Source organism: Planctomycetota bacterium, from assembly GCA_016235865.1.
In the GTDB taxonomy this organism is placed as follows: domain Bacteria; phylum Planctomycetota; class MHYJ01; order JACQXL01; family JACQXL01; genus JACRIK01.
The window spans coordinates 1-94,478 of the sequence record JACRIK010000035.1; the positions used below are offsets into that span (position 1 = coordinate 1).

The following is a 94,478-nucleotide window of genomic DNA, read 5'->3' on the forward strand; positions in this document are numbered from 1 at the left end:
AAATGCGCTTTTCGGGCCTGATATCTGTATCCAGACATTCTCGCCCTCCTGATGCGTTGACTGATGATTTACACGAGCTGTAACAGGTAAGGCGGCAACATCCCATACCGTAAATTTCTCAGGGCTCCAGTTAAGTTCATACAGGTCGTGGTTATAGATAGTAAGCGTAACGCCATTGGGATTCTTTATCTTGAGCCCTAATCTGATACCAGGCCTTTCCTTGGAGTGGTTGCCTAAATATCCGCTGTAATAGAATCTGGCTTCTGAAGTAACGGTTCCGGTAACCAGACTCCCGGCCGGGCCTTGTGGATAGCCATAATATTCCCCATCGGCTTCCCAAGCCACCGCCCAGGATGAGCCGTAAGACTTATAGGTATCGTTATCAGTTGAATGACCATGTTTATAGTAATACAGGTTGCCTGCGCCCCCATATAATGGGTTGGCTGAGGCAGAGCTCCACCATAAACTTATACCGTTATACCAACGGTCATAACTTTCTTCTATGGATATAATATCAGCATCTTCGGTCGTTACTTTTATCGCGCCCCAGTAATAACCGGGTAACACATCGCCCTGGAGTTCCACATAAACTATATCGTCCTGGTTTGCCCGCAAGGTGTCGGTCACCTGGCCGAATTCATCCAACGCCACCGCGGTAAAATTAGGCGCTTGGGCATAAAGACCCGAAGCGGATAAAAATAGCAGCGATAAAACTAACCCGGCTTGTATTAAGAGGGACGAACCTGAAATGCGCTTTGTCATAGATTGAACCTTTCAGATTCTGCGGCTAATAATCTAACGGATGCTCAATCAATGAATGCAGAATCAAATTAATAACTAATTTAATTTAATTGGCGGTTATTATATTCTTTAATCGAGAGCTGTCAAGTGTTTTCTATCTTTTCTGATTTATTCTGGGTTTTCTACCAATGGCCCATCCAACAACCCCCAACCCCCTTTATTAAGGGGGGATATAAAAACACACACCCCTGAACCCTCACACCTATGCATAGGTGTGAAGGGTTTACCTCCCCCGCCCCCGGCTCCCGCAATGAGTTGCGGGACTCCGTCGCCGCTGCGCCGGCCCGGATTACCCTTTTACCGCAGAGGCACAGAGTAAATCACACACCCCTACCCCTCTTTTTAGAGGGGACATAATAATCGGTTCAAGTACCCGGTGCGCTTTAGCCACCGGATAAATGCTGGGCTGACCAGTCCCGACACCTGTCGGGACAGGGCCCGTTGTTAAAATTCTGCCCCATCTGCATAGCCTAAAACAATACCAACTTCAGAATAATCATGACCAGCAGGACAAACGGCAGTATCATCCAGAGGATATGGTATTTCCGCTCCTGTTCCTTCCCAATCTCAGCGCTGCTTCTGACCTTAATCAGTTCCAGGATGCAGACGATAAAAATCAGCGCCAGAATGGCGGGCTCAATGTATTTGGCCAGTTTCACAAGCATTCTTTAATTATCCTTATTCCTTCTCCCCCGTGACGGCCAGTTTCTTTGACGCCTTAAAGAGCAGGATTATTTCCACCACGGTCATGACAATCAGTCCGATAAACCCGATGGGCGAACAGATAACGGTTATAAAACAGGCTCCGGTGGCAATATTGACTATTGCGACGGCGGTGGCTATCCCCCCAAACCACCGTTTTAGGGGCAGGACGCTGATGCCGAATATCAGCATCTGTATCCCCATAATAAACGCTATGCCTAATCCCCGGATTAATTCCACGTTCGGGTCGGCCAGCAATCTGAGCAACTCTGCCGGAATAAGAAGAACACAGGTAACTATGCCAATATAAGACATTACGGTCAGGAAACCCAATTTGGTCAGTCGCCCGATCCTAAGCCAGCCAAAGATAATCACCAGCATTCCGACGATATAATTAAGGCTGTTTACAATCATGCCTATAATATCAATGTCGGTTACCGCAAATGGCGTGATTTCCCCCGCTTTTGAAACTTGAGCGATAGTGCTTATAACCACTATTACTAAACCCACCACGCTGAGAGCAACCAAAACGAAAGAGAGCAACGCGGCCAGGTATATCCTCTTGTCGTATAGGGATTGACCTTTGGTTCCAGCCTCTGTTAATGAAAGGGGTTTGACCGGAGCTCCGCATTTCAAACAGGCCGTTGCCGTATCGGGTATTTCCTGCCCGCATCCAGTGCATTTTATCAGCGCCATACCGCACCTCCTTTTTTATTATTTTAATTACTGGGACACCATGTCAGACACGGTTCCTTCGGATTCTAACAGCATCTAAGAGACACGAAGCATTCAATCCCGGGAACAACCCCCTGCCCCCCCCCTTTCATAAGGGGGAGTAAAACACACCCCAACCCCTCCCCGAAATAATCGGGACTCCATTGCGACTCCGCTTTTTAGAGGGGATTAATTAATCCATGTTAATCGACCGCGCTGCCGCTGCGTCTGCGGTTTTCTTGTTCCTTATTCCTTCTCCTCCGGCGGGGTTTCTTCCTCCGGTTCCGGCGCCGGCTCCAGTTTCATTATGTAATCAACCCACTGCTTTTCCAGCACCTCGCATTTGACCTTGAAGGCCTCCTCGAACATCTTAAGGTGGGTCTTGTTGTCGGCCATGGCGTTCAGGCCCTTTTTCTTTATCGACCCGAAATAGGTGTCGAACAGCTTGGCATACTGGCCGTCGTTGTAGTTGATGAAGAAATAGACCAGGCTCCAGGCCTGGGCATACTGGTCCAGTTCAAATTCTTCCTGCTTGATGTTGATGAAGTCCTCGAGGCGCTGGGCCTTTTTCCCGGAAATGAGTTGCTTGATGTTGCCCAGCCGGGCGTTGTTGACCAGATTGGTGCGCAGGACGGCGCCGTCGTATTTGCTGCATTCGAAATAGGTGGCCAGACCCTCGCTGATCCAGATGGGCGTCTCCGCGCTGTAAGAGCCGCAGGCCAGGTGGACAAACCGGTGTGTTCCTTCGTGCATCAGAACCATGACATTGTCCGGCGGGTCGTAATAGCCCTTTATCTGGGGGCCGAATTCGTCAACGCCATAACAGCCGCCCGCGTCACCGGGCCCGCCGTTGGCAACGTATTCTTCCTTGGTCCGGTAGTAATTGATGTTGAAGGGCGCAGTCTTGAGAGTGAGCTTGAATATCTGCTGGGCCTTGTAGTCCAAGCATTCCATCAGGAAACAGATATCCTCCAGAGCGTCGGCTGAAAGGTTGGTCTTGACCAGGTAATGGTCGGTCTTTTTGGTCCGGGCCTTGGCCCAGGCCAGCGGTTCCGAATCCGCGCCGGGCTTGTCAATCACTCCCTTGGGCGCGAATTTCTTTCGGACCTGCTCCAGCGCCTTGATTTCCTGCTCCAGTTTGGACTTTTCAGCCAGCGTCACCCAGCTGTCCATGAATTTTATCAGGCCCCGGGCCTTCATCACTTCTTCAAAGGTCAGCCACTTACCTTTGTATTTAATCAGGCCCTTTTCCAGGTGAGGTTTGTCTTCGGACAGCACCAACCGGCCTTTGCACTCGGTAAATCCGCCGGCCGGCAGGGATATGTTTTTATAACGGCACAGGAACCGGTCCAGGCGAGGTTTTTCCTCGGGGTTGGCCTCGAGCCAGGCAATCAGAGTCTTGTCGCCCTCGGCTGAAAGATAGTGGTTATAGCACCAGACGCCCAGATAGAAACGCTCCAGACCTTCCAGGTCGCCTGGGAATAAATCGAATACGAATGCGGTAGAGATATCAGGCCATTTTTTATTATAGTCGCCGCCTTCGGACTTGCCTTCCAGCCCAATAGCGTCGGCCTTGGTGATAGTCACCTTACGCTTGCCTAAAGAAAACTCGACTGACCTGGCATCGTCGCCCTTGAAACTGTTTATCAGCTTCTGGAACACGGCCTGCTCACCCTTGAGATCTTCCAGGTATTCGTTGGCCTCCCTTTGGCTTTTTTCGTTCTTTCCGGTCCTGAGGAAATCCTCGAGCAACGTGACGGCCTCGGCGTAGCGATAACCGGCTATTTCCTCTGACACCTTGGTTTTACAGTCGGCCCAGGGTTTGGTATCGTCCTGGGGCGCGGCATGGACGCGGCCGGACAGGATGGCCAGAAGGGCAATAATAACATAACCGAAATATCGCATATTGCCGACCTTTTGTTTTAATCCTAAACCCGCATTAATATTATTCTGGAGAAAGTTCTTATCAACAATGCTGCTACTCTTGAAGTGTCTGTAATATAAAAAACACCAACCGGAATGTCTATTAAAATAAGAATTATAGATTCGTTGAGTTTGCCCTGTCCGATGGACTCCGAAGAGTCATACGAACTCATTCGGAGAAGGATGAAGGGCTTAAATTTCTTTACTTAAACCCGCGCGTCAGGTATATTCATTTTCTATGACCACGAAGAGCGAATTTGTCCATCTACATACGCACAGCCACTACAGCCTGCTGGACGGCGCCTGCACGGTGGATACCCTGATTGACGAGGCCAAACGCCAGGGCATGCCGGCCCTGGCCCTGACCGACCACGGGAATCTCTTCGGCGCCATTGAGTTCTACCAGACCGCCCTCAAAAACGGCCTCAATCCCATCGTGGGCTATGAGGCCTATGTCGCCCCGGGCTCACGCAAGGATAAGAAAATAACCGGTAATACCACCGAGTCGGCCTACCATCTCACCCTGCTGGCCAAGAACGACGCCGGTTACCATAACCTGATTAAGCTGGCCTCCAGCGCCTATCTGGAAGGGTTCTACCGCAAGCCCAGGATTGACAAGGAAATCCTGGCCCAATATAAGAACGGGCTGATTGCCTTAAGCGGCTGCCTGCATTCCGAGATTAACCACCTGGTGCTGGAGGACAAGGCCGAGTCGGCGCTCAAGGCGGCCATGCAATACAAGGATATCTTTGGCGAAGATTTTTACCTGGAGGTCCAACAGCATCGCATCTCCGAACAGCTCAAGGCCATCAACGGGCTGATGGAAATCAACCAGAAGACCGGCATACCGCTGGTGGCCACCAACGACATCCATTACCTGCGCCGGGAAGACCGGCCGGCTCACGATATCCTGCTGTGCATCTCGACCAACAAGAAGATAACCGATCCGACCCGGATGCGCTTTTCCACCGATGAGTTCTATTTTAAGTCCGTCGAGGAGATGAAGCAGCTCTTTTCCGAGATACCCGAATCCATCAAGAATACCGTGGCCATTGCCGGCAAGTGCAATCTCTATCTCAACCTGAAGGATAAGCATATGCCCAGCTTTAAGCCGCCGGATAACAAGACCAGTATCAATTATATCAAAGAATTGTGCGCTAAGGGAATCCAAATGCGCTATCCGGCCCTGGGCGCAATCAACATAGATACGGCTGATGCCAAACTGCCGGTGATTCACCGGCTCAGGGAAGAACTGAACATCATTGAGAAGAAAGGGCTGATAGATTATTTCCTGGTGGTCTGGGATTTCGTCCGGTTCGGCAAGGAGCATAAGGTGTCCATCGGCCCGGGCCGGGGTTCGTCAGCCGGGAGTCTGCTGGCCTATGTCCTGGGCATCACCGATATTGACCCGCTGAAATACGACCTGCTCTTCGAGCGGTTCCTGAATCCGGGACGGTATGACCCGCCGGATATCGATATTGATTTCAGTCAGGCCGGCCGGGAGAGCGTGATAAATTACGTCAAGGATAAATACGGCCGGGAAAATGTCTCCCAGATAATTACTTTCGGAACCATGAAGGCCCGGGCCGCGGTGCGCGACGTCGGCCGGGTCATGGATATCCCGCTGTTCGAGGTGGACCGGATTGCCAAGAAACTGGGTAACTTCATGTCGCTCAAGGAATCCATCAAGGCCGATGCGGAGCTGAAAGAAGCGGCCGAGAAGCAGAAGCGCATCAAGGAGTTGTTTGATATTTCCATGCGGCTGGAAGGACTGTCCCGGCACGCGTCAACCCACGCAGCCGGCGTGGTCATTGCCGACAAGCCGCTGGATAATTACGTGCCGCTCTATTCCTCAGGCGGTGTGGAAACCACCCAATACACCATGGAATCCTTACAGGCCATCGGCCTCTTGAAGGTCGACCTGCTGGGAATTGTGACGCTGGATATCATTGACCGGTGCCTGGAACTGGTGGAACAGAACCTGGCCGTAAAAATAAACATCAATTCCCTGCCCACGGATGACAAGAAGACCTACGAGCTGCTGGCCCAGTCAGAAACCAAGGGCGTGTTCCAGCTGGAATCGGCCGGCATGCGTGACATCCTGCAGAAACTCAAGCCGACCAAGTTCGAGGACATCATTGCCATCCTGGCGCTCTACCGGCCCGGCCCGCTGCAGAGCGGACTGGTGGATAACTATATCCGCACCCGGCACCATCCGTCCGAGATAGGTTACGTGGACAAGTCGCTCGAGCCGCTGCTGAAGGAGACCAACGGCATCATCCTGTACCAGGAACAGGTGATGAGGATTGCCAACCGCATCGGCGGATTCACGCCGTCCGAAAGCGACGACCTGCGCAAGGCCATGGGCAAAAAGATTCCCGCGATTATGCAGGAATACCGCGATAAATTCGTCAGCGGCGCAGTCAAGAATACCATCTCCAAGACCACGGCCGAGAAGATATTCGAGATGATGGAGTATTTCGGCGGCTACGGATTCAACAAGTCGCATTCCACGGCCTATGCCATGACTTCTTACCGAACCGCTTATCTCAAGGCCAATTACCCGGTGGAATTCCTGGCCGCGGTCATGACCTATAACAAGGACGATACGGACAAGCTCCTGGAATATCTTGAAGAATGCAAGCGGCTGGATATCAAGGTGATTCCGCCGGACATCAACCGGAGTTTTTCGGATTTCACGGTTCAGGGCAATGATATTATTTTCGGCCTGAGCGCGGTCAAGAACGTGGGCGCCAAGGCCGTCGGCTTCATTGTCGAAACACGGACCAAGGCCGGCCCTTTCAAGCACATCTATGACTTCTGCGAGCGGGTTGACCTGCGGCACGTGGATAAATCAGTCATTGAAGCCCTGATTAAATGCGGGGCCATGGACGAACTACTGAAAATACCATCAGAGAAAAAAACCAACCGCAACCGATTGCTCAAGGGGATGGAGCAGGTTATTAGCATCACCAACCAGCACCAGCTGGACCGGCGCCAAGGGCAGATGAATCTCCTGCAGGCCAATAACAAAGATGCCTCATACCAGTATCCGCCTTTACCGGACGAGCCGGAACTGCCGGAAGAGGAAATCCTGCGTTATGAGAAGGAAAGCCTGGGATTCTACGTCAGCGGCCATCCGCTGGTGAAATATGCGAACATGCTCCAGGAATTATCGTCGCTGACTATCAGCCATTTGCTTACCAAAACCCCGCCCATAGAAGAGGTCAAACTCTGCGGGATTATCTCGCAACTCCAGACCAAGATAGCCAAAGGACAGAAAGACGGCCAGAAAATGGTTTTCTTCAAATTGAGAGACCTCTCGGGCGTGGTTGACGCGGTCATCTATTCGCAGGAACTCCAAACCTACCGCCATCTGATTCAGGAGAACAAGATTATCTGCCTCAAGGGCAAATTTGATTCCCGCAAAGGCGAACCGATTATCAAGGTCAAAGAAGCGGCGGCCATTGAAAACGCCTATGACCTGATGCCTAATTTCGTGGTGATTGATATTTCCTTGACCGGGCTGGATGACGATGTTATTTATGGCTTAAGAGATATCCTGCTGGCCCATCCGGGCAATTGCCAGGTGATATTGCGCATGAAAACCACGGAGAACGATATCGCCATGACTAAGGCATCCAATAATTATTCCGTTTCCATCTCGCCCAGGTTCCGGGAGGATGTGATTGAATTATTGGGGCAGGATGTGATTAAATTCAGTATAGATTAGAACCCGTGTCATGCTGAATACTGAAGATAAAATCTCTACTCGTTTCAGCATCTCCGTTGTGAGATCCTGAACCAAGTTCAGAGTGACAACTAAGGATTTGCGAAAAAGTATTTAATTATGCAAGTTAAGACCTTTATTCTCGGGCCGATTCAGACCTCCTGTTATGTGGCTTATAATAACGATGGCAATAATGCGCTGATAATTGATGCAGGCGGCGACCCGGCCGAGATGGTCAGATTTATCAAACAGCACGACTTGGAGCCGGTTTACCTGGTCAATACCCACGGCCACGTGGATCATATCCTGGGCAATCCGCAATTGAAGAAGACATTTCCGAAACTGCAGATTTGCATCCATCCGGCCGATGCGCGGATGTTAGGGGAATCGAAGTCCAATCTGGCCACGGAACTGGGTTTTGAATTCTCGTCGCCGGAGCCGGACAAACTCCTGAACGAAGGAGACACGCTAGCATTAGAAGATAAAAAAGCATCCGGTTTTAAGGTGATTCATCTGCCCGGCCATACCAAAGGCGGTATCGGGTTATTCTATCAGCCGCGCACCGGGGCGCCCCTGCTGTTCAGTGGTGATGCCCTGTTTGCCGGAAGCATCGGGCGGACTGATTTTCCGGGCGGGTCGCTGGCCGAATTGGTCAACAACATCAGGGAAAAGGTTTTCGCCCTACCGGATGATACGGTGGTCTATCCCGGACACGGGCCGTCAACTACGGTCGGCGATGAGAAGCATTCCAATCCGTTCCTTTAGAGCCAGTTAAGAGCATCGCGTCTTACTAGCTCTTACCCACCATCCATTCGGAGAACAGATGCTAAGCTAGCACCAATTTAATAATCCAGCGGGACAGGCGCATCCTGAACCGGCTTGGCTTTTTTATCGGTGTATTTTTTCCAGTTAGTCTGCTTTTTCATCTCATCAAGCCATTTCTTGTTGAATTCGTCCTTCTTCTTGCTGCTAATACTTTTCAGGATTCTCTCTTTTTCCGCATCGTAAGTACCAGCCGAGGGAACACGCCTGTCTAAAATCTGCGCCACATAATAAACATCCCCGTCGCTAACCACATCAATTTTGCCTCTTTTCATCTTGAATATGGCGTCCTTAAAATCACTGCCTGCGTCTTTAAGCAGGGCCAGCTTGTCATCCTTCTGGAAAAAGGCGGTTCTGGCCACCTTGACTTTAACCATGTCTTCCTTGGTAAATGCGTCAAACCATTTTCTCCTTGACTCATAGGCCAGTTCGTCGTTTTCCTTGCCCTTAATCTCATCGTTAACCTTATCAGAGATGTTCTGGACCAGTTTATGAGCCGCGGCCTTAGCCGCCTCGTTGGCTTTGTATCTAAGGAAATCACGAGTGACCTTTTCTTTTATCTGGTCGGTTAATTTCGGAATATAAGTCCCCTGTTTTTTCAGGAGCCGGAATATGAAATTTCCCTTGTCCGTGGAAATGGCCCGGCTCAGTTCACCCTCCTGAAAGGTGGCTATTTGCCTCTGAAAAAGCGATGAAGCGCCCAGTTCTTTTTCCAGCTCATCAATATTATCAAGGGCAACAAAACCGGTCAGCTGATAATCAAGATTAAATTTCCGGGCTGTCTCATTAAGACTGACCTCTTTCCCCTGGAGTTCCAGAAGCGTGATTCTTTCCTCCGCCTTGCTAATCCGCTCCAGCGCCTGTTCTTTGGCTACATTATCCAATAATTTATTATTTATCTCATCGCGAACTTCTGGAAACGCCTTGCTTTTGTATTCCTTTTCCCGGTTTTTATTATAATAATTCTGCAATGCTTCATCGTTCGGCTGTGGCAGCCCATCCTTAAATTTCCTGACATCCGCCATAATATACTCAATCTGAACCTTCTGGGGCACCTCATATTCGGCAGAATGCCCCTGAAAATACTCAACCAGCTCATCCTCGTCATTTACTTTAGTCTTTCCCAGATAATTATTCCCGTCAAACGCCAGCCAGGCAATTTTGACATCCTCATTCCGGGACAGGAATTCATCGTAAACCTCTTTGGTGTTCGGCACAATCGCATCCTCAACCAAATCGCGGTATTTTTGTATCTTGATAAATTCAGCAGCCGTTTCTTCAAATGACACCTCAGAAATACGCCATTGACTCAGAATCCACTGGTAGCGCTCTTTGGAAAACACTCCCGGACTATTTTCACTTTCTCTGGGACTGAATATAAACAGGCGGTTTTTTATATAATCCACGATCTCATTGGGGCTGACCTGAATACCGGCTTTATCCGCCTGAGCATCGAGCATCAGGACCACCCATGTAAGTTCATCAAAGTATTCATCTTTTTTCTTGTTGTATAATTCCGCGTCGACCATGTCAAAAGGCGGTATAAAAGAGAGAATTTTATAACTATATCTCTCATAATGAGTCAGCCAGCACTGAACCCATATCGCGCACTGGTTGCGGCGGCTCTGGAACTGCTCCTTGCTGACCTTGCGGCCCATTATCTCCCCAGCCATATTCTCCTGATTACCTCCGCTAAAAATGGACAGCATCTGGCTGGTGATGCCGAATGCCAGGGCGGTAAAAATCACCAACCCGAACATAATCTTCTTCTCGTATTTCTGGAATTTAATCAGCATAGTTAATCCTTCCTTTTATTTAACCTCTTCTATCTTCGGTAAATCCTTTATGGATGACAGTCCCAATAACTCCAGGAAATTATTACTGGTGCCGTAAAGCAGCGGCCGGCCCAGGACCTCGGCCCGGCCGGTGATGCGGATGAGTTTCTTTTCCATCAGACCCCGAACAATGGCGCTGGAATCCACGCCCCGGATGGAATCAATCTCCGCTCTGGTTATCGGCTGCTTATAGGCGATGATGGAAAGCGTCTCCAGCGCCGCATTGGACAGGATGCCTTCATTGCGGCGTTCGTATAATTTCTTTAAGTGCGGGTGGTATTCCGGCAGGGTCCGCAGTTGGTATCCGCCGGCCACTTCGCTTATGGCAAAGGAATGCCCGTTGGATTTATAGGCGGAGTTCAGTTCGTCCACGCACTTCTTGACATCGCCCGGGGAAACGCCGTCGCCGATCACATCCTTGATGCGGCTGAAGGCCAGCGGTTTCTCAGAGGCGAATAATAATGCTTCGACAACGAACTTAAGATTATCCATACTATTTAGCGCCGGGTGCCCAGCCGCGCCTTCTTGCCCAGGAGCGATTCTATTCTCAGTAACTGGTTATACTTAGCCACCCGGTCGGTGCGTGAGGCCGAGCCGGTCTTAATCATCCCGGCATTGACCGCCACGGCCAGGTCGGCAATAAAGGTATCCTCGGTCTCGCCGGACCGGTGGGAAATCATGGTGGTATATTTATGCTTCTTGGCCAGCGCGATGGCCTCCAGCGTCTCGGTCAGGGTCCCGATCTGGTTTACTTTAATCAGGATGGAGTTAGCCACGCCATTTTCTATGCCCTGTTTTAAGCGCGCCGGGTTGGTGACAAAGATATCATCCCCGACAATCTGGATTTTCTTACCCAGCGTCTTGGTCAGGAGCGCCCAGCCCTCCCAGTCATCCTGGGCCATTCCGTCTTCAATGGAAATTAGCGGATATTTTTCCACCCATTTCTTATACAGGTCAACCATCTGCCCGGATGAATATGCTTTTTTAGAGGACTTCTTGAATACGTATTTATTATCCTCGTAGAACTCGCTGGCCGCCACATCAATGGCCAGGGCCACGTCCCGGCCCGGCTGGTAACCGGCCTTTTCGATGGCCTTGAGAATCACTTCAAATGCCTGTTCGCTATGCGCGCCTGTCCCGCCCGAGGTCGAAGTCCCTTTGGGTTTTCCGTGCGCCGCCTTTGGCGTGCTCCGTTTCCCTTCGGGTTCGCTGGCGCGGTCTCTGCGGAGTTCGTTGGCCTTAAGATTGGGCGCGAATCCGCCTTCATCACCCACCCCGGTGGATGAACCCATACCCTTAAGAACCTTCTTGAGGTTATGGAACACCTCCACGCCCATTCTCAGCGATTCGGAGAATTTATCCGCTCCCAACGGCACAATCATAAATTCCTGGATATCCAGGTTGTTATCGGCGTGCGCCCCGCCGTTGATGATATTCATAAAAGGAATAGGCAGGGTCTGGGCCTTGGTTCCGCCCAAGTGATAATAAAGCGGGACATTTCGGGCGTTGGCACAGGCGCGGGCGTAAGCCATGGACACAGCTACCATGGCATTGGCGCCCAGCCGGCTCTTATTCGGCGTGCCGTCCAGGTCAATCATGGTTTTATCAATCAGTTCCTGCTTAGCCAGCGGCTTGCCTTTAAGCGCCGGCCCAATAAGATTGTTTATATTGCCCACGGCCGTCCGGACACCCTTGCCTAAATACCGCTTGGTCTCTCCGTCCCGTAATTCCAGCGCCTCATGCTCGCCGGTAGAAGCCCCGGAAGGCGCGGCTGCCCGGCCTAAAACCCCGTTATTCAAAAGCACATCCGCTTCCACGGTCGGATTACCCCGGGAATCCAGGATCTCCCGACCATAAATACAAATTATCTTGGTCATAACGCCATCTCCTTTTTACCCTGTCTTTTGATAAGGTAAATATGAGAATTTTGGATTATACCATAACCGAATAACCTGTCAAATCTTTGGCGTAGAATAATACCCTATTGGGGGGTCAGGACTTCGGGCCCAATGCCCCTATCAATCCGTCCTGGATCTCCTGCAATTTAAATGGTTTGGGACCTTTGGGCCGGACTCCGACAATCAGGTCCAGCCCTTTGGGCAACTGGTGCTTGTTCAGCCGGAAGGCCTCCCGGACCAGGCGTTTGATTCGGTTGCGCATGACAGCGCTGGGAAATGATTTCTTGCTGGCTGCAATACCCAAGCGGGAATATTCCAGGTTATTCGGCCGGGCCCGGATAATCAGGCATCCGGACTTGCTAATCGCGCCGTTTTTATAGACGTGTTCGAATTCCCCGGCGTTGGTAATGCGCTCTTTTCTGGATAATCCGAAACTCATTTCTTCGAGTAGTTACCAGTTACGCCGACCACCCGGGCGCCGCCGTCCTTGAGGTATTCCAGCATATTCTTGACCTCGGCCTTCTCGCCCTCTATCTCCAGGACGAACCAGGTTGAGGTATCGGTCAGCGAACCCTCCAGGATATTGACCGTAATATTATAATCGCGGGCAATCTGCCACAGGGTCGGCTGCTGGCGCTGCTGCTCGGAGAACAGGACCTTGACGGTCTGCTTGACCTTAATCTTATTGCCCAGGAAGGCCACCAGGTTCTTTAAGCGGCCGATTGATTCCTTGGTCATTGCGGTGAACTGGATGCCGACGATATTATTGCCGTCGTAACGGGGTGAAGGCCTGACCCAGGCCACCCGTCCGTCCGCCCGGAGCGGCTCGCCGCCCAGCATCGGAATACCCACGGTAAAGGTGAGTTTATCATCCTTGACCAGGGTATCGGCCGTCAGGAATCTCATCCCGCGCATACTGATGTTGAGGATGGGATACTGGTCTGACGAGCCCTTAAAGATGGCGAACAAACCGCCGCCTGATTCCTTATATTGGACCATCGCGCCCTTGATGGGTATCCGGGTATCTTTTCTGTGTTCATTAGCCATAAATTAAACCTTTCTTATCCCGCCGTGGCGGGATTAGACCCCGCCGCATGGCGGGGCATCCATTTTACACCAAAGACACTCCAGCGTAACAGGAGTAATCTCTTATTTACAGCCCCATTATATATTCCCGCACTCAAACATCAAGAAAAATATACTATTATGGCTCTCTTTTGCCGGTATTTAGTTTCCTCCAAATGGCCTGCAGGAGTTTATCCAATCCGGAATGGGTCACGGCTGAAATCGGAACGATGGATTTGGGTAGTTTGGATTTGTATTTCTTCATATTCTCCATGGCCTGGGGCAGGTCCATCTTGGTAGCCACGATAATCTCCGGCTTCTTCGCCAGGGTCTTGCTGTAAAGCACCAGTTCCCTGCGAATCCCCCGATATACCGTTGGAATAGGTTCCGCAGTGCTGAAATCAACCAGGTGCAGAATTATCCGGGTGCGTTCTATATGCTTGAGGAATTTATCGCCCAGTCCCCGGCCCTTATGCGCCCCGGCAATCAGGCCCGGCAGGTCCGCCATTACAAACGACTTGTATTCAAAGCCCTTAACCACGCCCAGACAGGGTTCCAGGGTGGTAAACGGGTAATCCGCAATCTTGGGATGGGCATCGGAAACCACATTAATCAGGGTGGACTTGCCGGCATTGGGCAGCCCGACCAGACCCACGTCGGCAATAAGCTTGAGTTCCAGGTAAAGATGGTGTTCTTCTCCGGGCACGCCCTTTTCATACTTGAGCGGGGTCTGGTTAATCGGCGTGGCAAAGGTGCTGTTGCCCCTCCCCCCCTTGCCGCCCCTGGCGATAATCACAAAATCATCATTGTCCTTGAGGTCTTTGATAATACTATTATCCGTTTTATTCCTGATAATCGTGCCGGTCGGAACATTGATAACCAAATCAGCCGCGCTTTTTCCGAAGCACCTGTTGCCTGCGCCCGGCTGCCCGCCTTTGGCCACGAACCTGGTCTGGTGAATCAGATGATTGAGGGTATTGTAGTGATGGCTGGCCCTGATGATGACATCGCCGCCCTTGCCGCCGTTGCCGCCGTCCGGCCCGCCCTTGGTAATGAATTTCTCCCGGCGGAAACTGACACAGCCGTCCCCGCCGTCGCCGGCTTTTACATATATTACAGCCTCGTCTTTAAACATTGTGCGTATAGTATGATGATTTATGGGTTTGGTCAAGGTTTACCCAGCCCATTTATCCAAAGTATTAAACCATAAATAAGTTATTTCCATATAATAACCACGCGGAGCTGAACTCAGGATTAATAAAATGGGCTGGGTTTATTTCTTCTGTATGGCGTCGTTGAGTATCTTGGCATTTATGAGATTACCCAATACCGGCGAGACATAGTCCCTGAGATACCGCGCCACGTCGGCAATCGGCTTGGCCGAGACATAGATGATGTCGCGCGGGTAGACCACAATATTATGGCGCAGGTTGCCGTTAAGAATCTCATTTACATCTAAAAGGATTACCTCTGATTTTTCAGCCCCCTCTTTTAATTCGCCCCTGATAACCAGGGCATTACCTTTGCTGGCATCCTTGGTCAGGCCTCCGGCCTCGGCAATCATATCCAGAAAAGACGCCTTGCCGAAGAATTTATAGACGCCGGGTTTGCCCACTTCCCCCAGGATAATTACTTTCTCTCCGGCAAACTCCTTGACCGTGACCGAGACCTGTGGCGCCACCACGTATTCGGTCAGTTTCTTGGTCACCTCGTCGTCAATCTCGGTCAGGGTCCGGCCCTGGGCTTCTATGTCGCCGATTAAGGGAAACGAAAGTTTTCCGTCCGGCCGGACAATGATATCACGGGTCAGGTCGGTATGCTGCCAGACAAATATCTCCAGTTTATCGCCGACGATTACCTTGTAATCAACGGGTTTGAGCTGTTCCGGGTCGAGCGCCGATGGTCTGATGGTCGGTGGATAGACATTAGGACCGCCTCCACAGCCCACAATAAATAACCCGGCCAATAATAGTAATCCCAGTGTATATTTCATAATTCTTTACTCTAAGCGGTATTTATTATAGTATCGTCATTTTAAGCGTGTAAATATACCGAAATCACAATATGGAACTTATCCATCGCGTCTATAACACCATCAGGGAATACGGATTATTCCGGCCCGGGCAAACCATCATTATCGGCCTGTCCGGCGGCCCGGACTCCGTTACCCTTGCCCATATCCTCCACCAGATAAACATCCATTTCAAGACGGGCTGGCGCCTGGTTATCGCCCACCTCAATCACCAGATGCGGGGCCGGAAATCCGACCGGGACGAAAGATTCGCCCGAAGGATGGCGGCTGATTTAGGACTATCCATCCACGTCAACCGCCGTAATATCATCCAACTGAGCAAGAGATACAAGCAATCACTGGAAGAAACCGCCCGTTATGAACGCTACCGCTTCTTTACGGAACTGGCTATAAAAATAGCCAAAGGCCGCCGCAAACAGATAATCTCCGTTGCGGTCGGCCATAATCTTGATGACAACGCCGAGACGGTTCTGTTCCGGATTATCCGGGGCACCGGCCTAAAAGGCCTGCGCAGTATCAGGCCGAAACGGGAACTGTTTGCCGGCTCCAGATTCCATCTGGTCCGGCCATTGGCCTTTACATCCAAGCAGGAGGTTCTTGCGTATCTCAAGGCCCAGAAACTCCCCTATTGCATTGACCATACCAATCAGGATAAAAAGATACTCCGCAACCGCATCCGGCACGAATTATTGCCACTCTTAAAGAAGTATAACCCGGCCATCTGCCGGCACCTGGTCCAGCTATCAGAAACCGCCTCAGCGCATTATGACTATCTGGACAAAACCACTAAGGCCAAGATGCCCCGCAAGCAGGGTTCACTGGCTCTCAAGATGCTCAAAAAGGAACACCCAATAATCCAGACAGAAATGCTGACCAAGATACTTGAAAATATCGAAGGAACAAAGGCATTGACATACAACCACTACCAGACCCTGCTAAAACTGATTAATTCCCCCAAGCCCGGCGCCGAGGTCCACCTGCCGGACAACATTATCGCCCGGACCAAGTCCGGCAAACTCATAATTAAGCGTTTTAATAATAGACAAAATTGATTTATTCCATATAATAATTGGCTGACAGAGACAGATTAGTGGCTACATAGAAAGGAAGACACCTATGGCAAAGACATCATCCCCGACCAAAAGACCATCGGTAAAATCTAAACCGGCCGGCGCCCCGACCCCGGAGGCCATCCAGAAAATGCTAAACAAGGCCAAGCAACCATCCGCAGACGCAATGTCCATGCATCCATTCTACAGAGGCAAAATAGAGATAGTCCCGAAAAGCTGTATCCGCGACTATGATGATTTCGCCATCTGGTACACGCCCGGCGTGGCCGCGCCCTGCAAGGACATCCAGGCCAACCCGGAAAAGGTATTTGAACACACCAATAAATGGAATACCGTGGCGGTCATTACGGACGGCACCCGCGTCCTGGGCCTGGGCGACATCGGACCGCACGCGGCCATCCCGGTCATGGAAGGCAAAGGCATGCTGTTTAAATACCTGGGCGGCGTGGACGCATTCCCCATCTGCCTGAATACCAAAGACCCGGACGAATTCATCCGAACCGTCAAACTATTGGAACCCTGTTTCGGCGGCATCAACCTGGAAGACATCGCCCAGCCCAAATGCTTCAGGATTCTTGACACCCTGCGCAAGGAAATGCCCATCCCGGTCTGGCACGACGACCAGCAAGGCACCGCGGCCGTAACATTGGCCGGACTAATTAATGCGGTAAAAATCCAGGGCAAAAAACTATCCGAGGTCAAGATAGCCATGGTCGGCGCCGGCGCGGCCAATATCTGCATCTCCCGGATGATTATCAAGGCCGGGGTTAATCCTAAGAATATCATCATGGTCGATACCAAAGGCACCCTGCACCGGGACCGCCAGGACCTGGCCACCGGCCATCCGGAAAAGTGGGAGATGTGCCTCAAGAGCAATGCCAATAACGTCAAAGGCAATATTCCGGAGGCCATGAAAGGCGCCGAGGTCCTGCTGGCGCTATCGCAACCCGGACCTGATACGATTAAGAAGGAATGGATTAAACTGATGGCGCCCAAGCCCATCGTCTTTGTCTGCGCCAATCCGGTACCGGAAATCTGGCCCTGGGAGGCCAAGGAAGCCGGGGCTGATATCGTGGCCACCGGACGCTCTGATTTCCCCAATCAGGTCAACAACTCGCTGGGATTCCCGGCTATCTTCCGGGGCGCGCTGGATGTCCGGGCCCGGACCATCACCGACGAGATGTGCATTGCCTCAGCCGAGGCCCTGGCCGGCTATGCCGAGAAAAAAGGATTGTCCAAGGAACACCTGATTCCGACCATGAGCGACTGGCGGGTCTATCCCGAAGAAGCCGTGGCTGTCGGCATGAAAGCCATTGAACAAGGCGTGGCTAAATTAATCCTGACCGCGGACCAACTGCGTGACAATGCCACCAAAATGATTCAGCGGTCCATCAAGATAACCAAGATGATGATGAAGGAAAAGATTATTCCGCTGCCTAAAGAGAAATAAATAAAATTATTGACAATACGGGTTATTTTATTAAAGAATAACTCCTCTCTTCAACAGGATTAAACTGATTTGTCCGATTAATCCGTTAAATCCGTTGTTTAGAATATAATCCCCGCTAGCTCAATGGTAGAGTAGCCGGCTGTTAACCGGTTGGTTGTAGGTTCGAGTCCTACGCGGGGAGCCACCCTCTCCATTCATTACCAAGAAAGGTAAAACAATGAGCAAGTCACTTAAAGGCACCAAGACCGAAAAGAATCTGCTGGCCTCTTTTGCCGGAGAGTCCCAGGCCCGGAACCGCTACACCTATTTTGCCAGCGTTGCTAAGAAAGAGGGATTCGAGCAGATTTCCGCCATATTACTGGACACGGCTGAGAACGAGAAAGAACACGCCAAGATGTTCTTCAAGCAACTGGAAGGCGGAGACGTGGAAATCACTGCCTCATATCCGGCCGGACAGATAAAAGACACTGCGGCAAACCTGGAGGCCGCGGCAGACGGCGAGAATATGGAATGGACCCGCATCTATTCCGACTTTGCCCAGACCGCCCAGACCGAGGGATTCCCGGAAATCACCCGGATATTCGAGCAGATTGCCAAAGTGGAAAAGTTCCACGAGGCCCGATACCGCAAACTGATAAATATCCTGCAGAACAAAGAGACCTTTAAGAAGCCCGTGCCGGTCAAGTGGCACTGCCGTAACTGCGGGTATGTCAGCGAAGGCAAAGAAGCTCCCAAGGAATGCCCGGCCTGCAAGCATCCTCAGGCGTATTTTGAGGTCCTAGGCGAGAATTATTAGGAGCAGTTCGAGCACAGCGAGTTATCTGCTCCTTATCCCGTAGTCCCACAGGGACGCAGGGATTAACCACAGATACACACGGATAAACACCGATAATTATATCCAGAGATAATTGACGTGTCGGCAGACAAAAGATAACATACCCCTTTAAAGAAATATAAAACACGAATATTATTCGTGTGATTCGCCGTATTCGTGAGATTCGTGTTAGAATTTGGGAATTTATTATGTTTAAACCAGACAAGTTTATCACCGAAAAGATAGCCGAGCTGCAGAATAAAATCAAGGGCACGGCCGTGATTGGCATCTCGGGCGGAGTGGATTCCACCACAGCGGCCATCATCGTCCATAAGGCCATCGGCAAGCAACTCCTGTGCGTACTGGTTGATACCGGCTATATGCGCAAGAACGAGGTCAAGTTCAATGAGCAGATGCTCAAAGACCTGGGACTGAATGTCATGGTGGCCGACGCCTCGGACCGGTTCTACGCCGGCCTCAAGGACGTGGCTGACCCGGAGCAGAAGCGCAAGGTCATCGGCGAACTCTTTATCCGGGTATTCGAGGAAATCGCCCTGAAACAAGGCGCCAAATACTTTATCCAGGGCACGATTGCCCCGGACTGGATAGAATCCGGCGGCGGATTGAGGGACAATATCAAATCGCACCACAATGTCGGCGGACTGCCAGCCAAGATTGCCTTTGAGATAGTCGAACCCCTGCGCGATTTATACAAGGACGAGGTGCGTCTGGTCGGTCAGGCACTGGAACTGCCCACCGCGGTCTATGAACGCCAGCCCTTCCCGGGCCCGGGACTGGCCGTTCGGATTATCGGACCGACTGATGCCGCCAAGGCCGCGATTGTCCGCGAGGCCTGCGCCATCGTGGAAGAGGAACTTGAGGCCGCGGCTAAGACCAAACTCATGGTCATTCCCTGGCAGTATTTCGCGGTGCTGTTGCCGGTCAAGGCAGTCGGCGTGCACGGCGATGTCCGGGCCTATGGCTATGTGGTAGTGGTCCGGGCGGTCGAGAGCATGGACGGCATGAGCGCCACATACTCCAAGATACCGCATCCGGTCCTGGAGAAAATCTCGGTGCGCATTACTAATACCTTAAAAGACAGCGTCAGCCGGGTGGTCTTTGATATCACCCATAAACCACCGGGGACTATTGAATACGAGTAGAAAAGAGGTTACACGTTCGCTTCGCTCAATGCAAGCAAACGGTTACAAGACGTTACAAAAACGTTACAAGAGGTTACTTAAGACTGTGCAACTTCCTGTAACATCATGTAACCCTACTGTAACTTCATGTAACATTATATATCATGCCTAAGATTTATGTAGTTGACAACGGCGGGCAATGGACCCATCGCATCTGGCGGGTCTTGCGCGAACTGGACTGCGACACCAAAATCATCCTCAATACCACCCTGCTGAAGGATATTGATGCCGATGGATTAGTCCTGAGCGGCGGCGCGGCCCGAATTGCCTGGGAATCGCTCAAATTAGGCGAATGCACTACTTACTTCAAGGAATTCAAGGGCCCTATCTTAGGCGTCTGCGTCGGACACCAGTTAATGGCTTCATATTATGGCGGCAATGCCGGCGCTTCTGAAATGCCTGAATTCGGACTCTCCAAGATACGCATCTTAGAACCAGATGACCTGTTCAAAGGACTGCCTAAGGAATTCAATGTCTGGCAGTCGCACAACGACGAGGTCAAGTCAGCGCCGGGATTCACGGTCCTGGCTGAATCGGACAACTGCAAAATCCAGGCCATCAAGCACCACACCAAACCGCACTACGGCGTCCAATTCCATCCCGAAGTGAACAACACGGAAAATGGCGAAGCTATATACCAAAACTTCGTTAATATCGTGGCCGGGATGCGATAATCTTATAGCAGACGGGTATCCACGAGAATTTACGGAATTCCGCTATTTTACTTGACAAATAATATCATATTTGTATATTTGCATTTGAAATGCAAAGTTACAAGGAGGGTGATTTATGCCCGAATCTTACGTCCGGCGCGAGATGGAAGGCGTCTTAAAGGACGCCCTGGCGCAATTCCCGGCCCTGATATTAACCGGCCCCAGGCAGTCCGGTAAAACCACCCTGCTTAAACATCTCCTGGCGCACGGCTACCGGTATGTTTCCCTGGACCATCCGGGCACCAGAGCCATGGCGATGAACGAGCCGGACTTGTTTTTCCAGAACTATCCGCCGCCGGTTATCATTGACGAGATACAATACGCGCCCGGTATTTTCCCGCACATTAAGATAATGATTGACAATGACCGGCGCAAGCGCGGGCAGTTTGTCCTGACCGGCTCTCAGATTTTCCCGCTGATGGCCAGGGTCAGCGAATCACTGGCCGGCCGGACCGCGGTTTTCACCTTATTGCCTTTCTCGCTCCGGGAGCAAATCAGGCCTCTTAAACCGCTCGGGCTGGAAGGCCTTAAAGCCAAAATCCTATCCGGCGGGTTCCCGGACGCGGCGCTGGACAGGAAAGTAAACCTTAACCTGTGGTTCTCCGGGTATCTCCAGACCTATCTGGAACGGGATGTCCGGCAACTGCGCCAGGTCGGCGATATGGGTGATTTCCAGAGGTTTCTCCAGTTACTGGCGGTCCAGAACGGCCAGGCGCTTAATCTTTCCAACCTCTCGCGCGACCTGGGCCTGGCTGTCAACACCATCAAGGCCTGGATTTCCGTGCTGGAAGCCAGCGGCCAGATTTTCCTGCTCAAACCGTTTTACCTGAACAAAGGCAAGCGCATCATAAAAAGCCCGAAAATATATTTCCTGGATACCGGGCTTTTATGTTACCTGACCGGGATAACCTCAACAGACCAGATATTCAAAGGGCCGTTATCCGGCCAGTTATTTGAAACACTGGTGCTGGGGGAAACCATAAAATACTTCCATAACCAAGGCCGAATCCCGCTGATTTACTGGTGGCGCACCTCTTACGGTGAAGAAGTCGATTTCGTCATAGAAAACCAGGGACGGATAATACCGGTGGAGGTAAAAACCAGCGCCAACATCAATGCCAATATGGCCAAGGGCTTGTTCTCGTTCTGCAAACTCTTCGGTGATAAAATAAACCGGGCATATTTAGTGAACCTGTCCCGCCAGAGAATAATGGTTGGCCAAAAGGTCGAGGCGTTGCCCTTCGCCGACTTCTTGAATATAGAGAAAATAATTAAACAATAACCATCACCCGGCGAAGAAATATATAGGAACTTCGTCAACCCCGCACATAATATTTGTATAAATGTTATAAGATTGAACAATACAATTTATTAGATACCACTATTGACAGATAAATAATAAAGGTTATGTGCGGGGTCAATATCGTGGCCGGGAAGAAATAGCGAACAACACAAGTAAGGTAACACCAATCCAAATCCTTGCTCAACCCCAACGGAAATGGTAGAATTGTAAACAGGTATTGCGTCCATAGATTACTAAGGATTACAAAATAGTACTTAATAAGTACACCTAAAAATAAACTGTTTATGCTAATCAATATAACTGTTACAGGTAAGGATGCTAAAGCTTTGAGCTATATTTTGAGGAAAAATCCTGCTAATCTGTTATCGGAAAATTTCAGTGGCGGAAAGGTTGTCGTTTTCTTCCCTGAATATTCAGAAAACAGAGCCACTGCATCTTTGCTTACTCTAATTGATACCGTAGGAATGGTGCGTTCAGAATGGCAAAAGGTCGCGGCGAGTTACGTTGATTACCGGCCTTACGCTGCATCAAGCTTATCTTCTGTTGCTTTAAAAGATGTGTATTCCAGTGCTTTCTCCGGCAAGTCTGATTTGCCGGAAATTGCTACTGTTATTCAACGTGAATTGCCTGTTGAAGTGGAGTTATCCAGTGTTTGGATTAGAGGCGGCATTAAGAATATTTATGATTTCTTTGAACCGCTCGGCTACAAAATTGAATATAAGGAATTGCCTTTTGAATCTGCTTGGCTCAAGAACGAATCATCTACCGCTTACAATATTACTCTTTTTGGAAATAAAACTATATCAAATTTATTAAAGCACATATATGTTATGCTTCCTGTCATTGACAACAGGAAACATTATTTCGTAGAAGAAAAAGAAATAGAAAAACTGCTAAGGCATGGTGAGGGATGGCTGGAAAAGCATCCGGCTAAAGAACGAATTGTTTCTCGCTACCTGCTTCGTTATCGCAATCTGGTTGAAGAAGCATTAGAGCAACTTATTGACGACCAGCCTGATGAAATTCAAGATGAGGGAGCTGAAGAGTCCGATAAGGAAGAGCCTATAAGACTTCAGGAGGAAAGGTTGCAGAGTACCATAGCCATATTAAAAACATTAAATCCGCCTCCGCTGAGAATCGGCGATTTAGGTTGTGGTTCTGGGGCTCTTATTAAACTACTGGTTTTAGAGCGTTCTTTTGAAGATATAATTGGAATGGATGTATCTTCTCGGGCCTTGCAAATCGCTGAGAAAAAACTAAGGATAACAAAAAGACAGGTATGGCAAAAACCTAAGGTCTCCTTGTTACATGGCTCGTTAGTATATATGGATGCTCGGCTTAAAGAATTGGATACTATCTTGTTGCTGGAAGTAATTGAACATCTAGAGCCGGCAAAAATACCTATTTTGGAGCATAATGTTTTTGAATACTTAAGCCCAAGATATATTTTTGTATCAACCCCTAATTTTGAATATAATCAATTATTCCCGAGTTTCCAGGAACGAAAATATAGGCACGCAGACCATCGCTTTGAGTGGACCAGGAAAGAATTTAAGCAGTGGGCTGAAAGATTAGGCGAAAAATATTCCTATGCAATTGATTATTATAATATTGGTACGCCTGATGAAAAACTGGGAGCGCCGACTCAAATGGCAGTTTTCCGCAAGAAAAGTATTTAAATGTTAGATAATAAAATCTCAATTAGAATACCGGAGTTATCTTTAGTTGTCCTTGTTGGCAGTAGTGGTTCCGGCAAGTCATACTTCTGCCAGAAGCATTTCAAACCGACTCAAATAGTTTCATCTGACTTTTGCCGCGGTATTATTAGTGATGACATTAATAACCAAGGGGTTACGCCGGAAGCCTTTGAATTACTAAACTTCATTATCAGCAAACGGGCTGATTTGAGAAAGTTAACTGTTGTTGATGCCACAAGTTTAAGACATGAAGACCGGGAAAACCTGATAAATTTAGCCCGTAGGCATCATATTTTGCCAGTTGCTATTGTCTTTGACGTTAACGAGAAAACCTGCTGGGCTAGGACTCAGCAACGGCCGGACCGAGACTTTGGCCGACATGTTGTCAGGACTCACAATTTGCTTCTTAAGAAAACAATAAGGAATATAAAGCGCGAAGGATTTACCGGCGGACTTTATATTCTTAATGAAGATGAAATTGATAATGCTGAAATTGTTTTCTCCCCGCTTTTCAACAACAAGAGAAATGAATCAGGGCCATTTGATATTATCGGGGATGTGCATGGTTGTTATGATGAATTAATCGAATTGGTAGAGAAGCTTGGCTATCGTCAGGAAAATGGGCTATATAAACATCCTGATAACAGAAAACTGATTTTTGTTGGTGACCTCACCGACCGTGGCCCAAAGATAATCGAGACGGTTAATTTTGTAATAAATCATTCTATCAATAATCTTGCTTATGTAGTGCGTGGTAATCACGACAAGAAATTCACTAATTATTTACGAGGACAAAATGTTAGGATTGACCATGGATTAGAACAGACCATCGCACAGTTGGAATCACTGCCGGAAGCAGAACGCATCAAATTCAAAGAGCAGTATCAGAAATATGAGAGAAACGTAATTTCACATTATATCTTTGACCAAGGTAATTTAGCTGTTGCTCATGCTGGAATAACCGAATACTTTCAAGGTCGCGGTTCAGCGCAAATCACAGATTTTTGTCTTTATGGGCAAACCACAGGTGAAATTGACGGCTATGGATTGCCGGTTCGCCTTGATTGGAGTGAAAATTATCGCGGTAAAGCCCTTGTTGTTTATGGCCATATCCCAGTTGAGGAAGCAGAATTTGCTAACAATACTATCGATATTGACCAAGGGTGTGTATTCGGTGGCAGACTTACCGCCTTACGCTATCCAGAACGCGAGTTGATTTATGTGGAGGCTAAGGCTCAATACTATACGCCCACTAAAACATTTAGCAAAGAGGCCGATGAAAAAGAGAAATCTAATCTTACTAAGCAACAGCGCTATGACCATTATTTAGATATTACTGAGTTTATTGGAAAGAAATTTATTTCCGTACATGGCAAAGGTATGATTACGGTATTCCCGGAACAAATTGAAGCCGCGATTGAAGTCGTTTCCAGATTCTGCGTGGATCATCGTTGGTTAACTTATATCCCACCGACTATGTCGCCATGTGAAACCTCTCAATTGTCTAACTATTTGGAGTATCCAACTGAGGCTTTTAGTTATTACAAGAAGAGGGGTATTCCGAATGTTATCTGCGAAGAAAAACATATGGGATCGCGTGCGATTTTGATATTATGCAAAGATGAAAAAGCATGCCTCAATCGTTTTGGCTTAGAAGCTATCGGTCAATGCTATACTAGAACCGGCCGCCAGTTTTTCAAAGATAACGAACTTCAACAAAAGTTCTTGCGTCGATTAGTAGAGAGTTTGACTGCTAATAATTGGTGGGAGAAATTTGATACGGATTGGGTTATTATTGACGCTGAAGTTATTCCCTGGAACTTAAAAGCAGGGGAACTTTTGATTAATCAATATGAATTGGTGGCAACCACTGCTAAAAACACGCTTCAAAAAATGTATGAAAACGTATTAAAGGCATCTCAAAGAGGCGTAGCAATAACCGAATTAAAAGATTCGTTAAGCCAACAACTAAAAGACATAAACGCCTATCAAAAAGCTTATCAGAATTATTGTTGGCAGGTCTCTTCGTTGGATGATATAAAAATAGCGCCGTTTCATTTACTTGCCACAGAAAACAGGATATACACTGATAAAAATCATACCTGGCACATGGAGACGTTAGGCGAATTAGCCAGTTTTGACAAGATTTGGAAGAAGACCCCATTCCTGCAAGTAGAAACAATAAATGAATTGTCTTGCCAGCAAGGGATTGATTGGTGGCTCGAAATTACTAATAAAGGTGCGGAAGGCATGGTTATCAAACCATCTGATTTTATTGTTTACTCTAAAGGTAGGTTAGTACAGCCTGCTCTGAAATGTCGTGGAAAAGAATACTTAAGAATAATATATGGCCCAAGTTATGATGCACAAGTTAATTTGGAAAGGTTAAGAAATAGAGGGCTTAGAACCAAGCGCTCCTTAGCAGAAAAAGAATTCGTGCTTGGTATTGAAGGGTTGACACGATTTGTTAGAAATGAACCATTGCGGAGAGTCCATGAATGCGCATTAGGTGTTTTGGCCATGGAAAGTGAAACCACCGACCCAAGACTGTAATGACCAACGGAGTACGGTTCTATCAATTCCAAAAACCATTTCAAGGCATACCTCCCTATACCCTATAGGTATATACCCTACACCTACTAGGGGAATACCCTACTCCCACTAGAGGCATACCCTACTCCCACTATAGGCATACCCTAGACCTACTACCATACTACCCTATACCCCATACTATACCACCCCACACCCTATAGGTTTATATCCTATACCTACTAGGGGACTACCCTAGACCTACTGGGGTATTACCCTATACCTACTGGAGGACTACCCTAGACCTACTGGGGTATTACCCTATACCTACTAGAGGACTACCCTGGACCTACTGGAGTACTACCCTATACCTACTAGAGGGATACCATAGACCTACTATAGTATTACCCTATACCCACTATAGGACTACCCTAGACCTACTAGAGGCATACCCTAGACCTACTACCATATTACCCTACACCGTATAGATATGTATCCTATACCCTATAGGGGGCATAGAGTTATTTGCCCCAAATATCCGTATTTTTCTTAAAGACCCCCTTCATATCGTAAAAGCTACGGGAGATTATCGCAAATCCGGCCGGTCATTATGGCGCATCCGGCCGAGGATTATGGCGCAAACGCACGGAGGTTATGGCGCATCCGCACGGAGATTATGGCAATTCTGGCCGGAGGTTATCGTAAATCCGTCCGGTAGTTATGGCGAATCCGCCGGGAGATTATCGTAAATCTGGCCGGGAGTTATGGCAAATCTGCGCGGAGGTTATGGCGCATCCGCCGGGAGGTTATCGTAAATCCAGCCGGACATTATGGCGCATCCGGCCGGGAGTTATGGCAAATCTGCACGGAGATTATCGTAAATCCGCCGGGAGGTTATGGCGCATCTGGCCGGGGGTTATGGCGAATCTGGCCGGAGGTTATGGCGCATTGTATGGGTGGTTATGGCGAACAGGATGGGGGGTTATGGTGAGGGGGGTGGGGGGACTATCCCCCCTCTTTGTAAGAGGTTGATTTATAAGGGGATAGGAGAGGCGAAAACACGAAAAACGGGCATTTTGGGTCTAAAAATGGGGGTATTTCTAGCTAAATTTCTTCAATGCCAGAGAGATATTTTTCAAGCCCTGTTTCAGGAGATGGGGTTTGGTGCCTGAGGCAATCCGGATATAGCCCGGCGTCCCAAAATATTCGCCCGGAACTACCGAGGTCTGGTAGCGTTGGAACAGGTGTTTCTGGAATTTGAACGAATCCTTGAACGGTAATTTGATGAAACAAACGATGCCGCCGGCCGGCTCAACCCATTTCAAACGCGGCTCGGTGGCTATCCAGTCCTTGATTATCTGGCGCTTATTCCCGACTATCTCTTTAGTGCGTTTTATCAGCGCTCCAATATGACGCATGCAGTATAGCGAAATCATCTGGGCCGGATAGGAGTCAACGGCCGACATATAATCATAGGTCCGGGAGAAGAGATAGGCCAGTTCCGGCGATGCCATAATCCAGCCGGTGCGCATCAGGCCCAGGCCATAGACCTTGGTTAAGCTGGACAGCGTTATGGCCATCGGGCTGGTCTTGCAGAACGGCCGACGTGGCTGGTCCCTCCTGAGGCGGGTCTGTGAGCTAAATTTCTGGTCGTCCCTTTCGACAAACAAGAAATCCTTATAGACCTCGTCACAGGCAATATAGACATGGTGTTTTTCGGCCACCTTGACCAATCCCCTGATAACGGCTTCATCCATCTTTACGCCGGAGGGATTATGCAGGTCGGTCAGGAAGATGAGTTTGGTCTTGCGGGTAATCAGGCGGTCCAACTCAGCCGGGTCCGGTTGCCAGTTATTTTCTATCCGCCTGTGTAAAGGAACTATCTTGGCGCCGAGCGACTGGGCTGAGCGTCTCATCGGCTCGTAGCACGGCGATTCCAGGATAATCTCATCCCCGCTTTTAAGCAGTCCGGCGCAGAGCAGGTAGATAGCCATATTTGCTCCGGCACACATGGCAATATTGGCTACCTTAACATTGTAATATTTAGCCAATTCCTGTTTCAAGGCCAGCGGGCCGTAGCTGTCTCTGGCATTATGATGGCTGTATAGTTCCAGATTCTTCATCTTGAAACCCATCTGGAGCAGTTCCTTGAGTTCCAGAGACGGCATGCCGCTTATCATCAGCGGGTATTTGATTTTTTCCAGGTCCAGCATCTTGACCCATTCGATGTGGTCGACCTTTAACATAGTAAGATAGTAAGTATTCAGTAAACAGTGGTCAGTAGACAGTTAATATAAAAGGATAATACAAATTACGGGAAGAATATCAATAAAAAGAGGAACACGAATAAGACGAACGGGAACGAATTACACGAATAAGAAATAATATTAACCACAAAGAGCACTAAGGTCACAAAGAATTCCCCATATTCACTTTGTGGTCTTTGTGTGCTTTGTGGTGAACGGAGGGGAATTCCTCATTGCGGTCATATCTTTGATGCTTTATCTTTGAGGAATCCCCCCTGATTAATTATTTCTTCTTTTCCAGGTTCATACCGCACTTGGGGCATCGGCCCGGTTCGGCCTGCGGCTCGATACAGCCCATCGGGCAGACATAGAGCGTCTGGGTCTCGCCCTTTTCCTCAACCTTTTCCGGCTTGGGCATCAGGGACAGGCATTTGTCAGACAGTTCGGTTGACTTCTTCATCAGATTGTTTGAGGTCTCAACCATCCCGGCCAGTTTGGCCATATCCGGTTTTTCCCCTTTGAGGGCGCGGTTGCATTCCGCCATCATAGTCAGCGATTTGGACATCATCTCCTGACAATGCGTCATCAAGGGTTTGACATCCTTGGTCTTATCCACTTCCTTGAGGAGCTTATCGGCTTCCTTAATGAGATTCTCCGGTGTCTTAGCCGCCTTACCCTTTCCGGCGCCGTGGTCGCATTTATCACCGCTACCGCATGATTTACCGCTGCCGCTGGCTTTATCGTGGCTGCCGCACGATTCGGCATAGATATAAATGCCTGCGGCCAGCACAGCAAACACCACCAGCCCTCCGGTTAACATCTTCCAATTTCCCATACAATACCTCCTCTGGCGCCGAAGCGCCATGGCGCCCTTATGGCGCCACTTTCTTAATAAAGTTATTAATGACATCCTCGCGAACCCGAATGCTTCTGATGGTCTGGTCCATCAGCGCCGGACGAACTGCTCCGGCAGGATACGCCCAAGAAGACAAATCCGGCCAGCAACACTACCGTCAAGAGTATTCTCATATTTAACGCCATTCCTTTCTTCGCATACTTTAACAAAATGAGATTGCTTCGTCCCTGGCGGGACTACCTCGGGACAGCAGTCCCGTAGGGGCGTCGCTTTGCTCCTCGCAATGACACTTTTTAGGCACCCTCATATATAATGTCACAACGACCTGAAAATATTACAAGATTCTGTGATTTATTGTGAATTCCGATAAGAATAAATTACCTTGGTGCCTTTTGGCGCCATAAGGGCGCCATGGCGCTTCGGCGCCAGTGGCTAATATCTTAGTGCTCTTTCAATTCCGGAATCTGTAGCTTTGATACATCCACCGTTCCTTCTTTCATCTCTCCATACCACTTCCAGAGCAGATAAATAGGCGGATAGACCAGGAGTTCCATAATAAACGAGGTAAACAGCCCGCCCACCATCGGCGCGGCAATACGTTTCATCATATCCGCTCCGGTACCGATTGACCACATTATCGGAATCAGGCCGATAAAGGTGGTGCCGACGGTCATCATCTTGGGCCGGATGCGCTTGACCGCTCCGTAAATCACGGCCTCGTGTAAATCATTGTAGGTCTTCATCGTGCCTTTGCGCACCCGGTCGTAATACGACAGGTCCAGGAACAGGAGCATAAAGACGCCGGTCTCGGCGTCCAGTCCCATCAGGGCTATCATGCCGACCCAGACCGCAATGGAAACGTTGTAATCCAGCAGATACATAAACCAGATTGCGCCGATAAGCGAGAACGGCACGGCCATCAGGACTATGAGCGTCTTGAACGTTGATTTGGTATTCAGATAAAGCAGGATAAAGATAATGAACAGGGTCAGCGGGATAACTATCTTGAGACGCTCCTTGACCCGGAGCATATTTTCATACTGACCGCTCCAGAGCAGGGAATATCCGGTCGGCATTGGAAGTTGCTCTTTGACTATCTTTTTGGCCTCGGTGACATAACTGCCCACGTCCCGGTCCTTGATATCCACATAGACATAGCCGGCCAGAAGCCCGTTCTCGTCCCGAATCATGGCCGGTCCGGTAGTGAATTTGATATCAGCCAGCTCGGCCAGAGGCACCTGCCTGATGACAGGCGGGTTTGCGCCGCCGGACATCTCATCGCCTCCGGAACTAACTGCGCTGGTTGGCACTAAGACCCGTTGCAAGGCCGGCAGGTCATCGCGCAACTCACGGGCATAGCGGACATTGACCGAGTAACGTTCCCGGCCTTCAACCGTGGTGGTAATACCCTCGCCGCCGATGGCGGACATTATGACCATCTCAACTTCCTTGACGCTCAGACCGTAGCGGGCCAGTTGCTCGCGCTTGAGGTCAAAGTCCAGGAAATATCCACCGGTAACCCGTTCGGCATAGACACTGCGCGTGCCCGGGATATCGCGCATAATCGCCTCCAAATGCAGTCCGATTTGCTCTATCTCTTTCAGGTCGGCGCCGTAGATTTTAATCCCGATGGGCGTCCGGACGCCGGTGGTAAGCATATCTATCCGGGCCTTAATCGGCATGGTCCAGGCATTGACCACGCCCGGGAACTGCATCTTGGAGTCCATTTCATTGATGATATCATCCCAGGAAATCCGGTCCGGCCAGATGGACCGGAACGGCCATTGAAGGATGACCGGCAGTCCGGAATACCAGCGCTCCTTTTTGCGCCACTGTTCGCGCGGTTTCAGGACCACGGTGGTCTCCATCATCGAGAACGGGGCCGGGTCGGTCGAGGTCTCGGCCCGTCCGGCCTTGCCGAAGACGCTGACCACTTCCGGGATACTCTTGATAATCTTGTCCTGGACCTGGAGCAGGCGCTGGGCCTCGGTGACCGAGATACCCGGCAGTGTGGTCGGCATATACAGGATACTGCCCTCGTTTAAAGGCGGCATAAATTCAGAACCCAGTTTGAAGTAAACCGGTATGGTGGTCACTATCAATATTAAAGCAGTGGCAATTACGGCCCTGGGATATTTCAGGACGAATTTGCAGAGCGGCTCATAAAACCAGAAGAGCGTTTTGCTGACCGGGTGATTTTCCTCCTTGTAATACTTGCCGACCAGGACCTGATTGGCCGGCCAGGCAAAGACCTTGCCCAGCGCTGACTTGGGTTTGAAATAATCCATTTTCATAAAGAGCAGGCGGATGGCCGGGTCTAAGGTGATGGCCAGCAGAGCGGCAATAGCCATGGTCAGGTTCTTGGTATAGGCCAGGGGCTTGAACAACCGGCCTTCCTGTTCCACCAGGGTGAAGATAGGCATAAAGGCCACGGCAATGACCAGGAGCGAGAAGAATATGGAGGGAGCCACCTCCTGCAATGCCTGGATGCGGATTTTGTGCGGGTCGCCCTGCCGGCCGCCTTCTATCCAGATTTCCAGTTTCTTATAGGCGTTTTCCACCTCTACTATGGCGCCGTCCACAAGCACACCGATAGAAATGGCAATGCCGGAGATGGACATAATATTCGAGGTCAGTCCCATTCCCCACATCGGGATAAAGGCCAGCAAGGCCGCCACCGGGATGGTAATAATAGGCACCAGGGCCGAGGGAATGTGCCATAGGAATAGCAGAATCACCAAACTGACCACAATCATTTCAGCTATCAGTTGGTGCTTCAAAGTGTCAATGGCTTCATGAATCAGTTCCGAGCGGTCGTAGGTAGTGACAATCTCAGCGCCCTTGGGCAGTGATGGTTTGATTTCCTCTATCTTGGCCTTGACGCGTTCTATGACATTCAGGGCGTTCTCGCCGTGGCGCACCACGACAATCCCGCCGACCGTGTCGCCGATGCCGTCCAAATCCGCCACGCCCCGGCGGATGTCCGGGCCGATGACCACATTGGCAACGCTCTTCACCAGGATAGGCGTGCCTTTGTCATCCGCGCCGAGTGAGATATTTTCAATGTCGCTGACTGATTTGATATAACCGCGTCCGCGGACCATATACTCGGCGCCGGAGAATTCCACCAGCCGGCCGCCCACGTCATTGTTGGCATCGCGGATGGCGTCCACCACTTTCATCAGCGGGATGTTGTAGCCGACCAGCGCATTTGGATTGATATTGACCTGATACTGTTTCTGGAATCCGCCCAGCGAGGCCACCTCGGCCACGCCCGGAACGCTCTGGATATAATATTTCAGATACCAGTCCTGGAATGAGCGCAGTTGCGCCAAATCGTTCTGTCCGGTCTTGTCCACTAGGGCATACTGATAGACCCAACCCACGCCGGTGGCATCCGGCCCGATTTCGGTCTTGACGCCTTCAGGCAGACGGGGCAGGATTTTGCTCAGGTACTCCACGGTCCGGGACCTGGCCCAGTAAATATCGGTGCCGTCCTGGAAGATGATATAGACGTAAGAGAATCCGAAGTCCGAGAAACCGCGGATGGCCTTGACCTTGGGCGCGCCGAGCATGGCCGTGACTATCGGATAGGTCACCTGGTCTTCTATTATATCCGGACTCCGGTCCCAGCGGGAATAGACAATCACCTGGGTGTCGGACAGGTCCGGGATGGCATCGAGCGGGATATTCTGGACCGAATATACGGCAAATACCACGGCAATGGCCACAAATATCAGGACCAGAAACTTGTTATTGGCCGAGAAGGCAACGATACTTTTTAGCATCTACTTTTTCTCTTCGCCGTGTTTATGCCCTGTGCCCATACCGGACACGGCGGATTTTATCTTTGATTCAGAGTCAATCAGGAAGTTACCAGAGGTAACCACGGTTTCCCCTTCGGATAACCCATCAATAACTTCGTAGTAATGGTCGAATTTACCGCCCAGTTTTACCTCTCTCGGTTTAAACACCCCATTGCCCTTATCCACGAAGACAATCCGGCGCTTGCCGGAATCCATAACCGCCTCAACGGGAACCGCCAGTTTTACGCTGACCTCTTTTTTCAGCAATACTTCGGCATACATATCCGCCTTGAGTTTATAATCAGGATTAGCCAGTTCAATACGCACCTTGATAGTGCGGGTGGTCGGATTGACATAAGGATAGATATATTTTACCGTACCGGCGAATTTCTCAGCCGGATAAGAAGAGACCGTTACTTCCACGGCATCATCAACATTAATATACGACAGTTCGTATTCATATATTTCCGCTTCAACCCAGATGGTTGAGGTATCAGCAACCTTATAAATCATTTCTCCGGGGGTAATATATTGGCCGAGGTGCAATTCATCGCCGACAATAAAACCCGCGCCGGGTGTGGTAATCCATAGGGTTCTTGACGGCTTCCCCTCCTCGGCTATTTTGTCAATCTGGTCTTCTGAGATATCCCAGAAAACGAGTTTCTGTTTGGTTGCCTCAACCATCTGCCCGGCGCTTTTTATCATCTCAGACGATTTGGCCTCTTCCGCCCTCTTCATCATCTCCAGGGCGGACAGATATTCCTGTTGCGCCACCACCAGTTCTGGGCTGTAGATACTGAATAACGGAGTCCCGACTTCTATAAACTGGCCGGCCAGGGCGCAGCAATCCATTTTATCCACCCAACCGGCAATCTTGGTGTTAATATGATACATCTTTTGCGCATTATACACGATTGTTCCAACGGCCCGAATCGTCCTGGTCAGGGTACGATCGGTAACCTGCTCCTTCCTGACGCCGATGAGTTGTTCCTGCTGGGGCGTGATGGTCACGCTGGCCTGGCCGCTTAGGCCCGCAGACGATTTATCATCCGTCTCTTTCATCGGCACCAGTTTCATATTGCAAATCGGGCAATCGCCCGGTTTATCGGAGATATAGGTCGGATGCATCGGGCAGTGATACATCTGCTTTTTAGCCGCCGGTTCGCTATCGCGGTCACCGCGGTGTTCTGAAGACGCAGGAGAAGCGTGCCCCTTGTGGCTGTCTTTATTTAATAATAAAAAACCAGCACCCACCAATACTCCAAGTATTAAGATAACCGCCACTACATAAATAAAATACCTCATAACCAATCTCCTATTTACTATTAAATAATTTAGATGTTTCCTCAACGCTCTGGCATAGCGCGATAAGCGAGATGTCGGCGAAGACAATCTCTCGCTGGGCATTCACCACAGCCAACTGGGTTTTCAACTCCAATAACTCCCGCCGGGCATTAAACCAACCGGTAAATCCGGTTCTACCAGTCTTAAAAGACGCGTCTATGCTGTTAAGTTTTGTCTCGGCCAGGGGCATCAGATTTTCCCTGATGAGCCGGCTCTGCCTCTGGAGTTCACGCCAGGCGAAAGACTTCTCAGCCAGCACGACCGCCAGGTTAATCTCTTCAGCCGAAAGCATGGCCTGAGCCTGTTTCTGTCCGGCCTGGGCTGAAGCAATTTCCGCGGCTATCTTCTGTCGCCAGATCGGTAGGGTCATACTCACTTCAGGCATCCAGTTTAATTTGTCCTTCTTGGCATCGGTTCCTAACCCAACGCTCCAATCGGGATTCTTTTCCTTATAAGAACGCTCTACCATAACCTGTGCCTGCCTGACTTCGGCAGACAGCGCCTTAAGATGAAGGTTATGTTTCAACAACTCATTTAACAAGTCCGTCTCAGGCGGCAGGATATGCTCGATCAATGCATCGCTTGGCATCGGCGGCTGAGATTCATTAGAAGCGACACCCAACGCCTTACGCCACCTGGCCATTAACGGTTTGAGGGAATCCTCTAAATTAACCAGTTCGTTAGACAGGCGGCTCTGCTCCGACTGGACCATGACAAGTTCTTCGGTCATACCAAACCCGGTCTCAAAGTTCGCCCGGATTGATTTCTCCTGCATCTTAATCAGGAAAACAATCTCTTTAACCAGCCGTATTTTTTCCTGCAGCAAGTAATATTCATAATAAACCTGTTTTACATTGAAGATTGTTTCAAGCAACTGGTGTTCAAACAAGTATCGTTTCTTCCGCGCCTCGGCAGAGAACGCCTCGGCCTCTAGGGCCAACTTACCCTTCGCCGGTATTTCCTGCATAAACCCGACCAGGAATTTCTCCACCGAAGACATTATTTCCGCACTAAATGTCAATTTTGGGTCAGGCAGGGATTGTGCGACCATTATTTCCTCAACCGCCTTTTTCCAGTCGTAGAAAACGGCTTCGGCTTCTGGATTATTCAGGACGGCATAAGTGATAAAATCCGCCAGCGGAGAATCAGGTTTAAGGACAGGCAATGGCGGTTTCTTGTCAGCCGGCCGGTATTTAGCTTCAACCGCGGACAGGGATTCGCGGCCTATCGGCGCCGGACCGGAACAGCCGAATAAAACGATTGAGAGTATAATAAATACGGATATTTTATATATCATAATTTATATGCTACTTATGGCCGCATTTGCAGTCACCTCCCATAGTATCTATATTCTTCAACAGATTGGCCAGAGTCTGTTTATCCAATTCGGAAATAACGCCAATCAAGCAATTAGGCAACCGTTTCATGGCTACATTAAACTTACCTGTCTTATCGGTCCAGACAGGACTGGGGTAAGAGCCATAAACAGATTCAGCTCTACTCAAACCGCCTGACGATTCAAATAAAAGAAACGTTACCGGAGTAGTATTGTACCTGGCATAAATAGCGGCACAAGGACATCCAGCCATTGACTTACTATTGCCGCCTTCTAACCGGAGTTCTTTATTATTCTTAAGCAATGAGCAGCAACATTCATTATCGGAGAGCAGATTCTCAATGCGGAATTGGGCGTTCAATGCGCCGGTCAGGTCTGTACCGGTGATTGGTTTAATATCACCCTGTATGAATGACTGGTGCTCCTGTTCCATAGCAGAAAGCCAATTGGCAGGAATGCCAGCCGGCGCCAGAAAGATGTAGATAACTACCGCCAAAAGGATAACAGCCGCAGCGGCGGTAGAGACGAAATATCCAATCCGCTGCCAGACCAGGCGCTTTTCTAATTCGTAGTTTAATAACTCCTGGGTATGCTGCCAGATGGCATCGTCAGAGGCGCTATTCTTGCTTATAATAGCGGCGACCTTGTAGTCAAGTGCCTCTTCTAGAGCGCTATCAGACATATTTGAGTTCTCGGGCATATTCATATAATTTCTCTTTTAGTTTTGTCCTGGCCCGGGCTAAATAGCCCATCACACTGCCTATAGGCATATCCAAAATCTTGCCAATCTCCTCATAGGAGAATTCACCAACTGAACGAAGCAGGAATACCTGGCGTTCATTATCTGGCAGAGCCACCACCGATTCTTTTACCTTATCCTCCATTGTATCAAGCACTTCTACTAAAGAATCAACAGATAGTGTCATCTCCGGCGCCACTGTTTTCTCACCTGCCCCGGAGGAGTCTTTTAGTTCCTTGGTTTTCTTATGGGCCCGGTTCAGGTTACGCACCACATAATTGGCGATGTGGAACATCCAGACCCGGAACCACTTCTCATCTCCGGAAAACGCTGCAAACTTCTTCCAACCCTCCAGGGCCGTATTCTGGAAGGCGTCTTCCAATTGCTCCTTATTCCAGAGTATATACCTGATATAATTAAGCAGTGGCTTGCGGCAGCCATTCAGCCGGTCTATAAACTCCCTGTGCTTTTGTCTATCCATGTATATAATGTTACAAACACCTGAAAATATTACAACCTTTTAGCAAATCCATTTAATTGTCATAACCGGGAACAGAATAATTGCATTTTTTGCTTGACATTACCGTAAAAGCATCTATAAATATATCAAATATTCAATGGAATAGAGAGGGCTGAATGGATTTTCGCCTGACCGAAGAACAAAAGATGCTCCAGCAGACTATCAGAGAGTTTGCTGAAAGTGAAATCAAACCACTGGCCGCCGAATCAGACCACACTGGTAAATTCCCCATAGAGACCGTAAAAAAATTAGCCGAACTTGGATTTATGGGCATTCCCTTTCCGGAAAAATACGGAGGAGCCGGGCTGGATTACGTCTCTTATGCGGTGGCCGTTGAAGAAATCTCAGCCGCCTGCGCTTCAACCGGAGTAATTGTCTCGGCACATACCTCGCTGGGCTGCGATCCGATATATTCGGCCGGCACCGAAGAGCAGAAACAGAAATTCCTGACTCCCCTGGCTAAAGGCACCAATATCGGATGCCTGGGCCTGACTGAGCCATCCGCCGGCTCTGATGCGGCCAATATCAAAACCAACGCGGTTTTAGACGGCAATAACTGGATTATCAATGGCACGAAATTATTCATCACCAACGCAGCCCAGGCCGATATTGCCGTAATAACCGCCATAACCGATAAATCACAGGGACATAAAGGCATCTCCACCTTCATCGTGGAAAAAGGCACACCCGGATTCAAGGTCGGCAAGGTGGAAGATAAACTGGGCATTAAGGCATCATCTACGGCTGAACTCATCTTTGAAGACTGCCGGATCCCCAAGGAAAATCTGCTGGGGCCATTAGGCGGCGGATTTAAGATTGCCCTGCAGACATTAGACGGTGGCCGGATCGGCATTGCGGCCCAGGCCGTGGGCATTGCCCGGGCGGCGCTTGAAGCATCGGTTAAATATTCCAAGGAACGCACCCAGTTTAATCAGCCCATTTCCAATTTCCAGGCCATCCAGTGGATGCTGGCGGATATGGCCACCCAGACAGATGCGGCGCGGCTCCTAACCCTGCGGGCCGCCTGGCTTAAGGATACCAAGGAACGGTTCTCACAGCAATCAGCCATGGCCAAACTGTTTGCCTCAGAAGTAGCCACTGACGCGGCGCACAAGGCCATCCAGATTTACGGCGGATACGGATACACCAAGGATTACCCGGTGGAGCGCTTCTATCGCGATGCCCGGATTACCGAGATTTACGAAGGAACATCGGAGATACAGAGATTAGTTATTGCCAGTAATTTACTGAAAAGCTGAACAACTAAAGAACCATAAAACGGATAACTAGTATTTTGTTTTATAGTCCTTTAGTTCTTAAATTATAGAGAGTGAGGGGTAATATGGGCCTATGCATTTATCTCAACGGCAAGTTCTATACCAAACGCGAAGAAGCAACGGTCTCGGTCTATGACCACGGATTCCTTTATGGCGACGGCGTATTTGAGGGCATCCGGGTTTATAACGGCAAGGTCTTCAAACTCCACGATCATATCAAGCGGCTCTACCAATCCGCCATTTCCATAATGCTTAAGATTCCGTTTTCCCAGGAAAAGATGGAACAACTGGTGATAGAAACCTGCCGCAAGACCGGACTTAAGGACATTTATATCCGACTGGTAGTATCGCGTGGCGCCGGTGATTTAGGGCTTGACCCGCGCAAGTGTTCCGAGCCGACTATCGTTATTATGGCGGACAAGATTGCCCTTTATCCGCCCGAGAAATACCAGGCCGGCATTAAGGTCATCTCTTCAGCCACCAGGCGTAACCGCCCGGATACGCTTAATTCCCAGATTAAATCATTGAACTATCTCAACAATATCCTGGCCAAGTTAGAAACATTTACCTATGGGGCAGACGAAGCCATTATGCTTAATGACGAAGGCTATGTCTCTGAAGCCACGGCCGATAATGTCTTTATCGTCAAGAACTCCCATAAATTATACACCCCGCCGGCATATCTGGGCATACTGGAAGGTATTACCAGGGGATGTGTCATTGAGATTGCCAAGAAGATGGATTATCAAGTGATTGAAGAACCCTTCACGGTACACGACATTTATACATCCGAGGAATGCTTCCTAACTGGATCCGGAGCAGAACTGATTCCAGTAATAGAAATAGACGATCGTCCGATAGGCGATGGCAAACCCGGTAAGCACTTTAAGAAATTACTGGATGCCTACCAAAAGTTAACCCATAACGAAGGTGTGCCGATCGGGTAATGATTAATTACTTCTTTAGATTCTTGAGAATCTCAGGTAGTTTATTGAGAATTGCCTGTTCCTTAAGATGTTCGCGATAGGGCCGGGCCGGAAACCCGGCTACCATCGTGTTGGACGGAATATCCTTTAGCACACCGGATTTGGCGCCGACCTTAACATTATCTCCGATAGTCACGTGGCCATCCACCCCGCTGTGACCAGCCAATATCACATTCTTGCCGATTTTAGCAGATCCACCGATGACCGTGCCGGCAATAATAAGAGTGTTTTCACCGACCTCCACATTATGGGCGATATGAACAAGATTGTCAGTCTTGACATTTTTCCTGATGATGGTTGAGCCGAACCTAGCCCGGTCAACCGTACAGTTGGCACCTAATTCCACATCGTCTTCAATTACTACGTTACCTCTTTGCGGTAATTTTACTCTCTCGCCTTTTTCCAAGGTAAAACCGAATCCATCAGACCCGACAACTGTTCCGCTATGAATTATTATATTATCACCCAGTATACAATTTTCCCTGATTACCGCATTGGGATAAATTAGGCAGTTTCTCCCGATTTTAACCGAGTGACCAATATAGACATTAGAATAAACAACAGTTTTTTCTCCGACCACAGCACCATTTTCAATAACTGTGAATGCACCAACTGAAACACCTTTGCCTAATTTTACGCCTTTAGCAATAACTGATTTAGGATGAACGCCTTTGGGGGCAGTATCCGTGGGGGGATTGAGACAGTCCACAACCCGGCTGAATGCCAAGTCGGGGTTATCAACCAGAATCACTGCTATGCTTGACGGGGTCTCCTTTAATGCCTGCATCATTACAATAGCTGATGCTTTAGTGCTTTTGAGGAGCGGCAGGTATTTCCGGTTGGTCAGGAAGGTGATATCGCCTTCTTTTGCCAGGTCAATGGTAGCGTAATTTTTGATGGCAACATCCTTACGGCCAGAGACTATTCGGCCTTTAAGTAATTTAGCAATTGCTTCAGCAGTAGGAAATGAGGATCGTTTCATAATATGCATGGAACCTTCGGAGATTTTAGCAAAAGACACCCGTTACCTGTTTTATTTATTCAGTATCTTAATAACATCCTCAGTGATGTCGGTTTCCTTGGGCGCATAAAGAATAGTCCTGATATTTATTTGAACGCTAAAATCTTCCCCTTGAGGTATCGCAGAAAGTGCCGGGTCTGACTTAAAAATAAAAGTATAACCATTATCAACAGCATACTTGCTTATAACATCCCGGATATCTTTATACATTTTAACGGCATGCTCATTAAACCTGTTCCTGATATACTCATTCCAGGCTTTCGTTTTATACTCATAACGCGCCTGCTCCTTGGCTAATTCCTCACTTTTTTCTCGATACAATTCGCTACCCAGCGACAATACTTCTATTTCCTCTCGCAACTTCTTTATGTTCATTAATATTTCTTTTCTAAGCAAATCCTCTTTCTTCCTCTCGCTCTCCAGAATTTTCTCGAATTCTTTGAACTTACCGTATTTATCAAAAACCTCGGCTAAATTAACCACACCAACCTTGAACGGAAATGAACCAATATTCGAACTGGGTTTTACTTCAGTCCCTGGTGTATCAGCCGAAGACGGTTTTACGTCATTTGGCATAACCTGTTCGGAGTCCACCGGCTTGGGCGGAGGCGTTGTTTCATCCTGCGCGATTATAGCTGAATAACAGCCAATCATACCGATTATGACAATTCCGATAATAATACCTGCGATCTTCATAAACATTCTCCTTTTCGAACCTGTTACTCCATACCGATATCTATCGGAATAGAATCTCTCTAAGGTTCTCATTTGGGCACTCTATAATATCCGTATTATAATTACAAGTTTTAGAATCCGAAACCAAGATTCATCTGGACACGCTGAACTTCGTCATCCAGCTGTTGTTTAATAGGATAGGCGATATCCAACGAAATCGGTATCATTCCTATCTGGAATCTCAAGCCGTAGCCAAAAGATGTTCTAGTGGTATTCCAGTTAAGTTCACCCCAGGTATTGACGACGTTAGCCGCATCGTAGAATACGCCAAATCTCATAACTTCCATCGTAGTACCAGCCATTTCCTCGGTATACAAAGGATAAGACAATTCACTATTAAATATCCCCATGATTTTACCACCCACCGGCACGCCATCCTGTTTTGGGCTAATCGTCCGGTATCTAAAACCCCGGGCACTCTTAAATCCACCACCGTAGAATTTTTCAAAGAAAGGCGTAACGTCCGTATCGCCAAATCGCTCCACCTGACCTAACTTAGAATTAATACTAAGGACAATTGGTTTGCCATCCCAATCAAATAAAGTATTATATTTATCAGCCGTGAGAATTGTTTTAGTAAAATCAAAATCACCGCCCAGAAAACCACCAGCATATTCTTCTGACAGATGCACTCTGTAACCGCCACTGGGAAAATACCGACGATTACGGGTATCATTACCGATAAAATAAGTAATGCTTTGCTGGGTATTACTGCCTTCTAAATCCTGAATTGACTGCGGCGCATCCGATTCCACATTGCTAATATCTATCTGTTCAGTACGCGGTCCGGCGCCTATCTGCCAGGTTTTCCAAAAACGCCTAGCCAGGGTAAAATCAATGCTGTCCCGGTCTTCACTATAATCAATCCAATCACGTTCAAATCCGGAAACGTTAAAATCAAATTCTAGTTGTTTATCAAAAACATAAGGTTCTGTAAAAGATAGTCCATATTGCGAGGTTGAGATGCCCGGCTGCCAGGTAAGCCTAAGCCGCTGACCTCCCCCAGCAAATGATTTTCCCGTGAAAAATCCTCCGAAACTTTCGGGAGGATTAGCCAGATCAAAATTTATCTGATCATATTGGATAATACCGCTAAAACCGTAATTGGAGCTGTAGCCACCTCCAAAATTCATCATTCCGGTGGTAGTCTCGTCAACTTTAAGTAAAATATTCTTTAACTGCGCTGAACTCCCTTCTTCTATATCAAAATCCATATCCTTAAAATAACGAGTGCTGCCAACGCGATCCAAACTATCCCTGATTAAACTATAATCCATTAAATCGCCAGGAGCAATTGCCATTTCGCGCCGGATGACTTTGTCCTTGGTTTTATCATTGCCCGTAATTTTTATTTTTTCCAAATAACTGGGTTTGCCTTCTATAACTTCATATGTCAGATCTACAATTGCCGTTTTTGCCGGGAAGTGAGTCTTTATCTCCACATTGCAATCAATATAACCCAATTTACCATAGAGAGTCTTAATGGCATTACTATCCTTGAGAATAGCTTCCATTTCATATATAGAATTCTCTTTCACCGTGGTTTTAGTAAGAATATCAGCGGTGTTTATTATCTTATTGTCAGCAATGGTAAACTTACCCACCTTGTAGCGTTCCCCTTCGTCAATATGAATGGCTATATTAACCCTATTCTTTTTAGCATTAAAAATAACATCTTCAATAAAGACGTTGACATCCAGCCAACCATTATCACGGTAGAATTTCTTGAGCCGCTCCACATCTAAAACAAGCTCTTTCTCCTGGTAATAGGTGGCATTATCCTGTTTTATTGCATTATAAAGCGGGTGCTCATAAAATATCTCATAAAAGACGTTATATGCCTTCCCCCAAAAATATTTAGGTGGTTCGTAAGGAAACGACTTATTCCCGTTAAAAACAATATCGCTTATCTTAACTTTAGGTCCTTCACGAACCGTATAAGTAAGTATCTTGCCTTTAATTCCGGTATCCACACGATAGGTTATGTCAACAAAGTAGTAGCCCTTTTCCAAATATTTATCCGTCAGCGCCTTGATATCTGCCTTCGCCAAGAAGATATTTAATGCCGAATTATCCTTAATTTTAAGAACTTCTTTTAATAAATTCAGGGAAAATTCATCTACTCCCTCAAATTTAACTTCCAGAATCATTATAGATTCTTCCACTGTAAGGATAATCTTTACTTTAGTCCCAGAGTCCACATCTTCCACCTTCCAATCAATCTTGATAAAAAGATCACTATCATAAAGCCGACGAACATCCTCCTCAAGGACTGCCTGGGAAAAAGCCCCACCCTTTTTGGACTGTAGTTTACTTAATACATTCTGAAGATTAACTTGTTGCAATCCAACAATTTCTATAGAGTCAATAACTGACGCTTTTTTAGCTTCTTTAGCTGGAGACTGGAAATCTGTCTTAGGTGCTGAAGTGTTTTTAGACGATTCAGCAGGATTTTGGGCATATAATATGACGCCACATAATAAAATCAGGCAACCAAACACAATCTTATTATAAACCAGCTTGTTCATCATAGATCTTCTTCCATCATCTGAACTTCTTCTTGAGTGAGGTCCTCAAAGCGATAGAATTCCTTTAAGAATGCAACAGGGACATTCTCGCCGGATGGACCATTTCTTTGCTTGCCGATATTAATATCACATTTATTTTTAGTTGTTTCATCATCCGGGTTATACATTTCGTCACGGTAAAGAAGGAAAACAACATCCGCATCCTGTTCAATGGCGCCAGATTCACGTAAGTCTGAAAGTCGAGGTCGGGGGTGTTTAGTAGAAGTAGGCCGCCTCTCTGGTTCCCGGCTTAATTGGGCCATTGCAACTACTGGTATTTCAAGTTCTTTGGCTAATCCTTTAAGAGATGATGAAATATAGGCTATCTCTCTTTCACGGTTATCAGCATCTTCCCATCTCATCAATTGCAAATAATCAACAATAATTAATTGAATGTCATGCTGGCTCTTCAGGCGTCTAGAACGGTTTCTCAACTCGAAGACCGAAAGCCCTGAAGTATCATCAATAAAAATTGGTGAATCTTCTAAAACGCCACAGACATCAAGAATGTGACGACGCTCTTCTTCGGAAAGCATTCCACTCCTCAATTTAGTACTGTTAATCCTTGCCGTGGAACAGAGAAGATTTTTGACTATCTGCTCGGATGTAACCTCAAGGGTATATAGAACCACTGGTTTTTTGCCCCTCATTGCAATATCATCAAGAAGACGTAGTGCAAAACTGGATTTACCGCTCCCTGGCCTACCGGCCACAATAACAAGTTGAGAAGGATGCAAGCCACCAGTCAAATCATCTAATCTAGTCAATCCAGTAGTTAACCCGGTAACTCTTTCAGCCTTATCCCTAATTTGACTGAAAACATTCTTAACAATCTGCTTGATATTAACCACCTCGGATTTGTCTTTTTCCTGCGCAAGTTCAAAAATGTTTTTCTGGGCATCTTCCAGTAGTTTTTCCGACTCTACTTCTCCACGGCTGCTTCTTTGCAGAATATTATTGGAAAGGTTTATCAATTCTCTTAGGATGTATTTTTCCCTGATAATCTCGGCATAAAATGTAGCATTACTGGATGTCGGAACCGATTCCAAAATGGTAACAATGTTTTCAATTCCGCCAGCCCGGTCAAGATTCCCCTTCTTTAGAAGCTCATCCTTAAGAATAACTACATCAAAAGAACGCCTCTGGTCATACAATTCCACCATCGTATCAAATATTAACTTGTGAGGCAAGTGGTAAAAATGACTGGATTTGATTATCTCGGACACGTCACCCAACTGATTATTATCAAGAATCAGCGAACCGAGCAGGGCACTTTCGGCATTTAAATCATATGGATATTGAAAATCACCAACCGTTGTTACTTTGGCACTGTGAATGGTTTCTGTCGCCATAATTTTATTATTTCTCTTAGAGCCACCGGCTATAACCATCTATTCTCTAAGACTCAGCACGAGGTGTCTTTGCTTCCGCTTCCTCTACGACCCATAAGCGACAGGTGGCTGAAATTTCAGGATGAGGCTCTATCTTAATACGGTAAACACCCAATTCTTTTATCGGCGTTTCCATTTTTATCATCTCATCTTTAATGCCAGTGATATTCTCTTTAGCCAAAGCATCAATAATTACCTGGGGTGAAACAGAACCAAACAGAACGCCCTCTTCATTTGCCTTTACTTCAATTGTACAAGAAGCGTTTTCTATCTTTACGGCCAGCTCTTTAAGATTACTCACCATTTCAACCTCGGACCGAACCAGGCGTTTCTTTTCTCTTTCCAATTCTAAAAGGTTTTCTTTGGTCGACAGGAACGCCAGTTTTTGAGGAAAAAGATAATTACGGGCATAGCCCTTTCTGACCTTAACTACTTCACCACGATTACCCAGGGTCTTAACATCTTTTCTTAGCAATACTTCTATTACAGCACTCATCTATCTACTCCCTATCTCATTCCCGGATATGGTATCAAAGCCATATACCGGGCTAATTTAATGGCATTTTCCACCTTCCGCTGGTGTTTAATACAGTTACTGTTGCGTCTGCGGGTTGTTATTTTACCCTGCTGATTATGAAACTTTTGCAGGGCTTGCGTGTCCTTGTAATCTATTAACTTATTTTTATCCTTACAAAAACGACATTTACCCATTTTCTTAAAACTCTGCTTCGGCCTTCTACTCTTAAACTTCCCTTTTAATTCTTTCTTCATCATTCTCATCTTTTTTCCTATCTAATATATTTTAACGGTTAGCACGGTATAAATAAGCGTAATTTTGGCGTCTATAAGCGCCGGCTAATATTAAAAAGGGATATCATCGTCAGTTCCAGCGTCAGGCAATTCATCCGGAGACGCTTCTTTTGAAGACATTTCTTCCCTTACTGTCTCCTCACCACCCATACCATCGTTCTTTGGCTTAGCTCCGATAAATTTAACCTGGTTAGCCACCACTTTCATTTTAGAGTGCTTCTGCCCATCTTTTTCCCATCGGTCTAATTGCAATCTGCCCTCAATAAATACAGGTCGACCCTTCTTAAGAAAGGTCGCACAATTCTCAGCTTGCTTTTTCCAAACCACGATATCTATAAACAAAGGGTCTTCCTTACGCTCTCCGCTGGAAGTAAGATACGAATTATTTACGGCCAGCCCTAACTTGCAAACAGCCGCTCCTTGTGGCGTGTAGCTCAATTCTGGGTCACGTGTTAAATTACCCATCAACAAAACTTTGTTGAAATATGCCATCGGTTTCTCCTTATTTTATTTCTTGGTTTCGGCGGTTATAGCGCTGGCCGACGCCACTGGCTCTTTACAACTACTCAGCATCTTTTCCTTCATTGACGGCTCTATAAATAAAATTAACGACCTGACAATAACGGTTGATAAATCACATTCATTCCTGATTTTTGAGATATTCTCCGGCTCGGTCTCAAAATATGAAAGATAATAAGTACCGCGCCGGTGTCCTTTTATCTTATAAGCCAGATTCTTATCAGCCCATTTCATCTCTTTAAGTATTTTTGCGTTATACTTGTCCAACATGTTATGGATATATTCGGGCATTTTGCCGTCCTTGCTAGCTGTTGACGGATCAACAAGAAACATCGCCTCATAGGTTTTCATCATAATTCTCTCCAATCAATTATATTTGTTCATACTTTTTTCAATGCCGTTTTGTATATAAAACACTATTGCTTCAACAGCGCTATTTAAAGCCTGCTTTATTTCCTTTTCCTCTGTCACTGTAAACTTATCCAACACGAAATTCATTGGGTCAACACCATCCGGCAACCCAATACCAACCCGTAGCCGGTGGAATTTATTATCGCCCAGTTGCCCGATAATTGACTGCAATCCTTTGTGGCCACCACTGGAACCTTCACGCCTGAACCTAACGGTTCCTATCGGCAGGTTATAGTCATCTAAAACTACCAATAAACCATCTATCGGCTCTGAAAAATTCTGTGCTATAACAGCCGCAGCCGTCCCAGAATTATTCATATAGGTCTGCGGCTTTACCAACAGAACCTTTTCATTTGAGACCGTTCCCTTACTCACCAACGACCGATACTCCTCTTTCAGCCGAAAAGTTTTGGTTATCCCTGCATACCATTCGGAACAAGCCAATTTGTCAATAACCATAAACCCGACATTGTGTCGAGTCAATTCATATTTCTTGCCCGGATTACCCAATCCTATAATAATTAACACGAGTTATTTCTTATGTTCCTTAGATTCCTTGGGCGTTGCGGCTTTGGCATCCTGTTTGGCAGCCGGAGCCTTAGCGCCCGCTTCACCTTCAACTTCTTCAACCGGTTTCTTTGCGGTAATCACTTCCGGTTCTGCTGGAGCGCCTTCAGCCGGTGTCGGCGGTGCAACCTCTTCCACCTTCGGCAGGTGCACACCAGCCACCGCCACCTCCGGCACAACCGTGGTAGTAACGCCCTTAGGCAATATCAAATCTTTAACCCTAATCAAGCCATTTAATTCAAGATTGCCAACATCCACCTCAATTTTCTCGGGAATAGCCGTAGGCAGGCATTTAACACTTATTGATTTAAGTGTATGTTCCAGCACACCGCCTTCCTTAACACCTTTAGGAACACCCTTGAGAACAATTTCTATCTGAACCGTAATGAATTCGTCCATAGCCACACGGGCAAAATCAATATGCGTAATATACTCTTCGGCTGCATTGTATTTGAGTTCCTTCACCAGAACCTTCTCGGTTTTATTCGGCAATACCAAATCAACAAGCCGCGCAGTATGCCCAAGCAGTTTTAACGCTTCTTTTTTATTCACCACTAACGCCTGGTTGACATCCTTGCCTCCGTATATAACGGCCGGAACCAAACTCTGAAGACGCATTCTGCGGCATTCCTTGGTGCCCTTCTTTTCTCTTAATTCCGCCTTCACTGAAATCGTTTCCATAGAATCATTTTTCTCCTAATCTATCATATAAATAGCGAGCTCACCGATTCGCTGTTATGGATTCGCCTGATGGTTTCACCCAGCAAGTCAGACACGGATAACACCTTTATAAACGGTCTTACTTTAGACGGGCTTAAAGGTATCGTATCAGTAATAATCACCTCTTTAAATTTCGCCTTGGCTAATTTATCCAAGGCATTGCCGCTCAGAACCGCATGAGAGGCGCAAACATAAGCGTTCTTAGCGCCTTTGGTTCTTAAAACCTCAGCTGCCTCGCTGATGGTCGTGGCTGTCGATATCATATCATCAACCAGCAGAACATTCTTGCCCGCCACATCGCCGATAATATGCATTACCTCAGTTTGTTTGGAACCGATACGCCTCTTATCAACAATAGCCAGTTCGGCATTTAACTTCTTGGCATACGACCGCGCCATCTTGATGCCGCCCACATCAGGCGAAACCACCGTCAGGTTTGGTATATTCAGCCGTTGAAGATAATCTATCATTACCGGCGCGGCATAAAGATGGTCCAGCTGGATATCAAAAAACGCCTGTATCTGCGCGGCGTGTAAATCTATAGTCAGCACCCGGTCAACCCCGGCCTTGGTAATCATATTGGCCACCAACTTGGCGGTAATGGGCACACGGCCTTCGGCCTTGCGGTCCTGCCGGGCATAACCAAAATAAGGCAATACCGCAGTCACCCGTTCAGCCGAGGCGCGTTTCAGGCAATCTATGATAATCAGGAGCTCCATCAGATTATCATTACTCGGCGTGCAGGTCGACTGAATCACGAACACATCAGCCCCGCGCACGTCGTCATTAACCTTAACCTCTATTTCGCCGTCCGGGAAGGTGCCGATATGGATATCGCCTACCTTGACACCTAATTTAGCGCAAACCTTGCGGCTTAAGGCAGCGCTGGCCCTGCCGCTGAAAACCTGTAATCGATTTCTTAAGCCCATCATTTTAGGTTTCTCCTTATTTTCCGCCAGAGGCGGATCCGTCTTTGGAGGACAATACTTGAGCCGGTATGCCCACCACGGTCTCATTATTTCCTACGTTCTTGCCTCTGGTCACGACCGCCCCGGCGCCGGTTTTAGAGTTCTTGCCCATCTTTACCGGGGCCACCAGAATAGTCCCGCTGCCGGTCGAGGCGCCGTCCTCGATAATTGTCTGCTCTTTGCTAATACCATCATAATTGGCCGTAATGGTACCGGCTCCGATATTGACATTATCACCGATAACGGCATCGCCCAAATAACTCAGGTGTTTGGCTTTAGAATGCCGGCCCAGCCGGGTTTTCTTGGCTTCGGTAAAATTACCCACCTCAGCCCGATCCTCCAGAACCGTCCCGCCCCTTAAATGGCTGAACGGTCCGACCTCGCATCCTGAGCCAATCACCACATTAGAATGTATCACAGTAAAAGGATACACTATTGTATCCCTACCAATCGTTACTCCTTCCTCAATATAGGTATTTTCCGGAGCAACAACCGTTACGCCTCCTCTGATAAAATCGTTTATTATCCGCCGGCGCATTATGGCACCGGCCGTATTTAATTCCTCAATTGTATTTACGCCCAAACATTCAGCCGGGTTACTCGCCCGAAACCCATCTATCTTCTTACCTTCCTTGGCCAAGATATCTATTACCTTGGTCAGGTAATACTCGCCGTTGGCTGTATTGGGCATCACCTTATCCAAAGCCCGAAAAACATCCGGGCTAAAGATATAGGTTCCGGAATTTATCTCCTTTATCCTCTTTTCTTTCTCGCCGGCTTCTTTTGCCTCTATAATGCCTTTAACATTCCCTTTTTTATCTCGCACCATCCGCCCATAAGCCGCCGGGTTATCTAACTCGCAAGTAAGAATTGTAGCCGCTGTCTTAGGCGAATCCTGATGTGCCTGAATGAGCTCCCTCAACAATCCGGCACTCAATAATGGTGTATCGCCGCAGAGCACCAGAATCAATCCATCAAACGATTCTAAAAAGGACCGTGTCCTGCCTAAAGCATCGCCTGAGCCATTCAATTGATCCTGGTCAACCCACTGGATATTCTCACCCTTAAAGGCATCCTTTACCTTATCCCGTTCATGGCCTACAACGACATATGTCTTTTCTACACCGCTTAATTCATTGAGCGTTTTAAGCATGTAATAAAGCAACGGCTGGCCGCATATTTCCTGAAGCACTTTGGGGCGGTCCGAACCCATCCGCGTCCCCTTGCCAGCGGCCAAGACCACAGCAGCAACCCTAATCTTACCTTTCTTCATTTATACCATCCCGGGTTATATCCGCAAAATGTTATTTGTGATCATCAACCGGAGGCGTATGTTCCGGCGCGGTATTCTCAGCACCAATAAACTTCTCCAGTTCCTCTATGGCTACATCCACGCCATCCTTCTGGGCTTTTAACTGCTTCAGGAGGATTCCAACCGATGCCTGAAGATTCTGGCTGAGCTTCACCATCGTCTCTTCCTTGATGGCGGCCAGGTCTTTAAGGGCGACCTTGATATCTTCCAGCCGCTTCTCTATCTCTTTCATCATCTTCTGTTCCCGGTCATACATCTGGATATCCACGTAACTCTTCAGAGCATAACTTGATTCTATATTGGCAATGCGTTTGGATGATTCCATCTCAAACTTGCCGATAGAATCCTTCACCTGCTTGGACAATTCCGCGGTGGTCTCTTCTTTGCTCTTCTTGACTTCCTCAAGAACGAAACCTTTGGAGGCGCAGCCGATAAACATGCTGCCACCCAATAAAAGTGCGCTGCCCATTACTAACAACTTCCTCATATCTCCCCCTCCATTAGTGGCTGTTAGTCATCTGCCCGCATGGGCGGATGGCGTTATAGCCACTTATGTCCCGATGAATATCGGGACTACATTATTATCTATTTCTTTTCTCTTATTTCTTCAACAAGAGCGGTTAATTTCACTTCTTTCTCTATTCCGGTCGCCATCTCTTTAAGTTTAACTACATCTCTGGACAGTTCGTCCGGTCCGAGCACCGCCACAAACCGCGCCTTAAGTTTATCCGCGTTCCTGAACTGGGCCTTGACGCTCTTGGCCTCGTAATCCATATCAGCGCTGATTGATTCATTCCGCAGCTGTCTAACCACCTGAAACGCCTGCGCACCCAAAGTCGGGTCCGTGGTCACGACATACACTGCCAGCGCCGATTGGCCAATCTCCTTTTTAACAACATTCTTCAGGACTTCAATTACCCGCTCCAAGCCGATGCCAAACCCAACGGCCGGAGTGGCCGGACCGCCCATTTCGGCAATCAGGTTGTCGTACCGGCCGCCGCCACAGAGCGTATCCTGGGCGCCCAACCCGGAGTGGGTTATCTCGAAAACCGTCCGGGTATAATAATCAAACCCCCGGACCAGATGATTGTTCAAGCTATAGCTTATCTTGCTATCATCCAGCCCTTTTCGGACCGCCTCAAAATGCCCCTTGCAACCCGGACAGAGGTATTTCTCTAAAGGCTCAATTTGAGACCCAATTTCATAACATTTCCTGTTCTTGCAGTCAAGAATTCTCAGGATATTTTTGCTAAATCTGCGCTGGCAGTCCCCGCACAAATCAGCCGTTGATTTGGACAAACTATCCCTGAGCGCCTCGCTATATGTCTCGCGGCATTCAGGGCAGCCGATAGAATTTATGCTCAACCGGTAATCCTTGATGCCCAGCGCCTCAAAGAATCTCAGCGCCAGGTCAATCACCTCAACGTCCAGCAAGGGATGGTCGGAACCCAGCGCCTCAACGCCGACTGAATGAAACTCACGTAAGCGGCCTTTCTGTGGACGCTCATATCTGAACAAGGACCCCAGATAATAAAACTTTTGGAATTTCTTAATCTTATCCAGATTGTTTTCCAGGTAAGCCCGAACCACCGGCGCAGTCAATTCCGGTCTGAGCACCATCGCATCCTTATCATCGGGCTCCTCTTTCCGTGATTGTAATAAATACATCTGCTTTTCCACCACATCGGATGTCTCGCCAGCCGAGCGGTTAAAGACAGAATAAAACTCCATTATGGGCGTGCGGATCTCAGAATAGCCGTATCTGCCGAAAACATCCTTGACCGTATCTTCAACAAACTTCCAGAGCCCCATCTGCTCCGGCAGAATATCCTCTGTCCCTTGCGGCTTTCTTAATTTCATATCCCAATGATATTAAAGCCATTCATCAATATCAAGAAATTCAATATGAATAATAAACCGGACATGCTTTATCCCAGGGCTTCTGTAATAATCTTGTAACTCCGTTCCGTGTCATCTCCGGGTTTGCATTCTATCCATTTTATATCCGGGAAGCGCCGGAACCAGGTCATCTGCTTCCGGGCTAAGTAGCGGGTGCCCTTCTTAACTTCCTCTTTGGCCACCTCTAATGTGATCTCTCCATTCAGATGCCTGATAACCTCCTTGTAACCGATGGCCTCCCCGGCCTGCTTACCCAATCCTTTGCCAGAATTAATTAAACCTTTAACCTCTTCCACCAACCCAGCATTAAACATCCGCTCCACCCGCTCATCAATCCGCAGGTATAATTCCTCCGGCTTCCATTTCAGGCCAACCATCTTCACCGAATAGCGCAACTCGGTCTTGCTAAAATGGGTTTGTAATGACGAGATGGTTTTGCCGGTCAGGCGATAAACCTCCAACGCCCGGATAATCCGCTTGCGGTCATTGGCATGAATCTTATCCGCCTTAGCCGGGTCAACCTTTATTAATTGCTCGTAGAGAAATGCCAGCCCCTTTTCCGAGGCGGCCTTTTCTAATTCGGCTCTTATTACTGAATCAGTGCCTGAACCGGAAAATATCCCGTAGAGCCACGCCTTGAGATACATCGGCGTGCCGCAGACCAACAAAGGTTTCCTGTCCCGTTTGTTAATATCCGCAATTGCCTTATCGCAGTCACGGACAAACTTAGCCACATTATATTCTTCATGCGGTTCAACTATATCTATCAGGTGATATCGTAACTTCTTCTGCTGTTCCGAAAACGGTTTGGACGTGCCGATATCCATACCCCGGTATATCTTCATCGAGTCAGCCGAGATTATTTCGTAATCACCCTGATTGGCGATTCGGGAGGCAAGGGCGCTCTTACCGCTGGCGGTCTGGCCAATGATTATCCTGAGCATACCTTCCACCTTTAGTAATCATGCGGCGGTTTAGAAGGCAAATCCGGGTCTATGGTATGATCGAACTTGTCCTTGATGTCATCCATGGTCTGCTTGGGGACAAAACGGGTATGCAGCCAGTAACATAAATAAAGGAAGAAACCGATAATGATGATGAATTCAAACGGACTGAAGACCTTGGGGGTAATACAGGCATTGATGGTATCGGCAATCCCACTGACCACTCCCTGCAAAATAGGTATCTTCTTGTAACTGGACAGGAAATCAGCCGCAATCTTGACGCCCTTGACGCCGATTAACACCGCGGCAAACAGCGCGCCGAAGAAAGCGATATTCCGGCCCAGGAAACCTCTCAGCAAACGTTCGGTCATGCGCCAGACCAGCCAGACCAGTCCGGCCGTGGTCGCGCAGGCAAAAAGAAACGCCACTACGCTATCAACTATCTGCCAACTTGTCGGTTCTGTCATACTAAACATTCCTTTCCTTTAAAGGGGTCAACCCCGCACATAATAAACATTTTAAGTATCTCATCATCTATCACCAACGGCTTAACCACTTTCCATCAAGATTGTTACCATCATTTATGTGCGGGGTCAATTAAATACCGCTAAAAAACTTGACTCCATAATCCGATACTATTATACTATGATAAAGAGCCAGAAGATACCCCGGCTTAGCCCGGCGTTGAGCGGATTATTAGAAAGTAAAGCAACAATGAAGAAACCGCCGCAGACCGAAGAAGTATTCAAGCGGTTTGAGATCGGATTATATGAAGCCGCCCTGCGCTCAAACCCCAATAATGTCGAAGCCCTCCGTTCCCTGGGTTATATCTATTCCCGCGAAGGACTGCATGACAAGGCCGTGGAGATAGACAAGCGCCTGGTCCGGCTCCTGCCTGAAGAATCCATTGTCCATTACAACCTGGCCTGTTCATACTCCCAGCTCAATAATCTTGAGGGCGCCTTGAGCGAACTGGAGATGTCCGTGCTCCTGGGTTATAATGATTGGAAGCATATGGACGGCGACAAAGACCTGGACAACCTCAGAAAAGACCCCCGCTACCAGCAAGTGATGTCAGCGCTCAAGAAGAAGTACATTGTCTAAAAGTAGACAGTATACAGTAGTCAGTAGACAGCAAAAAGAAATGAAAAACGCTAACTCTATTGTGCTATTATCCGGCGGACTTGACTCCACGGTTTCCCTGGCCCTGGCTATCAGGAAAGGACTCCAAGTAAAATTAGCCCTGACCTTTGATTACGGCCAGAAATCAGCCCAACAGGAAATCCGCTCGGCCCGGTTCCTGTGCCGAAAGTATCACATAAAGCACCAGGTATTCAACCTGAAATGGCTGGGCAAACTTTCCCGTAATCCGCTGACTGATAAGAAACAGCCGGTTCCCAAGCGTATGGCGTCTCATCTGGTCTGGATTCCCAATCGCAATGCCCTGTTCATAAATATCGCGGCCGCATTTGCCGAGGCGCTGGGCTATAAATACATCATCACTGGATTTAATAAAGAAGAAGCAATCAATTTCCCGGACAACTCCATCCCCTTTATCAATGCCGTCAATAAGACACTCAAATACTCCACGCTCAAAGGCAATGTCAAGGTAGTCAGTTTTACCGCTAAGATGGACAAGAAGCAAATGACCAGCCAAGCCCTGAAGTTAGGGCTACCGCTGAACAAACTCTGGAGTTGTTATACGGGCGGCCTGCCTGCCGGTAGGCACGGCAAGACTCCCTGCGGGGTCTGCGAATCCTGTTTACACCGAGGCGGCAACGCCACTCCCCCTTAATGAGACTGTGTCATAATGTCATTGCGAGGAGCGGAGCGACGAAGCAATCTCATGTTTCCCTCATAAAATAGAGATTGCCACGCTCCCGGAGTTTACCCCGTCGTATGACGGGGGTCGCTCGCAATGACAAAAAAAATGGGTTGCGACACAGTCTCAACAAAGGGGGTCAGGGGGTTGTGGGCATTTCTAAGGGGTAATTCTTACCGCAACTTATTAAACTTCATAGAGTTAGGTTATCTTACCCTTATGTCTGTATTTCTTCCCCGGAGTCCCGGATTTCTTTCCGGGAGTCCCGGATTTCTTTCCGGTAACTACGGATTTCTTCCCTGTAACTACAGATTTCGTCCCGGTAGCTACGGATTTCTTCCCCGTAACTACAGATTTCTTCCCCGTAACTACGGATTTCTTCCCTGTAACTACAGATTTCTTCCCTGTAACTACGGATTTCTTCTCCGTAACTACGGATTTCTTCCCTGTAACTACGGATTTCTTCCCCGATGCATCGGAATCTTTCCGCCCTAAGACGGAATCTTTCCACCCTAAGACGGAAACCTTCAGCCCCTGGGGATAAATCACTTGTTTATGGCCTGTAGTCAATCGGCTCTGGCTTATAGTCAACTGTCTATGACTTATAGCCAATCATCCCTGACTCAGGTATAATCATCCTTGAACCAGGTACAGTCGTCCCTGACTCAGGTACAGTCGTCTCTGACCCAAGGGGATGTCCTTATAACCCGTGGCGATGCCGCGAAGCTCATAGAAAGGTGAATAAGGAAGGGTAAAAGGCTGTCTTGGGAAAACGCAGGCCTGGAAGTCAGATATTTAAGGAGTTACAGAGGCAGGTGGGTGTCACCGGCCCTTGAATTCCCGCTTGCCCGCTTGGAACTTAGGCGTTATTTACCATATATGGATTTGTTGGGGACATTATTATTCATAGAAGACACAAGTGCAAACTTGCCAAGGAATGAAATATCCATCTCTTTTTTTATTGCATTAGATTTGTCGGACAACCAAGGGTATTCTATTATTTTTGCTTTAACCTCAACTGTTATTGGCGTTTTAATTACTGTATTATTGAATTTAAAAGATACATTCCCTTTATAACTACGGGGAAAAGTACTTGTTCCATATCCCTCCCATGAAATAGGAGAAATCTGTTCTAATTTTTTATGTCCCGCATCATACAAAACCACTGCAACATCCTCCCATTTAACATCTCCTTTATAATGCAAGATTTCGAACATTACCTTAAAGATGCCATCTTGCCATCTAAGTAAAATCGTATTTCTTGAAACCTCCAAATTATTATCTTTTGTGATAATTGTTATTTCATTATCCTTGATTAATTGCCGCGTGTTTTCAGAGTCAGCAACTATAATGGGCACGCAAGTGATTTTACTGTAAGCACTCGTGTTAATCTCATTATTGTCAAGTGTGCAACAACTAATACAACAGTAAAAAAATATTAGCCTTATTGGAATTAACAAATATCTACACATATTACCTCCATCTAATTTTCCCTGTGACACACACCTCGCCTCCAATTGACTTTTTATGCTCCAAGTATATATAACGCTGCTTTTGATGTCAATTGAAATCCACACCTACCGGTAGGTAGATTCGCTATGTGCGGTCCCTTCGGGTTCGTGTGTATCTGTGTGCATCTGTGGTTTCAAATTCCGGTGTTTTGAATTACCAAGATATTCATTAAGCGAGAAGACCTGCATCTGGCCTTTGCGGACTAGTTCAATGGCATTGGCCGCGGCCCGGGCCGCGGTGATAGTGGTGATAAACGGTATGCCCAGTTCCACAGCCAGACGCCGCATCCGATAGCCGTCCCGTTTTGGGCCGCTACCCTCGGTCGGCGTATTAATAATAAGTTTGACCTTACCTTCCCGCATCAGCGAGAGCGCATTGGGCGTCTGCCGTTCACTGATGCGCCAGACCGTGGTCACCGGAACTTTATTATTAACTAAATACTGCGCCGTGCCTTTGGTGGCAATAATCGTCAGTCCGTTTTCCGTTAGTTTGCGGGCAATCGGGGCTATCTTTTCCTTGTCCGAATCGCAGACCGTGATATAGACCTGGCCTTCGGTCGGCAGAGAATTCCCGGCCGCCAGCAACGCCTTGTAATAGGCCAGGCCGAATGATTTGTCTATGCCCATGACCTCGCCGGTCGATTTCATCTCCGGCCCCAGAATGGCATCCACACCGGGCAGTTTCATAAACGGGAATACCGGCGCCTTGACCGAGACATAATCCACCTGCACCATTTCAATCAGTCCGAGTTGCTTGAGCGTGGCTCCGAGCATCAGTTTCGTGGCAATCTTAGCCATGGGCACGCCGATGGTCTTGGAGACATAAGGCACGGTCCGGCTGGCCCGCGGGTTGGCCTCAATCATATAAACCTTGTTGTCCTTGACCGCCAACTGGATGTTAATCAGCCCGATGGTCTTCAATGCCAGCGTCACCTCTCTGGTGATGCGCTTGATTTCGGCAATAATCTCCGGCTTAAGCGTCTGGGTCGGTATGACACAGCCGGCATCGCCGGAATGCACCCCGGCTTCTTCAATATGCTCCATAATCGCGCCGATAAAAACATCCGTGCCGTCCGACAGCGCGTCCACGTCTATCTCCACGGCATTGGAGATATATTTATCCACCAGCACCGGATGCTTTTTGGATATCCGGGCCGCCGAGGTGATATAGAATTCCAGGTCCTTTTCGTTATGGACGATTTCCATGCCCCGCCCGCCCAGGACATAACTGGGCCGGACCAGGACCGGGTAGCCAATCTTGCCGGCCAGTTCGCGCACCTCGTCAAATGAATAACCGGTATGCCCTTCGGGCTGGATAACGCCCATCTTGCGCATGAGCGCCTCAAACCTGCGCCGGTCTTCGGCCATGTCTATGGAATCAGCCGGCGTGCCGAATATCTTGGTCTTAAGGTCTTTTCTCCGGCTCAACTCGGCCTGCAGCGGCATAGCCAGATTAACCGAGGTCTGGCCGCCGAACTGGACCACCACGCCATCCGGATTTTCCAGTTCAATGACATTCATGACATCCTCAAAGGTCAGCGGCTCGAAATAGAGCCGGTCTGAGATGTCGTAGTCCGTGGACACGGTCTCGGGATTATTATTTATGATGATGGCCTTGATGCCCTGTTCGCGCAGGGCCATGACGCCGTGCACACAGCAGTAATCAAATTCAATGCCCTGGCCGATGCGGATGGGCCCGCCGCCCAGGATGAGAACCTTGGTCGGTTGGCCGGTCTGCCGGTCTGCCGGTCTATCGGTTTGACTGGCTGACTGGCTGACTGGCTGACTGGTTAACTGGCTTTCGTATGTCGAGTAGAAATACGGTGTCTTGGCCTCAAACTCAGCCGCGCAGGTGTCCACCATCTTATATGAAACGTTTATGCCCAACGCCTGGCGATGCGCCGTAATCTTCGGCTCGTCCATTCCCAGCACATAACCGATATATTCGTCTGAGAATCCCATCTGTTTCAGGTGATAGAAAAATTCCTTATCCAGCTTGCCGAAACCACGCAGTTTCAATTCCTGTTCGGCCTTTACTATATTATGAAGCTTATTAATAAAGAAGATGTCCCATTTGGTAATGTCGGCCAGCGTGGTCGGCTGGTAACCACGGCGCAGTGCCTCGACAATGGCAAAGAGACGCTTGTCAGTCGGCTCAACCAGTTCGCTCAACAGCGTGGACTTGGACCAGGCCTCGGGCTCAATGGCAATCCGGTCCGTCTCCAGCGACCGCACCGCCTTCATAATGGATTCCTCGACCGTCCGGCCGATGGCCATGACCTCGCCGGTGGATTTCATCTGGGTGCCGATGCGCCGGTCCACAGTCCGGAACTTGTCAAACGGCCAGCGCGGGATTTTCATCACTACATAATCCAAAGCCGGCTCAAACGAGGCAAAGGTCTTGCCGGTAACTGAATTGGGAATCTCATCCAGCGCCAGCCCGACGGCAATCTTGGCCGCCACCCGGGCAATCGGATAGCCGGTGGCCTTGGATGCCAGGGCCGAGGAACGCGAGACGCGCGGATTAACCTCTATCACCCGGTATTGTCCGTTGGCCGAATTAAGCGCAAACTGGACATTGCATCCGCCTTCGATGCCCAGCGCCCGGATAATCTTCAAGGAAGCATTGCGGAACATCTGGTGGTCGCGATCCGACAGGGTCTGGGACGGCGCTATGACAATACTCTCTCCGGTATGGACGCCCATCGGGTCCAGGTTTTCCATATTGCAGATGATGATGCAGTTATCGTTCTTGTCGCGCATGACCTCGTATTCATATTCCGCCCAGCCCAGCACGCATTCCTCAACCAGCACCTGCTTGATACGCGAATAACTCAGGCCCAGGGTAACGATTTCCTCCAGCTGTTCCTTATTCTCGGCAATGCCGCTACCCGTGCCGCCCAGGGTATAGGCCGCCCGGATAATCACCGGATAGCCGCCCACCTGGTCAATCACGGACAAGACCTCTTCCAGCGTATGGCAGGCCACGCTGCGCGGGGTGGGTTCCTTGATATCGTGCATCAACTGGCGGAACAGGTCACGGTCTTCGGAGGCCGCTATGGTTTTGGAAGAACTGCCTAATAATTCCACATTATATTTCTTGAGGACGCCTAACTCAGCCAATTCACTGCAGAGATTAAGGGCCGTCTGCCCGCCCATGCCGGACAGGATACCCTGGGGCCGTTCCTTCTCGATAATCCGGGTAAGCATCTCGGCCGTCAATGGCTCGACATAGGTTACATCGGCCGTCTCGATATCGGTCTGGATGGTGGCCGGGTTGGAATTTACCAGCACCACCTGATAGCCCTCTTCACGGAGCGAGCGGCAGGCCTGGGTGCCGGAGAAATCAAACTCCGCCGCCTGGCCGATAACAATCGGGCCGGAGCCGATTATCATTAACTTCTTAAGGTCAGTTCTTTTTGGCATAGACTAAAATTAAATTAATTGATAACTCAACAACCAATAATATTGCAACTTCCGGAATTTAACGCCTGTAGCAATCCCGGCTAATCGGTTGTGTATAAACTCTTCATCAGGGAAATTCTTTAAAACCATATGTTCAGTCCCGTCAGCCAGCTTCCCGACCTGATAAGTATTGCCTTCATTATCCTGTTTGGCAATCGGCGTGCTGCTGCCGGGCGCATAAAGATTATCAACAAAAACCACCTTACCATTTGGCCTGATTTTCTGATTGGACACTCGCAAGAACTCCGCTAATCGCTGTATTGGAACATGAGACCAGATAAAACATCCGCACCCGGCATCAAACTCATCCTTGACATTATCCAACTTGTATATATCCGCGATTTCAACCCTGACATTATTTTTGGGATAGTCCTTCCGTTCGGCTAATTCCAAAACCTCTTTGTTAATATCAGTAGCTAAAATAGACCTGGCGGATTGGGCAATATATTGCGTCCAGTATCCGGTACCGCAGGCAATTTCCAGCACATTCAATTCTGACAGTTCGTTTCGCAGATAATCAATTATCACAGGGATATCCTGTTGCCGTTCCGGCTTCTGGTATATTTTCTCATATTCCAGTGCCCGCCGGGCGTAATATTCAATTAAATCATCACTCATAACTTATACGAACTACCGACTACTGTTTACTTGTTCGATGAATTTATCGAACAAGTATTTACTGTCCCATGGGCCGGGCGAGGCCTCGGGATGATACTGAACCGAGAATATCGGCAGTTTCTTATGCCTCATCGCCTCAACCGTTCCGTCATTGACATTCAACGCGGTGATTTCTATATCCGCCGGAATAGAATTCTGGTCCACGGCAAACCCGTGGTTCTGAGAGGTGATATAAACCCGGTGGTCGGATGCGAATTTCACCGGCTGATTAGCGCCCCGATGCCCGAACTTGAGTTTATAGGTCTTGGCCCCGAAGGCCAGGGACAGAATCTGGTGCCCCAGGCAGATGCCCATTATCGGGTATTTTTCATATACAGCCCGGATGGTCTGGACCACGGTAGCTATAATCTCAGGATGTGCCGGGTCGCCCGGCCCGTTGGAAACCAGAATCCCGTTTGGCGCGATATTATTTATCTCGTCAGGCAAGGTATTATATGGCGCCCGGATAACCGTGCAGCCCCGCTGGGTCAGCTCGCGAATGATATTCATCTTGGTTCCGCAATCAATCAGCAGAATCTTCGGACCCTCTTTGCCAGAGTGATTCTCAGGATGCAGGGTCACCGATGCCGAACAGGACACCTCAGACACCAGATTATATTTATCAGGCGACGGCATCATCTTGGCCTCGTAACGCAGGATATCCAGTTCGGAAGCCGAGATATTTCCGGCGCTGGTCTTGAGAATAGCCCGCAGGGTTCCGCTCTGGCGGGTCTTGATAGTCAGTTGCCGGGTATCTATGCCGGAGATACCGGGAATTCGGTGGCCTTTCAGGAAACTATCCACTGTCATTCCGGAAAATCTGTGAGAGGGTTGCTCGCAGAGTTCCCGGACCACAAACCCCTCGGCCTGAATCTTCTCTGATTCCGAACATTCGGGACTGATGCCGTAGTTGCCGATTAACGGATAGGTCATCATCAGGATTTGGCCGTTGTATGACGGGTCGGTCAGTGCTTCCTGGTAGCCGGTCATACCGGTATTAAAAACGAGTTCGCCCTTGATGGTCTTTTCGCTGCCGAATCCGTTGCCGTGAATAATTGAACCGTCCTCTAACACGAGGACCGCCTTAAGAGGTGCTGTCATTTAGTGATTTTTAGAACCTTATTTACTATTAAAAAAGCCAGCCTGTCAACAAATTATGGAATATTTTTGACAACTGGATTGAACAGATTAGATTTTCCGCCGGGATAATTCGTTGCTATAGCGTATACCCAGAGTGGCAGCGTTTTCCTTGAGCCAGTCGGTCAGTTTAGTTGTGCATATCGGAGGCGAATGTGTGCATAGTAAACCAGCCATCAATCCTTTTATCTCATCCCTCGTGATAATTACATCTCCCATCATCTTGCCCATCAGCCAGCCGGACAGATATCCGATTATCGGCGGAATCGGAATAATCGGCCTGGTTACTCCGATGGCATCCCTGATTTGCCTGACCAATTCCCGATAAGTAAATGTCTCAGGGCCAATGGCATCAATGATACAATTCTCTTTTCTCTGCCCTTGTTCAACAGCCAATCTGGCCAGGTCAACGGCATAGATGGGCTGAAGCCGGTAATTGCCACTACCGAATACGCCGAATATCGGGAAGTTTCTCAGGAACCAGGCGATATTATTTATCAGAATATCCTCTTTACCAAATATAATCGCCGGTCTGAGAATTGTATACGATAAACCTGATTCTATCAGGACGCGTTCCACCTTTGCCTTGCCGCTGAAATATTCCAATGGCGAATCCATTGAAGGATTAGTTACGCTGATATGAACCACCCTTTTTACCCCGGCCTGCTTAGCCGCAGCAAATAGTTTGGCGGAATTATCAACTGCATGAGCGAACGAGAAGTTCTTATGATTAAATCTGACCCAGTAAGTGTTATAGAGAACCGCAGTCCCGCGCAGGGAATTAATAAGTCCCTCTGTGTTATCAAAATCCAGCGGATGAACTTTTATCTGACTTGTTGTATGGGATTTCAACTCCGGTTCCCCCTCACCTATCCTCTCCCCATTGGGGAGAGGGAAGGGTGAGGGGGCTAATTTATTCGTCAGCGTGTGGGTTTCATAACCCGCATCAATGAGTTGCCGGGCGATGTATCTGCCGGTATATCCGAACGCGCCGGTTACTGTATGAATCTCGGAGGGCATAATCTAATTAGAACACATCCCCGTTTTCCTTGATTTTCTTATTCTCGTAAGGCGCGACCAGACGGCGATAGAGTTCCTGCTGAACGCAGGCCACCACACCCATCATCCGGTTGTAGTTGAAATACCCGCCCCCCGATATATTCATCGGGGTTCGGGCAGGCGACGGAGAATAAAGTTCTTTCATCATCGTGCTGATGCAGTAATTGATATGGCCATCCACCTTCTCCATCGGAATGGATTTTAGTTTCTTGATAAGGGCCTTGAGTTCGGGTTCAATGGCTTTACGGCTGGTTTTGTCTATATAGGGCATATTGTTCTCCTTGTTCGCACAAGATTGTCAAGAATTGTCATAAATGGTCAGATATAGTCAAGTATAGTAATTTAACCATACTTGACAATTCTTAGCCACATTTGACTATACTTGACTTATAAGGTTTTTAGTGTTGACCACATTGAGCTTCTGGAACAGGAACACGAATTTGTCTTCCAGCGCTTTGGTGATGGGATTGAGTTTATCCTGCGGCAGGTCCCACATCTGTTTCTTGAACGGGCCGAATGCCTTTTTCCGGGTGTTGTACAGGAACTGCTCATCCGTGTCCTTGGGCTTGCGTTCGTCCGAATGGTTTTTGACCAGATGCTCGTTAATGGCCTTAAGCATATCCTTGGGAAACTGCGGATGCTCATAGATAATGTTCTGGAACCCGGTGGCCAGGTGCACCTCAGCCGTGCCGGTCTTGGGGAACTGGTCAAAGGCGTTATCCGGCAAGGTGGATGCGCCGTGCTGGACCGCGCCGGCCATCTTGAATTCCTTGCGGGCAATGTCGGACAGCGTCTTGAGCGTGTCAAAGTCAATCTTCACCTCTGCAATCGAGCCGTCCGGCAGGACTACCCCGCCGTGCTTGGTGCCGGTCTGGACGCTAATCTTGGAAATACCTTTCAAGCCCGGCTTCAGGAAAGAATTATACTGCTTCATAAATGCCCGGAGTTCTTCAGGATTGCTGTTCTGCTTGCCCACCTCGCCGATTTCACCGCCTACGGAAATGGTCACACCTTTGGGCTGGAGTTCCCGGATATAAGCGGTCAGTTCAGCCGTGATTCTGGCGTTCTCCTTCTGCTGTTCCTCAACCGTCGGCTTGGATAAATCCACCAGCGTGGATGCGTCAATATCAATATTATAGAAACCGGCCTCGATGGCGTCCTTGATAAGTTTCTTAAGTCCGCCTATTTCGCCTTGCGGGTCAGTTGCGTATTTCTTGGAACTCACCTGGAAATGGTCGCCCTGGATAAAGACCGGGCCCTGATAGCCCTCTTTAATGGCGGCCGCCAGGACGCAGGTGGCATATTCTTCCGGTTGCTGTTCGGTATATTTTATCTCGCTCCGGGCAATCTCAAATATAAACGGACCAACCTGATTCTTGATAGCCGCCCTGAATACGGCCCGGGCCACTTCATAGGTTAGGCCCCGGATATTGATGGCCGGAACGGTCTTGTTGGCATAGACGCCCTGGGCGGCCGCATCATATATCTTCTGGATGCTGGCCGAAGTCACGCCGGTACACTTGGCGAGATCCTTAATCAGCCAAGCCGTCTGCTTCTTGAGATTGGCATTATCGCCGAACACGTAGGTGTAAATCAGGTTATCAATGCCTTCAGACCTGAGCGTATCCAGGTCTTTTATCTTTACGGTATTATCAGGATATTTGTCTATAAGTGGAGAGATACAATCGCGGAAATCCTGGTTGTTTTGGTATGTTTTCATAATTTCTCCTTTATATTGTGCAGAGATTGCCACGCTCCCCGATTGTCATCGGGGAGCTCGCAATGACAGTCATTGCGAGGAACAAAGTGACGAAGCAATCTCATAAACTTACTTGAAATTACTATGTTACTTCTTATTCATCTTCATCCAACCAAATTTCTTTATGAATTCCTCTTTGGTCATCTTGCCGGTCTGGCACAGTTTATCCAGTTGCCCGGCATCATCAAAGTCACCCTTTTCCAGCCGAATCATATAAGACCGGGCCACTTCGTAGGATTCAGTATCCACTTCCACATAACGGATTCTGGTCTTGCCGGTGGCCGGGTCCATGATATCCGGGAAATAGATGGGTGTAATCTTGCCGCCCTGAAGTGAAATCATGGCGCCGCTGCCGCCGGTCTGGAGAAACTTACTGGCGCCGTAACCCAAGTCGCGGGTGTATTCGCAATCAAAGGGAATAGGCGGCGCGCACCGGAGTTCATAACCGATATCCTTATCCACGATGGTAATCTTAATGCCCTTTGCTTCCAGCCGTTTCTTGACCTCGTTTTTGAGAAACTTGCCCAGGTCCACATCAGCCAGCCGGAGATTATCGTGCTCGTCCCGCCCGACGCTGAACAGGATGGAATCATCAGACGATAATTTCTCAGCCAGTCCTTCGGCCAGGATGGCCACGCCGTGTTCCTTGCCCATGCTTAGCCGCTTGATAATCGCGCCTTCCAGCACATCGGCTATCTGGGCTATCTTGACTGACTTGTTGCCGAACTCCTCAGCCACGATGGTCAGGGTCGCGCCTGATGCCTTACCAATGCCTAAAGCCAAATGCCCGGCCTTACGTCCCATGGTAATAATAAAATACCAGCGATTGGTGGTAACCGAATCCTCCATGATATTGCGGACAATCTCCACGCCGAAATGCCGGGCCGTGTGGAACCCGAAGGTGGATTTATTATCCGGCAGAGGTAAATCATTATCTATGGTCTTGGGCACGTGGACAATGCGGATTTTATTCTGGGTTTCTTTGGCGATAACGCTGGCCGTGTAAGCCGTGTCATCGCCGCCGATAGTGATGAGCCGGTCTATGCCCAGTTTAATGAGCGAGTCAATGACGTTCTTTATCTTGACCTTGTCCTTGGTCGGGTTTTCCCGCGAGGTGCGCAGGATGGAGCCGCCGTCAAAATGGATGCGCGAGACGTCGTCAATCGTCAGCGGCATGACCTGCGCGGTATCGGCCTGGGCCAGATGCTTAAAGCCGTCCATAATGCCCAGCACCTGCCAGCCGTGGTTGACGGATTCGATGGTGGCCGCGCTGATAACGCCGTTGATGCCCGGCGCCGGACCACCGCCCACTAATATGCCCAAGTATTTAGTGTCAGACATAATTTTATCTTACTCCAATTATTTATAATTGTCAACAAGAAACATACCAAGAAACTGAATAACGAAAGAACTCGAAGAGACCGCGTTTAGCGAACTAAAGAACAATAAGTTCTTAAGTTTTTCAGTCCCTCAGTTTTTTAGTTATGCCTTACCGCGCCAGAACTAAAACATATACATTCTTAACCCCGGCTTTCTTGAGTGTCCGGCTAATCTCCGAGGCCGTGGCGCCGGTGGTCAAAACATCGTCTATCAACAGGATATTCTTACCGTCTATGGCTTTAGGGTTAGTTACCTCAAAGGCATCCAACAGATTCTTCTTGCGGTTGACCGAATCCAGTCCGGCCTGGTCCGGTGTGGGCCGGGTCTTTACCAGATTGTCTATCTCCAAGGGAATACCTGTGGCCTGACTCAGCCGCTCGGCCAAGAGCTGGGATTGGTTAAACCCCCGCTCCTTGAGTTTGCCACGATACAGCGGCGCCGGCATAATCATATCTATCTGCGGTAATAGTTGGGTCACGCCCTGCCATCGGGCAACGAGCAGACCGGATAGTTCGTCCAGCAATACCCGTTCCTTGGCGTATTTGAATTTATGGATGGCCTCACGGATGACGCCGTCATAGCCGGCTACGGCAATGGCCCGAGCGAACCTGGGCGGATGGGCATGGCATTCCTGGCACAAGGTATCGGGCTGGACATACGGACCCAGGTCAATCCCGCACTTAGGGCAGGATGTATCCTGGTTGATAAAGGTAATCTGGGTAGTGCAATCCGAACACAGCGCCCGGCGGTCCGTCTGATTGAGAGAGATGTTGCACACCAGGCAATAGCGCGGATAAATCAGGTCGAGAACACTTTGCAACCACAGATGACACAGATTACACAGATTAATACTGGTTCCCATATCAGATCAGGATTAGTTTTTATTGGATTAAAGCACAGGACTATTATATAAAGAATATGTATGAAATCAACAACATACTGCTTATTACTGCCAATCCTGTTACTGGCACTAATCTCCTGCGGGTCAAACCCTGACAATAATGAAATCATCTTAGCCACCACCACCAGCGTGCAGGATACCGGACTGCTGGATGTCCTGACCGACATATTCAAGAAGAATACCGGCTACAAAATCAAGGCCATTGCCGTCGGCTCAGGCGAAGCCATGGCTCTGGGCAGGCGCGGCGATGCCGATGTGCTGCTGGTCCACTCGCCCAAGGACGAAGAGACGTTTATGTCCGACGGATTCGGCAAGAGCCGGGTAACATTTATGTATAACTACTTTGCTATCGTCGGACCGGCTGATGACCCGGCCGGATGCTCCAAAACCGCTTTAGCCGCCGAGGCGTTCTCCAGAATCGCCGCAACCTCATCGCCGTTTATCTCGCGGGGTGATAATTCCGGCACGCATAAGAAAGAGATGTCCCTGTGGAACGAAACAGGCATTAATCCCAAAGGCAAATGGTATATTCAGGCCGGGGTAGGAATGGGCCAGACCCTGTTAATCGCCGGCGAAAAGAACGCCTATACGCTCTCTGACCGCGGGACTTATCTGGCCTTTAAAGATGCGGTAGCGCTCAAGATTGTCAAGGACGGCGTGCCTGACCTGAAGAATAATTATTCGGTAATCGTATTAAACCCTGATAAATTCCCCAATGTAAACTTAAAGGGCGCGCAGGCGTTTGCCGACTTTCTTACCTCGCCGGAAACACTAAAACTGATTTCCGAATACGGCAAGGATAAATACGGGAAAGGGCTGTTCTTTCCGGTGGTTAAGTAAAATATATCGCCACAAAGGCACTAAGACACGAAAGAATAAAATACCCCTCCCTTGATGGGAGGGGCAAGGGGAGGGTGAGTATAAGACAAATCCCCCTCACCCTACCCTCTCCCACAAGGGGAGAGGGAACAGGATAAATTATTCTTAGTGTCTTTGTGGCCAGAAATTCTTATGAACGAACTATTTGACATTATCCGGACATCGTTAGAGGTCTCAGGATTATCACTTATCATTGCGGGCTTTATCGGCATCCCTCTGGGCGTGATTATCGGATTATCCGCCTTTCGCGGTAAGAAATGGCTGATTGCCCTGGTCAATACCGGGATGGGCCTACCGCCGGTCTTAGTCGGGCTGGTAGTCGTGATTATCCTGGGCAGAAGCGGCCCACTAGGATTCATGGGTCTATTATATTCCAGGACTGCAATGGTCATAGCCCAGACCATCATTGCCCTGCCGATTATCACGGCATTTACCACTGCCGGCATCCAAAAGATAAATCCGGAACTGGTGCGCCAAACCATCTCCCTGGGCGCCACCAGGTTCCAACTCTTCCGCATCATCATCCAGGAGGCCCGGCTGACCATCCTGGTGGCCCTGATGGCCGGATTCGGCAGTATCATCTCCGAGGTCGGCGCGGTCATGATGGTAGGCGGAAATATCAAGGGCGATACCACGGTCCTGACTACCGGAATACTCCAGTCCACCCGGATGGGATTATTTAACGAAGCCCTGATACTGGGCGGCGTGTTATTGGTGATTAGTTTTATTGTTAACCTAACACTAACGTTAATCCAACAAAAAAGAATGTATTAACCACAAAGAACACAAAGGTCACGAAGAATTCTTTGTGTTCGCTATCGCGGTCACTTTGTGGTCTTAGTGCCCTTTGTGGTGAATCTTATATACTAAAAGTATGTCTTTATTAGCTGTTAAGGATTTATCATTCTCTTACCAGGGACAGGGTGAGTTTACTCTATCTATCCCCCATTTTGAACTGAATCATGGGGAACGAGTAGCCCTCATCGGTCCCAATGGCGCGGGCAAGACCACCTTCCTGCAAATTATTGCCCTGTTGCACAAGATAGGCAATGGAACCATTCTATATAATAGTAGCGCGATAAAAAGCCGTGAAGATATCCTTCAATATCACCGCCAGACCGCCTTTGTGCCCCAGAGACCGACGATGTATAACCGCTCAGTCCTGGACAATGTTGCAATCGGCCTAATGATTCGTAATATCCGACCGGTTGAAATCGGTGAAAGAGTTATTGAAATGCTCAAGGCACTGAAGATTTCCCACCTGACTCATCGCAATGCCCTGAGCATCTCCGGCGGCGAGGCCCGGCGGGTAATGCTGGCCCGGGCCCTGGTGTTAAACCCCAAAATCCTGTTCCTGGACGAGCCATTTGCGGATTTGGATGAGCCGGTCCGGCGCTCTATAATAGAAGACACCCTGCCTATCTTGAGTTCAACCGGATGCGCCACCATATTTGTCACGCATAACCAGGACGAGACCTACCAGCTGGCCAACCGTTTTATGGTGCTGATAAAGGGACAGATCGTCCAGTCCGGCACGGCCTATGAGATATTCGGCAATCCGGCCACCAAGGAGGTGGCGGAATTCATCGGCATCAGGAATATTATCCCGGCTGAGATAACCGGGGAGGATAGCGGTATGCTCCAGTTATCGCTCTCAGGTGGAATTCATCTTTGGTATTCCGGCCCCGCACCCAAAGGTAAGCAGGTCCTGTGCTGCATTCCACCGGAATCGATTACCATATCAACCGACACACTGCAATTACATAGCAGCGCGCGCAATGCACTTCAGGGTATTATCAAAAAGGTCATACCCTCAAGATATCTGGTCTGGCTGGAGATAGATTGCAACGGAGTGCCGTTAACCGCCTCGGTCACCCATCAATCAGTCAAGGAACTCGGATTGACATCCGGAAAACCAGCCAGCGTCCTCATCAAGGCCACGGCCATACAGTTACTGGAAAGATAATTAGCCAGGCCGCTTACTGATTTCCGCCTTCAGCTTATCCGGGATAGGCCGGCAGGCGCAGTTCCTGGTGTGCGCCAGGTGCCACTTGATTCTCTGTTCCAATGTCGGATTGACCGGCATCTTGTGTTTTAGGTGCCAGGGTTTATTTATCTTCATAGATGCTATTGCGGGAAAAATCCGTAAATCTGCTTGAGCACCTGTTCCGCTGTCTTGCCCCGGATACTGAATCCCTTAGAGTCGTGGTCTAAATACGAGTAGGCAAACGGATATACGCCCTGCACCCAGGGTGTTTCGGCAAATGCCCAGAGCACGGCTTCGTACGCGTCGGCCTGCTCGTCCCAGTCGCTTACTAATGTCGGCGTGGCCGGTTCAAAGTCGCTGATTTCCGGGGCATAAACACCATATTGCTGCATCGCCGATGTGTCCGCAGAATAATAGGCCAGTTCCGCGAATATGAACGGTTTATTGAATCGCTGATAGCGCGGCAGATAAGTGTCCTGGAGTTTCTGCAAGGCCATTGCTTTCATCGCGGCAAAGTTGGTGCCGGCCGTGTCGGTCGCCACCTGCCACCACCACTTGTCGCCTAAATAGTCCAGGTCGCCGTACCAGTCATACTCGGTCCGGTCCACATAATAATCCACGCTGAGTTTTACGGCCGGATATTCAGCCCTGACCGCGGCAATGATGTCCTTCCATTTCTGGTTGATGTAGGTAGCGGTTACCGGCGTCGAATCATCCAGCCAGTTGAAATTGGATAATATCAGCATCTCCACGTTCTCCTGCTTGGCGATTTTGGTGTTATACATCACGGACTTTCTGACCTGCGCATAAAACGCGTCATACCACTGGTTGGTATTGGAACGGGTGAATGCGGCCTCTTCGGCGCTTGAGTCCGGATAGGGAAATGCGCGGATGGCCACCTTTAATCCCCGGTTATGCAGGGCCCGGATATGCTCAACCAGTTCCTCGGTCAGGAACGAATTACCCACCGGCTCGACAATGGGCGGGTCGATGCTGATAATGCCCCAGACCGAGGCAATCTGCGCCCAGCGGGCATTAGAGGCGGTGATTCGCTCCACGGCCGGTTCTATCAGCGGCGTCCAGGCCGAACGCCAGTAATCGATAAATTCTATGCCGGTCTGGAACGGCTGGCCGCTGGCGCGGTCGGTTATCGGCCGACCGTCATAATTCAGGGTCACCGGCTCAGGCAGTGCTTCCCGCAACTGGTGGCGCCAACTGGTAATCGTGTCGCTGACTGCTTTTGCCGTGTTGGTAATAACCAGTTCACGGAATGAGTTGTTGGTATCCGTGACCAGCTTTTCCATCCCGATAGCCGGGTCCCCATTGCGGATGTATTTATATTTCAGGGTCTGGCTCGGGTCAACATACCAGACGTATTTCCACTGGTTGGACCCCTGGGGCCACATCATAAGCGGTTCCCAGCCGCCCCAGCCGTCGCTGGTGACATAGACCGTATCCGAGGTGGGCGACTGGACATCCAGGGTAACGGCCACCTGGTTTGCCGACTTCCAGGCCGCGACCGTGTCGTTTATGGTCATCGCGCTGCCGGACGCAATCACGGCGCGCACCACGTTAGCGCCGGCGGCATCGCGTTCCTGGTTTGTCCGGTAATCGCCCAGCGTGTAAAGATACTCAAAGCAAGTCCCCTGCCCCAGCGTTGCGGTATAGGTCCAGACATTCCCGCCGGTATTGGTCATCGGGCACATCTTGCTGGTATCAACGGACGTGCCTTCAAAGGACGGGAACATCCCGAGGTGATAGGTATCTCCGAACAGGCGCACCTGCGCTCCGGGCGGCGTATTGCCCGGGGCCGTAACGTTAAAGGTAATGCCGGTCATCACGGCCGGCGTGGCCGTAAAATTCCTGGTCAGGACGCCGTCAGCCGGAATAGTCACTTCGGCTACCTGGGCGAGATATTCGCCGTTGTCAGCCCGGACCGTCACCGCACACTGGCCGGCCGGCACTCCGAAGATGGAATAAGTCCCGTCCCAGTTGGTTACGGCCTGGAACGGACCGGCTGAGACGCGCAGACCCATCACCGGCAGAGTGGTAGCCGAACTGGTAATCGTGCCTGAGATGGCGCCGACTCCGTCGCCGCCCACGGCCAAATCCTCCCACTTGGCAATGGTTTCGTTTATGGAAAGGTTCTTGCCGGCAAGCAATTCGCGAATATGGAACTTACCGTTGCGGTAGGCATACGATTCCTCCTTGTCCCAGTCGCCGTTGCGGCTGTAGCGGTAACGCAGGATGGAATCCTTGGGCGCGGTGATGGTGGTTCTGAAGGTGTTGCTGGCGATAGATGTCAGAACGATTTCTTCTTCATTACTGCCGAAATACATCCCCTTGCGCATCCAGAGCGCATCAGCGCCGGGCGTGTTGTCCGGCGTCCTGACGGTGATGGTGACATTCACGGTTTCCGCCTGATAAAACGGGTTTGACTGACCGGACGAACCGGAACTGCCTTCGCCCCCGCCGCAACCGGCCATAATACCCGTGAAAATCAATAATGACGCGACTCCAAGGTAAACCGCCTTCATTATCATAGATATCCTTTTTACTTCCGGTTACCTTATCTGCACAAATCCGGCATAAACCGCTATGCCCAGCGTCACCGTATCGGTCCCGTTCAGATTAACCGATTTCAGGGTGGCGCTGTAGGTATCCGGATTATAGTCCGCGCCGGAGGAATAAACCACCTTATCGGAATACGGGCTGAGCTCCCAGTAGTTCGTGCCTTCCATTACCAGGGATGACGAGCCGCCGGCTATCGGGACGCGCTTTATCCTCATCAGATTAGGGGCGTAATTGAAATCCGCGCCATAGACCACCTGGGTGGAATCGTGGGTAATGGCGGCCTCGTGCAGATATGCAACTGGCCCGATTTGCACCGGCGTTGTGCCTGAAGTGGTGATGCTGTATAAATTACCGCTAGGAAAAATATAGTCCTTCATATAAACCACCCTTGACGAGTCGCGTGATATGTCCGCGAACATCATTGATACGCCGGTGTCCAGGGTAGCGGTAACTCCGGTGGCCAGATTTATCACGTTCATCGTAAAGGTGTCGCTGACTGCATTGTAATCGCTCAGGTAAAGCATCTTGGACGAATCGCGAGAGGGCCGAAAAACAGTCACGTTCTGTGCCAGGGTCACCGGCGCGCCGCCGGTAATTGACACGGCCTTTAAGGTGCCGGAAACCGTATCATCAATATAATAAACCGTATTAGAATCGTATGCTGCCTGATAAGTGAATGAAACATTTGCGGCCAAAAAAGTCGGACTGCCGCCGGCCAGGGGTTTTACATTCATGTCACCGGTCGGCGAGATATAAACCACCCGGGTGGAATCCGGGGTTAACCTGAAGCCGGAAACGCCCGAAGTAACAATGGCTGTGACCGCGCCGCCAGCCATAGGCACCACGTTGATGGAATTATCGCTGCTCTTGGAAAAGACCAGCTTGGAGGAATCATCCGTAATCTCCCACGTATGATTAGGCACGTTGGCCAAAAGCGAGGCCGCGCCCCCGCCGGACGGGATGGATTTGTAGTTGAAATTACCGCCGCCGTCATCCTCGATATAAAGCGCCCGGGAGCCGTCCGGCGTGGCATCGTATTCAATAATATCAGTAGCCAGGGTTCGGCTGATTCCGCCGCTGATGGAAACGACATTCAAATCCGCGTGTCCGGTCAAGGTAATGTAATTGGTCAGGAAGAAGACCTTGGCAGCTGAAGGACTGCCGCTACTGCCTGATGATGAAGAACCGCCTCCGCCGCAGGAACCTACAGTTATAATTCCGGTTAATAATGCGATTACCCCCAAGATGCGCCATCTCTTGCTCAACATACACATTCCTTTCTGTTCTCGTCAAGTTGCTCACTACCCTAACGGAATAGTATAATTATGACCTCTAAAACCGTCAAGGTGCAAAATTTAGGGTAGCAATGGGTATCAAAGATACCCACTTACTGTTCGCATACTCAAGACATAAAATCTAACAATGCTATGTAAAAAGACAAGGAAAATTAGACTAAATCAGGCATAACCATCTTTATCAAAAAAAACACTATCCACTACGTTTTTCTTAAAGACCCTCTCCATATCTTATAAGGAACGGGAGATTATCACCAATCCGGCCGGTGGTTATGGCAAACCTACCGGGAGATTATGGCAAATCTGGCCGGATGTTATGGCAAACCTGCCGGGAGGTTATGGCGCATCCGGCCGGGGGTTATGGCGAACCTGGTCGGAGGTTATGGCGCATCTGTACGGAAGTTATGGCAAATCCGGCCGGGGATTATGGCAAATCCATCCGGAGGTTATGGCAAACCTGCCGGGAGATTATGGCGCACCCGGCCGGGGGTTATGGCGAACTTGGTCGGAGGTTATGGCGCATCCAGCCGGAGATTATGGCGAATCTGCACGGAGATTATGACAAGAAGTATGGAGGGATAAGATGAGGGGGGTGGGGGGACTACCCCCCTCCCTATTTTATAGCGGGAAGGGGGCAAAATGTAAGACGAAAATAGCCGAAAATGGCGGTTTTAGGGTTAAAAAAAGGTGGTTAAACCGAAGATTTACGCCCTGAGCGTGGCCTTGAGGTCTTTAGCCAGGGCGTCAACCACTGTTTTGACCACCCCATCCACTGCCTCGCTGGCCAGGGTCCGGGTCGGATGCCGGAATGTCAATGAAAATGCTATACTCTTGTGCCCGGACTGGACCTGCTTGCCCCGATAGATGTCAAAGAATTCTATCTTTTCAAGCGGGATATCCTGCGCTGATGGCGTTAATGCCTGACGGGAAATGCTTTCTATCTGAGCCCAAGTCGTATCCTCCGAAACCACTACGGCAATGTCCCGGGTGACGGCCGGCAACCTGATGAATGACTTATACTGCTTGGCCAAGTCAGCTTGGCTGATAAGCGCTTCAAAGTCTACCTCTAAAACACCAATAGTCACATCGGCCTCCCGGTGCGCCGCCCCTATCGGGGCGTGATCCCGACCACTCCGATAGACATCGGAGGGGGCCTTTTGCATAGTGCCCAGATAACCAATAGGCGTATTATCCAGGTTAATGCCAACGATATTCTGGATGCCTTTGGGAACTACGGCAGTATTTTGGGCGGTAAAAGATATTTTATCCTGCAGGCCCAGGACGCTGGACAGCCCTTCAAGTGTTCCTTTGAGCGAATAAAATCCGGCATTATCCACTATACCCAAAGAGAATCCTTCTTTGGTGGCATTGCCGACCTTATGATAGGTTTTACTGATTTCAAAGAACTTTATAGTCTTCTGGGCCTGTGAATGCAAATAGTTCTCGTTGAGATTGAAGACCTCAAGCAGGCCTTTGACCAGATTGTTTCTCAGGAAGCGGTCTGTAGTGCCGTCCGGCGCTAAAAGACCGACCAGATCTACTGCTTGAAATTTACCATCTAATGTATCTATAAATAACGCCTCTTTGTCCCAAAAGCTATTGGTCATTACCTCGTTATAACCTGTCTCAACCAGATGACTCCGGGCCGTTCGGGTAACATCATATATCCGGTCTGGCTGAGCCACCTTCAATTCAATACAGGGCGGCGTGACCGGTATCTTGTCATAACCATAAATACGGGCCAATTCTTCTATGATATCCACTTCAATATTAATATCCGGCCTAAAAGACGGCGCCACGAGTTCAAATCCCTTGGCGCTGGATTTCTTTATCATCAAGCCCAAACCTATTAGGATTCTCTTTATTTCCGGTGCAGGAATGGCAATACCCAGGATACGGCTGATGCGTTCGGTTCTGAGCACCACCTTTCGGTCTTTGTATTTAAGATAATCCAGCACCTGATAGCCGGTGAGCGTTCCACCTGCCATCTCAAGTATAAATCCGGCTGCCCGTTGCGAGGCGGTGACTACGCCTTTGGGGTCGACAATCCGCTCAAAGCGGTAGGACGAATCAGTCGGCAGGGCCAGATGCCTGGAGGTACGCCGGATACAGGTCGGATTAAAATAGGCGCTCTCCAAGAGGATGTTCTTGGTGGATTCAGTTACCTCGGTGTCCTTGCCGCCCATGATACCAGCCAGGGCCACGGGTTTTTGGGCATCGGCAATCACCAGCATGTCAGGCGTCAATACATATGTCTTGGCGTCTATGGCCACTAAATTCTCGCCCTTGGCCGCGGTCCGGACAATTATTTCCTGTCCGGCCAGTTTATCCAAATCAAAGGCATGCAAGGGCTGTCCGGTCTCCAGCAGCACCCAGTTAGTGATATCAACTACATTATTAATGCTCCTAAGGCCGAGAGATTCCAAATGATTCTTGAGCCAGGCCGGTGACGGGCCGACCTTAACATCCCGGATAATCCGGCCGGTATACATCGGGCAGAGTTTGGGTTCCTTTATCCGGATAAAAGGCGCGATCTTGGATTTGGCCGCCGGGATTTTGGATTTCTGGCCGGGCTTTGCCTTGGCTTTGGTAATCAATGCTGTTTCCCGGGCAATGCCGATAAAGGACAGGCAATCCGGCCGGTTGGCCGTAATCTCAAATTCAAAGACGGTATTATCGCCCTGGCCTTCCAGACTCTCCACCTTGACCCCGTGCCGGGTCAACAAGTCAGCCAGTTTCTTGGGCTCTAAGGCCACCGCGCAGTATTCTTTTAGTATCGCGTAGGTTATCTTCATTATATCAACCCCTATATCGCTCCGCTCAGCGGGATAAGAGCCAGTAATTTGCTCCGCGCAAACTGGCTCTAAAATTGGCTTAAAAAATTCAGATGGTTTTCAGTAAACAGCCGAATATCATTTATGCCGTGCTTGAGCATAGCCACCCGTTCCACGCCCATGCCAAAGGCAAAGCCGGTATATTTCTCCGGGTCGTACTTGACGTGGTTCAATACATTAGGATGGACCATGCCGCAGCCCAGGATTTCAATCCAACCCTCGCCGCGGCAGACCGGACAATTTTCGCCGGAACCGGTAGTGCCCTGGCCGTGGCAGAATACGCAGGAGATATCCACCTCGGCGCTGGGTTCGGTGAACGGAAAAAACGACGGCCGGAACCTGGTCCGGGTGTCCGGGCCGAATATCTCTTTGCAGAAGATGTCCAACACGCCTTTGAGATTGGCAAAGGTAATATCCTTATCAACCATTAGGCCTTCGACCTGGTGGAACATAGGAAAACGGGAAGGTGTCGGGGCATCGGGCCTGAAGACCTTGCCCGGCACGATAATCCTGATGGGCGGTTTTACTTTTTCCATAGTCCGAATCTGGACCGGCGAGGTATGGCTGCGCAATAATAAATTCCGTTGGCTGTCTGCCTGGCCGGTAGGCAGGTCCGCCACGTAAAAGGTATCAAAGGCGTCGCAGGACGGATGGTCGGCCGGAACATTAAGCGCCTCGAAGTTATAATAAGGCAATTCTATTTCCGGGCCGTAGGCGCAATCAAATCCCAGACGCCTGAACACGTCTATTATCCGGAAAAAGGTCTGGTAGAGCGGATGATACCGGCCAGTGTGTTTCTGCTCGCCCGGGATGGTGGCATCGAATAATACCGTGGCGGCTTTAGGCCCTACTGCCTTTTTGAGTTCCTCGACCTTGCGGTTGAACGACTCGGTGACCGAATCCTTGAGCTGGTTGATAAGCTGGCCCAGCTTGGGCTTCTCATGCGCCTCAACGCCAGCTATTTTCTGGGATGCCTGGCGAATCAGGCCGGCCCGGGACAGGTATTTATGCTCGAATTGCTTAAGCGTTTCCAGCGCGTCCTTGGTCTCGGCCTTAATCTCGGCCAGTTTGTCCAGGGCGCTGGCTTTGAGTTGGGAAAGTTCCGATTCTATCTCTTGTAGAGACATAACTGCTGATTAGCTACAATGACACCTGATACCAGTATCCGGTATCCTGTATCATTTCTCAGTTTTGCGATGTCGCCATAGCCACGATTTTATCAAAGGTGGTCGGGTCAGAAATAGCCATATTGGAAAGTATCTTCCGGTTCAGATCCATATTGGCTTTCTTTAACCCGTTGATGAACTTGCTGTAGGTAACGCCTTTGGCCCTGAGGGCGGCGGTCAGGCGGGTAATCCAGAGCCGGCGGTAGTCGCGCTTCTTGCGCTTCAGGCCGAAATAGGCGTCCACCCGCGCCTTCATAATGGTCTCTTTGGCCGTGCGATAGAGCCGGTGCCGGCCCTGGTCATAGCCCTTGGCCAACTGCATGGTCTTCTTGACTCGTTTGTGCCTGGCGACTGCTGATTTTACGCGCATAATTTCACTCCTTACCCACTGGGTTATCCCAATATATATCGGGATTCACGATAATATAAATATCAAGAAAGTTGACTATATAAAAACAACGTCCAATGTCAAGAAATTGAACACGAATACCATAATTCCTATCGCAACCTTTATGCCCGCCCGGTGTTTTAATACACGAAATAAGAAGGCTTGGGATAAGATTTGAAGACCTGACAATAAAATACCCGTGTAAATCGTTATAAATATGTGTAATAACATTGTAAACCTGCCTTTTGGGCAATAGGAGGATTTATTATGAGAAAACTGTTGATAAGCGCCCTGATAGCCGCGGCGCTGGTGACCATAAGCGGCTATACCGGCAACCAATGCTATTCAGAAAAAACATCTTCTAAACCTGATTGCGAAGAGCAAATCCGCGGGTTATTTGAGGAGATTATGCTCCTCAACCTGGTTAACGGCCTTAATCTCACCGAAGACCAAATAAGGCAAATCCTGCAATATAATAAGGAAGTCCAGTCGCTCAAAGCACAGACGGAAACAGAAAATACCCGGACCTTAAATGGCGTAATCAACGCCTATACGGAACTTAAATCCACATTGGAAAAGAATGAAGGCATTCCCAAGGATATCGAGCGCCAGGCCTTCATGATGGAACAGGAAGCCAAAAGGATTAACGGCGAATTGATGGAAAGCGTGGCTAACATAGAAAAAGAATTAACCGGCGTGTTGATCGAGTCACAGGTGGAAATAATCAACAATTTCAATCCCTGCCTGATACCGCCCAAGGACCTCAAGGACCCGGTCCGGGCCGGCCAGGCCGCCAACAGCGAACAAGGACTGGATATGCTCCGGCGCATCCGAAAGATGCCTCAGGATGTCTATGAGGACAGGAAGCCGGAAATCGTTGAACGCCATCTGGAGAACATCCAGAAACACGTGGGCAAGTTAAACGACGAGGAGAAGAAACACGAAGCCGAACGGCTCAGCACCGTAATGGACAAGGCGCGCAAGATGTCGGATAAGGATTTTGAACTCAACGGGCCGGACCTGGCCAGGGAATTCTTCAACGACAGTAAAAAGACGCTGGAAAAAGACAAGGAACTGCAGAAAGAAGCGGAAAAAATACGCCATGAAAGACACGGCGGGCCGACTCGCCTCGGCAAATTCCTGCTCAATCCCAGAATCGTGCCGATACTGGAAAAGCGACTGGAACTGATGAAGAACGCCAAACAACTGCCGCCGGCGGATTTGGATAAGATAAAAACCAGGTAAGAAAAGCAACCACAGATAGCACAGATAATCAGAAAGGGAAACCCGCTATGAAGAAAATATTAATATTGGCTATCGTAATGGCATTCATTACGATAAACCTCCGGGCAGAGGAACAGGACCCGCTGGAACAGAAAATCGCCAAGGTCCGGGAGGAAATCTCGCTGACCAATCTCATCAACGGCCTGAACCTGAGCGAACAACAACTCTCCGAACTCATCCCGACACTCAAAGAAGTTCAGGAAATGCGCAAGTCATACCGGGAAAAACATAAGGCGCTGGGAGAAGAAATGCTCAAGTCATTTGAAGACCTGAAGAAAAACCTGGAAAACGGCCCGAAACTCCCGGCTGATGTGGCAACCCAAGCCGGCGGATATAACGAACGGGCCAAGGAACTGGGCGAGGAATTCAAGAAGAAAATAGCCCCCTACCAGGAGAGGATTGAGAATGTCCTGACCGAGGCGCAGAAGATAGTCATTGATGATTTCAAGCCCTGCCTGCTGCCGCCCAAGAGCCAGAAGAATCCGGTCCGGGTCGGACAGGCCAAGTCCAATGAACAGGCCATCGAACATCTCCGAAAACTCCGCGAGGTGCCCCAGGATGTCTATGAGCAGAAACGGGACAATATCCTGAACCGGTATTTCTCCAAGTTTGAGGAGAAAAAGGGCAAGATGAACGATGAGGAAAAGTCCAAGGAAAAGAAGCGTCTCTTTGAACTGGCCGACCGGGTCAGGGCAATGAGCGCCGAGGAATTCGAGTTGAATAAAGGCGAACTGGCTGAGGAATTTATCATCAAGGACCGGGCCGAGGAACTTGAGGGCCAGTTAAAAGACATCCTGGAATACCGCCACAAGGATAAAGGGGGCTTGAACAAAATCGGTCGGTTCTTCCTCAAGCCGGAGATGCTGGGGATACTGGAAACCCGTTTGACCAGTTTGAAAAACTTCAAGCCGTCCGAGCCGGCTAATCTGGATAACATCAAAAGCCAACCGGAACCTGATAAGAAGAAAAAATAGGTTATGCCGCACAAGTGTTCTGAACCAAAAAGAAGTCCGATAATCTCACGGCGCGAGTTCTTCAGGCAGGTTTCCGAAATGGGACTGGCCGCGGCCTCGCTGCCGCTGGCCCTGAAAGTATTTCTGGACTTCAACCAACAAGTCTGGGCAGAATCTAAGGATGTTCCCAAATCTATCGGGGCTCAATATTACGAGAAACTGCCTGACAATAAAATCAAGTGCACGCTCTGCCCCAATTTCCACATCTACGGGCCGGGCGAGAGGTCATTCTGCTTTACCCGGGTCAACCGCAAAGGCATCCTGATGTCGCAGGCCTATAATAATCCCTGCACCATCAGCGTTGACCCGATAGAAAAAGGACCGTTCAATCATTTCCTGCCGGATACCAATTCGCTGGCGCTGGCCATCGGCGGCTGCAACCTACGCTGCCTCTACTGCCAGAACTGGCAGGTCTCGATGGAAAAACCCGAGAAGACCGCCAAGTGCGACTGGACCAGGGAAGACGCACTGGACGGCGTGAAGAAGAAAGAATGCAAGACCATCTGTTATACCTACACCGAACCCATGGTTTACCCGGAATATGTCCGAGAGGTTTCGGCCTACACCAGCTCCAAGGGAATTCGCAACCTGGTCTGCACCGCGGCCTTTGTAAATCCGCAACCCTTAAAGGATATCTGCAGGAATGTCAGCGGATTTGCCGTCACCCTCAAGGCATTTAACGACAAGTTCTACCAGAAAATCTGCGGCCAGTCGCTGCCCACCATACTGCAGTCAATGGAAATAATCAAGGCGGAAAAGAAGCACCTGGAAATCGTCAATCTCATCGTGCCATCCTATAACGATGACCTGGAAGTAATCAAAAAGATGTGCCAGTGGGTCAAGAAGAACCTGGGCCAGGATACGCCGCTGCATTTCGGGAGATTCCATGCCGAATACAAACTCAAGGACTTGCCGGACACGCCGGTAAAAACCGTGGAATCCGCGCGTCAGATTGCCTTTGATGAGGGGCTGAAACACGTCTATACCTTCAATGTCGCGCCGCACGAGGGCAACAATACCTACTGCCCGTCCTGCCAGCAGCCGGTTATTAAGCGACTGGCCTTCAAGGTGCTGGAAAATAACCTGCCCAAAGGCGCCTGCAAGTTTTGCGGCCATAAACTGGCCGGCGTCTGGCAATAAACCATCCCATCTTACCGCAACTCCATGCCTATAAAGGTGTAGAATATATTATTGACCCCGTTAGAAACAGGTCGTCCCATAGGGACGACCGTCTCAACGGATAAAAGATTAATCAGGAGAAATTTATTGATATTAATATCATATTTTTCTAATAGTTATATCAGTTGTTTCTAACGGGGTTGACATCTATATAAAATAATTATCTTCATCGCAATTATGACTAGAAAAGGCATCACATTAGTCCTGGTCCTGCTGATACTGACGGCCTTGATAATGCTGGGCATACCTTTTGCCATCTCCATGCTCTACAAGGAAAAGACCAGCAAGGACACGCTTCATATAACCCAAAGCCGCATTGCCGCATCCGGGGCCCGCAACAGCGCCATTAACCTGCTCCTGCGCACCCATGATTTCTACGAACTACAACCCTATCCGGCGCCGTTTAATGACCCTGATTGCGATACGCTAAGGGAAATGTCTCTCGATTTATCCCAACTTAATATCACCGACACCTCCAATTCCAAGGGCATCATCTGGTCGTCCTACGCGGAGGATGAGCAGGGCAAGATAAATATCCTGACCGCGCCCCGTCGGGTGGTTGATTACTTAAAAACACTTATCAAACCGAATGAAGACATCCAGCATTTTATCACTGAATACTCTTACCGATCTACGCCCTGGATTGGCGCGCAGAACCTGGCGGGCTACCGCCGTTATCTGGCATCAGACGGAAATACTTACGATATCATTTACGTAGATAATCCTGTTCCCTGCGGCAATGAAGAGGGTTTGCGGGTGCGCCTGCATCAAGGCGACCAAGAAGTTATTGCCTACGTGGCCAAAGAACCCTGTCCGTTATGCCCCATAGCCGGAAGACCGGCTATGCAAGAAACACCGGACAAGGTAAATGGAACCACAGGATATCATAATGCGTGGGTTACCGCTTATGATACCCCCCCAATAATATGGCGTAATTTCGGCGCATCCGAGGCGATATGGTTAGATCGCACGATAACAAACTCTTTCCTGACCGAGACCACCACGGTTGAAATAGAACAACCTCATCCAGTGAATATCAATACCGCATCTAAAGAGGTGCTACTGGCATTATTCACCGGCGTAGGCAGTAATGACGCCATAACCAATACCACAGTTACCCAGGCAGAAGCCCAAACACTGGTTGATGAAATAACAAAAGCCCCTCTTATCGGGCCACCTGACCTTGAACAGGTCATTTCAAATACTCTTAGTTCAGACCAAAGAGGCCAGATGCAAAAATGGCAACTCTGGCTGAATTCATTTTATCCCCGGGATGCCACAACATATTTAGCCAATATCGTTGAAAGGCACTATACCGGCACCATGCCTTTCTGTTACCGTTCTTATGACATCTATACGCTCAATTCCACCGGCATTGTCAATTACCCGTCCGGCAACCAGGCGTCGGTTACGACCATTAATGAGGTGGTCGATATTGCGCCGGTAAGCGATGTCATAACCTGGAGCATCGAAAGTCAATACGATTTCGATAAGGAGTTCTACACTTATCTGGGCAATCCTTTCAAGATGACCACATATCCATATCTGACTAAATTAGGCATACGAGATGACTCGCAGGCCAACTTAAATCCTGATTATTCCCGCGATCCCGATATCGGCGCTCTGAAACTAAGAACTGCCATTGATAACCGCAGGATAAATCCTTTAGGAACAACATCTTCGTTCTCTGATACTTATGATGGACAGAAAATACCCTTACCACCACCGGAGCCAGCAGGACTGAGATACCCTACTGCCAGCACTGTCCAAACCACCACCCTTGACATCCAGCCCGGCGGCGTTGAATTCTGGATAAAGTTTGATAGCATACCGGGATTGGCTAACCTGTTTGATATCAAGCAGCAGGATTACGAAAACAGGCTAGCATTATGGTATAACAACGGCCAACTGGTCTTATCAGTCTGCGACGCCACGAAGGAAGAAAAGGCCGCCCAAATCAGGGCACCGGTTACTTTTGAGCCGGAAGTCTGGTATCACATCGGCGCCTTTTGGGAAGGCACAAAATACGCCCAAATGGCCCTGTTCTTGGACGGCCGGCCTATCGGCTCTTTCGGCCATTATGATAATTCAAGCCCCCAGCCAATTCTGACCCAGCTCACGGCCAATATATCTGATGTAAGCGGTATGGATAATAGCCAGAATGAAATGACTATTAATGTCGGGTCCACTGACGGGTTCCCATCTGCCGGCGTTATTGAAATCGGCATAGAAGCCATTGATTATATCTCAAAGACGGGTAATGGCTTTATCGTCCAGACTATCTGGAACCCGATGAGCCCAACCCAATTGGCACTTACCGGCAGGGGCAGCCGTTGGACTCCTATCATTTCTCATACTGCCGGAGCAAAGGTTACGATTTACGGCTACTCAAATCCATTCATTGACAATTTCCTAATAGCCATAAGCCTAACCCCATTCATTCTACCGGGTAACCCATTGTGTATGGGCGGTGCAACATTAATTGATACGATTCCCATAACCTCGCCCGGTAATATCGTTATTGATAAACCGGGCAGCCAAATCGGGGCCAATGATACAAGCATTCCCATTACGTCAACCTTTGTAACCATGACCATAACTGGCTTACCTTCCAAGGGGTATGTTCGAATTGATAATGAGGTAATCTATTATGACTCATATGTCACCAGCACATCTACCTTAGAAAACTGCCAGCGCGGAGCAGAGAACACTACGGCGTCAGTGCATTCTGGCGGTCCTATCACACCTACCCCGTCTAACCCACCTGCTGCTGTTCAAGTATTCTCAATCCAGGTTTCTGACACTACCAACTACAATTCACCGGCCATCATCCAGATTGATGACGAATGGTTTGGTCCGCTCCAGAAAGCAATCACTAATACTAACTTCTTTGTCGGACCCATCGCTAACGGCGCGCCATCGATATTGGCCCGTGGCTGGGTTTCAAGCCCCACTACTCATAGCCCTGATACCCCAATCATCCCGGTCTTTTTCGCCCAACACCCTTATACCGGAAAGAATGATACCGTTACTATAATTGAAAGCAACCAGGCTAATCCTAAAGAAGAGAAAACAGTCAGGAATGCGGTGAACAAAAATAGAGCCCCGGTTTTTCTATTTAGCGGCAGTATACCTGACGGTTACAGCGCGACTAGAACTCCACCCAGTTTATTTGCCTTTAGTGACAATCTCTCACGTAATTACACGGTTGACGGCATGGTCACCCGCCTGCTAAAATTCCCGTCCGATGAACTGCCGTCCTATTTCCCGGCTACCTCCTTTACCATCGGCTCCAACCTCTCGGCCACAATTGATGAGGTGAAATTCTTCAGCGACGCCAAGGATAACCGTGTTATAACCGAGACGCTCCTGGCATCGGATAGTGGCAAAACAACTGTTACACTAAGCGATACATTATCAGCTAATAGCGGACTCATTAAAATCGGCGATGAATACATCGGATTTGCCTCCACATCTACCAGCACCCTGACGGCCTGCGTCAGGGGTTATTTGAACACCCCTATCCAGACGCACGATTATGGCCAGCGGATATTCAATCTAAGCAGGTTTTTGCCGGTCACGGCCTTGAGCCAAGGCATATTTCCGGAAAACTTTAGGATACCCATCAAATCATCTGGCGGATTTGCCAGCAACGGTTATGTCCTGATCGGGGATAACTTTAATACCGGAGAAGTGGCCGGTTACTTACAGACGAGCGGCGGATTCTTGAGAATGCCGGAGCATAGTAACGGCATATTCAGGGGAATGTTCGGGACCAGCCCTCAAAACCACCAAACCAATACGCTCTGCTATGCTATTCCATTCAGGTATTGGCATTTGGAGAAAGCAAACGCCTTTGACAGCCAGATGGCCTATTTCCAGGCCGCGCACCTGGCCCGGGGCGCCACCTGGAAGCGAATCACCTGGGACGAGGAACATATCCCCAGCAATGATAACCTGATTCGCCTGAGATTCCTGGTCCGGTTTGATAACCAGCCGGCCTGGAATACTACTCCAAACAACCAGCCGGGCGGGATATTCGAGTTCACTAACCCAACCGACCCTAATGAATTGAATGTCAAGGCCGACCAGGTAGAAGTAATGGTCTTTTTCCAATATCTGCCCGGCGCCTTAACCGGCAATGCCTGGAAACGCTCGCCATTACTGAAAGATATCCACGTAACATACGCCAAACCCATTATAACCTTATCAAAGCAGGAAAGATAGATGCTGACTAATAATACTAAATCTATCAGAGGGTTTACGCTGGTAGAAATCATCATTGCCGTGAGTATCTTCGTTTTCCTGTCCGTTTTGCTGGTCGAATTCCTCCAGCGCGGGCTGGATTTATGGAAGACCGGGGAAAACCGGGGCGACGTTTACGAACGGGGACAGATAGTTATGGAACAGATAAAGAAAGACCTGTCCGGCGTATTCAACGAGCCGGTCAGCCGGACCGTCATAACAAATAACTTTAATACCGCATTGTATATTGATGCCCAGGATTCCAAAGAGCCATCTTTTTATTCCGGCCTTGACCAGAACAACAATCCCTGGCTTTATGTAATCCGGATGGATAATGACGAGTTCTACACTCTGGTCTCGACCACGCCGGCGGTTTCACCCACCTACAAGGTAAATAAGGAACGGATTGTCTATTACCTGGAAACTTCTGCCGGGAAACCGCAATTAATCAGGGGCGTCATCAGTGAAACAGTGGCGGCCGGTTTCTGGCAGCCGGGATTGGGGCCGCAGAATCCTATTACTCCAACGCAAAGTTCTCAGGCCTTTGATGACGTTCTGTATTTGGGCGGAATATTTTCCGGCACGGTTCCGGCCTGGGATTCCCGGATAACATCTTCGCCGCCTGCGCCAGCCGGAACTTACCTGCTTATGCCGCAAAACCTGCCGGCCACGGTCAAAATCACCCTGGATATAAAATCCATGCCGCTAAACAGCCCTAAAATCACCCTGACCGACAGTTTGGTCGGCGACACCGCGACCATAAATCTTCCCCGGACGCTGTTAGGCGCCGGAAGCTTCCTCAAGGTTGATAATGAATGGTTGATGGTCCAAAGCAAATCATATTATAAATTGAACGTGCTGCGCGCCCAGAGAAATACCATCCTGGCGCCGCATAATGGCGGCAGTGAAGTCCAATACGGCGAAACCATGGAAAGCACGTTTTATTTGCCGACCAATATAAGATGAAAATAAAGTTAAATAGCGGGTTTAGTTTTCTGGAGATTCTGGTAGCCCTGATGATTCTGGTATTCGGACTGACCACCATCTTCGGGCTGTTCGGAGCCGCCACCTATTCGCACCGACGGAGTGTTAACGATGAAACCATTTCCCGAATGGCCACCACCATATTCTCGGAACTGGAAAGCGGCCAGCACCCGGCGTCCGTTGATTTACAGGACCGCGCCGACCAGACGCATTCACAATTCCCGGGCATCTATACTTATGACCTGACATTCTCAACAGTTACCGGCACTGAACCGACCAGTCGCGTAGTAACCCTGGCTATTAAATGGGGCAAGAACCAACAGGAAACATTCCGGACGCTCATTATATTCCCATTGCGGTAAAGTATCCGTGCGTCTTAGGACTTTTCTGTGCCGGCCGGTTTGAGCTGCAAATCATTCTGCTGTGTTTCCAGGAATTGGCCAATCTTGCGGTATTTCTCATACCTCTGCTGGACCAGAGTATCAATCGGTATGGTGTGCAATTTATCCAACGCGGTTAATATGCTTTTCTTGAGATTATCTGCGGTGGCGTTGTAATCACGGTGCGCCCCACCCAGCGGCTCAGGGATAATCTCATCAACTATCCCCAATGACAATAAATCATAAGAAGTCAGTTTCAGCACCTTAGCCGCTTCGGGCGCCTTGGCATTGCTCTTCCACAATATGGCCGCGCAGCCCTCGGGCGATATAACTGAAAAATATGAGTTTTCCAGGATGGCAAAATGATCGCCCACTCCGATGGCCAGCGCCCCGCCGCTGCCGCCTTCGCCGATGACCACGCAGATTATCGGCGTCTTTAGATGCGACATTTCAAAGATGTTCTGGGCGATAATCAGTGCCTGGCCCCGTTCCTCGGCCCCGATGCCCGGATAAGCGCCCGGCGTATCTATCAGGGTAACGATGGGCAGATTGAATTTCTCAGCCAGTTTCATCTTGAGTTGCGCCTTGCGATAACCCTCAGGATGCGGGCAGCCGAAATGGCAGGTCACCCGGTCGTGGATATTTTTGCCCTTACGGGTGCCGATAAGCATGACCTTGTGGGCCCCGATCTTACCCATGCCGCAGACCATGGCCGGGTCGTCGCGGAACGAACGGTCGCCGTGCAGCGGCACGAAATCGGCTCCGCACAGAAGATGGATATAATCGGTCACCTGCGGCCGGGACTGGTGCCGGGCCAGCAGCACCCTCTGCCAGGGCGTCAGATTCTTGTAGATATCCTTCTTGAGGAAAGCCGCCCGGGCCCGAAGCTTTCTTATCTCATCGGAAAGGTCTATCTCGGCAATCCTGGAAAAACCCTCTAACTGGGTAATCTTATGCTCCAGTTCCAGGATCGGCGTCTCAAAATCCAGCCCTTTTATATTCTCTTCCATAAGCAATTATAATTACCCACCCACCATATCAAAAATATTATTATTATGAGCAGTGGGGTTTTAGCAGAAATCCAATATGGTTGTCAAGTATAAATAATATTCATATCAAAAATATCCGGCCGCGTCAAGAGAAATATATAAAACCCTTGCGATTATTATTCCGGTGTGCTAATATGGCTCTATGGCTCATCTAAAAAGATTCTATAGTGATTCTGCCGCGCCGGGCGGGATAATTATCCTGGACCAGGCCCAATCAAACCATCTCAAGAACGTCCTGCGCCTGAAACTCGGCTCAACGGTCGAGGTCTTTAATAACCGCAATGAATCATATATTGCTGAAATCGCCTCCATATCGCCCAAAAGCCCTGTCAAACTAAAGATTCTCTCTTTAGTGGTTGCTAACCATTCTGTATCCCGTATCCCGCATCCCGTATCTCCAAATATCACCCTGGCCTGCGCCATTGCCAAGGGCAGCCGGATGGACTGGCTGGTGGAAAAATCAGCCGAGATTGGGATGGCCAGATTGATTCCGATTATTACTGAACGAACTGTAGTCAAACCCGATGCCGCGTCCAAGAATAAAATAGCCCGCTGGCATAAGCTGGCGGTGGTAGCCGCCAAACAGACCGGCCAGAATGCCGTCCTGGCTATTGACAATCCCATTCCCTTCAATCAATTAACCAACATCATAACTAATTTCTCGCTCTCACTGATAGCCGTGCCCAATGCCGATAAATACTTGCCAGAGGTGCTGAAAAAAGCTAACCTGACAGGCGGAAATAAAATATTATACCTGGTTGGTCCGGAAGGCGATTTTACCAGGGAAGAAGTCGCCGCTGCCATCAAATGGGGTGTCCAGCCGGTCCGGCTGCCGGTTAACTCCATCTTGCGAGTGGAAACCGCGGCCATAACCATGCTGGGAATGTTATTATATCACTTTACTTCTAATTAATCCCCTCTATTAAGAGGGGCAAGGGGTGTATCAAATGCGTCAGTTAAAGAAACCCAAGACCGCTTATATCTGCCAGAAATGCGGCGCCGCCAGCCCTAAATGGCTGGGCCGATGCCCGGAATGCGGCGAATGGGGAACCATTATCGAAGAACTGGTCGCCCCAACATCCGCTACCCCGCGACAGTCCCTGGGACAGGAAAAACCCGTATCCATCAATGACATCAAAGTCCTAACCTCCACCCGTCTGACCAGCGACATCAAGGAATTCGACCGCATCCTGGGCGGCGGAATCGTGGTCGGCTCGGCCACGCTTATCGGCGGCGACCCGGGCATCGGCAAATCAACCATCCTGCTGCAGGTCTGCAATAAATTGGCCCAGGGCGGCATCAAGATACTTTACGTCAGCGCCGAGGAATCGGTTTACCAGACCAAGATTCGGGCCGAACGGCTCAATATCACCTCGGACAATCTCTGGATTGTCTCGGAAACCAATATCGCGCTGATTGCCGCCTATATAGATGAATACAAACCCAATCTGGTGGTGATTGATTCTATCCAGATGGTTTATAAGCCGGAAATACCGACCTCACCGGGCACGCTCACCCAGGTGCGCGAATCAGCCATGGATTTGGTCTATCTCTGCAAACGCTCCCATATCTGCCTGTTCCTGGTCGGCCACATCACCAAGGAGGGCTCGCTGGCCGGGCCAAAGAGTCTGGAGCATCTGGTGGATACAGTCCTTTACTTTGAGGGCGACCGGTTCCAGTCATTCCGCATCCTCCGGGCCGTCAAGAACCGCTTCGGCTCAACCAACGAAATCGGCATCTTTGAGATGAAGGAAGACGGACTGTCTGAGGTTACCAATCCATCGGAGTTATTTATCTCCCAGTCCAATCAAGACGTTGCCGGCACCGTGGCGATTTCCACGCTCATCGGTTCGCGGCCGTTTTTGGTTGAAGTCCAGGCACTAACCTCAAGGTCTTATTATGCCGCGCCCACCCGCCGGGTTAGCGGAGTGGACTTTAACCGCACGGTCATGATTCTGGCCGTGCTGGAGCGCCGGCTCGGCCTGACCCTGGGCTCCCAGGACGTCTATGTCAACGTGGTCGGCGGTGTCAAGATAGATGAACCGGCCGCAGACCTGGGCATTGCCTTAGCCGTCTTCAGCTGCTATAAAAATAAGCCCCTCCCGGCCGGCATGGCCTTTATCGGCGAGGTCGGACTGACCGGGGAAATCAGGCCGGTCAACCAGATTGAAACCCGCATCCAGGAGGCAGTCCGGCTGGGATTCAAGAAGATTGTTATCCCCCAAGGCAATGCCAAAAACCTGAAAACCAAAGACGTAAAACTTATTACGCCGTCGTATCTATCGGAAATAATAAAGGAGTTATTCTAAAACACTAAATACCAGAGTAACACGCACTAAGCGAAGCGTGACCACGAAGTGAATAACACGAATGGAACGAATCACACGAATAACTAAATTCGTCTTATTCGCCGTATTCGTGAGATTCGTGTTCTCTTCTTTACATTTGGCTAATATATTACTATTTGTGTTTAAAGGAGTTTTATATGAAAACTGTCAAGGTCTATTCAACGCCCACCTGCCCCTGGTGCGTCCGGGCCAAGGAATATCTCAAAGGCAAAAATATACCCTTTGAGGATATTGATGTCGCGGCCGATACGGCAAAGGCCAAGGAAATGGTCAAGGTCTCAGGCCAGATGGGCGTGCCGGTCATTACCGTGGATAACGAGGTGATTATCGGATTTGACCAGAATAAGTTGAATCAATTGCTGGGCGCTAAATAAGATTGCTTCGCTTACGCTTCTAATGACTGTCATTGCGATGGCGCCAACGGCGCCAGAAGCAATCCCATCAGTCATCTCGCTCTAATCCCTCCGTTATCACTACGGGATAAGAGACAGTACGTCACTTCGTTCCTACTGTCTCTAATATACCCTTATCGGCATGACCACGGTCTGTTTGTTTTCCAGCGCCAATCGTCTCTGAATCCTGAGAGCGGTTTCATTATGTAGTATCTGTGTAAAGAAGTTCTCGTCCTTGAAGACCAGTTTACTGCTGAAGAATACCGAGCGGGGATATTCCCTGTGTATCTGATTGCTCAGGGTCACCAACATCTCTATGGTATCCACCGAGACGTCAAACCGGTATTCGGCATAGAAACCGAAGTCATTGGCCATCTGGACGTATTTCTTCATATCCGTCTCGGTATTGGCGCGCAGGTTCTCCACCTCGCTTACTCCCTTAAATCTTCCGATATCCAACTCCCCTACCGAGACAAAAACGATTCTCTTGAATATCTTGGGGAACAGTTTTTCCACCGAGAAGAACATATGAATCCCAAAGCCGTTATAGCCGCTGACCAGAAGCACGGCCGTCGGCTCTTCAGGCGGGATTTTCTCGGGTATGGGCTGCAGGTTTTCCAGCCGCGGCACATTAGTGAGTATATCGTCCAGCCTCTTGAGGGCCCGGCGGGTGGATAAATAATGCTGTTTAATAATGACAGCTACTACGATCACGCCCCCGGTAATTAACAAGGTCAACCAGCCGCCCTCGCTGAACTTAAAGGCGATTAATATCAACAGAACGCTTGTTGTTAACAAGAACCCGGTGGAATTAACCATAAACTTGCCAAACCACTTATTATTCTGGCCCCTGACTTGGAGCCAGTGCCGACACATACCTAATTGGGAAAGCGAAAAGGTGATAAAAACGTTGATGCTGTAAAGCACGACCAGGAAAGCAACACTGCCTCTGGTAAGCATGACAATGGCGATGGAACCGAGTCCCATAAACAGAATGCCGTTGGAAATAGTCAGCCGTTCGTTCAGGTGGGTAAAGCGCCTCGGCATCCACTGGTCCAACGCCATATTGGACATTACGCGTGGACCATCAATAAAACCGGCCTGAGCCGCCACAAATAACAACGCCGCCTCAGAAACAAGCGTCAAAATCACCAGCCACTGGCCGAATGGCGTATTCCATGTCTGGACAATTCTCTCAAACAACGTGGCATTAAGTGTTTTACCCTCGCTAACCACAACCTGAAATAGCCCATAGAAAAGCAGGATAAATCCCGAAACCAGCGCCAGGGAAACTGCCATATAAAGCATCGTTTTTTTGCCTGTTTGCACCCTTGGTTCGCTTAAAGTCGGTAAAGCGTTACTGACCGCTTCTATTCCTGTGAATGTGCCGGCGCCGTGCGTGTAGGCCTTGAGAAGTATAAACAGCATCGCCCAAATACCGGTAGTCTGCACCATTGTCCGGGTCTGGGGAATACTGTCCGCGACAAAAGATGCCAATGCAAAAGAGTGCTGGAATAATGCCGAACCAATCATAATTATATGGGTAATAACAAAAGTGGCAAATATGGGCAGTAAAACAGTAATGGACTCCTTAACCCCGCGCAGGTTAAGGATAATCAGTATACTTACGCCTAAGATACATGAAATCACCTTATATGACTGGAATTGCGGTGATAAGAAACTAAAAATAGCATCTACCCCGCTGGCCACTGATATGGCAATAGTCAGGACATAGTCAACAATCAGGGCAGAGCCGGCCACCACGCCGGCTGACGGGCTGATTAATTTGGTGGCCACGGTATAGCCGCCGCCGCCCAGCGGGAATTCCTCTATTATCTGGCTGTAAGAAAGCGAGATTATGGCAATGGTCATGGCAACAGCAATAGCCAGGTAGACCACCAAAAATCCGTTACCGTTTAAGCCGACAAAAGCGTGCTCCGGGCCGTAACAGGATGAGGACAGCCCGTCCGCGCCCAGGCCCACCCAGGCCAGCAGCGCCATCAGGGAAATCCGCCTGAATATGCCCGGATCAAACGGGTTCTTGGCCTTGCCTATCAGAAAATGTTTTATGTCGGATAATTTCATAAAATATAGTAATTCGCCACGAAGGCACCAAGGCACTAAGAGTTCTTTGTGTCTTGGTGGCTGAATAATTACTAAAAAAATAACCCATCCCGATATAATATCAGAATAGGTCATTATATAATGGCTGAAATCTATGGATAGGTCAATAAATATATATTATATATCATCGGATTGATATTTATGAAAGCCGGTTATTTACAACTCGGGGCCGATGAGATAGCCAACCAGGCAAGCCAGGCAACCCGGATACTGGCTCAATGCACCCTCTGCCCGCGTGAGTGCAAGATAAACCGACTCAAGGACGAGTTAGGTTTTTGCCAAAGCGGCAAAGAGGTTGTTATCTCTTCTGCCGGGCCGCATCTCGGCGAAGAACCGCCTATATCCGGGTCTAAAGGTTCGGGTACCATATTCTTCACCAACTGCAACCTGAGATGCGTCTTCTGCCAAAATTACCAGATTAGCCAGCAGGGTCATGGGCATCCGGTCACCACCGGCGAATTAGCCGATATCATGCTCTCGCTCCAGAAACAGGAATGCCATAATATCAATCTGGTCTCCCCGACCCATTTTGTCCCGCAGATTCTCTCGGCGCTGGCTCTGGCTATTCCTAAAGGACTGAACCTGCCACTGGTTTATAACACCAATGGCTATGACGCGCTGGCCACGCTTAAACTCCTGGATGGGATTGTGGACATCTACCTACCGGACATCAAATATGCGGATAACAGGTATGCCAAAGAATATTCAGGCGTAGATAATTATGTAAAGCACAATCGCCTGGCCTTAAAAGAAATGTACAGACAAGTCGGCAATTTAATCACGGACGAAAAAGGCATTGCCCAACGCGGCTTGCTCATCCGGCATCTGGTCCTGCCTAATCGCCTGAGCGGGACATTTGACTGTCTGGACTTCATTGCCAGAGAAATATCCAGGAATGCTTATATCAGTTTGATGTCCCAATATCATCCATCACACAAAGCGCATCAGCACCCGGAAATCAATCGGCGCTTAACTCCGGCAGAATATAAAGAGGTGGTGGCCTACGCCGAGAAACTGGGATTAGAGAACTGCTATATCCAGGAGTTAGTTAGCAGTGATGACTTCCTGCCCGACTTCCAAAAAGAAAATCCGTTTAGCCCAAATTCTATTTAACCTTGCCTGCGAGCCGTAGCGAGTCCCGATTATTTCGGGGCATTTTTTTTATACCCCACTCTTATATATATGCTTGGCGCCCATATAATGCCAGATTAGCCCCCATCTAATGCCAACTCGGCGCCCATATAATGCCAGCTTAGCCCCCATCTAATGCCAACTCGGCGTCCATGTAATGCCAGATTAGCCCCCATCTAATGCCAACTCGGCGCCCATGTAATGCCAGCTTAGCCCCCATCTAATGCCAACTCGGCGCCCATGTAATGCCAGCTTAGCCCC

Annotated in this window: 80 protein-coding genes and 1 tRNA gene; 29 read left to right on the top strand and 52 right to left on the bottom strand. The window is 49.0% G+C overall.

Annotation, left to right across the window (positions count from 1 at the left end; genetic code table 11):
- From HZA49_10925 to HZA49_10940, 4 genes are all read right to left on the bottom strand, one after another.
- The coding region (locus tag HZA49_10925; protein MBI5779948.1) for a hypothetical protein at positions 1 to 762 on the bottom strand (762 nt) is incomplete at its 3' end.
- A gap of 509 nt (positions 763 to 1,271) precedes the next feature.
- The gene (locus tag HZA49_10930; protein ID MBI5779949.1) at positions 1,272 to 1,466 is read right to left on the bottom strand and encodes a hypothetical protein; all 195 of its coding nucleotides are present in this window, start codon (positions 1,464 to 1,466) and stop codon (positions 1,272 to 1,274) included.
- Between the two features lie 13 nt (positions 1,467 to 1,479).
- Positions 1,480 to 2,199, bottom strand: a complete 720-nt coding sequence (locus tag HZA49_10935; GenBank protein MBI5779950.1) for a zinc ribbon domain-containing protein — start codon at positions 2,197 to 2,199, stop codon at positions 1,480 to 1,482.
- 264 nt (positions 2,200 to 2,463) lie between these two features.
- On the bottom strand, positions 2,464 to 4,122 hold the full coding sequence (locus tag HZA49_10940; GenBank protein MBI5779951.1) for a DUF1570 domain-containing protein: 1,659 nt from the start codon (positions 4,120 to 4,122) through the stop codon (positions 2,464 to 2,466).
- Positions 4,123 to 4,378: 256 nt separating this feature from the next.
- Here HZA49_10940 and HZA49_10945 point away from each other — a divergent pair, with 256 nt between their 5' ends.
- Entirely contained in the window at positions 4,379 to 7,873 is a 3,495-nt protein-coding gene (locus HZA49_10945) for a DNA polymerase III subunit alpha (GenBank protein ID MBI5779952.1), read from the top strand.
- 117 nt (positions 7,874 to 7,990) lie between these two features.
- Positions 7,991 to 8,635: an MBL fold metallo-hydrolase gene (locus HZA49_10950; protein MBI5779953.1), complete on the top strand. Its 645-nt coding sequence runs from the start codon at positions 7,991 to 7,993 to the stop codon at positions 8,633 to 8,635.
- Positions 8,636 to 8,712: 77 nt separating this feature from the next.
- Here the strand turns inward: HZA49_10950 and HZA49_10955 are convergent, their stop codons facing one another.
- From HZA49_10955 to HZA49_10985, 7 genes are all read right to left on the bottom strand, one after another.
- Entirely contained in the window at positions 8,713 to 10,488 is a 1,776-nt protein-coding gene (locus HZA49_10955; GenBank protein ID MBI5779954.1) for a SurA N-terminal domain-containing protein, read from the bottom strand.
- A 15-nt stretch (positions 10,489 to 10,503) separates the two neighbouring features.
- Entirely contained in the window at positions 10,504 to 11,019 is a 516-nt protein-coding gene (gene scpB, locus HZA49_10960) for an SMC-Scp complex subunit ScpB (GenBank protein MBI5779955.1), read from the bottom strand.
- Between the two features lie 5 nt (positions 11,020 to 11,024).
- Positions 11,025 to 11,864 (bottom strand): hypothetical protein, encoded by an 840-nt coding sequence (locus HZA49_10965; GenBank protein MBI5779956.1) that lies wholly within the window; start codon positions 11,862 to 11,864, stop codon positions 11,025 to 11,027.
- A 655-nt stretch (positions 11,865 to 12,519) separates the two neighbouring features.
- Complete coding sequence (gene rnpA, locus HZA49_10970) at positions 12,520 to 12,864, bottom strand: ribonuclease P protein component (GenBank protein MBI5779957.1); 345 nt, start codon at positions 12,862 to 12,864, stop codon at positions 12,520 to 12,522.
- The gene (locus HZA49_10975) at positions 12,861 to 13,472 is read right to left on the bottom strand and encodes a PilZ domain-containing protein (protein MBI5779958.1); all 612 of its coding nucleotides are present in this window, start codon (positions 13,470 to 13,472) and stop codon (positions 12,861 to 12,863) included. The genes rnpA and HZA49_10975 overlap by 4 nt, the downstream gene beginning before the upstream one ends.
- Positions 13,473 to 13,629: 157 nt before the next feature.
- On the bottom strand, positions 13,630 to 14,625 hold the full coding sequence (obgE, locus tag HZA49_10980) for a GTPase ObgE (GenBank protein ID MBI5779959.1): 996 nt from the start codon (positions 14,623 to 14,625) through the stop codon (positions 13,630 to 13,632).
- Between the two features lie 138 nt (positions 14,626 to 14,763).
- Positions 14,764 to 15,483, bottom strand: coding sequence for a polysaccharide biosynthesis/export family protein (locus HZA49_10985; GenBank protein ID MBI5779960.1), 720 nt, complete (start codon positions 15,481 to 15,483; stop codon positions 14,764 to 14,766).
- Positions 15,484 to 15,554: 71 nt separating this feature from the next.
- Between HZA49_10985 and tilS the strand changes: the two genes are divergently transcribed.
- From tilS to HZA49_11030, 9 genes are all read left to right on the top strand, one after another.
- Entirely contained in the window at positions 15,555 to 16,574 is a 1,020-nt protein-coding gene (gene tilS, locus HZA49_10990; protein MBI5779961.1) for a tRNA lysidine(34) synthetase TilS, read from the top strand.
- Between the two features lie 148 nt (positions 16,575 to 16,722).
- Positions 16,723 to 18,042: an NADP-dependent malic enzyme gene (locus tag HZA49_10995; GenBank protein ID MBI5779962.1), complete on the top strand. Its 1,320-nt coding sequence runs from the start codon at positions 16,723 to 16,725 to the stop codon at positions 18,040 to 18,042.
- A 109-nt stretch (positions 18,043 to 18,151) separates the two neighbouring features.
- Positions 18,152 to 18,226, top strand: a tRNA-Asn gene (locus HZA49_11000).
- Between the two features lie 33 nt (positions 18,227 to 18,259).
- Positions 18,260 to 18,838, top strand: a complete 579-nt coding sequence (locus tag HZA49_11005; protein ID MBI5779963.1) for a rubrerythrin family protein — start codon at positions 18,260 to 18,262, stop codon at positions 18,836 to 18,838.
- A 227-nt stretch (positions 18,839 to 19,065) separates the two neighbouring features.
- On the top strand, positions 19,066 to 20,019 hold the full coding sequence (gene guaA, locus HZA49_11010; GenBank protein ID MBI5779964.1) for a glutamine-hydrolyzing GMP synthase subunit GuaA: 954 nt from the start codon (positions 19,066 to 19,068) through the stop codon (positions 20,017 to 20,019).
- 143 nt (positions 20,020 to 20,162) lie between these two features.
- Positions 20,163 to 20,732, top strand: coding sequence for a GMP synthase subunit A (locus tag HZA49_11015; protein ID MBI5779965.1), 570 nt, complete (start codon positions 20,163 to 20,165; stop codon positions 20,730 to 20,732).
- A gap of 115 nt (positions 20,733 to 20,847) precedes the next feature.
- Positions 20,848 to 22,053, top strand: coding sequence for an ATP-binding protein (locus HZA49_11020; GenBank protein ID MBI5779966.1), 1,206 nt, complete (start codon positions 20,848 to 20,850; stop codon positions 22,051 to 22,053).
- A 305-nt stretch (positions 22,054 to 22,358) separates the two neighbouring features.
- Entirely contained in the window at positions 22,359 to 23,753 is a 1,395-nt protein-coding gene (locus HZA49_11025) for a 3' terminal RNA ribose 2'-O-methyltransferase Hen1 (protein ID MBI5779967.1), read from the top strand.
- Positions 23,754 to 26,324 carry a polynucleotide kinase-phosphatase gene (locus HZA49_11030; protein ID MBI5779968.1) on the top strand — a complete coding sequence of 857 codons (2,571 nt, stop codon included), beginning with the start codon at positions 23,754 to 23,756 and terminating at the stop codon, positions 26,322 to 26,324. It begins immediately after the preceding gene.
- Positions 26,325 to 27,400: 1,076 nt separating this feature from the next.
- On the opposite strand, the gene HZA49_11035 is transcribed toward HZA49_11030, so the two are convergent.
- From HZA49_11035 to HZA49_11065, 7 genes are all read right to left on the bottom strand, one after another.
- Entirely contained in the window at positions 27,401 to 28,546 is a 1,146-nt protein-coding gene (locus HZA49_11035) for an aminotransferase class I/II-fold pyridoxal phosphate-dependent enzyme (GenBank protein MBI5779969.1), read from the bottom strand.
- A 283-nt stretch (positions 28,547 to 28,829) separates the two neighbouring features.
- Entirely contained in the window at positions 28,830 to 29,381 is a 552-nt protein-coding gene (locus HZA49_11040; GenBank protein MBI5779970.1) for a hypothetical protein, read from the bottom strand.
- 461 nt (positions 29,382 to 29,842) lie between these two features.
- A complete protein-coding gene (locus tag HZA49_11045) occupies positions 29,843 to 33,190 on the bottom strand; it encodes an efflux RND transporter permease subunit (protein MBI5779971.1) in 3,348 nt (1,115 codons plus the stop codon).
- Positions 33,191 to 34,513: an efflux RND transporter periplasmic adaptor subunit gene (locus HZA49_11050; protein MBI5779972.1), complete on the bottom strand. Its 1,323-nt coding sequence runs from the start codon at positions 34,511 to 34,513 to the stop codon at positions 33,191 to 33,193. It lies immediately after the preceding gene.
- Positions 34,514 to 34,523: 10 nt separating this feature from the next.
- A complete protein-coding gene (locus HZA49_11055; GenBank protein ID MBI5779973.1) occupies positions 34,524 to 35,849 on the bottom strand; it encodes a TolC family protein in 1,326 nt (441 codons plus the stop codon).
- Positions 35,850 to 35,859: 10 nt separating this feature from the next.
- Complete coding sequence (locus tag HZA49_11060; protein ID MBI5779974.1) at positions 35,860 to 36,594, bottom strand: hypothetical protein; 735 nt, start codon at positions 36,592 to 36,594, stop codon at positions 35,860 to 35,862.
- Positions 36,563 to 37,108, bottom strand: a complete 546-nt coding sequence (locus tag HZA49_11065; protein ID MBI5779975.1) for a sigma-70 family RNA polymerase sigma factor — start codon at positions 37,106 to 37,108, stop codon at positions 36,563 to 36,565. Before HZA49_11065 ends, HZA49_11060 begins: the two co-directional genes overlap by 32 nt.
- Positions 37,109 to 37,263: 155 nt before the next feature.
- Here HZA49_11065 and HZA49_11070 point away from each other — a divergent pair, with 155 nt between their 5' ends.
- Both HZA49_11070 and ilvE read left to right on the top strand, forming a co-directional pair.
- Positions 37,264 to 38,406 (top strand): acyl-CoA dehydrogenase, encoded by a 1,143-nt coding sequence (locus HZA49_11070; protein MBI5779976.1) that lies wholly within the window; start codon positions 37,264 to 37,266, stop codon positions 38,404 to 38,406.
- A gap of 83 nt (positions 38,407 to 38,489) precedes the next feature.
- Positions 38,490 to 39,371: a branched-chain-amino-acid transaminase gene (gene ilvE / locus HZA49_11075; GenBank protein MBI5779977.1), complete on the top strand. Its 882-nt coding sequence runs from the start codon at positions 38,490 to 38,492 to the stop codon at positions 39,369 to 39,371.
- A gap of 7 nt (positions 39,372 to 39,378) precedes the next feature.
- Here the strand turns inward: ilvE and lpxD are convergent, their stop codons facing one another.
- The 16 genes from lpxD to HZA49_11155 form a co-directional block, all read right to left on the bottom strand.
- On the bottom strand, positions 39,379 to 40,392 hold the full coding sequence (gene lpxD, locus HZA49_11080) for a UDP-3-O-(3-hydroxymyristoyl)glucosamine N-acyltransferase (GenBank protein ID MBI5779978.1): 1,014 nt from the start codon (positions 40,390 to 40,392) through the stop codon (positions 39,379 to 39,381).
- Positions 40,393 to 40,443: 51 nt separating this feature from the next.
- Positions 40,444 to 41,127, bottom strand: coding sequence for an OmpH family outer membrane protein (locus tag HZA49_11085; protein ID MBI5779979.1), 684 nt, complete (start codon positions 41,125 to 41,127; stop codon positions 40,444 to 40,446).
- Between the two features lie 110 nt (positions 41,128 to 41,237).
- Positions 41,238 to 43,697 (bottom strand): outer membrane protein assembly factor BamA, encoded by a 2,460-nt coding sequence (gene bamA / locus HZA49_11090; GenBank protein MBI5779980.1) that lies wholly within the window; start codon positions 43,695 to 43,697, stop codon positions 41,238 to 41,240.
- Positions 43,694 to 45,085, bottom strand: coding sequence for a replicative DNA helicase (gene dnaB / locus HZA49_11095; protein ID MBI5779981.1), 1,392 nt, complete (start codon positions 45,083 to 45,085; stop codon positions 43,694 to 43,696). The genes bamA and dnaB overlap by 4 nt, the downstream gene beginning before the upstream one ends.
- A 46-nt stretch (positions 45,086 to 45,131) precedes the next feature.
- On the bottom strand, positions 45,132 to 45,608 hold the full coding sequence (gene rplI / locus HZA49_11100) for a 50S ribosomal protein L9 (GenBank protein ID MBI5779982.1): 477 nt from the start codon (positions 45,606 to 45,608) through the stop codon (positions 45,132 to 45,134).
- Between the two features lie 23 nt (positions 45,609 to 45,631).
- On the bottom strand, positions 45,632 to 45,898 hold the full coding sequence (locus HZA49_11105) for a 30S ribosomal protein S18 (GenBank protein MBI5779983.1): 267 nt from the start codon (positions 45,896 to 45,898) through the stop codon (positions 45,632 to 45,634).
- An 87-nt stretch (positions 45,899 to 45,985) separates the two neighbouring features.
- Positions 45,986 to 46,426, bottom strand: a complete 441-nt coding sequence (gene ssb / locus HZA49_11110) for a single-stranded DNA-binding protein (GenBank protein MBI5779984.1) — start codon at positions 46,424 to 46,426, stop codon at positions 45,986 to 45,988.
- A 15-nt stretch (positions 46,427 to 46,441) separates the two neighbouring features.
- Complete coding sequence (rpsF, locus tag HZA49_11115; protein ID MBI5779985.1) at positions 46,442 to 46,807, bottom strand: 30S ribosomal protein S6; 366 nt, start codon at positions 46,805 to 46,807, stop codon at positions 46,442 to 46,444.
- 12 nt (positions 46,808 to 46,819) lie between these two features.
- On the bottom strand, positions 46,820 to 47,392 hold the full coding sequence (locus HZA49_11120) for an aminoacyl-tRNA hydrolase (protein ID MBI5779986.1): 573 nt from the start codon (positions 47,390 to 47,392) through the stop codon (positions 46,820 to 46,822).
- A 3-nt stretch (positions 47,393 to 47,395) separates the two neighbouring features.
- Positions 47,396 to 48,112, bottom strand: coding sequence for a 50S ribosomal protein L25 (locus tag HZA49_11125; GenBank protein MBI5779987.1), 717 nt, complete (start codon positions 48,110 to 48,112; stop codon positions 47,396 to 47,398).
- Positions 48,113 to 48,135: 23 nt separating this feature from the next.
- Positions 48,136 to 49,080, bottom strand: coding sequence for a ribose-phosphate pyrophosphokinase (locus tag HZA49_11130; protein MBI5779988.1), 945 nt, complete (start codon positions 49,078 to 49,080; stop codon positions 48,136 to 48,138).
- A 16-nt stretch (positions 49,081 to 49,096) separates the two neighbouring features.
- Entirely contained in the window at positions 49,097 to 50,392 is a 1,296-nt protein-coding gene (locus HZA49_11135; protein MBI5779989.1) for a bifunctional N-acetylglucosamine-1-phosphate uridyltransferase/glucosamine-1-phosphate acetyltransferase, read from the bottom strand.
- A 31-nt stretch (positions 50,393 to 50,423) separates the two neighbouring features.
- Complete coding sequence (locus HZA49_11140) at positions 50,424 to 50,918, bottom strand: hypothetical protein (GenBank protein MBI5779990.1); 495 nt, start codon at positions 50,916 to 50,918, stop codon at positions 50,424 to 50,426.
- Between the two features lie 98 nt (positions 50,919 to 51,016).
- Positions 51,017 to 52,291 carry a histidine--tRNA ligase gene (locus HZA49_11145; GenBank protein ID MBI5779991.1) on the bottom strand — a complete coding sequence of 425 codons (1,275 nt, stop codon included), beginning with the start codon at positions 52,289 to 52,291 and terminating at the stop codon, positions 51,017 to 51,019.
- A 68-nt stretch (positions 52,292 to 52,359) separates the two neighbouring features.
- The gene (gene miaA / locus HZA49_11150; GenBank protein ID MBI5779992.1) at positions 52,360 to 53,274 is read right to left on the bottom strand and encodes a tRNA (adenosine(37)-N6)-dimethylallyltransferase MiaA; all 915 of its coding nucleotides are present in this window, start codon (positions 53,272 to 53,274) and stop codon (positions 52,360 to 52,362) included.
- 11 nt (positions 53,275 to 53,285) lie between these two features.
- The gene (locus HZA49_11155) at positions 53,286 to 53,741 is read right to left on the bottom strand and encodes a hypothetical protein (protein MBI5779993.1); all 456 of its coding nucleotides are present in this window, start codon (positions 53,739 to 53,741) and stop codon (positions 53,286 to 53,288) included.
- Between the two features lie 178 nt (positions 53,742 to 53,919).
- On the opposite strand from HZA49_11155, the gene HZA49_11160 reads away from it, so the two are divergent.
- Both HZA49_11160 and queC read left to right on the top strand, forming a co-directional pair.
- Positions 53,920 to 54,378: a tetratricopeptide repeat protein gene (locus tag HZA49_11160; protein MBI5779994.1), complete on the top strand. Its 459-nt coding sequence runs from the start codon at positions 53,920 to 53,922 to the stop codon at positions 54,376 to 54,378.
- A 40-nt stretch (positions 54,379 to 54,418) separates the two neighbouring features.
- On the top strand, positions 54,419 to 55,069 hold the full coding sequence (gene queC, locus HZA49_11165; protein MBI5779995.1) for a 7-cyano-7-deazaguanine synthase QueC: 651 nt from the start codon (positions 54,419 to 54,421) through the stop codon (positions 55,067 to 55,069).
- A gap of 228 nt (positions 55,070 to 55,297) precedes the next feature.
- Here queC and HZA49_11170 read toward each other — a convergent pair whose 3' ends face one another.
- The 10 genes from HZA49_11170 to HZA49_11215 all read right to left on the bottom strand — a co-directional run bounded on the left by HZA49_11170 (position 55,298) and on the right by HZA49_11215 (position 66,926).
- Entirely contained in the window at positions 55,298 to 55,666 is a 369-nt protein-coding gene (locus tag HZA49_11170) for a hypothetical protein (GenBank protein MBI5779996.1), read from the bottom strand.
- Positions 55,667 to 55,962: 296 nt separating this feature from the next.
- Positions 55,963 to 56,454, bottom strand: coding sequence for a hypothetical protein (locus tag HZA49_11175; protein MBI5779997.1), 492 nt, complete (start codon positions 56,452 to 56,454; stop codon positions 55,963 to 55,965).
- Positions 56,455 to 56,673: 219 nt separating this feature from the next.
- A complete protein-coding gene (gene carB / locus HZA49_11180; GenBank protein MBI5779998.1) occupies positions 56,674 to 60,033 on the bottom strand; it encodes a carbamoyl-phosphate synthase large subunit in 3,360 nt (1,119 codons plus the stop codon).
- 9 nt (positions 60,034 to 60,042) lie between these two features.
- Positions 60,043 to 60,690, bottom strand: a complete 648-nt coding sequence (locus HZA49_11185; protein MBI5779999.1) for a methyltransferase domain-containing protein — start codon at positions 60,688 to 60,690, stop codon at positions 60,043 to 60,045.
- A 12-nt stretch (positions 60,691 to 60,702) separates the two neighbouring features.
- Entirely contained in the window at positions 60,703 to 61,830 is a 1,128-nt protein-coding gene (carA, locus tag HZA49_11190; protein ID MBI5780000.1) for a glutamine-hydrolyzing carbamoyl-phosphate synthase small subunit, read from the bottom strand.
- 87 nt (positions 61,831 to 61,917) lie between these two features.
- Positions 61,918 to 62,886, bottom strand: coding sequence for an NAD(P)H-binding protein (locus tag HZA49_11195; protein ID MBI5780001.1), 969 nt, complete (start codon positions 62,884 to 62,886; stop codon positions 61,918 to 61,920).
- 7 nt (positions 62,887 to 62,893) lie between these two features.
- Complete coding sequence (locus HZA49_11200; GenBank protein MBI5780002.1) at positions 62,894 to 63,196, bottom strand: hypothetical protein; 303 nt, start codon at positions 63,194 to 63,196, stop codon at positions 62,894 to 62,896.
- 105 nt (positions 63,197 to 63,301) lie between these two features.
- Positions 63,302 to 64,645 (bottom strand): class II fructose-bisphosphate aldolase, encoded by a 1,344-nt coding sequence (locus tag HZA49_11205; protein MBI5780003.1) that lies wholly within the window; start codon positions 64,643 to 64,645, stop codon positions 63,302 to 63,304.
- 126 nt (positions 64,646 to 64,771) lie between these two features.
- Entirely contained in the window at positions 64,772 to 66,025 is a 1,254-nt protein-coding gene (locus tag HZA49_11210; GenBank protein MBI5780004.1) for a 6-phosphofructokinase, read from the bottom strand.
- A 148-nt stretch (positions 66,026 to 66,173) separates the two neighbouring features.
- On the bottom strand, positions 66,174 to 66,926 hold the full coding sequence (locus HZA49_11215) for a ComF family protein (protein MBI5780005.1): 753 nt from the start codon (positions 66,924 to 66,926) through the stop codon (positions 66,174 to 66,176).
- A 60-nt stretch (positions 66,927 to 66,986) separates the two neighbouring features.
- On the opposite strand from HZA49_11215, the gene HZA49_11220 reads away from it, so the two are divergent.
- The 3 genes from HZA49_11220 (at position 66,987) to HZA49_11230 (ending at position 69,810) form a co-directional block, all read left to right on the top strand.
- The gene (locus HZA49_11220) at positions 66,987 to 67,805 is read left to right on the top strand and encodes a substrate-binding domain-containing protein (GenBank protein ID MBI5780006.1); all 819 of its coding nucleotides are present in this window, start codon (positions 66,987 to 66,989) and stop codon (positions 67,803 to 67,805) included.
- 171 nt (positions 67,806 to 67,976) lie between these two features.
- On the top strand, positions 67,977 to 68,618 hold the full coding sequence (locus HZA49_11225; GenBank protein MBI5780007.1) for an ABC transporter permease: 642 nt from the start codon (positions 67,977 to 67,979) through the stop codon (positions 68,616 to 68,618).
- Between the two features lie 100 nt (positions 68,619 to 68,718).
- Entirely contained in the window at positions 68,719 to 69,810 is a 1,092-nt protein-coding gene (locus HZA49_11230) for an ABC transporter ATP-binding protein (GenBank protein ID MBI5780008.1), read from the top strand.
- On the opposite strand, the gene HZA49_11235 is transcribed toward HZA49_11230, so the two are convergent.
- Genes HZA49_11235 through HZA49_11245 form a run of 3 tightly spaced genes read right to left on the bottom strand, consistent with a single transcriptional unit; the run spans position 69,811 to position 73,673 of the window.
- Positions 69,811 to 69,966, bottom strand: coding sequence for a hypothetical protein (locus tag HZA49_11235; protein MBI5780009.1), 156 nt, complete (start codon positions 69,964 to 69,966; stop codon positions 69,811 to 69,813).
- A gap of 5 nt (positions 69,967 to 69,971) precedes the next feature.
- Entirely contained in the window at positions 69,972 to 72,374 is a 2,403-nt protein-coding gene (locus HZA49_11240; GenBank protein MBI5780010.1) for a hypothetical protein, read from the bottom strand.
- A gap of 21 nt (positions 72,375 to 72,395) precedes the next feature.
- The gene (locus HZA49_11245) at positions 72,396 to 73,673 is read right to left on the bottom strand and encodes a hypothetical protein (protein ID MBI5780011.1); all 1,278 of its coding nucleotides are present in this window, start codon (positions 73,671 to 73,673) and stop codon (positions 72,396 to 72,398) included.
- A gap of 299 nt (positions 73,674 to 73,972) precedes the next feature.
- Between HZA49_11245 and HZA49_11250 the strand changes: the two genes are divergently transcribed.
- Entirely contained in the window at positions 73,973 to 74,287 is a 315-nt protein-coding gene (locus HZA49_11250) for a hypothetical protein (protein ID MBI5780012.1), read from the top strand.
- A 117-nt stretch (positions 74,288 to 74,404) separates the two neighbouring features.
- Here HZA49_11250 and pheT read toward each other — a convergent pair whose 3' ends face one another.
- The 3 genes from pheT to rplT form a co-directional block, all read right to left on the bottom strand.
- Positions 74,405 to 76,495, bottom strand: a complete 2,091-nt coding sequence (pheT, locus tag HZA49_11255; GenBank protein MBI5780013.1) for a phenylalanine--tRNA ligase subunit beta — start codon at positions 76,493 to 76,495, stop codon at positions 74,405 to 74,407.
- 68 nt (positions 76,496 to 76,563) lie between these two features.
- The gene (gene pheS, locus HZA49_11260) at positions 76,564 to 77,646 is read right to left on the bottom strand and encodes a phenylalanine--tRNA ligase subunit alpha (protein ID MBI5780014.1); all 1,083 of its coding nucleotides are present in this window, start codon (positions 77,644 to 77,646) and stop codon (positions 76,564 to 76,566) included.
- A 73-nt stretch (positions 77,647 to 77,719) separates the two neighbouring features.
- Complete coding sequence (rplT, locus tag HZA49_11265) at positions 77,720 to 78,073, bottom strand: 50S ribosomal protein L20 (GenBank protein ID MBI5780015.1); 354 nt, start codon at positions 78,071 to 78,073, stop codon at positions 77,720 to 77,722.
- A gap of 282 nt (positions 78,074 to 78,355) precedes the next feature.
- On the opposite strand from rplT, the gene HZA49_11270 reads away from it, so the two are divergent.
- From HZA49_11270 to HZA49_11295, 6 genes are all read left to right on the top strand, one after another.
- Positions 78,356 to 79,333 carry a hypothetical protein gene (locus HZA49_11270; GenBank protein MBI5780016.1) on the top strand — a complete coding sequence of 326 codons (978 nt, stop codon included), beginning with the start codon at positions 78,356 to 78,358 and terminating at the stop codon, positions 79,331 to 79,333.
- A gap of 47 nt (positions 79,334 to 79,380) precedes the next feature.
- On the top strand, positions 79,381 to 80,346 hold the full coding sequence (locus HZA49_11275) for a hypothetical protein (protein MBI5780017.1): 966 nt from the start codon (positions 79,381 to 79,383) through the stop codon (positions 80,344 to 80,346).
- Positions 80,347 to 80,349: 3 nt separating this feature from the next.
- Positions 80,350 to 81,525 (top strand): AmmeMemoRadiSam system radical SAM enzyme, encoded by a 1,176-nt coding sequence (gene amrS / locus HZA49_11280; protein ID MBI5780018.1) that lies wholly within the window; start codon positions 80,350 to 80,352, stop codon positions 81,523 to 81,525.
- A gap of 216 nt (positions 81,526 to 81,741) precedes the next feature.
- Positions 81,742 to 85,791: a hypothetical protein gene (locus tag HZA49_11285; GenBank protein ID MBI5780019.1), complete on the top strand. Its 4,050-nt coding sequence runs from the start codon at positions 81,742 to 81,744 to the stop codon at positions 85,789 to 85,791.
- Positions 85,792 to 86,775, top strand: coding sequence for a type II secretion system protein (locus tag HZA49_11290; protein ID MBI5780020.1), 984 nt, complete (start codon positions 85,792 to 85,794; stop codon positions 86,773 to 86,775).
- Entirely contained in the window at positions 86,772 to 87,155 is a 384-nt protein-coding gene (locus HZA49_11295) for a hypothetical protein (protein ID MBI5780021.1), read from the top strand. Before HZA49_11290 ends, HZA49_11295 begins: the two co-directional genes overlap by 4 nt.
- A gap of 14 nt (positions 87,156 to 87,169) precedes the next feature.
- Here the strand turns inward: HZA49_11295 and HZA49_11300 are convergent, their stop codons facing one another.
- On the bottom strand, positions 87,170 to 88,183 hold the full coding sequence (locus HZA49_11300) for an acetyl-CoA carboxylase carboxyltransferase subunit alpha (GenBank protein MBI5780022.1): 1,014 nt from the start codon (positions 88,181 to 88,183) through the stop codon (positions 87,170 to 87,172).
- 181 nt (positions 88,184 to 88,364) lie between these two features.
- On the opposite strand from HZA49_11300, the gene HZA49_11305 reads away from it, so the two are divergent.
- From HZA49_11305 to HZA49_11315, 3 genes are all read left to right on the top strand, one after another.
- Positions 88,365 to 89,135: a 16S rRNA (uracil(1498)-N(3))-methyltransferase gene (locus tag HZA49_11305; protein ID MBI5780023.1), complete on the top strand. Its 771-nt coding sequence runs from the start codon at positions 88,365 to 88,367 to the stop codon at positions 89,133 to 89,135.
- 34 nt (positions 89,136 to 89,169) lie between these two features.
- Entirely contained in the window at positions 89,170 to 90,531 is a 1,362-nt protein-coding gene (radA, locus tag HZA49_11310; protein ID MBI5780024.1) for a DNA repair protein RadA, read from the top strand.
- A 176-nt stretch (positions 90,532 to 90,707) separates the two neighbouring features.
- A complete protein-coding gene (locus tag HZA49_11315; protein MBI5780025.1) occupies positions 90,708 to 90,944 on the top strand; it encodes a glutaredoxin family protein in 237 nt (78 codons plus the stop codon).
- A gap of 141 nt (positions 90,945 to 91,085) precedes the next feature.
- Here the strand turns inward: HZA49_11315 and HZA49_11320 are convergent, their stop codons facing one another.
- Complete coding sequence (locus HZA49_11320; GenBank protein MBI5780026.1) at positions 91,086 to 93,047, bottom strand: APC family permease; 1,962 nt, start codon at positions 93,045 to 93,047, stop codon at positions 91,086 to 91,088.
- A gap of 180 nt (positions 93,048 to 93,227) precedes the next feature.
- Between HZA49_11320 and HZA49_11325 the strand changes: the two genes are divergently transcribed.
- The gene (locus HZA49_11325; protein ID MBI5780027.1) at positions 93,228 to 94,199 is read left to right on the top strand and encodes a radical SAM protein; all 972 of its coding nucleotides are present in this window, start codon (positions 93,228 to 93,230) and stop codon (positions 94,197 to 94,199) included.
- Positions 94,200 to 94,478 lie beyond the last annotated feature (279 nt).

Bases quoted from the DNA above. Each gene is read 5' to 3' on its own strand.
- HZA49_10930 (MBI5779949.1), bottom strand. From the start codon at position 1,466: ATGCTTGTGAAACTGGCCAAATACATTGAGCCCGCCATTCTGGCGCTG.
- HZA49_10935 (MBI5779950.1), bottom strand. From the start codon at position 2,199: ATGGCGCTGATAAAATGCACTGGATGCGGGCAGGAAATACCCGATACG.
- HZA49_10940 (MBI5779951.1), bottom strand. From the start codon at position 4,122: ATGCGATATTTCGGTTATGTTATTATTGCCCTTCTGGCCATCCTGTCC.
- HZA49_10945 (MBI5779952.1), top strand. From the start codon at position 4,379: ATGACCACGAAGAGCGAATTTGTCCATCTACATACGCACAGCCACTAC.
- HZA49_10950 (MBI5779953.1), top strand. From the start codon at position 7,991: ATGCAAGTTAAGACCTTTATTCTCGGGCCGATTCAGACCTCCTGTTAT.
- HZA49_10955 (MBI5779954.1), bottom strand. From the start codon at position 10,488: ATGCTGATTAAATTCCAGAAATACGAGAAGAAGATTATGTTCGGGTTG.
- scpB (MBI5779955.1), bottom strand. From the start codon at position 11,019: ATGGATAATCTTAAGTTCGTTGTCGAAGCATTATTATTCGCCTCTGAG.
- HZA49_10965 (MBI5779956.1), bottom strand. From the start codon at position 11,864: ATGGGCGTGGAGGTGTTCCATAACCTCAAGAAGGTTCTTAAGGGTATG.
- rnpA (MBI5779957.1), bottom strand. From the start codon at position 12,864: ATGAGTTTCGGATTATCCAGAAAAGAGCGCATTACCAACGCCGGGGAA.
- HZA49_10975 (MBI5779958.1), bottom strand. From the start codon at position 13,472: ATGGCTAATGAACACAGAAAAGATACCCGGATACCCATCAAGGGCGCG.
- obgE (MBI5779959.1), bottom strand. From the start codon at position 14,625: ATGTTTAAAGACGAGGCTGTAATATATGTAAAAGCCGGCGACGGCGGG.
- HZA49_10985 (MBI5779960.1), bottom strand. From the start codon at position 15,483: ATGAAATATACACTGGGATTACTATTATTGGCCGGGTTATTTATTGTG.
- tilS (MBI5779961.1), top strand. From the start codon at position 15,555: ATGGAACTTATCCATCGCGTCTATAACACCATCAGGGAATACGGATTA.
- HZA49_10995 (MBI5779962.1), top strand. From the start codon at position 16,723: ATGCTAAACAAGGCCAAGCAACCATCCGCAGACGCAATGTCCATGCAT.
- HZA49_11005 (MBI5779963.1), top strand. From the start codon at position 18,260: ATGAGCAAGTCACTTAAAGGCACCAAGACCGAAAAGAATCTGCTGGCC.
- guaA (MBI5779964.1), top strand. From the start codon at position 19,066: ATGTTTAAACCAGACAAGTTTATCACCGAAAAGATAGCCGAGCTGCAG.
- HZA49_11015 (MBI5779965.1), top strand. From the start codon at position 20,163: ATGCCTAAGATTTATGTAGTTGACAACGGCGGGCAATGGACCCATCGC.
- HZA49_11020 (MBI5779966.1), top strand. From the start codon at position 20,848: ATGCCCGAATCTTACGTCCGGCGCGAGATGGAAGGCGTCTTAAAGGAC.
- HZA49_11025 (MBI5779967.1), top strand. From the start codon at position 22,359: ATGCTAATCAATATAACTGTTACAGGTAAGGATGCTAAAGCTTTGAGC.
- HZA49_11030 (MBI5779968.1), top strand. From the start codon at position 23,754: ATGTTAGATAATAAAATCTCAATTAGAATACCGGAGTTATCTTTAGTT.
- HZA49_11035 (MBI5779969.1), bottom strand. From the start codon at position 28,546: ATGTTAAAGGTCGACCACATCGAATGGGTCAAGATGCTGGACCTGGAA.
- HZA49_11040 (MBI5779970.1), bottom strand. From the start codon at position 29,381: ATGGGAAATTGGAAGATGTTAACCGGAGGGCTGGTGGTGTTTGCTGTG.
- HZA49_11045 (MBI5779971.1), bottom strand. From the start codon at position 33,190: ATGCTAAAAAGTATCGTTGCCTTCTCGGCCAATAACAAGTTTCTGGTC.
- HZA49_11050 (MBI5779972.1), bottom strand. From the start codon at position 34,513: ATGAGGTATTTTATTTATGTAGTGGCGGTTATCTTAATACTTGGAGTA.
- HZA49_11055 (MBI5779973.1), bottom strand. From the start codon at position 35,849: ATGATATATAAAATATCCGTATTTATTATACTCTCAATCGTTTTATTC.
- HZA49_11060 (MBI5779974.1), bottom strand. From the start codon at position 36,594: ATGAATATGCCCGAGAACTCAAATATGTCTGATAGCGCTCTAGAAGAG.
- HZA49_11065 (MBI5779975.1), bottom strand. From the start codon at position 37,108: ATGGATAGACAAAAGCACAGGGAGTTTATAGACCGGCTGAATGGCTGC.
- HZA49_11070 (MBI5779976.1), top strand. From the start codon at position 37,264: ATGGATTTTCGCCTGACCGAAGAACAAAAGATGCTCCAGCAGACTATC.
- ilvE (MBI5779977.1), top strand. From the start codon at position 38,490: ATGGGCCTATGCATTTATCTCAACGGCAAGTTCTATACCAAACGCGAA.
- lpxD (MBI5779978.1), bottom strand. From the start codon at position 40,392: ATGAAACGATCCTCATTTCCTACTGCTGAAGCAATTGCTAAATTACTT.
- HZA49_11085 (MBI5779979.1), bottom strand. From the start codon at position 41,127: ATGAAGATCGCAGGTATTATTATCGGAATTGTCATAATCGGTATGATT.
- bamA (MBI5779980.1), bottom strand. From the start codon at position 43,697: ATGATGAACAAGCTGGTTTATAATAAGATTGTGTTTGGTTGCCTGATT.
- dnaB (MBI5779981.1), bottom strand. From the start codon at position 45,085: ATGGCGACAGAAACCATTCACAGTGCCAAAGTAACAACGGTTGGTGAT.
- HZA49_11105 (MBI5779983.1), bottom strand. From the start codon at position 45,898: ATGATGAAGAAAGAATTAAAAGGGAAGTTTAAGAGTAGAAGGCCGAAG.
- ssb (MBI5779984.1), bottom strand. From the start codon at position 46,426: ATGGCATATTTCAACAAAGTTTTGTTGATGGGTAATTTAACACGTGAC.
- rpsF (MBI5779985.1), bottom strand. From the start codon at position 46,807: ATGATGAAAACCTATGAGGCGATGTTTCTTGTTGATCCGTCAACAGCT.
- HZA49_11125 (MBI5779987.1), bottom strand. From the start codon at position 48,112: ATGGAAACGATTTCAGTGAAGGCGGAATTAAGAGAAAAGAAGGGCACC.
- HZA49_11130 (MBI5779988.1), bottom strand. From the start codon at position 49,080: ATGGGCTTAAGAAATCGATTACAGGTTTTCAGCGGCAGGGCCAGCGCT.
- HZA49_11135 (MBI5779989.1), bottom strand. From the start codon at position 50,392: ATGAAGAAAGGTAAGATTAGGGTTGCTGCTGTGGTCTTGGCCGCTGGC.
- HZA49_11140 (MBI5779990.1), bottom strand. From the start codon at position 50,918: ATGAGGAAGTTGTTAGTAATGGGCAGCGCACTTTTATTGGGTGGCAGC.
- HZA49_11145 (MBI5779991.1), bottom strand. From the start codon at position 52,291: ATGAAATTAAGAAAGCCGCAAGGGACAGAGGATATTCTGCCGGAGCAG.
- miaA (MBI5779992.1), bottom strand. From the start codon at position 53,274: ATGCTCAGGATAATCATTGGCCAGACCGCCAGCGGTAAGAGCGCCCTT.
- HZA49_11155 (MBI5779993.1), bottom strand. From the start codon at position 53,741: ATGACAGAACCGACAAGTTGGCAGATAGTTGATAGCGTAGTGGCGTTT.
- HZA49_11160 (MBI5779994.1), top strand. From the start codon at position 53,920: ATGATAAAGAGCCAGAAGATACCCCGGCTTAGCCCGGCGTTGAGCGGA.
- queC (MBI5779995.1), top strand. From the start codon at position 54,419: ATGAAAAACGCTAACTCTATTGTGCTATTATCCGGCGGACTTGACTCC.
- carB (MBI5779998.1), bottom strand. From the start codon at position 60,033: ATGCCAAAAAGAACTGACCTTAAGAAGTTAATGATAATCGGCTCCGGC.
- HZA49_11185 (MBI5779999.1), bottom strand. From the start codon at position 60,690: ATGAGTGATGATTTAATTGAATATTACGCCCGGCGGGCACTGGAATAT.
- carA (MBI5780000.1), bottom strand. From the start codon at position 61,830: ATGACAGCACCTCTTAAGGCGGTCCTCGTGTTAGAGGACGGTTCAATT.
- HZA49_11195 (MBI5780001.1), bottom strand. From the start codon at position 62,886: ATGCCCTCCGAGATTCATACAGTAACCGGCGCGTTCGGATATACCGGC.
- HZA49_11200 (MBI5780002.1), bottom strand. From the start codon at position 63,196: ATGCCCTATATAGACAAAACCAGCCGTAAAGCCATTGAACCCGAACTC.
- HZA49_11205 (MBI5780003.1), bottom strand. From the start codon at position 64,645: ATGAAAACATACCAAAACAACCAGGATTTCCGCGATTGTATCTCTCCA.
- HZA49_11210 (MBI5780004.1), bottom strand. From the start codon at position 66,025: ATGTCTGACACTAAATACTTGGGCATATTAGTGGGCGGTGGTCCGGCG.
- HZA49_11215 (MBI5780005.1), bottom strand. From the start codon at position 66,926: ATGGGAACCAGTATTAATCTGTGTAATCTGTGTCATCTGTGGTTGCAA.
- HZA49_11220 (MBI5780006.1), top strand. From the start codon at position 66,987: ATGAAATCAACAACATACTGCTTATTACTGCCAATCCTGTTACTGGCA.
- HZA49_11225 (MBI5780007.1), top strand. From the start codon at position 67,977: ATGAACGAACTATTTGACATTATCCGGACATCGTTAGAGGTCTCAGGA.
- HZA49_11230 (MBI5780008.1), top strand. From the start codon at position 68,719: ATGTCTTTATTAGCTGTTAAGGATTTATCATTCTCTTACCAGGGACAG.
- HZA49_11235 (MBI5780009.1), bottom strand. From the start codon at position 69,966: ATGAAGATAAATAAACCCTGGCACCTAAAACACAAGATGCCGGTCAAT.
- HZA49_11240 (MBI5780010.1), bottom strand. From the start codon at position 72,374: ATGATAATGAAGGCGGTTTACCTTGGAGTCGCGTCATTATTGATTTTC.
- HZA49_11245 (MBI5780011.1), bottom strand. From the start codon at position 73,673: ATGTTGAGCAAGAGATGGCGCATCTTGGGGGTAATCGCATTATTAACC.
- HZA49_11250 (MBI5780012.1), top strand. From the start codon at position 73,973: ATGGCAAACCTACCGGGAGATTATGGCAAATCTGGCCGGATGTTATGG.
- pheT (MBI5780013.1), bottom strand. From the start codon at position 76,495: ATGAAGATAACCTACGCGATACTAAAAGAATACTGCGCGGTGGCCTTA.
- HZA49_11270 (MBI5780016.1), top strand. From the start codon at position 78,356: ATGAGAAAACTGTTGATAAGCGCCCTGATAGCCGCGGCGCTGGTGACC.
- HZA49_11275 (MBI5780017.1), top strand. From the start codon at position 79,381: ATGAAGAAAATATTAATATTGGCTATCGTAATGGCATTCATTACGATA.
- amrS (MBI5780018.1), top strand. From the start codon at position 80,350: ATGCCGCACAAGTGTTCTGAACCAAAAAGAAGTCCGATAATCTCACGG.
- HZA49_11285 (MBI5780019.1), top strand. From the start codon at position 81,742: ATGACTAGAAAAGGCATCACATTAGTCCTGGTCCTGCTGATACTGACG.
- HZA49_11290 (MBI5780020.1), top strand. From the start codon at position 85,792: ATGCTGACTAATAATACTAAATCTATCAGAGGGTTTACGCTGGTAGAA.
- HZA49_11295 (MBI5780021.1), top strand. From the start codon at position 86,772: ATGAAAATAAAGTTAAATAGCGGGTTTAGTTTTCTGGAGATTCTGGTA.
- HZA49_11300 (MBI5780022.1), bottom strand. From the start codon at position 88,183: ATGGAAGAGAATATAAAAGGGCTGGATTTTGAGACGCCGATCCTGGAA.
- HZA49_11305 (MBI5780023.1), top strand. From the start codon at position 88,365: ATGGCTCATCTAAAAAGATTCTATAGTGATTCTGCCGCGCCGGGCGGG.
- radA (MBI5780024.1), top strand. From the start codon at position 89,170: ATGCGTCAGTTAAAGAAACCCAAGACCGCTTATATCTGCCAGAAATGC.
- HZA49_11315 (MBI5780025.1), top strand. From the start codon at position 90,708: ATGAAAACTGTCAAGGTCTATTCAACGCCCACCTGCCCCTGGTGCGTC.
- HZA49_11320 (MBI5780026.1), bottom strand. From the start codon at position 93,047: ATGAAATTATCCGACATAAAACATTTTCTGATAGGCAAGGCCAAGAAC.
- HZA49_11325 (MBI5780027.1), top strand. From the start codon at position 93,228: ATGAAAGCCGGTTATTTACAACTCGGGGCCGATGAGATAGCCAACCAG.